Source organism: Friedmanniella luteola (assembly GCF_900105065.1).
In the GTDB taxonomy this organism is placed as follows: Bacteria; Actinomycetota; Actinomycetes; order Propionibacteriales; family Propionibacteriaceae; genus Microlunatus; species Microlunatus luteolus.
In genome coordinates this window covers 1,240,321-1,355,663 of the sequence record NZ_LT629749.1, presented here as the reverse complement: position 1 = coordinate 1,355,663, position 115,343 = coordinate 1,240,321, and the positions used below count along the sequence as shown (strand labels likewise).

Genomic DNA, 115,343 nt, shown 5'->3' with positions numbered 1-115,343 from the left:
ACGCGCCGCGGTCGACCATCAGGTCCTTGACCACGGGGAAGGCGTCGGCCCGCCACGGCTCCACGTCGATCGTGGCGCCGTCGGCGAACGAGCGCATGTGCAGCTGGCAGGTGGTCGTCTGCTGCGGGCCGTGGGCCACGCCGTCGATGACCACGCCGCACTGGCCGCAGATGCCCTCGCGGCAGTCGTGGTCGAACGCGATCGGGTCGTCGCCCTCCAGGGTCAGCCGCTCGTTGAGCACGTCCATCATCTCCAGGAAGGACATGTGCTCCGAGACGCCGGGCACCTCGTAGGCCACCATCCGGCCCTCGGACCGGGCGTCGGCCTGGCGCCAGACCCGGACCGTGATGGTCATCAGACGGGTGCCGCCGGCCCCGGAGGCCTGGACCTCCCCCGCCACGTTCTTGTCTCCAGCCGTGATCGTCATGTCTTCTCCCTCGCGCGCGCTGCGCACCTCATGTCTCGGTCTTGCCCGGTCGAGCGGTGGCGGAGCAGCACTACTTGTAGCTCCGCTGCTTCATCTCGACGTACTCGTACACCAGGGGCTCCTTGTGCAGGACGGGCTTGGCCCCCTCGCCGGCGAACTCCCAGGCGCTGACGTAGGCGTACTCGTCGTCGTGCCGCAGCGCCTCGCCGTCCTCGGTCTGGGACTCCGCGCGGAAGTGCCCCCCGCAGGATTCGCGCCGGGCCAGCGCATCGATGCACATCAGCTCGCCCAGCTCGAGGAAGTCCGCGACCCGGCCGGCCCGCTCGAGGGCCTGGTTCACCTCGTCGCCCGTGCCCAGCACCAGGACGTCGGACCAGAACTCGGCCCGCAGCTCCCGGATCCGGGTGATGGCCTTGCGCAGGCCCTCCTCGGAGCGCTCCATGCCGCAGTTGTCCCACATGATGTGGCCGAGCTCGCGGTGGAAGGAGTCGACGGTGCGGGTGCCCTTGACGGCCAGCAGCTTCTCGACCCGGCTGCGGACCGCCTCGACCGCCTCGACCGCGGCCGGGTGCGACTCGTCCACCTTGGCGAACGGGCCGGCGGCCAGGTAGTCGTTGATCGTGTTCGGCAGCACGAAGTAGCCGTCGGCCAGGCCCTGCATCAGGGCGCTGGCTCCGAGCCGGTTGGCCCCGTGGTCGGAGAAGTTCGCCTCGCCGGTCACGAACAGGCCGGGGATCGTCGACTGCAGGTCGTAGTCGACCCACAGCCCGCCCATCGTGTAGTGCACCGCGGGGTAGATCCGCATCGGCGTCTCGTACGGGTTCTCGCCCGTGATCTGGGCGTACATGTCGAAGAGGTTCCCGTACTTGGCCTCGACGGACTTGCGGCCCAGCCGCTCGATCGCGTCGGCGAAGTCCAGGTACACGCCGAGCCCGCCGGGGCCGACACCACGGCCCTCGTCGCAGACGTTCTTGGCGGCCCGGGAGGCGATGTCGCGCGGGACCAGGTTGCCGAAGGCCGGGTAGATGCGCTCCAGGTAGTAGTCGCGCTCGGCCTCGGGGATCTCGCGCGGGTCGCGCTTGTCCTCACCGCTCTTCGGCACCCAGATGCGGCCGTCGTTGCGGAGCGACTCGCTCATCAGCGTCAGCTTCGACTGGTAGTCACCGGACACCGGGATGCAGGTGGGGTGGATCTGGGTGAAGCACGGGTTGGCGAACAGGGCGCCCTTGCGGTGGGCGCGCCAGGTGGCGGTGACGTTGCAGCCCATCGCGTTCGTGGACAGGAAGAAGACGTTGCTGTAGCCGCCGGTGGCGAGCACGACGGCGTCGGCGAAGTGCGTCTCCAGCTCGCCGGTCACCATGTCCCGGACGACGACCCCGCGCGCCTTGCCGTCGACGACGACGACCTCGAGCATCTCGTGGCGGGTGTGCATCTCCACGGTCCCGGCGGCGATCTGGCGCTCCAGCGCCTGGTACGCGCCGAGCAGCAGTTGCTGCCCCGTCTGGCCGCGGGCGTAGAACGTCCGGGAGACCTGGACGCCGCCGAAGGAGCGGTTGTCGAGCAGGCCGCCGTACTCGCGGGCGAACGGCACGCCCTGCGCGACGCACTGGTCGATGATCTGCACGCTGGTCTGCGCGAGCCGGTAGACGTTGGACTCCCGCGAGCGGAAGTCGCCGCCCTTCACCGTGTCGTAGAACAGCCGGTAGACCGAGTCGCCGTCGTTCCGGTAGTTCTTGGCCGCGTTGATGCCGCCCTGGGCCGCGATCGAGTGGGCCCGCCGGGGGCTGTCCTGGTAGCAGAAGCTCGTGACCTGGTAGCCGGCCTCGCCCAGCGTCGCCGCCGCCGCGCCACCGGCGAGGCCGGTGCCCACGATGATGACGCTCAGCTTGCGGCGGTTGGCGGGGTTCACGAGCTTGGCGCTGAACTTGCGCTCGTCCCAGCGCTGGTCGATGGGCACCTGCGGCGCCTTGGTGTCGGCGATGTCGTCGCCCACCACGTAGATGGCGTCCGCGTCGACGGAGTTGAGGAGGTCACCGACCGCGCTGCGGGCGGCGCCGACGAGACGCTCGGCCAGGCCGGGCTCCTCGGGCGTCGTCGGGCGCGTGGTGGGGACGTCGTTCGTGCGGTCGTTGCTCATCGATCAGCTCACCAGCCCCAGGAGAATGCTGTACGGAGGAAGGAGGAAGCCGACGGTGACGACACCGGCGACCACGTAGGCCAGGACGTTCAGCCGGTGCCGCATCGCGGCGGAGGTGTTGAGGCCCAGCGTCGTGAGGGCGCTCCAGGTGCCGTGCCGCAGGTGGAAGCCCACCGCGACCATGGCGAGGGTGTAGGCCACCACGACCCACCAGACGCCGAAGCCGTTGACGACGCGCTGGTAGGGGCTGTCGCTCGCCCCGCCCGGGTGGATGGTGTTCCAGGTGAAGTGCAGCAGGTGGAAGATCACGAACAGCGCGATCACGATGCCGCCCCACCGCAGGGTGAAGGAGGAGTAGGTCCGCTGGACCCCGGTCCGGCCCTTCGTCGACTGGTAGCGCTTGGCGCCGCCGCCCCCGCGGGCGTGGCGGGCGCGGGCCCACAGCTTGAAGGCGGCCCAGCCGTGACCGAACACCGCCGCGAGGAGCACGACGCGGATGATCCACAGCAGCCCGGTGTGGGGCAGGATCGGCTCGCCGAGGGTGCGGAGGTGGTGCGCGTAGTCGTCGAAGGCCTGCTGACCCGCGAAGACCTTGAGGTTGCCGTACATGTGGGCCAGCAGGTAGCCGATCAGGATCAGCCCGCTGACCGCCATCAGCGCCTTGAGCGCGACCGTCGTCCGGACGGCGCGCTGCGTCGGCGACAGGGTTGTCGTTGCCACGGTCCCAACCCTAGGACTCCGCACAGAAAACTCACGCATAGGACCATCGGCCGCACTGGTGTTCTTCACCACGTCGCGGACCGCATCCGTCCGGCGCGGACGCCGGCAGCGTGGGGACCGACGAGGTGGCTACACCTCGCCGGTCACCACCGTCCCGCCGCCTGTCGGGGCCCAGGGCTTCTCCAGGTCGAGCACGTCGACCCCGGGGTGCGAGCGCCGGCCGACGACGCGGTAGCCGCGCCGCCGGTAGAAGGCCACGTTGGCGTCGCTGTGCACGCCGGTCACCAGGGCGATCCGGCGGGTGCTGGGCGGTGCCATCGCCTCGACCCGCTCCAGCAGGGCGCTGCCCACGCCGGCCCGCTGCAGGTCGGGGGCCACCATCAGCCGGCCGACGTACCAGACGTCGTCCCCGCGGACCTCGCCCCGCACCGAGCCGACGAGCCGGCCGGCCCGGCGCGCGACCAGCACGAGGCCGTCGGCGAGGGAGGCCCGGAGCTCCGCGAGCGTCTCGGCCAGCGGCGGGATGTCGAAGGTGCCGTGCCGGCGCCCCTCGGCCAGGTAGGCGGCCTGCTGCAGGGTCCAGAGCTCGCCGGCGTCGGCCTCGACGGCCCGCGCCACCACCAGCGGGTCGTACTCGGACGGCAGCAGGTCCGGGCGGCGCTGCCGGGTGCGCTCGACGGCCTGCTCGCGGCGCCAGGCGGCGATCTGGCCGTGGTGGCCGGAGAACAGCACGGGGGGCACGTCCAGGCCGCGCCAGCTCGGCGGCTTGGTGTAGACGGGGTACTCGAGGAGGCCGTCGTGGCCGGCCGCGTGCGACTCCTCCGTCAGCGACGCCGGGTTGCCGATGACGCCCGGCAGCAGCCGGACGACGGCCTCGGTGATGGCCAGCGCCGCGGCCTCGCCGCCGTTCAGCACGTAGTCGCCCAGGCTGACCTCCAGCACCCGCAGGCGGCTGCGCGCGTGCTCGACCACCCGGGCGTCGATGCCCTCGTAGCGGCCGCAGGCGACGACGAGGTGCCGCTCCCCCGCCAGCTCGGCGGCGAGGGCCTGGTCGAAGCGCCGGCCCGACGGGGTCATGACCAGCAGCACCGGGTCGCCCGCGGTGCCGGGCGGGACGAGGGCGTCGAGCGCCTCCCCCCACGGGTCGGGCTTCATGACCATCCCGGCGCCCCCGCCGTAGGGGGTGTCGTCGACGGTGCGGTGCCGGTCGTGCGTCCACTGCCGCAGGTCGTGCACGGCCAGCTCGACGATCCCGGTGCGGACGGCCTTGCCGACCAGCGAGAGCTCCAGCGGGGCGAGGTACTCGGGGAAGATCGAGACGATGTCGAGACGCATCAGGCCCGGTCGTCCCCCGGCCGGTCCGCGTCCTCCCCGGCGGGGTCGTCCTCGTCGGCGTCATCGGCCTCGGGGTCGTCCTCGTCGCGGTCGGTGAGCAGGCCGGGGACGTCGGCCAGGTGCAGCTCGCCCGCCGCCAGGTCGACGCGTGGCACCACGGCGGCCACGAAGGGCACCAGCCGGGTGCCGTCGTCGGTCGCCAGCTCGAGGGTGTCCTGCAGCGGCAGGTGCAGGACGTCGCTGACGGTGCCCACCCGAGCGCCGTCGGCGGACCGGACGACCATGCCGATCAGCTGGCGGTCGTAGAACTCGTCGTCGTCCTCGGGGCGCTCGGCCGGGTCGACGTCGGTGACGAGGACGGTGCTGCGGGCGGCCTCGGCCGCCGTGCGGTCGGGCAGCTGGTCGAAGTGCACGAGCAGCCGGCCTGAGTGGTCGCGGGAGCTGGTGACGGTGAAGGTGCGCCGGCCGTCCTCGGACCGCAGGACCGCGCCGACGGCGAAACGGCGCTCGGGCTCGTCGGTGCGGACCTCGATGGTCACGTCACCGCGGATCCCGTGGGCGCGGCCGATTATACCGACCACCACCTCGACGGTCTCAGCCATCCTGATCTCCTCAGCAGTGTGCGGGGGGTGGACCCGTGGGAACACCGACGCCCCGGCCCCGCGGACGGGGTCGGGGCGTGCGGTGGTCTTCGGGACCGGGTCAGCGACGGCGGGAGCCGCCACCGCCGGTGCTGCCGGTGCGGCGCGGGCCCTTGTCCACGTCGACGAAGTCGACCCGGACCTGGTCACGCCCGGCGAGCGCCGCGACGACCGTGCGGAGCGCGGTCGCCGTGCGGCCGTTGCGACCGATCACCTTGCCGATGTCCTCGGGGTTCACCCGCACCTCGAGCATCCGCCCGCGACGCAGGTCCTTGTCCTTCACCACGACGTCGCCGGGGTTGGTGACGATGCCGCGGACGAGGTGCTCGAGCGCATCGGCCAGCACGTCAGGCCTCGGGGGTCTCGGTGGCGGGGGTCTCGGCGGCGGCCGCACCCGCGTCGGCGGCGTCAGCGGCCTCCGCGGGGGTGCCCTCGACGGTGCCGCGGCCGCGCCGGGTGGAGATGGCGGCGGTCTGCGGCTCGCTGCCGGCCTCGGCCAGCGCGGCGTTGAAGATCTCGGTCTTGTTGGGCTTCTCCCGCTGCGGCTCGACGCCCGAGGGCGAGGTGTCGCCGGAGTAGCTCTGCCAGTCGCCGGTCCGCTTGAGCAGCGCGACGACGGCCTCGGTCGGCTGCGCGCCGACACGGAGCCAGTACTGGGCCCGCTCGGAGTTGACCTCGATGACCGACGGGTCGTTCTTGGGGTGGTACTTGCCGATCTCCTCGATCGCCCGACCGTCCCGCTTGGTCCGGGAGTCGGCGACGACGATGCGGTAGTGCGGCGACCGGATCTTGCCCAGGCGCTTCAGACGAATCTTGACAGCCACGAGTGTGGTTTCTCCTGTGTGAGCTGTGGTCGGCGGGGCCGAACCACGAGATGGGTGAGACCGTGGCGCGCGGTGGGGAAAACACTCGGCGACGATCTCGGGTGAACCCGGGCCGTGCGGACGGTGAGAGGGCGCCCACGACACAGATGCGGCCCACATCATGCCAGAGCCACGGCCGGGAAGCGAACCCGGAGGGTGGCCCCGCTCCACGACGCGGGGCTCCCCGGACCGCCACCGGGGGCGGACCTAGGGTGCGGGCATGGAGACCGTGGCGATCGACACCCGACTCGAGGGCCGGCTGGCCGTCCTCGTCCGCCCCGCCGCCCCCGGCCCCTGGCCCGGCGTCGTCATGGTCCACGAGATCTGGGGCATCGACGACGTGCTGCGCCGCCAGGCCGAGCGGCTCGCCTCCGCCGGCTTCGTGGTGCTGGCGCCCGACCTGTTCGAGGACGGACCGCGGCTGCGCTGCATGCGTGCGGCCTTCGCCGCGCTGAAGGCGCGGACCGGCCCGCCGTTCGCGCTGCTCCAGGCCGCGCGCGAGCAGCTGCTCGACGACCGACACGTCAACGGCAAGGTCGGGGTGATCGGTTTCTGCATGGGCGGCGGCTTCGCCCTGCTGCTGTCCTCCGACGGCTTCGACGCCAGCGCGGTGAACTACGGGATGATCCCGGACGACGTGGACGAGGTGCTCCGCGGCGCCTGCCCGGTCGTGGCGAGCTACGGGGGCCGGGACAAGCAGCTGGTCGGCGCGGTGCCGCGGCTCACCGCAGCCCTGGAGGCGAACGACGTCCCCCACGACGTGGCGGTGTACCCGAGCGCCGGGCACAGCTTCCTCAACGACGCCCCGAACGGGCCGCTGCTGGCCCGTCCGCTGCTGAAGCTCGGCCACGTCGGCCCCGACCCGGTCGCCGCGCAGGACGCGTGGCGCCGGATCGAGGCCTTCTTCGGCACCCACCTGGCGGCCGACGAACCGGCGGCCGGCGCGTCGACGCCGTGACCCCGGCCTCGGTCAGCCGGTGACCAGGGTCAGCCCGTAGGCGCTCAGCGCCTCGCGGACCGGCTGGATGTAGGAGAGGTTCGGCTGGCCGACCTTCTCCCCGCAGACGCCCTGGCTGCCGTACCCGGCGCCGCCGCTGGTCAGGCCCTGGGCCTGGGTCCCGGACAGGTTGGCCCCGCCGGAGTCGCCCCCCTCGGTGCAGGTGCTCGTCTCGGTCAGGCCGGAGACGACGCTGGTGCTGCCGTCGTCGTTGCTGTAGTTCACCGTCTGGTTCTTGGCGCGGACGGTGCCGCAGGTCCAGCCCGTCGTCCGCCCGCTCTTGCAGATCGCCGCACCGACGGCGGCGGCCGCCGAGCCCTTCACCGCCACCGAGCGGCCGTCCCAGGTGCTCACCCGGCCACGGGCGGTCCAGCTGGAGCTGATCGGCGCCCGCGCGTAGTCGTTGCCGGGGAAGCTGAAGGCACTCGTCTTCCCGACCAGGGTGCCGCCGCTGCGGAAGGTCTGGTAGCCCTCGCCGCAGTGCCCGGCCGTCAGCATGACGGGCGCGCCGGCGGCGGTGCGGGCGTTGAACCCGACGGAGCAGACGTAGCCGGCGAACTCGATCTGGCGGCCCCCCAGCAGGTCGGCCATCGGCTGCACCCGCGCGGTCGTCGAGGTGACCGTCACCTTCGAGCCGTGGCTGCGGGCGTGCCGCACGAACGCCGCGGTCACCCGGTCGTCGGCGCCGGCCGTGGTGCGGACGCGGACGGCGTTGGTCTGCTCGTCGACGCCCCAGCTGACCACCTGGCCGGCCCCCTCGGCGCGGGCCCAGCCGTCGAGGTCCTGCCGGACCCGCGTCAGCTGGGCGGCGCTGTGGGCGACCCGCTTCGGCGTGGCGCCCAGCGCCCGGGCCCGAGCGGCCGCGGCGGCGGTGGTCACCGCGACGGTGACCGTACCCGTGCGGGCGTCCAGCCAGCTGCCGGCCGAGCTGGCCGGGGACAGCGTGGCGTCGACCTCGGCGCTGGTCCGGCTGAGGGCGGACTGGGCGCTCACCCGCCGCTGGGCGGTCGAGGTCGAGACGCCGGTGTCGCGGGCGAGGGCCGCGGCAGCGGCGTCACCGCTGCGGGACGGAGGGGGCGCCGGGGCGGCGGCGGCCGGGCCGGCGGTGCCGGCGGCCAGGACGAACGTCGCCGTGGCGACGCCCAGCAGGGCACCGGCGCGTCGGCGGGGGGATGCGGTCATGGGGATCTCCGGGGAGGTGGGGGAGCACGCAGGAGTCGGACCTCCACGAAGATAACGAGCAGATAACGAAACGGTCAAGGGCGGGTCACGGCGCCGGCCTCCGCCGGCCGCTGCCCCGACTCAGCCGACCACGCGGCCGCGCAGCACCACGTGCCGGGGCCGGCGGAGCACGCTCAGGTCCAGCCGGGGGTCGGCGTCGAAGACGACGAGGTCGGCCGGCGCACCCTCCTCCAGCGTGGCCGGGCGCCCCAGCCAGGCCCGCGCGCGCCACGAGCCGGCCCCGAGCGCGTGCTCGGCGGAGCTGAACCCGGCGAGCAGCCCCATCTCCTGCCCGACGAGCCCGTGCGGCAGGTAGCCGCCCGCGTCCGTGCCGGCGTAGATCGGCACCCCGGCCTCGTGCGCCCGGGCGAAGACCCCGAGCCGTCCGGCGTAGAGGGCGCGCAGGTGCGCCGCGTAGGTGGGGAACTTCTCCTCGGCGCTGGCGGCGATGCCCTCGAAGTTCTCGAGCTGGACCAGCGTCGGCACCAGCGCCACCTGGCGGGCGGCCATCGCGTCGATGGTGGCGTCGGTCAGCCCGGTGCCGTGCTCGATGCCGTCGATGCCCGCGGCCACCAGCTCGGTCGCTGCCTGCTCGCCGAAGACGTGCGCGGTCACGCGGGCCCCGAGCGCGTGGGCGCGGGCGATCGCGGCCGCGGCGACGTCCTGCGGCCAGAGCGGCGCCAGGTCTCCGATCCCCCGGTCGATCCAGTCGCCGACGATCTTGACCCAGCCGTCCCCCCGGGCCACCTGGCGCTCGACGGCAGCGACCAGCGACTCCGGTTCGACCTCGTCGGCGTAGTTGCGGAGGTAGCGCTTGGGCCGGGCGATGTGCCGTCCCGCCCGGATCAGCCGGGGGAGGTCCTCACGGTCGTCGATCCAGCGGGTGTCGGCGGGCGAGCCGGCGTCGCGGAGCAGCAGAGCCCCGGCGGCGCGGTCGGCCAGCGCGTGCTCCTCGGCCCGCTCGGCCGGCACCGCGCCGTGCATCTCCAGCCCGACGTGGCAGTGGGCGTCGACCAGGCCCGGCATGATCCAGCCACCGGTCGCCACCGTGGTGGCGTCCCGCACGGGCTCCGTGCGGACGACGCCGTCGACCAGCCACAGGTCGCGTGGCTCCCCGTCGGGGAGCACCACGCCCTGCAGGTGCAGCCGGGGCGTCGCGTCCACCTACTTCCCGAGCCGCCCGCGCAGCTCCGGCGGCAGCTGGAAGTCCGCCATCGCCTTCTCCAGCGCCGCCTGGTCCAGCCCTCCGGCGCCGAACGCCGCCGCGGCGTCGGCCGGGTCCCCCGCCCGCGCGGGCAGGGCGTTCCGCTTGGCCGGGTTCCCCGACACCCCGCGGGCCCCCTTCTTCTTCTGCTGCTTGGCCGGCGGCTTCTTCGGCCCACCCATCCCCGGCAGGCCGGGCATCCCCGGCATCTTGCCCGAGGCCATCGAGGTCATCATCTTGCGGGCCTCGAAGAAGCGGTTGACCAGCCCGTTGACCTCCGACACCTCGACGCCCGAGCCCTTCGCGATCCGGGCGCGGCGCGAGCCGTCGATGATCTTGGGGTTGTCGCGCTCGGTCGGGGTCATCGAGTGGATGATCGCCTCGATCCGGTCGACGTCGCGCTCGTCGATGTTGTTGATCTGGTCCTTGATCTCCCCCATCCCCGGCAGCATGCCGAAGATCTTGGAGAGCGGGCCCATCTTGCGGACCATCTGCATCTGCTGCAGGAAGTCGGCCAGGCCGAACTCGCCGCCCTGGCCGGTCAGCTTGGCCGCCGCCTTGGCCGACTGCTCGGCGTCGAAAGTCTTCTCCGCCTGCTCGATCAGGGTCAGCATGTCGCCCATCCCGAGGATGCGGCTGGCCATCCGGTCGGGGTGGAAGACGTCGAAGTCCTTGAGCTGCTCGCCGTTCGAGGCGAACATGATCGGGCTGCCGGTCACCCGGGCGATCGAGAGCGCCGCGCCACCGCGGGCGTCGCCGTCGAGCTTGGTGAGCACGACGCCGTCGAAGCCGACGCCCTCGGCGAACGCCTTGGCCGTGTTGACCGCGTCCTGGCCGATCATCGCGTCGACGACGAAGAGGATCTCGTCGGGGCTGACGGCGTCGCGGATGTCGGCGGCCTGCTGCATGAGGTCGGCGTCGACGCCGAGCCGGCCGGCCGTGTCGACGATGACGACGTCGAACAGCCGCCGCTCCGCCTCGCCGATGGAGGCCTTGGCGACGGCGACCGGGTCCCCCGCGCCGTTGCCGGGCTCCGGCGCGAAGACCTGCACGCCGGCCCGCTGGCCGACCACCTGCAGCTGGTTGACGGCGTTCGGGCGCTGCAGGTCGGCGGCGACGAGCAGCGGCGAGTGGCCCTCGCTCTTCAGCCAGAGCGCGAGCTTGCCGGCCAGGGTCGTCTTGCCGGCGCCCTGGAGGCCGGCGAGCATGATCACCGTCGGAGGCCGCTTGGCGAAGCGCAGCAGGCGGGTCTCGCCGCCGAGGATCGTGACCAGCTCGTCGTTGACGATCTTGATGACCTGCTGGCCCGGGTTGAGGGCCCCGGACAGCTCGGTCCCGCGGGCCCGGTCCTTGACGGCCGCGACGAAGTCCTTGACCACGGCCAGGTTGACGTCGGCCTCGAGCAGCGCCACCCGGATCTCACGGGCGGCGGCGTCGATGTCGGCCTCGGTGAGCCGGCCCTTGCCGCGGAGGTTCTTGAACGTCGCGGCGAGGCGGTCCTGCAGGGTGTCGAACACGGCGGAGTCCTTCGGTGGGCGGAGCTGACCCGACCGGTCCGGACGACAGGTCGAGGTCGGGGCGGCACAGGCGGGGCTGCGGCCGCGGAGGGTCGGTCCTGCCCAGCCTACTCAACGCGGGCCCCGCGACGGCACCTGCGACCACTAGCCTGACCGGCCATGAGCACCCCCACCGCCGTCGTGACCGGATCCTCCCGTGGCCTGGGCGCCGTCATCGCCCGCCGGCTCGCCGCCGACGGCTGGGCCGTCGCGGTGAACTACCGAACGGGGGCGGACGAGGCCGACGCGGTGGTGGCCGCGGTCGAGGAGGCCGGCGGCGCCGCCCGCGCCTACCGGGCCGACGTCACCGACGCCGCCGACGTGCACGCCCTGGTCGCGTCGGCGGAGGCCGACCTCGGCCCGGTGCAGGCCGTCGTGGCCAACGCGACGGGGCCGCAGCCGGCCGTGGCGATCGAGGACCTGACCTGGGAGGACCACCTGGACCAGCTGCGGTTCTTCGTGCAGAGCCCGACCCTGCTGGTCCAGGCGGCGCTGCCGACGATGAAGCGACGGGGCACCGGCCGGGTGGTGCTGATCGGGTCCGACATGGTGGGCCGCGCGCTCCCCCGCGCCTCGGCCTACACCGCGGCCAAGGCGGCGCAGATCGGGCTGGTCCGCTCGTGGTCGCGCGAGCTCGGCCCGCACGGGGTGACGGTGAACCTGGTGCAGCCGGGCTGGATCCCCGTCGAGCGGCACGAGGGCGCCGACACCACCGCCTACCGCGCCGACGTGCCGCTGGGCCGGATGGGCACCCCGGACGACGTCGCGGGACTGGTCGCCTACCTGGCCGGTGACGGTGCCGGCTTCGTCACGGGGCAGCAGATCAGCGTCAACGGCGGCCACACGCTCTGAGCCGGGGCGGGGCCGTGCCGGCACCGCGACTACGTTGACGGCATGGTCGAAGACACGAAGTCAGTGAAGAGGGTCGCGTTCCTCGTGGCCGCCGAGGGCATCGAGCGGGCCGAGCTCGTCGAGCCGTGGGCCGCGGTGACCGACGCCGGGCACGAGGCGGTCCTGCTCAGCCCCGCGAGCGGTGAGGTGCAGCTGTTCGAGCACCTCGACGCCGCGGACACCCAGGCCGTGGACCTGACGGTCGGCGAAGCCGCCGTCGGCGACTTCGACGCGCTGGTGCTGCCCGGCGGCGTGGCGAACCCGGACGCGCTGCGCACCGACGCGGCCGCCGTCGCGTTCGTGCGGGAGTTCGCGGAGTCGGGCAAGGCGGTCGCCGCCATCTGCCACGCCCCCTGGACGCTCATCGAGGCCGACGTGGTGCGCGGCAAGCAGCTGACCTCCTGGCCCAGCCTGCAGACCGACCTCCGCAACGCCGGCGCGTCGTGGGTGGACGAGAAGGTCGTCGTCGACGGCAACCTGATCACCAGCCGCAACCCCGACGACATCCCCGCCTTCAACAACGCGCTGCTCGAGGCCCTGCACCACGGCGTCGGCAGCGCCCAGAGCATCAGCGAGGCCTGAGCCCACCTGCGGCCCGTCCCCCCTGCCGGAGCGGCACCCCGCGGCCCGAGCCTGTGGAAGGCCCTTCGACCGGCTCCGGCGCCGGGGGTGACGCAGGACACGAACTAGGCGACCCCGTCGGCCGGTTGTGCCGGACATGACACAGACTCCGACCTCGATCGTCTACACCGCCTCCGCCACGACGAGCGGCGGCCGCCAGGGCCGCTCCGTCAGCAGCGACGGCGTGCTGGACCTCACCCTGACCGCCCCCAAGGAGATGGGCGGGACGGGCGAGGGCACGAATCCCGAGCAGCTCTTCGCCGCCGGCTACTCGGCCTGCTTCAACGGCGCGCTCATGATGGTGGCCCGCAAGGCGAAGGTCGACGCCTCCGCGGCGCAGGTCACCGCCAACATCGGCTTCGGGCCGGAGGGCGACAGCTTCGCCATCACCGCCGACCTCGAGGTGGCGATCCCGGGCCTCGAGCTCGCGCAGGTCCAGGAGCTCGCCGAGGCCGCCCACCAGGTGTGCCCGTACTCGAAGGCCATCCGCGGCAACGTGCCGGCGACCGTCAAGGCCGTCGCCGCCGCCTGATCGTCGTCGCGTGAGGACTCCGGCCGGGAGCACCCGGTCGGGGTCCTCACCCGATCAGCCCGCGTCAAGCAGCGCGTCGACGAACACCTCGGCGTCGAAGGGCGCGAGGTCGTCGACGCCCTCCCCCAGCCCCACCAGCTTCACCGGCACGCCCAGCTCCCGCTGCACCTGGACGACGATGCCGCCCTTGGCCGAGCCGTCGAGCTTGGTCAGCACGATGCCCGTGATGTTCACGACGTCGCGGAAGATCCGGGCCTGCGTCAGCCCGTTCTGGCCCGTCGTCGCGTCGAGGACCAGCAGCACCTCACCCACCGGGGCCTGCCGCTCGATGACCCGCTTGACCTTGCCCAGCTCGTCCATCAGCCCGGTCTTGGTGTGCAGCCGTCCCGCGGTGTCCACGATGACGACGTCCACCTCCTGCTCGATGCCGGCCTTGACCGCCTCGAAGGCGACGCTGGCCGGGTCCGAGCCCTCGGGACCGCGCACCGTGGGCACGCCCACCCGGTCGCCCCAGGTGGCCAGCTGCTCCGACGCCGCGGCGCGGAAGGTGTCGGCCGCGCCCAGCACGACGTCCTTGTCCTCGGCCACCAGCACCCGCGCCAGCTTGCCGACGGTCGTGGTCTTGCCGGTGCCGTTGACGCCGACGACCATGATCACGGCCGGCGTCTCGCCCCGGTCCGCGTGCACCGTGCGGTCCAGGTGCGGGTCGACCAGCCGGACCAGCTCCTCGCGCAGGATCGCCCGGGCGTGGGCCGGGTCCGAGACGCCGTCCACCCGCAGCCGCCCCCGCAGCGCCTCGACCAGCTCCGTCGTCGGCCCGACGCCGAGGTCGGAGGTGATCAGGACCTCCTCGAACGCCTCCCAGGTGTCCTCGTCGATCCGGTCCCGGCTGATCAGCGTCAGCAGGCCGCGGCTCAGCGGGCTGTCCGAGCCCGCCAGCCGACGGCGCAGCCGCGCCAGCCGGCTGTCCCGGCTCTCCGGCCGGTCGACCGGGACCAGCTCGGCCTCGACGACCTCGTCGTCGGTCGTGACCCCACGACCCGCTCGCTCGTCGACGTCGAGGGCGGAACCCCCACGCCGACCGCCCGTCCCCGCACCGGGTCCGCCGGGCAGCTGACGGGTGTCGCGGGCACGCTGCAGGGCGGCCCGACGACGGGCGGCGACGACGCCCACCACCACGAAGGCGGCGAGGACGACGGCGCCGATGACTATCCAGAGGGTCAACGGATCCACCGGGTCATCCTAGGGGCGCGCGGCGCAGGGCCCCGCTCCCGCGGACGCGCCCGGAGCGGGCCCGCCGCGGCTCAGGAGAGCAGGCGCTGGAAGGCCTTCGGCGGGGTGCCGTCGCCGTTGAGGTGCTGGGCCGCGCGGGCCATCCGGTCCGCGACCCGGGGGGCGCGGTCCTTGAACCGCCCCTCGATGCCGACGACGACGACACCGGCGGTGCCGGCGACGACGGCCAGGATGACGAGCATGGCCAGGACGATGGCAGTCATGGACGAGCCTCTCAGACAGTCGGACAGCGTCCGGGGAAGGAACTGTCGTGCGGTCCCATGGTCACGGCCGCCGCCGGCCCGCGCGCGGCGCCGCACGGCCCGTCGGGCTCTCGATCGGGTAACGGTCCGCGGGGGCCTTCGGCAGGCTCAGTCCGCAGGGTGGGGCTCGGACCGCGGGGGCGGGTCGAGGCCGCGCGCGCCGTCCGCGCCCTGAGCTGGTCGAAAGGCCTCCGACGGGCCCAGGCCGCGGGGTCAGGCCACCGACTCCGTCTCGCGCAGGCGCTGGGAGATGACAGCGGAGACGCCGTCCCCGCGCATGGTGACGCCGTAGAGGGCGTCGGCGATCTCCATCGTCCGCTTCTGGTGGGTGATCACCAGCAGCTGGCTGTTGGTCCGCAGCTCCTCGTAGATCTCCAGCAGCCGGCCGAGGTTGGTGTCGTCCAGGGCGGCCTCGACCTCGTCGAGGATGTAGAACGGGCTCGGCCGCGCGATGAACAGCGAGACCAGGAAGGCGACCGCGACCAGCGAGCGCTCGCCGCCCGACAGCAGGGACAGCCGCTTGACCTTCTTGCCCGGCGGCCGGGCCTCGACGTCGACGCCGGTGGTGAGCCAGTTGCCGGGCTCGGTCAGCACCAGTCGGCCCTCGCCGCCCGGGAAGAGCCGCGCGAACACCCGCACGAAGGCGGCCTCGACGTCGGCGTAGGCCTCCGCGAAGACCTGCTCCACCCGGGTGTCGACGTCGGCGATGATGTCGAGCAGGTCCTTGCGGGTCCGGCGGAGGTCCTCGAGCTGCTCGGCGAGGAACTGGTGGCGCTCCTCCATCGCGTCGAACTCCTCCAGCGCCAGCGGGTTGACCCGGCCGAGCGCGGCGATGGCCCGTTCGGCCTTGCGGAACCGGGCCTGCTGCACGTCGCGGACGTAGGGCACGGGCGGCGGCTGCTCGTCGTCGGGCCCGAGGGCGGTGCCGTCGGGCCGGGCCAGCACCGGGACGGGCCGGTCGGGGCCGTAGTCGGCCATCAGGGCCTCCGCCTCCAGGCCGACCTCGACCATCGCCTTCTCGGTCAGCGCGTCGACGCGCATCCGCTGCTCGGCACGGGCCAGCTCGTCGCGGTGCACGGCGTCCACCAGCTGCTCGAACTGGCTGCCGAGGGAGCGCACGTCGGCGCGGACGGTGCGCAGCGCCGCCTCGGCCTCGGAGCGCGCCGCCTCGGCCTCGCTGCGGGCGGCGGCCGCACGGGCCAGCGAGCGCTCCAGCTGCGCGGCCAGGTAGGTGCCGGCGGTCTGCACCGCGGTCGCCTCCCGGGCCTCCCGCTGCAGGCGCTCGCGCCGGGCCTGGGCGCGGGCCCGGGCCTGGCGCTCGTTCTCCGCGGCCCTCCGCAGGGCGTCGGCCCGGCCGGCCAGCGACCGCGCCCGCTCCTCCTGGGTCCGCAGCGCGAGCCGCGCGTCCATCTCCGCGCCGCGGGCCCGGCGGGCCGCCTCGGCCAGCCGGTCCCGCTCGACCGGGTCCGGCTCGGGCTCGTCCTGGCTGGACGCCGCCAGCGCCAGCCGCTGCTCCAGCTCGGCCAGCCCGGCGACGTCGCGGTCCCGGGCGGCCTCGGCCTGCCCGATGGCCTGCCGCAGCCGGTCGGCCTCCCCGCTCGCCGAACGGGCCGTGCTGCTCAGCTGCCCCAGCTCCTCGGCCAGGGCCGTCACCACGGCGTCGGACTCGTGCAGCTTCTCCAGCGCCACCTCCACGGCCTCGTCCGCGGCCCGCCGGCGCTCCTCCAGCTGGCTCTGCACGAACCGGAGCCGGTCGGCGGTGTGACCCGCCTCGGCGAGCCGGCGCTCGGCGTCGTCGACGGCGGCCTGCAGCTCGATCAGGCTGGGCTGCGCGCTCGAGCCCCCGGCGGCGGTGGCGGCCGCCAGCACGTCACCGTCCCGGGTGACGGCGGTCAGCACCGGGTGCGCGGCGACGAGCCGACGGGCGGCGTCGAGGTCCTCGACCAGCGCCACCCGCTCGAGCACCGCGGTGAGCGCCGGGCGCAGGGTGTCGGCGACCCGGACGACGTCGACGGCGTAGCGGGCGCCGTCCGCCAGGTCGGGCCACGGTGCCGCGGGCCCGGTCGACGGGCCGGCGACCAGCAGGGCGGCGCGGCCGAGGTCCTCGGCCTTGAGGTGGGCGACGGCGGCCAGCGCGGACTCGGCGCCCGCGACCGCGACCGCGTCGGCGGTCCGGCCGAGAGCGGCCGCGACGGCGACCTCGAAGCCGGCCTCGACCTCCACCAGGGCGGCGACGGCCCCCAGCAGCCCGTCGACCGGCACGCCGTCGGCCAGCAGGGCGGCCGCCGCGTCCTTGCGCTGCAGGCCGACCGCGAGCGCCTCGACCCGGGCCGCGAGGGCGGCCCGCTCCTGGGTGGCGGCGGCCTCCTGCCGGCGGACCTCGGCCAGCTCGGCGCGCACGGCCTCCTGCGCCTCGACGGCGCTCTCGTGGTCGGCGTCCAGGCCCAGCTCGCCGTCGTCGAGGCCGGCCACCCGGCTCTCCAGGGCGGTGAACGCGCGCGACGCCTGCTCGGCGCGCTCCTGCGCCTGCGCGGACGCCGCCGTCAGCCGGCCGATCTCGGCCTCGGCCGCCTCGGCCCGGCTGCGGAGCGTGTTGACCTGACCGGTCAGCCGCGCCAGGCCCTCCCGCCGGTCGGCCGCGGCCCGCAGCAGCGCCGTCAGCCGGGCCTCCTCGGTCCGGTGGGCCTCCTCGGTGGCGGCGCGCTCGGCCGAGGCCCGGGTCAGCGCCTCGGCGCGGACGGCCACCTGGGCGTCCAGCTCGCGCTCCTGCTCGGCGACGGCGGCCGCCTCCCGCTCCAGGTCGTCCGGGTCGCGGCCGGTGCGCGTCTCGCCGGGGTCGGACGCGGCGTTGCGGACCCGTTCGCGGGCGATCGAGACGGTGCTGGCCACCCGCTCCCGCAGCGCGGCGAGGCCGTACCAGGTCTCCTGGGCGGCGGTGAGCGCCGGCGACGCGGCACGGACGGACTCCTCGGCGGCGATCTCGCGCTCCCGGGCGTCCTCGAGCGCCTGCTCCAGCTGCGCCCGGCGCTCGCGCAGCGCCCGCTCGTCGGCCAGCTCGGACTCCAGCGCCAGCGTGGCCTGCACCAGGTCGTCGGCCAGCAGCCGGGCGCGGGCGTCCCGCAGGTCCGCCTGGATGACGGCGGCGCGGCGGGCGACGTCGGCCTGGCGGCCGAGCGGCTTGAGCTGGCGGCGGATCTCGGCGATCAGGTCGGAGAGCCGGTTGAGGTTGACCTCGCAGGTCTCCAGCTTGCGGAGCGCCTTCTCCTTGCGCTTGCGGTGCTTGAGGACGCCCGCGGCCTCCTCGATGAACCCGCGGCGGCCCTCGGGCGTCGCCTGCAGGATGCCGTCCAGCTGGCCCTGGCCGACGATGACGTGCATCTCGCGGCCGATGCCGGAGTCGCTGAGCAGGTCCTGGACGTCCATCAGCCGGGCGGCGGAGCCGTTGATCGCGTACTCGGAGCCGCCGTTGCGGAACATGGTCCGGCTGATCGTGACCTCGGTGTAGTCGATCGGCAGCGCGCCGTCGGTGTTGTCGATGGTCAGCGCGACCTCGGCCCGGCCCAGCGGCGCACGCCCGGACGTCCCGGCGAAGATGACGTCCTCCATCTTGCCGCCGCGCAGCGACTTGGCACCCTGCTCGCCCATCACCCAGCTCAGGGCGTCGACGACGTTGGACTTGCCCGAGCCGTTGGGGCCGACCACGCAGGTGATGCCCGGCTCGAAGTTCAGGGTCGTCGCCGAGGCGAACGACTTGAAGCCCCGCAGGGTCAGGCTCTTGAGGTACAACGTCGACCTTTCAGCCATCTCCGGGCCCGGAGGTCGGAGGGCGCCGGATCGGTCAGGACATGCCGCGGGAAGGCGCGCTCACTGTAACCGAGCGGGCCCGGCGTCCCCGGCAGCCGCGACGGCGTGCCCGCGCCTCAGGCCCCGGCCCCCGCGCCCTCGTCGGGCCGGCGCCCCGCGAGCGTGGCGTGCCGCCGCCCGTAGAGGAGGTAGATGGCCAGCCCGACGGCGAGCCAGACGAGGAAGCGCAGCCAGGTCTCCACCGCCAGGCTGGACATCAGGGCCAGGCAGAGCAGCGCGGACACGATCGGCAGCAGCGGCACCTGCGGGGTCTTGAACGGTCGGCGCAGGCCCGGCTTCGTCCGGCGCAGCACGGCGACGGCGAGGGAGACCACGAAGAACGCGAACAGCGTGCCGATGCTGACCATCTCGGCCAGCGTCGCCAGCGGCACGAACGCGGCGAAGACGGCGATGACGACGGTGGCCACAGCCGTGAACCGGTACGGCGTCCGCCACCGCGGGTGGACCTTGCCGATGGACGGCGGCAGCAGCCCGTCGCGGCTGACGGCGAAGCCGATCCTGCCGACCGCGACGATGTCGACGAGGATCACCGAGGTGAGCCCGGCGACCGCCGCGATGCCGATCAGCAGGCCGGCCCAGCCGAGCCCCACCTGGTTGAAGGCGTCGGAGAGCGGCGCCCCCTCGCTGAGGTCGGTGTACCTCACCATCCCCGTGAGCACGAGGCAGACCCCGACGTAGAGCACGGTGCAGATCAGCAGCGTCCCGAGGAGGCCGCGCGGCATGTCCTTGGCCGGGTCCCGGCTCTCCTCGCCCAGGTTGGCGACCGCCTCGAAGCCGGAGTAGGCGAAGAACACGACGGCGGCGGCCACCAGCAGGCCGGGGACGCCGAAGGCCGCCGGCTCGATGCCGGACGCGAACTGCCACAGCGGCTGCTGCAGCCGGCTGGTGGCCCCCTCGGCGGGCGGGGCGCTGGGCGGGATGAACGGCACCAGGTTGGCGGCCTTGACGAAGAAGGCCCCGACGACGATGACGAAGAGGCAGACCGCGACCTTGATGACGACCAGCGCGTTCGTCACCCACTTCGACTCCCGGATGCCCACCATGGCGACCACCCCGAGCACGAGCACGATCGCCACCGCGCCGAGGTTGACCACCGAGCCCTCCTCCCCGAAGTAGGCCTGCGGCAGCCCGAACGCCTCCTGCAGGTAGCCCGACCAGCCCCGGGCCACCACGGCGGCGCCGAGGCTGAACTCGAGGATCAGGTCCCAGGCGATCACCCAGGCGAAGATCTCGCCGATGGTCGTGTAGGCGTAGGTGTAGGAGCTGCCCGCGGTGGGCACGGCGGCGGCCAGCTCGGCGTAGCAGAGCGCGGCCAGCAGGCTGACCACCCCGGCGACGACGAAGCTGATGACGATCCCGGGGCCGGCGTTGTTCTTCGCCTGCACGCCGGTCAGGGTGAAGATCCCGGTGCCGATGACGATCCCGATGCCGAAGCCCATCAGGTCGCGGGCCCGGAGCCGCCGGCTGAGTCCGGGACGGGCCTCACCCACCCCCTCGTCGTCGTTCTGGTGGAGGACGTCGTCGATGTCCTTGGTCCGCAGGAGACCGGCCTTGGGTGCCATGCGGGAGAACCTAGGACACGCCCGGCCCCGGGCCGACGGCCCCCTCCCCGCGGGCGCCGGTGACGCGGCGGGTCAGGGGCGCCGGGCGTGCCGGGCGTGCGCCGCCGCAGCCTCGACCGAACCGTCACCGGCGTCGTCGGCCGGGCCGTCGACGGGCGGCAGGCCGGGCCGGCTGCGGACCGCGGAGAACGTCCACAGCTTGTTCAGCACGAACGAGACCGGGGTGGTGACGATGATCTGGATGAGCTGGGCCCAGTACAGCCGGGTCCGGAAGCCGGAGGAGTCGTCGAAGAACGTCGGCGACAGCGACAGCCAGGAGCCGGGGTGCAGGAGCAGGGTGAGGATGCCCAGGCCGACCACGTGCGCCAGCAGCCCGACGGCCATGAAGGGCACGTACTCACCGAACCAGCCGGCGTGCTCGGTGCTGCGGAAGGTGTAGCGGCGGTTGAGCTGGAAGTTCCAGAGGTTGGCCACGACGAACGCGATGGTGGCGAAGACGTGGTACCAGCGGATGTTGAAGTCGGTGACCGGCAGCCCCAGGAAGACGCTGTCCTCGTCGGGCCCGAGCTTGTTGCACAGGACGACCACGAGCAGGTTCACGAGCACGCCGGACCCGCCCACCAGGCCGAACCGGAGCAGGAGGATCCAGTTGTGGCCGTGCCGGACGAACAGGTAGTTCCTTAGTCGCTCCACGATCGGATGAGGATACCCGCGGCGGCTGTCCCGCCGAGCGCGGGCGCGCGGCGACCGGCGCGCCGGGCCGCCACCGGCTTCAGCCACCGAACGAGGCACCCGACGGGGTGCGCTGGCAGCGGGGGCAGCGGAAGGCGGACCGGTTCATGAACGCCTCCCGCCGGACCGGCGTGCCGCAGCGCGGGCACGGCCGGCCCTCCTGCCCGTACACCGCCAGCGAGCGGTCGAAGTAGCCGCTGGAGCCGTTGACGTTGACGTAGAGCGCGTCGAAGGAGGTGCCGCCCTGCTCCAGCGCGCCGGCCATCACGTCGCGCGCGGCGGTGAGGACCGCCCGCGCCTGCGCCTGCCCGAGGTTGGCCGTCGCGCGGGCGTAGTGGGTGCGGGCCCGCCACAGCGCCTCGTCGGCGTAGATGTTGCCGATGCCCGACACCAGCGTCTGGTCGAGGAGGGCGCGCTTCACCCCGGTCCGCCTGGACCGCATCCGGCGGGCGGTCCCCTCGAGGTCGAACGCCTCGTCGAAGGGGTCGCGGCCGATGTGGGCGACCTCGGCCGGCAGCTCGGCGCCGCCCGGGGACAGCGACAGCCCGCCGAACATCCGCTGGTCGACGAAGCGGAGCTGCGGGTCGCCGTCGGCGAAGGTGATGAGGACGCGGGTGTTGGCGACCAGCGGCGCGTCAGCGGGATCCAGCCGGAACTGCCCGCTCATGCCCAGGTGGGCCAGCAGGGCGTCACCGTCGGCGAACGGCAACCAGAGGTACTTGCCGCGACGCCGCGGCTCGGTGAACGTGCGGCCGACCAGGACGGCGGCGAAGTGCTCGGGTCCGGCGAGGTGCCGGCGGACGGGGCGCGGGTGCAGGACCTGGACGGCCGACACGGTGCGGCCGGTCACGCCGGGCGCCAGGCCACGGCGGACGGTCTCGACCTCGGGCAGCTCGGGCACGCGGGGGGCCGGTCAGCGGGTGACGGGGGCCGTGTCAGCGGTCCCCGCGGCGGCTGCGGCGTCGGCCTGGAGCGCGGCGAAGGCGAGCGCGGCGGCGTTCTGCTCCGCCTCCTTCTTGTTCCGACCGGCGCCGGGGCCGTAGCTGTGCCGGTCGAGCACCACCATGGCCTGGAAGGTCTTGGCGTGGTCGGGACCGGACTCGACCACCTCGTAGACGGGCACGCCGAGCCCGGCGAGGGAGGCGCTCTCCTGCAGGCTCGTCTTCCAGTCCAGACCGGCGCCGAGCGTCGCCACGTCGACCATCAGCTGGTCGAACAGGTGGTGCACGAAGACGCGGGCGGTGTCGATGCCGTGCTCGGTGAACACCGCCCCGATGACGGCCTCCATCGTGTCGGCCAGGATCGAGGACTTGTCGCGGCCCCCCGTCGCCTCCTCACCACGGCCGAGCCGCAGCAGGGCGCCGAGGTCGAGCCCGCGGGCCACCTCGGCCAGGGCGCGGGAGTTGACCACGGCGGCCCGGAGCTTGGCCAGCTGCCCCTCGGACAGGTCCGGGTAGGACGTGAAGAGGTGCTCGGTGACCACGAGCCCGAGGACGGAGTCCCCGAGGAACTCCAGCCGCTCGTTGGTGGGCAGCCCGCCCTGCTCGTAGGCGAACGAGCGGTGGGTGAGGGCGCGGTCGAGCAGCTCGGGAGCGATCTGCATCCCGAGCTGCGTCAGCACCTCGACCATCGAGGGGCGCGACGTCCCCACGCTGGCGTCCCGGATCAGGACGCGAGGACCTGTCGACGAGCCGCGCGGGGCCCGTACTGGCCGCACGAGGGGCACGCCACGTGGGGCAGGTGCTTCTCGCGGCAGGCCGGGTTCGCGCAGGTGACCAGCGTCGGCACGGTCGCCTTCCACTGGGACCGACGGTGCCGCGTGTTGCTGCGCGACATCTTCCTCTTCGGTACGGCCACGGTTCTCTCCTCGCTTCTCCACCGGTGCGGTGGAGAACTCACATCTAGCTCTGGGACTGGCTCTGGACATCGTAGGATCCGCCCTCGCCGCCGTCGAGGCGGCTCAGCTTCTCCCACCGGGGGTCGACCGACGCCTCGTGGCTGTGCTCGGGATCGTCGTTGAGGTTGGCGCCGCACTCGACGCACAACCCCTGGCAGTCCTCCCGGCACAACGGCTGGAACGGCAGGTCGAGCACCACACCGTCACGGATCAGCGGCTCGAGGTCGACGAGGTCGTCCTCCAGCCGGCTGGCCTCCTCCTCGGTGGCCTCGCTCTCGGGGTGCACGAACAGCTCCTGCACGTCGACCTCCAGCGTCTCGGAGATCTCGGTGAGGCAGCGGACGCACTCCCCGCGCACGTGGACCGTGGCGGTCCCGGTCACCAGAACCCCCTCGACCACCGACTCGAGCCGGAGATCCAGGGCGACGGGCGACCCGGGTGGTACCCCGATCACGACCGTGCCGATCCCGTCCGGCGCGTCGACCGTCGTCCTGACCTGCTTCATCCCGCCCGCGTGACGACCCAGGTCGTGGGTGTCGAGGACCAGCTCTGAGCGGTGGTCCAGCGGGCGATGCGGCGAGCCCATCGCGATCCCTCCATGCCGAACGGTCCTGACAGCGTCATGACCGACGTCGTACGTTACCGGGTGCGGACCTCCCCGACCAAAACGGCCGGGCCGGACCCGCAGCGCTCCAGTCTGCCACGGGCCTCAAGCACCCGGCGCGGCCGCCTTCGCGCGGTCGGCGGGGTCCAGGTTGCTGCGCTCGGCCAGCCGGCTGCGCGCCGTCCGGACCTGGCTCGAGGTCTTGTGCAGCACCGACTCGAAGCTCGCCATCCGGGAGTCGATGAACAGGTCGGTCTCCTTCCGGAGCGCCGCCGCCTCCGCCTCCGCGTCAGCCTTGATCTTCGCGGCCTGCTCCTCGGCGACCTTGACGATCTGGCTGTCGCGAGCGAGCTTCTGCGCCTCGTCCTTGGCCTGGGCCAGCAACCGCTGCGACTCGGCCTCGCCCTCGGCGATCTTGGCCTGCGAGCGGTCGATGACGCGCTGGGCGTCGCTGATCTCGTCGGGGAGGCCGTCGATGACCTCGTCGATCGCGGCGAGCACCTCGCCGCGGTTGACCACGCAGGACGCCGACATGGGCATGGCCCGGGCGTTCAGCACGAGCTCGCGCAGGCGGGCGAGCTTCTCCTCGGCGGTGGTCTGGTCAGGCACTGGTACTCCTCGAGCACGGACTGGTGCCCGCCCCGGCGGGGGTCCGAGGGCGGGGTGCAACCGCTCCAGACTAACGGCCGCGGGGCGCCGGCCGGGTGCCGGGAGATGGGGGCGAACTCCGGGCGGGAGCCCTAGCGGCCGCGCTCCCCCGCCCGTCGACGCACGCGCTCCGCGACGGCCGGGGTGAGGAACTCCGCCACGTCCCCGCCGAGGCCCGCCACCTCGCGCACGAGGGAGGACGAGAGGTAGGACCAGGCCGGGGCGGCGGCGACGAAGACGGTGTCCACGCCGCTCAGGTGGGCGTTCATCTGCGCCATCGGCAGCTCGTAGGCGAAGTCGGCGGCCGAGCGCAGGCCCTTGACCACGGCGCCGATGCCCTCGGCGGTGCAGAAGTCGACCAGCAGCCCGTCGAACAGGGCGACCCGCACGTTGGGCCAGCCGGCGCAGGCCTCCTCGAGCATCGCCACCCGCTCCGGCGCCGTGAACCAGGCGCGCTTGGACCCGTTGGCCCCGACGGCGACGACGACCTCCTCCACGAGGGCGGCGGCCCGGCCGATGACGTCGAGGTGACCGCGGGTCACCGGGTCGAAGCTGCCGGGGCACACCGCGCGGGTCATGGGGTCACGCTAGCCGGGCGCCGATCCCGGGGACGGGCTCGCCGCGGCCGGCGGACCGTCGGGGGGCCCGGCGCAGGAGCCGAAGTGCAGGACGGTCTCGCCGTAGGTCCGGCTCCAGGTGTCGGTCACCAGCGGCGGCCAGACCGGGTCCGGGGTGCGGCGGCTGCGCTCGACGACGAGGAGCGCGTCGGCGGTGAGCCAGCCGCCGTCGGCCAGCGCCTGCAGGACGCCGGCCAGCGTCTCCCCCGCCAGCTCGTAGGGCGGGTCGAGGAAGACGACGTCGTAGGCCTGCGCGCTGGGGGACGCCACCACCGTCTCGACCTTGCCGGTCCGGACCTGGCCGGCGAGGCCGAGGTCGCGGACGTTGCGCGTGGTCACCCCGACGGTGCGCTTGTCGGCCTCCACCAGCAGGACCGGGCCGGCGCCCCGGCTGGCCGCCTCCAGGCCGACGGCGCCGGAGCCGGCGAACAGGTCGGCGAACGCCAGGCCGGCCAGGGCCTCGTCGGCCGGCGCGTCCGCGGTGCCCGCCCAGGCGGCGACCGCGGAGAACAGCGCCTCGCGGACGCGGTCGGTGGTCGGCCGGGTCCGCGACCCCGGCGGGGTCGTCAGCCGCCGGCCGCCGTGGGAGCCGGCGATGATGCGGCTCACGTCCGCTCCAGCCAGTCGCCGGCGGCCTGGCGCTCCATCAGCGCGACGGTGTCGGCCAGCCCGGGGTCGGTCAGCTCCGGGTCGGCCGCCACGCAGCGCTCGGCCAGGTCGCGGGCGCGGGCGATGACGTCGGCGTCGTCGAGCACCCGCAGCAGCCGCAGGCTGGAGCGGTGACCGGACTGGCTGGCGCCCAGCACGTCACCCTCCCGGCGCTGCTCGAGGTCCACCTCGGCCAGCGCGAAGCCGTCCCGGGTGCGGGCGACGGCGTCCAGCCGCTCGCGCGCCAGGCTGCCGTCGGGGGCGGCCGTGAGCAGCAGGCAGACGCCCGGGTGCTCACCGCGGCCGATCCGTCCCCGCAGCTGGTGCAGCTGGGAGATGCCGAAGCGGTCGGCGTCGCTGATCACCATGACCGCCGCGTTGGGCACGTCCACCCCCACCTCGATCACGGTGGTGGCCACCAGCACGTCCGTCTCCCCGGCCGCGAAGCGCCGCATCACGGCGTCCTTGTCGTCGGGCGGCAGCCGGCCGTGCAGCATCTCCACCCGGACGCCGGCCAGCGGCCCGGCCGTGAGCTCGGCGAACAGGTCCTCGACGGCGGCGGCGGGCGGCAGCGGCTCGGGGCCCTCGTCCAGCACCTCGTCCTCACCGGCCCGGCCGGCCGACTCGGCCGAGGAGATGCGCGCGCAGACGACGTAGGCCTGCCGACCGGCCCCGACCTCCTCGGCGATCCGGTGCCAGGCGCGGTCGACCCAGCCGGGGTGCCGGCGGCTGTCGACGACGACGGTGCTGACGTCCGCCCGGCCGGCCGGAACCTCGCGCAGCACCGACGTCTCGAGGTCGCCGAACACCGTCATGGCGACCGAGCGCGGGATCGGCGTGGCGGTCATGACCAGGACGTGCGGACGGGCGGCGGCCTTGGCCGCGAGGGCGGCGCGCTGCTCCACCCCGAAGCGGTGCTGCTCGTCCACCACGACCAGCCCGAGCTCGGCGAACTGCACCCCGGAGCTCAGCAGCGCGTGGGTGCCGACGACCAGGCCCGCCTCGCCGGACGCGGCCTGCAGGAGCGCCTCGCGCTTCTGCGCGGCCGTCATCGACCCGGTCAGCAGGGTGACCCGGGTGGCGTGCTCGGCGCCGCCCAGCATCCCGCCCAGCGCGAGGTCGCCCAGCATCCGGGTGAGGGTGCGGTGGTGCTGGGCGGCCAGCACCTCGGTGGGCGCGAGCAGCGCCGCCTGCCCGCCGGCGTCGACGACCGTGAGCATGGCGCGGAGCGCGACGAGCGTCTTGCCCGAGCCCACCTCGCCCTGCAGCAGCCGCTGCATCGGCCGGTCCAGGGCCAGCTCCCGCTCGATCTCCGCCCCCACCTCGACCTGCCCGGCGGTGAGGGTGAACGGCAGCCGGGCGTCGAAGGCGTCCAGCAGCCGGCCGGGCCGGCGGGGCCGGGGCACCGCGCCGTGGGCCGCGGCGTCAGCCCGGCGCTGGGCCATCGTCAGCTGCAGGGCGAAGGCCTCGTCGAAGCGGAGCCGGTCGCGGCCCTCGTCGATCTCGTCGCGGCTCGCGGGCTGGTGCAGCGCCTGCAGGGCCGGCAGCAGCTCGACCACCTCCGCCTCCTCCCGCAGCCAGGCGGGCAGCGGGTCGACCAGCCCGTCGAGGCCCTCCAGGACCAGCCGCGCGCACTCCGCGATCGTCCAGGTGCGCAGCTTCCCGGTCTGCGGGTAGAGCCCGATCAGCGGCGACGACACCGCCGTGGTCATGGCCGCGTTGCGCTGCGCCCCGCCGATCATCCGGCCCTCGTCGTCGACGATGACGAAGTCGGGGTGCGCCAGCTGCAGCTGGTTGTTGAACTCGCGGACCTTGCCCGCGAAGATCCCGCGGGCGCCCGGCGTCAGCTGGTTCTGCCAGTAATTGATCACCCGCGGCTGGCCGAAGAAGGTCAGGGTCAGCGAGCCCTTGTGGTCGGTGATCCTCGCCTCCAGCCGCGGCTTCTTGGCGGTGTGGTAGCTGCCGGAGGGCATGTTGTGCGCGCGGCTCTCCACCACCTCGGCGACGACGGCGACCTCCTGCTCGGGCTGCAGCACCGACAGGTCGCTGAGCTCCGCGGCCGAGAAGTAGCGCCGGGGCAGGTGGTGCATCAGGTCGCTGACCGTGCGGACCTTGAGCGACTCGAACTGCTTGGCCGTCTTGTCGCCGAGCACCCGGTCCAGCCGCTCGGTGAGCCGGCGGAAGGTGTCGGTCTGCCACGCCTGGACGACGGGGCCGACGACGGCGCTCACTCCGCCCCCAGCAGGACCGGGTAGCGCGGCTGGCCGCCCTCGAGGACCTGCACCTCGAGGGGCACCGGGTGACGGCGCGCCCAGGTCCTCAGCGCGGCGGCCAGGGTGCCGGGCGCGTCGGCGCCGAGGACCACGGTGAGCAGCTCGCCGCCGGAGGCCAGCAGCCGCTCCGCCACCCGGGTGGCGACGACGGTGACGTCGCGGCCGATCTCCACGAAGTCGCCGTCGACGACGCCGAGGACGTCACCCACCTCGCAGCGGCCGGCCATCGTCATGGCCGCGCTCTCGGCGACGGTGACCGCCCCGTGCCGCGCGTGGCCGGCCGCCGCCCCCATGGCAGCGACCGCGGCGTCGAAGTCGGCGTCGGGCTCGTGCACGGCCAGGGCCGCCAGGCCCTGGACCTGGGCGAGGGTGGGGATGACGACGAGGTGCCGCCCGCGGCCGGCCCGCTCGCCGCGGAGCCGGGCGACCAGGTGCGTGGCGGTCTCGAGGGTCTCCAGGTCGTTGGGCAGCACGACGACGTCGCCCTCCAGGCGGCGCAGGGTGGCGCTCAGCTCCTCCAGGAGCGGGCGTGGGCCCCGGCGGTCGACGGCCACCCCGCCGGCCTCCTCGACCGCACGGACCAGCCCGGGCCCGGCGACGACGGAGACGATCGTGCGGGTGGGCGCGGCCACCGGGTCGAGGGCGGTGATGCGGATCTGCGACAGCCGGCCGGTGCCGAGCGCGGCCTCGACCGCGGCGCCCGGCTCGGCGAGGTGGACGTGCACCTGCGCCAGGCCGGCGCCGCTGCCGGCCTCCCCGACCACGACGACGCTGTGGCCGAGGGCGTCGAGCCGCGCGCGGAGGGCGTCGAGGTCCTCGGCGCTCGCGTCGTGGACGACGTACATCACCTCGTACTCGGGACCGCCGGCGGCCGCCGCGGGCCGGGGCCGGACGTCGGCGGCGGCCAGCGGGAGGGCCGGCTCGCCGCCGAGCACCTCGACGAGGGCGTCCACCAGCAGGGCGTAGGCCTGTCCCCCGGCGTCCACCACCCCGGCCTCGGCCAGCACGTCGAGCTGGTCGGGGGTGCGGAGCAGGGCGGCGCGGGCCTCGGTCTGCGCGGCGCGGGCGACGGCCAGGGCGTCGTCGGGGGTGGCTTCCGCCGCGGCCCACGCGGCCCGGGCGGCGTCGGCGGCCACGGTGAGGATGGTCCCGGCGATCGGCCGCGCGACGGCGCGGCGGGCGGCCTCGGCGACCGTGGCCAGCAGCACGGCGACACGGGTGCCGGCGGGCCCCGGTCCGGCGCCCGGCAGGCCATGCTCCAGGCTGCGGCAGACGCTGGAGAACATCTCGGCGACGATCGCGCCCGAGTTGCCGTGGGCGGAGAGGATGGCGGCCTGGACGACGGCGCCCAGGTTGCCGCGGTTGACGTCGGGGACCGCGCGGGCGATGCCGGCCAGCGTCAGCTGCAGGTTGGAGCCCGTGTCGGCGTCGGAGACGGGGAAGACGTTGAGCGCGTCGAGGGCGTCGGCCGACTCCCCGATGAGCGTGCTGGACCGCCGCAGCCAGGCGTCGAAGGTCTCCCAGACGCTGGACCCCGGGCCGAGCGGGGCCGGCGCGCCGGAGCGGGAGGAGGGCAGCACGCCGTCACCCTATCCGCGCCCGTGCGGCGGCCCGTCGCCCCGGCGCTGCCGGATTGGTCCCCGCCCGGCCGGTTCGGGTACGCTGTTCCGGTTGCCCGGACGGGTAGCCCTAGGACGCCGCCGCGAGGCGGCACTTCGATGTCAGACAGCAATGGGAGCAACTCCAGTGGCAGCGGTATGCGACGTGTGCGGCAAGGGACCGGGCTTCGGCCACAACGTGCCCTGGTCGAAGAAGAAGACGAACCGGCGCTGGAACCCGAACATCCAGCGCATCCGCGCCATCGTGTCCGGCGCGCCGAAGCGGGTCAACGCCTGCACCTCCTGCATCAAGGCCGGCAAGGTCACCCGCTGACCTGATCGCCCCTGACCCGCCTCCTCCGGGAGGCGGGTTTTGTGCGTTCCCGGACAGCTGCTGACCTCCCGCACGTCGAACTCCCTCGCGCACGTCCTGCAGGGCGTGCGGTCAGGAGTCCAGCGTGCGGGGTGGCCCGCTGTCCACAGATGTCGCCGAAGGGCTGGCCGCGGGGAGGCCGCCCGTGGTGACGTCGTCCCATGCCACGCACCACCGCCGACCTCCTCGCTGAGGGGTACAGCCACAACGAGCTCGCCCAGTCGGCCCGCCGCGGCGAGCTCGTCCGCCTCCGGCGGGGCTCCTACCTGGACCCCGACGAGGTGTCCGAGGACGCCGCCCTCCGGCACCGTCAACTGGTCGGGGCCACCCTCCCGCTCCCCGGTGCCGGCGTCGTCAGCCACCTCTCGGCCGCCGTGGTGCACGGGCTGCCGGTCTGGGGCGACCCGCTCAGGCTGGTTCACGTGACCCGCACCAGCGGGACCGGCCGGCGCGAGGGCCACCTCCATCTCCACGTCACCCCGCTGGGGCCTGCGGACGTCGTCCAGGTGGACGACCTAGCGGTGACCGCTCTGGCCCGCACGGTGGTCGACCTGGCGCGCAGCCTGCCGCTGCAGCAGTCCGTCGCGGCTGGCGATGCCGCCCTCAGGAAGGGCCTCACGTCCGGCGAGCTGGCCACCGCCCTGGACGAGGCGCAGGGGCGCCCCGGGGTCTTCGCCGCCCGCCGCGCGGTACGGCTGATGGACGCCCGCAGCGAGAGCGCCGGTGAGTCGGCCAGCCGCGTCGTCCTGCACCAGTGCGGCCTGCCGCCGACCGACCTGCAGCACCAGGTGTTCGACGACCGTGGCCGGCTGGTCGGCCGGAGCGACTTCGCCTGGCCGGAGCACCGCACTCTGGGGGAGTTCGACGGGCGGGTGAAGTACGGCCGCCTGCTGCGTCCCGGGCAGACCCCGGAGGACGTCGTCTGGGAGGAGAAGCGCCGCGAGGACGCGCTCCGGGACCGGGGCTGGCAGGTGGTCCGGTGGATCTGGGCCGACCTGCTCCGGCCCGACCTGCTGGTGGAGCGGCTCGGCCGGGCCTTCCGCCGCAACGCTCGCTGACGCACGGCGAACTCCGTCCCGCACGTCCTGCTGCACGTGCGGCACAGCGCTCGTCGTGCGGGAGCTCAGGCTTGGATGACCACCGGGATGATCATCGGACGACGGCGGTGGGTGTCGTTGACCCACTTGCCCGTCCGCCGGCGGACGGCCTGCTGCAGGCGGTAGGGGTCGTCGATGCCCTCGCGGAGGGCGTTCTCCAGCACCTCGATGACCAGCGGCCGGAGGCTGTCGAAGACGTGCTCGCCCTCGACGAAGCCGCGGGCGTGGATGTCGGGCCCGCTGATGATCGTCGACGTGTGGGTGTTGACCACCGTGACGATCGAGATGAAGCCCTCCTCGCCGAGGATCCGGCGGTCCGTGAGCGCCGACTCGGTGATGTTCCCGACCGTCGAGCCGTCCACGAAGATGTAGCTGGCGTCGACCTTGCCGACGATCCGCGCCCGGCCGTTCTGCAGGTCCACGACCGAGCCGTCCTCGGCGATGATCGTGTGCTCGCGCGGCACGCCGGTGGCGACGGCGAGGTCGGCGTTGGCGATCAGGTGGCGGCTCTCGCCGTGCACCGGCATGACGTTCTTGGGCCGGACGATGTTGTAGCAGAACAGCAGCTCACCGGCGCTGGCGTGACCGGAGACGTGCACCATGGCGTTGCCCTTGTGCACCACCTTGGCGCCCAGCTTGGTCAGGCCGTTGATCACGCGGTAGATGGCGTTCTCGTTGCCCGGGATCATCGAGCTGGCCAGCACCACCGTGTCGCCCGGCTTCAGCGAGATCACCTGGTGCTCCCGATTGGCCATCCGGGACAGGGCCGACAGGGGCTCGCCCTGGGAGCCGGTGGAGATGATGACGACGTCCTGGGGCCGGTGCTTGTCGATGTCGCGCATCTCGATCAGCGTGTTGGCCGGCACCTTGAGGTAGCCCAGGTCGCGGGCGACGCCCATGTTGCGGACCATCGACCGGCCGACGTAGACGACCTTGCGGCCGTGCTCGGCGGCCCGCGTCCATCACCTGCTGGACGCGGTGCACGTGCGAGGCGAAGCAGGCGACGATGACGCGCTGCTTGCTGCGGCTGAACACCCGCTCCAGCGCCGGCGCGATGTCACGCTCGGGGGTGGTGAAGCCGGGCACCTCGGCGTTGGTGGAGTCGACGAGGAACAGGTCGACGCCCTCCTCCCCCAGCCGGGCCAGCGAGCGGACGTCGGTGATCCGGTCGTCCAGCGGCAGCTGGTCCATCTTGAAGTCGCCGGTGTGCAGGATGAGGCCGGCGGGTGTCCGGACGGCCACGGCGAGCGCGTCGGGGATGGAGTGGTTGACGGCGATGAACTCGAGGTCGAAGTGCCCGACGGTGATCCGCTCGAGGTCGGTGACCTCGCGCTTGACCACGCCGCGGATCTGGTGCTCGCGGAACTTCTCGCTGACCAGGGCCAGCGTCAGCTTGGAGCCGATCAGCGGGATGTCGGTGCGCTGTCGTAGCAGGTAGGGCACGCCGCCGATGTGGTCCTCGTGGCCGTGGGTCAGCACGACCCCCACCACGTCGTCCAGGCGGTCCTCGATCACGCCGAAGCCCGGGAGGATGAGGTCGACGCCCGGGTGGTTCTCCTCGGGGAACAGCACGCCGCAGTCGATGAGGAGCAGCTGGCCCTTGTACTCCAGGGCGGTCATGTTCCGGCCGATGTCGCCCAGGCCCCCGAGCGGGATGACGCGCACGGCGTTGCCCTGGAGGGTGGGCGGGTTCTTCAAGCTGCTGGCTGCCACGTCGGACCACGTTACAGGGGAGTGGCGGCGGTCCTGGCCTTCCACCCGCCCGGGCGGGCCCGGGGTCCGGCCCGACGGGGTGCGGGCGCACGACCCTGCTCGGCGCGACCTGCCGCGCGGCACCGCCCGCCGCGGTCGATCCGGGTCGTGGCCCGGCTCGGCTAGCATCGCCGGGATGAGCGTCCCCCCGGCCCCGGTGGCCGACTCCGTCCGGTTGGCCTGGCCGGCGGAGGCCGTCGCCATCGCCGACCTCCAGCGCCGCGTCTGGGCGGCCGAGCTGCCGCCCGACGTCGCGTCCGACGTGCTGGCCGGGGTCACGGCCACCGAGATGAGCGCCGCCTGGGAGCAGGCGATCAGCCGCCCGCCGCAGGCCCGGTTCCGGGTGCTGGTGGCGGTCGAGGAGTCCCGCGTGGTCGGCTTCGCCACCACCGTGCCGGCCCAGGACCCCGACGCCGACCCGGTCGCCGACGGCGAGGTCCAGGAGTTCGCCGTCGACCCCCCGGCCCGGCACCGCGGCCACGGGTCCCGGCTCCTCAACGCCTGCGCCGACACCCTGCGGGCCGACGGCTTCACGCGGGCCCGCTGGTGGGTCGCCACCACCGACGACGCCCTGCGGCGCTTCCTCACGTCGGCCGGCTGGGCCGCCGACGGCAGCAGCCGCGAGATCGGCTCCGACGACGTCGAGCTGCGGCTGCGCCAGGTCCGGCTGCACACCGACCTCGGTTAGGGGCCCTTCGACAGGCTCAGGGAGCGGGGACGGGGGCGGCCCTTCGACAGGCTCAGGGAGCCGGAGCGGCGATGGTCAGCGCCGCAGCTCGACGTCCCGGCCGAGCAGTCCGACGTCGACGGCGTCGTCGCCGGCCGCGATGGAGGTCACCGTCAGTCCCAGCGGCAGCCCGGTCACCGGGATGGGTTGCACGACCGCGCGCAGCAGCGCGTCGGAGGCGGACTGCGGCAGGGTGACCCCGGCGAGGTCGACCGTCGGGTCGGTCAGCGTGAGCGTCTGCGCGTCCACGTCGAGCTGCGGCAGCCCGGTCACGGTCGCGGTGACGTCGGCGCCGAAGACGGAGGTCTTGCGCTCCAGCCGCACGCGGCCGCCGCCCGCCGCCGTGAGCGGCGCGCCGGCCAGGCCGCTCAGCGCGCCGTAGTCCAGGCGTGCGGTCCCCTCGACCCGGGAGGCCTCCAGCGTGCGGTACCAGTCGGGGGTGGTGACGTCGGTCAGGACGAGGTCGGCGTGCTGCACGGGCACCGTGGTGCTCCCGTCGGCCCCCAGGTCGTCGGCGACGACGTGCACCCGCGGCAGCCGCTGGCCGACGGCCTGGGTGAGGAAGGGCCAGCCCTCGACGTCGACGGCGGGCGGGGTCGCCGTCCCGAGCTGCGCCTGCAGCTGGCCGGCGGCCTCGCGCTCGGCCCGCTGCTCGGCGTAGCGGTCGGCGAAGAACAGCCCCAGCGCCAGCAGCGCCACCACCACGAGGAGGACGACGAGCCCGGTGACCCGCGAGCGGCGGCGGGCCGCCATCAGGTGAGCCCGAGGACGGGCTCGATGCCGACGGTCAGGCCCGGCCGGTCGCCGACGGCCCGGACCCCGGCCAGCACCCCCGGCATGAAGGAGACGCGGTCCAGGGAGTCGTGCCGCAGGGTCAGCGTCTCGCCCTCCGACCCCAGCAGCACCTCCTGGTGCGCCACCAGGCCCCGCAGCCGGACGCTGTGCACCGCGATGCCGTCGACGTCGGCGCCGCGGGCGCCGGGCAGCTCCTGGACGGTGGCGTCGGGCGGGGCGGGCAGGTCGGCGGCGGCGCGCGCCGCGGCGACCCGGCGGGCGGTGGTGGTCGCGGTCCCGGACGGGGCGTCGGCCTTGCCCGGGTGGTGCAGCTCGACGATCTCGACGCTCTCGTAGAAGGCCGCGGCCTGCTCGGCGAACCGCATCATCAGCACGGCTCCGATGGAGAAGTTGGCGGCGACCAGGACCCCGACCCCGGGCCGGCCGGCGAGCAGGGCGCGCAGCTGCGCCAGCCGGGCCTCGTCGAACCCCGTGGTGCCGACGACGGCGTGCACGCCGTGCTCCACGCACCAGCCGAGGTTGTCCATGACCGCGTCGGGGTGGGTGAAGTCGACGACGACGTCCGCGGCCCCGGCGGGGGCCCGGTCCTCGCCGGCGTCGACCGCGGCGACCAGCTCGAGGTCGTCGGCGGCCTCGACCGCGCGGCAGACCTCGGCGCCCATCTTCCCGCGGGCGCCGAACACGGCCACCTTGATCACCGGGTGCTCCTCGCCTCGTGCTGTCAGGAGGACCAGTCTCGCAGGACCTTCGCGGGCACCCGGGGACCGACCAGCCCCAGCACCGGCTGCTGGCTGAACAGGGTGGCGGCCGCGGCCTGCACCTGGCCGGCGTCGACCGCGTCGAAGCGGTCCAGCACCTCGGCGAGGTCCCGCTGGTCCCCCAGCACCGTGTTGCCGCCGAGCCTGCTCATCCGGCTGGACGGGCTCTCGTAGGACAGCACCGTCTGGCCGCGCATCTGGCCCTGGGCGCGCGCGAGCTCCGCCTCGGTGACGCCGTGCTCGGCGACCTCGGCCAGCGTCGCCCGGACGAGGTCGACGATCGGTGCCAGCTTGTTCGGCGCGCACTGCCAGTCGACGCTCCACAGCCCGGCGTCGGAGTAGGTGGTCTCCCCCGCGTCGATGCCGTAGGTGAGCCCGCGGCGCTCGCGCACCTCCACGAACAGCCGGGAGGACATCCCACCGCCCAGCACGAGCGAGAGCAGCCCCAGCGCGTAGCGGGCGTCGTCGAACAGGCCGGGGCTGGGGTAGCCCAGCACCGCGCTGACCTGCTCCACCCGGCGTTCGGCGGTGACCAGGCCACCACGGCTGTTGACGGCGGTGGCCTTCGGCGGGCGCCGGGCGGGCCCGTGCGGGCGGGCGTCCAGCGACGCGAGCTGCTCCACGAGCCGGTCGTGGTCGACGTGGCCCGCGGCGGCCACGACCAGCGAGGACGGGCCGTAGTGCCGGCGCCAGTGGCGGACCACCTGGTCGCGGGTGAGGTCCGCGATGGACCCGGGCGAGCCGATGACCGTGCGGCCGAGGCCGGAGCCGGCGAACACGTGGCCCGCGACGACCTCCTGGACCACCTCGCCCGGGTCGTCGGCGTGCATCGCGATCTCGTCCTGGATGACCGCGCGCTCCGCGTCCAGGTCGCTGCCGGTGATCGTGGACGCCGTGATCATGTCGGTGAGCACGTCGACGGCCAGCGCCGCATCGCCCTGGAGCACCCGGGCGTAGAAGCAGGTGTACTCCTTGGTGGTGTAGGCGTTCAGCTCACCACCGACCGCCTCGACGGCCGCGGAGATCTCCTCGGCGCTGCGCCGCGCGGTGCCCTTGAAGAGCACGTGCTCGAGGAAGTGGGACGCCCCGTGCAGGGCGGGGGTCTCGTGCCGGGAGCCGACCCCGGCGAAGACCCCGACCGAGAAGGTCCGGCTGGCGGGCATGTGCTCGGTGACCACCTGCAGCCCGTTCGGCAGGGTGGTACGCCGCACGGCGCCACCCACGAAGGGGTGACGCCGTGCGGGACGCCGCGAGGCGGCAGCTGAGGCCGAGGGGCTCAGACCGACGCCTCTTCCTCGACGACGGGGACCAGCGACAGCTTGCCCCGGTCGTCGATCTCGTTGATCTCGACCTGGATCTTCTGGCCGACGCTGACGACGTCCTCGACGTTGTCGACGCGCGCGCCACCGGCCAGCGGGCGCAGCTTGCTGATGTGCAGCAGGCCGTCCTTGCCGGGCAGCAGCGACACGAAGGCGCCGAAGGCCGTGATCTTGACGACGGTGCCGAGGTACCGCTCGCCCTTCTCCGGCATGGTCGGGTTGGCGATGGCGTTGATCAGCGCCCGCGCCGCCTCGGCCTTGTCGCCCGAGTCCGCACCGACGTAGATCGTGCCGTCGTCCTCGATCGAGATCTGCGCACCGGTGTCGTCCTGGATCTGGTTGATCACCTTGCCCTTCGGGCCGATGACCTCACCGATCTTGTCGACGGGGATGTGGATCGTGATGATCCGCGGCGCGAACAGGCTCATCTCGTCCGGTCCGTCGATGGCCTCGTTCATGACGTCGAGGATCGAGTTCCGGGCGTCCTTGGCCTGGTTCAGCGCCGAGGCGAGGACCGAGGCCGGGATGCCGTCGAGCTTGGTGTCGAGCTGCAGGGCGGTGATGAAGTCCCGCGTGCCGGCGACCTTGAAGTCCATGTCGCCCATGGCGTCCTCGGCCCCGAGGATGTCGGTCAGCGCGACGTAGCGCGTCTCGCCGTCGACGGTGTCGGAGACCAGGCCCATGGCGATGCCGGCGACGGGAGCGCGCAGCGGCACCCCGGCGTTCAGCAGGCCGAGGGTGGACGCGCAGACCGAGCCCATCGAGGTGGACCCGTTGGACCCGAGCGCCTCGGAGACCTGGCGGATGGCGTAGGGGAACTCCTCGCGCGTCGGCAGCACGGGCAGCAGGGCGCGCTCGGCGAGCGCTCCGTGGCCGATCTCGCGCCGCTTCGGCGACCCGACCCGACCGGTCTCACCGGTGGAGTAGGGCGGGAAGTTGTAGTTGTGCATGTAGCGCTTGGTGGTCTCGGGCGCCAGCGTGTCGAGCTTCTGCTCCATGCCCAGCATGTTCAGCGTGGTGACGCCGAGGATCTGGGTCTCGCCACGCTGGAACAGCGCCGAGCCGTGCACGCGGGGGATCACGTCGACCTCGGCGGACAGGGTCCGGATGTCGCTCAGCCCACGGCCGTCGATGCGCACCTGGTCGGTGAGGATCTTCTGCCGGACGAGCTTCTTGGTGAGCGCCCGGAACGCACCGGAGATCTCCTTCTCGCGACCCGCGAACTGCTCGGAGAGCTGGCCGACGAGCTTCGCCTTGAGCGCGTCGGTGGCCTGCTCGCGCTCCTGCTTGTCCGCGATCGACATGACCTGCGACAGCTCGGCCGACGCGGTCTCGGAGACGGCGGCGAAGACGTCGTCCTGGTAGTCCGCGAAGATCGGGAACTCCGCCGTGGTCTTGGGGAAGTGCGTCGCCAGCTCGGCCTGCGCGTCGCACAGGGCCTTGATGAACGGCTTCGCGGCCTCGAGACCGGAGGCGACGACCTCCTCGGTCGGCGCGGTCTTCCCGCTGCGGACCAGGTCCCAGGTCTGCGCCGTCGACTCGGCCTCGACCATCATGATCGCGACGTCGCCGTCGGCGAGCACGCGGCCGGCCACGACCATGTCGAAGGTGGACTCCCCGAGCTGGTCGACGTCGGGGAAGCCGACCCACTGGTCACCGATCAGCGCGACGCGGACGCCGCCGATCGGGCCGGTGAACGGCAGGCCGGCCAGCTGGGTGGACATCGAGGCCGCGTTGATGGCGACGACGTCGTAGGTCTTGTTCGGGTTCAGCGCCATGACGGTGACGACGACCTGGACCTCGTTGCGCAGGCCCTTGACGAAGCAGGGGCGCAGCGGGCGGTCGATCAGCCGGCAGGTGAGGATGGCGCCCTCGGACGGGCGGCCCTCGCGGCGGAAGAACGAGCCGGGGATGCGCCCGGCGGCGTACATCCGCTCCTCGACGTCCACGGTCAGCGGGAAGAAGTCGATGGCGTCGCGCGGCTTGCTCTGGGCCGTGGTGGCCGCGAGGAGCATGGTGTCGTCGTCGAGGTAGACGGCGGCCGAACCGGCGGCCTGACGGGCCAGCAGGCCCGACTCGAAACGGACGACGTGCTTGCCGAGGGCGCCGTTGTCGATGACGGCCTCGGTGACGTGCAGTTCAGGTCCCTCCACGGGATTCCTTTCTGTGGCAGGCCCTGGGCCCACCGGAGGTGTGGATCGTCCCGCACACCTGTCGCCTGACGGCGGCTGCTCGACGGCCTCGTGCCACGAGGCCCTGCTCCCCCGGAGCAGTGGGAGGCCGGTCTTCGATCGAGGTCCGCGGGTCGGGCAGGTGACGACCTGCGCGCCGGCACGGGGCCGGCGGACCCGAAGACCACTACCGAGGACCGAAGCTCTCCGCGTCGAGTGCGTGCGGGATGCGATTCAGCGGGTGATGTCGGACTGTTCAGTTGTGGTGGTGCGGTGCTGACCGTGCTGCAGGGGAGCGGCCCTGCCCGCCCCGGGGGGCGCGGAGGACCGCTCCGCTCACGTCAGCGACGCAGGCCGAGCCGCTCGATGAGCGTCCGGTAGCGGTTGATGTCGGTCTTGGCCACGTAGTTGAGCAGACGGCGGCGCTGGCCGACCAGGAGCATCAGGCCACGACGGCTGTGGTGGTCGTGCTTGTGCTCCTTCAGGTGCTCGGTCAGGTGCGCGATGCGCCGGGTGAGGACCGCGACCTGCACCTCGGGAGAACCCGTGTCACCTTCGTGGGTGGCGAACTCGTCGATGGTCTGCTTCTTGATGGCAGCGTCAAAAGCCACGTTCTCTCCTTCGGTTTCCCGTTGCGCGGCGCTCCCGGGTCCCGTCGTCCGGGGTTCACTCGGTGTGAGGGGGAGCTCTTGGTGGTCCGCGGCCGATCAAACGGCGTGGCCAAACTTACCAGGACCGCCCGGGGCGCACGAATCCTCCCGCGCTCGGGGCGCGGGCCGGCCCGCCCGTGCCGCGCCGCCGGCGGCCCGGATCAGCCCGCCGCGGTGTCAGACCGCTCCGCTAGCCTCGGCGACGTCAGGCCGGCCGGGCCGGCACCGGGAGGACGAGGGAGTTCACCATGACCATGCTGTCGCGCCGCCACCTGCTGGCCGGGGGCCTCGCCGCCACGGGCACCGCTGCCCTCGCCGGCGGCGGGGTCGTCACCCCGCCGCCGGCGACCGCCCGCTCCCGGCCCCGACCGGGCTACCCGCTGCGGCGGTGGGCCGGCGACACCTGGCGCTCGATGGTCGCGATGACCGACGAGGGCACCGGCCTCACCGCCGACAACATCGAGGGCCCGGTGACCGACCCGCTCCGCAGCGGCTACACCTCGCCCACCAACATCGGCGGCTACCTGTGGAGCACCGTCGTCGCGCTCGAGCTGGGCCTGGTCGGGCGGCCGGAGGGCGTGCACCGGATCGCGCAGACGCTCGAGAGCCTGGCGGGCCTGCGCCACCACGCGCCCAGCGGGATGTTCTACAACTGGTACGACGAGGCGACCGGTGAGGTGCTGACCCGCTGGCCCACCGACGGCAACCGCGTCGACCCGTTCCTCTCCAGCGTGGACAACGGCTGGCTGGCGGCGGGGCTGATGGTGGTGCGCCGCGCCGAGCCGGCGGTGGCGGCGCAGGCGGGCCGGCTGCTCCGCCGGATGGACTTCGGGGCGTTCTACGACCCCCGGCCCGCCGACCACGGCGACCTGGGGTCAGGTCTGCTCCGCGGCGGCTTCTGGGACGCCGAGCCGGCCGGCGCCTCGGTGCCCGGCACCCTGCCGGGGACCGAGCACCCCGTCTGGTTCACGCCCAACTACTACGACACCACGGTCTCGGAGACCCGGATCGCCTCCTACATCGCCATCGCCCGCGGGCAGGTGCCGCCCGAGCACTACTACGCGACCTGGCGGGTGCTGCCGCTGGACCGCGACTGGCAGGAGCAGCGGCCCGTCGGCCGCACCCGGCGCTACCGCGGCCTCGACGTGTTCGAGGGCGCCTACACCTACCGCGGTCTGCGGGTCGTGCCCGGCTGGGGCGGCTCGATGTTCGAGGCGCTGATGCCCGACGTGTTCGTGCCCGAGGCGCGCTGGGCGCCCCGCTCCTGGGGCGTCAACCACCCGCTGACCGTGCGCGCGCACCGCGAGCACGGTCTCGAGGAGGCCGGCTACGGCTACTGGGGCTTCTCCCCCGCCAGCCAGCCCGGTGGCGGGTACCGGGAGTACGGCGTCGACGCGATCGGGATGAACCCCGACGGCTACTTCTCCGACGTCGAGAGGACGAACGCCGACGTCGGCTTCGGCACCACCCGACCCGCGACGAACCCGACCCCGGACTACGGCGACGGCGTGGTCACGCCGCACGCGTCCTTCCTGGCGATGCAGCACGAGCCCCGTCAGGCTCTCGCGAACCTGCAGAAGATGGAGCGCGAGCTCGACGTCTACGGCGACGGCGGCTTCTACGACGCCGTGGCCGTCGGCTCGGGCACCGTGGCCCGGCGCTACCTCTCCCTCGACCAGGCCATGGTGCTGGGCGCGATCGGGAACGTCGCCGGCCACGACGTCGTCCGGCGGGCCTTCAGCCGCGGCGCGGTCGAGCGGACCGTCCGGCCGCTGATCGCCCCGGAGCGGTTCGGGGCCGGGCTGGTCGAGCGCTGAGCGGGGTCAGCGCTCCAGCCAGGCGCGCACCTCACGCCGGAGGAAGGCGAGGTCCTCCGGGTTCGTCCGCGGGTTGCCCGCACGGTGCCCCCAGATGCTGGGGATGGGGTGCAGCGCGCCGTCGCGCAGGTGCGCCAGCTCGGCCTCGCTGTCCGCGACCCGGAAGTAGAGGTCGGTCTCACCCGGCAGGAGCAGCACCGACGCCTGGATCGACGCCAGCGCCGCGGGCAGGTCGCCGCCGGAGGAGTCGCCGCGGCTGATGTCGGCCTCGGCCCAGGTCCGGGCCTGCGCGTAGAGGTTCGCGGCCCGGGAGGTGGCGAAGGAGTCCTCCCAGTCCGTGCGCAGGTAGGTGTCGAGGTCCGGGGCCCCCAGCACGGTCTCGTGCAGCCCGGCCCGGTAGAAGTCCTGGCTCAGCCCCCAGCCGGCGTAGACGTGCGCGAAGGCCTTGACCGCCGCCGCGGGCTGGGCGGAGAAGCGGCCACCGCCGAGGTGCTCGGGCGCCGCCTCGAGCACCCGCAGCAGCCCCGACAGGAACACCTGGTTGTGCACGGCGGTGCGAGCGCTCCCGCAGACCACCACCGCGCGCCGCACCAGCTCCGGGTACAGCGCAGCCCAGTGGTAGGCCTGGCCGGCACCCATGGAGAAGCCGTAGGCGCAGGCCACCCCGGTGACGCCGAGGTGCTCGGTGAGCAGCCGGTGCTGCGCCCGCACGTTGTCGGCCAGCGTCACGACGGCCGGGAACGCCGGGTCGTCGGCCGCCGAGGACGAGAGACCGTTGGAGAACATGTCCGGCACCACGACGAACCAGCGGTGCGGGTCCAGGACGCCGTCGGGTCCGATCAACCAGGCGAGGTCGTCGTGGTCGGCGCCGTAGCTGCACGGGTAGACGATGACGTTGTCCCGAGCGGCGTTCAGCGTCCCGTGCGCCTGCCAGGCCAGCTCCGCACCGCGGATCGTGCCGCCGAGCTCGACCGGCAGGTCGCCCAGCGCGAACCGTCCGCCACTGACCGGCCAGCTCACCGCAGGCTGCCCGTGGGCAGGACGGCGTGCACGCCCCACGTCTGGTTGGCGACCTGGGTGACCCGCAGGTCGACGACGGTGCTGGCCAGCGCCAGCGCCGTCGCCTTGTCGACCGCGTAGCGCCCGGCCATCCAGAGCACCATCGCGTCGAGGGCGTCGCCGGTGGCGACGTTGAGGTCGGCGTCGAAGCCGAAGGTGACGAGCCCGGCCGGGGTCTCGGCGTGCACGCCGGGGAGGGGGCGGTCGTCCACCAGCTCGACGGTCAGCTCGGTGGTCATCGGGCACTCGACCGCCGTGCCGCCCACCTCGCCGTCGCCCTGCGCGGCGTGGCCGTCGCCGAGGTAGAGCAGCGCCTCGGGCACCGCGACGGGCAGGTACAGCGTCGAGCCGGCGACGAGCTCCTTGCAGTCGATGTTGCCCCCGCTGCCCGCCCGCGGCGGGATGGTCGAGTGCTCCCCCGGCTCGGCGGGCGCCACCCCCATCACCCCGAGGAACGGGGCGAGGTCGCGGACGAAGCCGCGGGTCTCGCGACCGGTCCCCGCGTCGGCGTCGAGGGCCCACAGCAGCCAGGCCGGCGGCCCGTCCGCCAGGCCGAGCCGTCGGCTGACCGGGGTGTCGAGGGCCGCGGCGACCGTCCAGCCCCACGGGTCGGGGCGCAGCGCGTGCAGGTGGAGGGCGAGCATCTGGCCGGGCCGGGCCCCGCGCACGGCGATCGGGCCCGTGAGGCAGTGCCCGCGGCCGTCGGGGTGCAGCTTCGGCTGCTCCTGGCCCGGGTGCTCCTGCGGGGCCAGGTAGCCGGACGCGTCGAGCGAGCGCACGGTGAGCCGGGTGCCGGCGTCCACCGTCAGCACGGGCGCGTGGGCGGCGGAGAAGACGTCGGCGGTGGTGTCGGCGCTGGGGTCGAGCCGGACGGCCGAGGCGGTCGGGTCGAGGCTGGTGGTCATGCAGGTCCTGTTCTCTGCGCGGGCTCGAGCTCGAGCTCGGGGGCGACCGGGTCGGACCCGGTGAGGGGATGGTGGCAGGCCACCGCGTGCAGGTCGTCGGCCGGGGCGAGCGGCGGGGTCTGCACGGCGCACACCTCGGTGGCCCGGGGGCACCGGGTGCGGAAGCGGCAGCCGCTGGGCGGGTCGACGGCTGAGGGCAGCTCCCCGCCGAGTGGTGCTGAGGCGGTCCGCCGCTCCCGCGCGGGGTCGGGGACGGGGATGGAGGCGATCAGGCCGGCCGTGTAGGGGTGCCGCGGGGCACGGTAGACCTCCTCGCTGGTGCCCAGCTCGACCAGCTTGCCGAGGTACATCACCCCGATCCGGTCGGCCAGGTACTTGAGCAGCGAGAGGTCGTGGGAGATGACGACGTAGGTGAGCCCGTAGCGGTCCTGGAGGGAGCGCATCAGGTTGAGGATCTGCGCCTGCACGGACACGTCGAGGGCCGAGACGGGCTCGTCGGCGACGATGATCCGTGGCCGCAGGGCCAGGGCCCGGGCCATCGCGATCCGCTGCCGCTGGCCGCCGGAGAACTCGTGGGCGTAGCGCGCCCCGGAGTCCGCGCCCAGGCCGACCGCCTCCAGCAGCTCCGCCACCACCGCACGACGCTCGGCCCGGCTGCCGACGCCCTGTGCGGCCATCGGCTCGGCGACCAGCGCCTCGACCGTCATCCGCGGGTCGAGGGCCGCGGCGGAGTCCTGGAACATCATCTGGACGTCGCGCCGACGCTCCCGGAACTCGCGCTTGGACATCCCCGTGAACGTGCGGCCCTCGAAGGACACCGCACCCTCGGTCGGCCCCTCGAGGCCGACCAGCATCCGCCCGATGGTGGTCTTGCCGCAGCCGGACTCCCCCACGATCCCCAGGGTCTCCCCGGCGTTCACCACCAGGCTGACCCCCGAGACGGCGTGCACCCTCCGGGCGGGCCCGAAGAGCCGGTCCGACCTGAGCGCGAAGCGCTTGTGCACCTCGAACAGCTCCGCCACCGGGGCCGCCCGCTCCCGGTCGGGCCGCTCGGGGCGCTGCCGCAGCGTCCGGCCAGTCGGCTCGGCGGCACCGCCCTCCCGCGGGTGGAAGCAGGCGTGGGCGTGCCCGGGAGCCACCTCGTCCAGCACCGGGTCGAGGGTCCGGCAGTCGTCCTGCGCGAAGCGGCACCGCGGCGCGAACCGGCAGCCCGGACCGAGCCCCACCAGACGCGGCGGGATGCCGGGGATGGTGGCGAGGTCGGCCTCGGGGTCGAGGTCGAGGGTGGGCATCGACTCGAACAGCGCCTCGCTGTACCGGTGCCGCGCGTCGCCGAAGAGCGCCGGGGTGGTCGCCTCCTCGACCACCCGGCCGCCGTACATCACCGCCACCCGGTCCGCGTGCCCGGCGATCACACCGAGGTCGTGGGTGACCAGCAGCACCGCCATCGACAGCCGGGCCTTGAGGTCGTCGAGCAGCTCGAGGATCTGCGCCTGGATGGACACGTCGAGCGCCGTGGTCGGCTCGTCCGCGATCAGCAGCTTGGGCTCGCAGACGAGCCCGAGGGCGATCATCACCCGCTGCCGCATGCCGCCGGAGAGCTGGTGCGGGTAGGCCCCCAGGCGCTCGCGCGGTCGCGGCATGCCGACCAGGTGGAGCACCTCGACCGCCCGCGCGTCCGCGGCCGGGCGGGAGGCGCCGGTGTGGATCCGGTAGGCCTCGCGCAGCTGGCTGCCGATGGTCCGGGTGGGGTTCAGGGAGGTCATCGGGTCCTGCGACACCATGGCGATCTCGTTGCCCCGCAGCCGCCGGATCCCCGCGTCGTCCAGCTCGGTGAGCTCGACGCCGTCGAAGCGGACCGACCCGCCGACGACCGCGCCGCCCGGGGGCAGCAGCCGGATCAGCGACATGCCGGTCATGGTCTTGCCCGAGCCGGACTCCCCCACCAGGCCCAGGGTCTCACCGGCCTCGAGGGAGAAGGAGACGTCGTCGACGGGGCGGACCCGACCCGTCCGGGTGGCGATCTCGGTCCGCAGCCCGCGGACCTCCAGCAGGCTCATCGTGCTGCTCCGTTCGTCGTGGTGGCCGTCGCGGTCGCCGGCGGCACGACCCGCGGCGCCCGGTTGCCCAGGAAGGTGCGCACGCCCTGCCGCAGCCGGACACCCTCGCGGGGGTCGAGGGCCCCCATCAGGTAGTCGCCGCTGAAGTTGGCGAGCAGGATCGTGAGCGTGATGGCCAGCCCGGGGAAGCTGGAGAGCCACCAGGCGGTCGAGAGGCTGGTGGCGCCGGCCGCGAGGTCGCTGCCCCAGTCGGGGGCGGGCAGCTCGACGCCCAGCCCGAGGAAGCTGAGCGTGGTGGCGGTCAGCACGGCCCAGCCGACGGCGCTGCTGCCGAGCACCACCACCTCGGTCATCAGGTTGGGCAGCAGGTGCCGGACGGCCGTCCGCAGCCCGGTCGAGCCGAAGACCTGCGACGCCTCGACGTACTCCGCCGTCCGCAGCTTGCGGACCGACGCCTCCACGACCCGGGCGAACCCCGGGGCGAACGCCACCGCGATCGCCGCGACGATGCTCCGGATGCCCGAGCCGGCCGTCGCGATCAGGATGAGGGCGATCAGCAGCACGGGCAGGGCGAGCAGCACGTCGACGGCGCGCATCAGCACGGCGTTCAGCCAGCGCGGCGCCGTCCCGGCCACGATCCCCACCGCGACGCCGGCGGCCATGGCCACCAGCACCCCGAGCAGGCTGGCCAGCAGGACCGGGCGGGCTCCGAAGACGGTGCGGCTGAGGACGTCGCGGCCGAGCTGGTCGGTGCCGAACCAGTGGTCCCCGCTGGGCGGGGCCAGGAAGGCGTCCGTGGTCGTGTTCGGCGGGGTGTGGGCCAGCGCGCCCGGGGCGACGAGCAGCAGCACGAACAGGACCAGGGTGACCAGGGCCGCGACCTGGGACACCCGCCGCAGCCGTGACGACGTCTGGACGGGGGCGAGCACCGGGACGGTCATGCCGCACTCCCCGCCAGCCGGGTCCGGGGGTCGACCGCACCCACCAGCAGGTCGACGACGAGGTTGATCAGCACGTAGGCGATCCCGATCAGCACCACGGCGCCCTGCACCACCGGGATGTTCTTGCTGGTGATCGAGGACGCCAGGAAGCTGCCCAGCCCGGCCCGTCCGAAGATCACCTCGGTGATCGCGGCGCCGGTGAGGATGTTGCCGAACTGCAGCCCGATGGTCGTGATCGCCGGGATCGAGGAGTTGCGCAGGGCGTGCCCCAGCAGCACCCGCCACTCGCTGCACCCCCGCGCGCGGGCCGAGCGGACGTACTCGCTGCGGTACTCCTCGATGATCCGGCCGCGGACCAGCCGGGTGAGGATGGCGGCGTAGCCCCAGCCGAGCGAGACCGCCGGCAGGATCAGCCCCCGCGGGGTGCCGTCGTCGATCGCCGGCAGCCAGTCCAGCCGGACGCTGAGCAGCAGCACCAGCACCAGCGCGAGGAAGAAGTACGGGATGGCCACGCCGAGGAACGAGACGCCCCGCGCGAGCTGGTCGACCACCGACCCGGGGCGGGCCCCGGCCGCCAGCCCCAGCGGCACCCCGACGCCGACCGCGACGGCGATCGCCGCCCCGGTCAGCAGCAGGGTGCTCGGCGCCCGCGAGAGCAGCTCGTGGGCGACGGAGTTGGAGGTCAGGTAGGAGGTCCCGAGGTCACCGTGCAGCAGCTGGCCGAGGAAGTCGAGGTACTGGGTCAGCAGCGGCCGGTCCAGACCGAGCTGGCTGCGCAGCTGGGCGATCTGCTCCGGACCGGCGTTCGAGCCGAAGAGGATCGTCGCGGCCGGGTCACCGGGGATCGCGTGGATCAGCAGGAAGGCCACGAGGGTGATGCCGAGGACCACGGGGAGGACGGCCACGAAGCGCCGCAGGACGAAGGCCACGGCTCAGGCGACCGTCGCGCCGTGGAAGGTGATGTAGCCGTTGAAGGTCGGGTGCAGCCCCGCCACCGACGACGCCGTCGTGAACTGCCCGTTGGTGTCCCACAGCGGCAGGTAGATCGCGTCCTTCATCAGCGTCTCGCCCACCGCCTGGTACCGCGCGTTGCGGGTGGCGTCGTCGGCGGTGGCGTTCGCCTTCTCGATGGCCGCGTCGACGGCGGGCTCGGCGTAGTGCGACCAGTTGAAGCCCGACTTGATCGCCGCGGAGTTGACCCAGATGTTCAACAGGTACGGGTCCGCGCCGTAGTAGCCGAAGGCCCCGAGGTTGTGCTCGCCGCCGTTGAACGAGACCTGAGCGGTCGTGAAGGGCTGGACGGCGGTGGTGGCGGTGAAGCCCACGGCGCTCAGCTGGGAGACCACGTACTGCGCGGGCAGCTCCATCCCTCCGCCGGCGTACAGGATGATCTCGAGGTGCAGCGGCTCCCCGTTCTTGGTCCGGACACCGTCCGGGCCGGGCGTCCAGCCCGCCTGGTCCAGCAGCTCGGCGGCTCTGGCCGGGTCGTAGGTGTAGAGCGCGCTGGCCGCCTCGCTGTAGCCCGGGGTGATCGGGGTCAAGACGTTGTGGGCGGCGGTGTTGACGCCGAACTGGACGCTCTCCACCAGCTTCTGCTGGTCCACCGCGACCATGATCGCCTGCCGCACCAGCGGGTCGTCCGTGGGCGACTTCGTCACGTTGATCGGCATGCCGATCGGGGTGCCGATCGCGGGGATCGTCATCTGGGTGTACTTCTGCGCCTTCGCGGCGGCCGCGATGCTGTTCGGCGGCAGGTTCATGGCGATCTGCAGCTGGCCGGACTGCAGGGCGTTGTACCGTCCGCTGTCGTCGGCGACGATCCGGAACACCAGCTCGTCGAGGGAGGCGGGACCGGTGGCACCCAGCTCAGCGGGTCCCCAGCGGTAGTCGGGGTTCTTGACCAGGTTCAACCGGTCCCCGGTCGCGTAGCTCTCGAACTTGAAGGGGCCGCTGCCCACGGGGTTGTTGCCGAACCCGGTCGCCCCGTACTTCTCCAGCGCGGTCGGGGACGCGATGCCGAAGTTGCCGGCCGCCTGCTGGTGCAGGAAACCGGCGTTGGGAGCGGAGAAGCTGATCTCCACGGTGTACGGGTCGATGATCTTGGTGCCCTCGTAGGGGCCGAGGGCACCGAGACCGCTCTTCGACTTGGTGGCGGGGTCGACGACGTGGTCGTAGGTCGCCTTGACGGCCTCGGCGTCGAACTTCGTGCCGTCGTGGAAGGTCACGTCCTCGCGCAGCTTGAACGTGTAGGTCGAGGCGTCGTCGGACACCTCGTAGCTGGTGGCCAGCCCGGGCACGAAGGTGCCCTCGTCCTCGCCCTCGGTGGGCAGCCACCAGACCAGCGGGTCGAAGAGGGCCATCGAGATCAGCAGCGTCAGGGCCAGCCCGGTGGCTCCCGGGTCGAGGGTGTCGGGGGTGGCGTTGATGCCGACGGTCAGCGAGCCGCCGGCCTGCCCGGCGGCCGAGGCCCCCGGGGCCGGGTCCTCGCTGCCGGACGAGCAGCCGGCCAGCCAGGGGGTGAGGGCGGCGCCGGCGGCCAGCCCACCGCCCCAGCCGAGCGCGCGGCGGCGGGTGAAGGCGGTGGCGGGCGACGCGGCCAGGACGCCGGGGGACGACGCGAGGGACGGGGCGGGCGACATGGGGCTCCTTCGTCGGCGTGGACCCGACGGTGGGAGCCGGGTCGACCCCGAGTCTGTCTCTTGTATACGAAGGACCCGTCACGGTGAGGTTGCGCTGACGTAACGCGCAGTCAGAACCTGCCGCGACTCGCCTCTTCGTATACCGACAGGGCCCGGTGCGCCCGCGAGTCGCGTCCCTCGCGGTCAGACCGAGGCGGCTCGACCCGCCGGCGCGAGCTGGTGCGCGGGGGCCATCAGCTGGTGACGGACGCTGAGCACGTGGTGGCGGGCCTCGGCCTCGGCGAGGTCCGCGTCGCCGGCGGCGATCGCCGCGATCAGCCCGTGGTGCTGCGACCAGGCCTCCGGGTCGCGGAGCGGTGAGCTCTGCCGGAGCAGCCACTGGCCGCGCTTGACCATCGGGATGGCGATCGCGGTGAGGTAGGCGTTGTCGGTCATCTCGAAGATCACCGAGTGGAGCTCGCTGTGCAGGTCGGACAGCGCGTCCAGGTCACGGCTCTCGGAGGAGGCCTGGGCCTGCGCCAGCAGCGACCGCATCCGCGCGACCGGCTCGGGGGTGACGTTCTGGGCGGCCAGCCGGGCGCCCAGCGGCTCGAGGGCCAGCCGCACCGCGAAGAGGTCGGCGGCCTGCCGCTCCGACAGGGTCGCCACGAAGGCCCCCCGGCGGGCGGGGACGTCGATGAACCCCTCGGCCTCGAGCGCGCGCATCGCCTCCCGCACCGGGTTGCGGGACACCCCGAGCAGCTCGGCGAGCCGGTCCTCGACCAGGCGCTCCCCGGGCGCGAGCGTGCCGTCGAGGATCAGCCGCCGGAGTGCGGCGGCGACGACCTCGCGCAGCGGCGGGTGCGCCGCACCCACGGTCAGGGGTGCCGGGAGCGGGGTGGCCATCGCTCGAATGTAGCCGAACCAGGCCGACCCCACCGGACGACGAGAGCGCTGGCGTCCTGCTCAGAAGCTCCCCAGCAGGTGACGGATGTCCTCCACGTCGTGGTGCATCTGCTCGATCAGCGGTTCCATGCCGGCGAACCTGATCTGGCCGCGGACCCGCGCGTAGAAGTCGACGGCGATCTCCACGCCGTACAGCTCCAGGTCGTCGCGGTCCAGCACGTAGGACTCGATCCGGCGCTGGACGCCGTCGAAGGTCGGGTTCGACCCGACCGAGATCGCGGCCGGCCAGCGGGGGGCGTCGGGCTGGTCCAACCGGGTCACCCAGCCCGCGTAGACGCCGTCAGCCGGCACGGCCAGCCCCGGCGCGACCAGCAGGTTGGCCGTCGGGTAGCCAAGCAGCCGGCCGCGCTGGTCGCCCTGCACGACGACGCCGGAGAACCGGAAGGGGTGGTCGCTCAGCTCGCGGACCCGGCCGAAGTCACCCTCGGCGACGGCGTGCCGGACCAGCGTGGACGAGCTCGGCTGCGCGCCGTCGGTGACCAGGGCGACGGGCTGCACGACGAACTGGCCGGCGCCGAGCTCCGCCAGCGTCGCGACGGTGCCGGAGGCCCGGAAGCCGAAGCGGAAGTTCTCCCCCACCACCACCCGGGCCGGGTGCAGCGGGCGCAGCACGGCGTCGACGAACTGGGCGGGGCTCCAGCCGGCCACCTCCGCGGTGAAGTCGACGACGACGACGTCGTCCGCGCCGGCCTCGCGGAGCAGCTCGACCCGGCGCGGCAGGGTGCTGAGCAGCAGCGGCGTCTGGTCCGGCCGGACCACCGACATCGGGTGCGGCCAGAAGGTCACGACGACGAGCGGGGCCTCCGGCTCGGCGGCGCGGGCGGTGCGCAGCAGGGCGGCGTGCCCTCGGTGGACGCCGTCGAAGTTGCCGATCACGACCACCGGGTCGCTGGTCATCTGCTCCGCCTCACCTTCGCTCCGGGGCACGCGGTCGCGGCTCCGGCGGCCCAGTCAACCACGGGGCCGGGACGGCCCCGGCGGCCTCAGCCGCAGAACACCGCGTCGGCCACGGCCCCGTCGCCGCGGCGCCGGTAGAGGGCCAGGAACTCGTCCTCGACGCTCAGCAGGGCCGCCTGCTCGGCGGGCAGCGCCAGCCCGGGCAGGGCCCGGCCGACGCGGACGGCCGCCTCCTGCTCGGCGTCCAGCACCACGGTGGCGAAGGTGCGGCGCACGACGTCGGTCAGGCCCAGCACCGGCAGGCTCTCGGTGGCGTCGGTGAGGGGCACCGCCTCGTCTAGCCCGAACGGGCCGACGGCGGTGCGACGGAGCGCGGTCAGGTGACCGGCCGAGCCCAGGGTGGTCCCGAGGTCGCGGGCGAGGGCGCGGACGTAGGTGCCCGAGCTGCACTCGACGACGACGTCGAGGTCGACGCAGGGGACGCCGTCGACGACGAGGTCCCGCCGGGCCGTGACGTCGAGGCGGTGCACGGTGACGGGCCGGGCCGCGAGCGCCACGTCCTCCCCCGCCCGCACCCGCGCGTAGGAGCGGACGCCGTCGACCTTGATCGCCGAGACGGCGGTCGGCACCTGCTCGATCAGCCCCCGCAGCGGCACCAGCGCCGCCTCGAGCGCCGCGGGGTCGAGGTCCGTCACGCCGGGCCGGAGGGTGGTCTCACCCTCGGCGTCGTCGGTCACCGTGCCGACGCCCAGCCGGAGGGTCGCGCTGTAGGCCTTGCGGGTGAGCATGAGGTGGCCGAGCAGCCGGGTGGCCCGGTTGACGCCGATCAGCAGCACGCCGGTGGCCATCGGGTCCAGCGTCCCGGCGTGCCCGACCTTGCGGGTGCCGAGCAGCCGCCGGCAGCGGGCGACCACCTGGTGAGAGGTCAGCCCGGCCGGCTTGTCCACGACGACCAGGCCGGCCTCGGCCGTCCCGGTCGTCGCCCGGCCGGAGCCGCTCAGCGGTCCAGGTCGACGTCGTCGGCGTCGTCCTCGTCGGTGTGCTTGTAGGGGTCCTCGCCCGCGGCGTAGGTCTTGCCGTGGGCCGCCTGCGCGACCCGTGCGTCGACGTCGCGCGCACGCTGCAGCAGGTCGTCGATCTGGCGGGCGTTCTCCGGGACGGCGTCGGCGACGAAGGCGACGGTCGGGGTGAACTTCATCCCCAGCTGCTTGCCGACCTGGGAGCGGATGAGCCCGGTGGCCGACGTGAGGGCGAGGGCCGTGCCGGCGGCCTCCTCGGGCGACCCGAGCACGGTGTAGAACACCGTCGCCTCGCGGCTGTCCCCGGTGAGACGCACGTCGGTCACGGTGACGAAGCCCAGTCGGGGGTCCTTGATCTTGCGCTCGAGCATCTCGGCCACGATCACCTTGATCTGGTCGGCGAGCTTGAGCACCCGGGGCGATGCCATGGTTCCTCCTCTGACGGACAGCCTTCCATTGTGCCGCATGGCCGGCCGGTCCCCGCCGCCGCACCGGGCGGGCACCGCAGCAGGTCGGTGGGCCCACGGTCCCTGCGGGAGTGCGCACCCGACGACGCCGGGCGCTGGCCCGCGACGGGCTCAGGGCCGCGCCCGACGGCCGGCCCGGGCGGCGAAGGCGTCCAGCGCCCGGAGCACGGCGTCCGCCCTCCATCCCCGCGCCCGGCGGTACAGCGGGAAGGACGTGAGCACGCCGGCGTCGACGAGCCGCTCCAGGTGCCGGTGGGCGTTCGGCACGGCGATCCCCAGGGCCGCCGCCACCTGGGCGGCGTCCAGCACCGGGCGGGCCAGGAAGAGGTCGGCCGCCCGCCACACCGCCGAGTCGCGGCGCGCGGTGATCGCGCCGCGCCAGCCCTCCCGGATCTCGGCCAGCTCGACGGCGAGCGCGCGCCCGTTGGTGATGGCCCGGAAGGTCGCGTCGACGCAGAGCCGGACGACCGGGTCCGGGTCGCCGGCGCGGTAGGCGGTGAGCGCCGCGTGGTACCCGGTGACGTCGGACAGCAGGCCGGCGGACACGGGCACGGTGACGTGCCGGCTCAGCCGGTGGTGCCGCAGCATGGCGTGCAGCAGGGCCCGGCCCGTGCGGCCGTTGCCGTCGGGGAACGGGTGGATGGTCTCGAACTGGGCGTACGCCAGCGCGGCCTGGGCCAGCACCGGCTGGTCGACGCGCCGGGCGTAGCGCATCAGGTCCTCGACCAGCGGCTCGATCCGTTCGGCCCGGGGCGCCACGTAGTCGGCCCCGACCGGGCTCAACGACGACCGGCCGATCCAGACGGGCTCGGTGCGCCAGGCACCGGCGATGTCCGGCTCGCTCGCCCCCAGCAGCGCCCGGTGCATCGCCAGCACGGTCTCCGGGGTCAGCTCCGCGGCCAGGTCGAGGGCGCACCGCATGGCCTGGGTGTTGGCGACGACGAGGCTCGCGTTGCTGCGGCTCGCGTCCCCCAGCTCGGCCAGGCCGATGCTGCGCGCCGAGGCGGTGAGGTTCTCGATCTGCGACGACGCCGCCGACTCGCTGCGCAGCAGCACCGCGTCCAGGGGCGCGGGGCTGGTGGCCATCTCGGCGTCGTAGCGGGCCAGCTCGGCCGCGGCGTCCTCGAGCGGGCCGGCCAGCTCGACCGGGACCGCGTAGTCCAGCTCGGCGATCGGGGGCGGGACCGCCGCGTGGTAGCGACCGTGCGCCCGCTGCCGCTCCGTCCGGCTCAGCGCGGCACCCGAGGACCGGGAGTCCCAGATCAGCTGCTCGTGCCCGACGGGCGGCCAACGGTGCCCCTGATCCGAGAAGGCCATGCGTCGAACTTATCAGTTCGGCCGACAAGTGATAAAACGCCGACGGGGCGGGGCCGTGTTGCCACGACCCCGCCCCGCCGACGACCAGCGCTCGGTGCTGCGCTCAGCTACGAGCCTTCTCGCGCATCTCGAAGGTCTCGACGACGTCGCCGACCCGGATGTCGGAGTAGTTCGCGAGCGTCATGCCGCACTCGAACCCTTCGCGCACCTCGGTGGCGTCGTCCTTCTCCCGGCGCAGCGAGGAGATGGTCGTCTCGTTGATGACGACGCCCTCACGCAGCAGCCGGGCCTTGGAGTTGCGGCGGATCGACCCGCTGGTGACCATGCAACCGGCGATGATGCCGGCGCGGGACGAGCGGAAGATCTCGCGGATCTCCGCCTGACCCAGCTGGGCCTCCTCGTAGATCGGCTTGAGCAGGCCCTTCAGCGCGGCCTCGATCTCGTCGATCGCGGAGTAGATCACCGAGTAGTACCGGATGTCGACACCCTCGCGGTCCGCCATCTCCGACGCCTTGCCCTGCGGGCGGACGTTGAAGCCGACGATGACCGCGTTGGAGGCCGCCGCCAGGCTGACGTTGGTCTCGGTGATCGCACCGACACCGCGGTCGATGACCCGCAGGCTGACCTCGTCGCCGACGTCGATCTTGGCGAGCGCGTCCTCCAGGGCCTCGACCGAGCCAGCGCCGTCGCCCTTGAGGATGAGCCGCAGCTCCTGGTCCTCGCCCCGCTCGAGCTGGTCGAACAGCTGGTCGAGCGTCTTGCGCCGGGTGCTGGCCGCCTGGGCCGCCATCCGGAGCCGGGACGCCCGGCGCTCGGCGATCTGCCGGGCCATCCGGTCGTCGTCGACGACGATGAAGCTGTCGCCGGCGCCGGGGACGGCCGTCAGGCCGAGCACCTGGACCGGGAAGGACGGCGGGGCCTCGTCGACGTTCTGACCGTGGTCGTCGAGCAGGGCCCGGACCCGTCCGTACCCCGTCCCGGCCACAATCGAGTCGCCGACGTGCAGCGTGCCGCGCTGGACCAGGACGGTGGCCACGGGACCACGGCCCTTGTCGAGGTGGGCCTCGATGGCCACACCCTGACCGTCCATCTCCGGGTTGGCGCGCAGGTCGAGCGCGGCGTCGGCGGTCAGGATGACCGCCTCCAGCAGCTGCTCGAGGCCGACGCCGGTGATCGCGGAGACGTCGACGAACATCGTGTCGCCGCCGTACTCCTCGGGCACCAGGCCGTACTCGGTGAGCTGGCCGCGGACCTTGGTCGGGTCAGCGCCCTCGCGGTCGATCTTGTTGACCGCGACGACGATCGGCACCTCGGCGGCCAGCGCGTGGTTCAGCGCCTCGATCGTCTGCGGCATCACCCCGTCGTCGGCGGCCACCACCAGGACGGCGATGTCGGTCGACTTCGCACCGCGGGCACGCATGGCGGTGAACGCCTCGTGGCCCGGGGTGTCGATGAAGGTGATGGCGCGCTCCTCGCCGTCGACCTCCGTGGTCACCTGGTAGGCGCCGATGGCCTGGGTGATGCCACCGGCCTCGCCACCGACCACGTTGGTCTTGCGGATCGCGTCGAGCAGCTTGGTCTTCCCGTGGTCGACGTGACCCATGACGGTGACGACCGGCGGACGCGCCTCGAGCTCGTCCTCGCCGCCCTCGTTCTCGCCGAACTCGATGTCGAAGCTCTCCAGCAGCGCGCGGTCCTCGTCCTCGGGGGAGACGACCTCGATCTTGTAGTTGAGCTCGCCGGCGAGCACCTGGAGGGTGTCCTCGGACACCGTCTGGGTGGCGGTCACCATCTCGCCCAGGTTGAACAGCACCTGGACCAGCGACGACACGTCGACGTTGATCTTCTCCGACAGGTCGGTCAGCGAGGCGCCGCGGGCCAGCCGGACCGTCGACCCGTCGCCCTGGCGGACGCGGACACCACCGATCTCCGGCGCCTGCATCTGGTCGAACTCTTGACGACGCTGACGCTTCGACTTGCGGCCACGGCGCACCGGGCCTCCGGCGCGGCCGAAGGCACCCTGCGTGCCGCCGCGACCACCACGGCCGCCACGGCCCGCGGGAGGCGGACCGCCGCCGGGACCGCCGGTACGACCGGGAGGACCACCGCCGCCGGGACGGCCACGACCACCCGCGGGTGCGCCACGGCCACGAGGGCCGGCCGCACCGGGAGCGCTCAGCTGGCCCGAGCTCTGCCGGGGCATCATCGCCGGGTTGGGCCGGGGCATGCCGGGAACGCCCGGACGTCCGCCCGGCGCGGGAGCACCGCGGCCGGCGGGCGGCCGGGGACCACCGGGACGGGCGGCCTCGCCGGCACCCGGGGCACCGGGTGCACCAGGGGTCTGGCGCGGCGGCCGGGGCTGACCCATGCCCTGCGAGGGCGAGAACGGGTTGTTGCCCGGGCGGGGCGCCCCACCCGGACGACGGCTGGCCGGGGCGCCGGCCCCGGGCAGGCCACCCGTGGACCCGGGACGCGGACGGGGACCGGGGGTGCCGGCCTGGCCGTCGGTCCGCGGGGCGGAGGGCTGGCCGGGACGGGCGGCCGAGGGCTGCCCGCTGCGCGGCGTGGCGGGCTGGCCGCCACCGGTCTGGCCGGCGTCGGTCGGGCCGGCCGCCGGAGCGGGGGTCTCGGCCGGGGTCGACGGCTGACCGGGGGCGCGGGGCGTGCTGGGACGCGGGCCCGGCGCGGGCGTGCGGTTGACGGGACCGGGGGTGCCCGCACCCGGCCGGGCCGCGGTGCGCGGGGCCTCCGTGGGTGCGGGGGCCGGAGCCGAGGTGGGCGCCGAGGCCACCGGAGCGACCGGGGCGGGGCTGGGGGTGCTCGCCTGGACCGGGGCGGCGGGGGCCGGCGCGGCCGGGTGGGGACGGCTGAGACCCGGGCTGGGCATCGGCGGACGCCGGGTGCCGGCCGGGGCGGCCGGGTTCCGGGTGGCGGCGGGACCCGGACGGGCCGGCTCCTTGCTGCCGCCGGACGAACCGTTGCCCAGCTTTTCCTTGAGCCGCCGCTCCACGGGGGGTTCCACCGTGGAGGAGGCGGAGCGGACGAACTCGCCCATGTCCTTCAACATCGTGAGGACGGTCTTGCTCTCGACTCCGAGCTCTTTCGCGAGCTCATAGACGCGGACCTTGGCCACTGCACTCCTTGTTGGCGGTCCGGGTCTTGTGCGCCGGACCAGTTAGTTGTCTTGCATGCTCATTGAGGGGTTCTCATCGAGTGGTCATGAGCGTGAGCCCACTTTCTGGTTCGGCGCCCCTGGTCGGAGGCGCTTGAGCGCGGACTCCACGACCCGAGGCGCAGCAGCACCCCGACCGGTGAAGTCAATGAAGAACTCTATCCTCGTCCGGCCCGATCGCCTAAGCGAGTTGTCCCGCCCCGGACTCGGCCCAGCGGCGCGTCAGCACCTCGGGGTCGACTCCGGTGACCCGCAGGGCGCGGCCGAGGGCCCGTCGCTTGACGGCCAGGGCCACGCAGTCGGGTCCGGGGTGCAGGTAGGCGCCACGACCGGGCTCCCGCTGGGCGGGGTCGACCACGACGGACTGCTGCCAGACCAGCCGGACGAGCTCGGACTTCTCCGCCTTGCGGCGGCAGCCGACGCAGGTGCGCACCGGCTTGCTCACGCGACCACCTTACCCGCTGCTCCACCGCGGACCGGCGGCCCACCGGGGCCGGCCGGCCAGGGCGGCTCAGCCCTCGGCCGGGACGACCTCGGTGTCGGAGCGGATGTCGATGCGCCAGCCGGTGAGCCGGGCGGCGAGCCGGGCGTTCTGCCCCTCCCGGCCGATGGCCAGCGACAGCTGGTAGTCGGGGACCACGACGCGGGCGGCCCGGGCGGCGAGGTCGACGACGGTGACCGAGCTGACCTTGGCCGGCGACAGGGCCTGCGCGACGAACTTCGCCGGGTCCGGGTACCAGTCGATGATGTCGATCTTCTCCTCGTTCAGCTCGTGCATCACCGCCCGCACCCGCTGGCCCATCGGCCCGATGCAGGCGCCCTTGGCGCTGACGTCGGGGTTGTGGCTGACGACGGCGATCTTGCTGCGGTGGCCGGCCTCGCGGGCCGTCGCCTTGATCTCCACCGTGCCGTCGGCGATCTCGGGGACCTCGAGCTTGAAGAGCTTCTCGACCAGCCCCGGGTGGGTGCGGGAGACGACGACCTGGGGGCCGCGGAGCTCCTTGCGCACGGCGACGACGTAGACCCGGATCCGCCGGCCGTGCGGGTAGGTCTCCCCCGGCACCTGCTCGGCCAGCGGCATGATCGCCTCGATCTTGCCCAGGTCCACCAGCACCGTGCGGGTGTCGCGGCCCTGCTGCACGATGCCGGAGACGATGTCGCCCTCGACGCCGGCGAAGTGCCCGTACTTCTGCTCGTCCTCGGCGTCGCGCAGGCGCTGCATGATGACGGAGCGGGCGGTCGACGCCGCGACCCGGCCGAAGCCCTCCGGGGTGGCGTCGTACTCCCCGACGCGGTGGCCCTCGTCGTCGCGCTCGGGCACCATGACCGCGACGTGCCCGCTCTTGCGGTTCAGCTCCACCCGGGCGCCGGGCACGGCGCCGTCGGTGCGGTCGTAGGCGGTGAGCAGGGCCTCTTCGATGGCGGCGGCGAGCACCTCGAAGGGCAGCTCCTTCTCCCGCTCCAGCAGGCGCAGCACCGAGATGTCGATGTCCATCAGTTCTCGTCCTCGATCTCGTCGTCGGTCTCGATGTCGTCGTCGAGGTCGTCCTCGTCGTCCGCGGCCGGGGTCCTCGGCCGGTTGAGCTCCACCTGCACCAGGGCCTTGGACACCTCGGCCAGGGCCAGCTCGCGGGAGCTGCCCTCCACCTCGAGGGTGACGACCTCCTCGCCGGCGGCGCTGACGCGCCCGGTGTAGCTCTCCCCCGTCGTCGTCGTCACCGCGACCAGCCGGCCGACGTTGCGCCGCCAGTGCCGCGGCAGCTCCAGCGGGCGGCTGACGCCCCGCGAGCTGACCTCGAGCGTGTACGGCGCGCTGCCCACCACGGGGGACTCGTCCAGGGCGACGGAGATCGCCCGGGTGGCGTCGGCGATGTCGTCGAGCAGGGGCCCCTTGCCCTCGGGTCCGTCGCCGTCGACGACGACGCGGAGCAGCCGGCGCTTGCCGGCCGGCAGCACCTCCACGGCGTCGAGGTCCAGCCCGTGCTGGGCCAGGACGGGGCCCAGCAGGGCGACGATCTGGGTCTCTCTCATGGCAGGTCACTCGATCCGGTTGTGGTGGTGCAGTTGTCGTGCCCGGGGGACGACCGCCCGGCCCCGCCGGGGCGGGGGTCGGTCACGCGGTGGGCGTCCAGCGGGTCGACGACCCCGGAGCGGACCTCGATCATACCGTCGGCTGGGATAGCGTCGGTCCGTGCCCGACCCGATCCCCGCCCCCGCGCCGGGGCGGGAGCGCTGGTCACGCCGCACCCTGCTGCTCGGCGGCCTGGCCGTCGGGGCGAGCGCCTGCAGCGTGAGCGACCCGGCCGTCCGCGGTCCCGCCGGGGCACCCGCGGCGACCGCACGGCCGAGTCCGACGCCGAGCCCGCTGGCCCCCGGTCTGGCCCGCGACGTCGCGGCCGAGACCGCCCTCGCCGCCGGGGCGCGCGCGCAGCGGGCCCGCACCGACGCCGACGACGCGCGGCGGCGTGACCTGCTGGGCCTCGTGGAGCAGGCGCACACCGCGCGGGCGGCGGCGATCACCGCCCCCGACCCGGCGGAGCCGACCCCGTCCTCCACCTCCACGCCCGCTCCCGGCCCGCGCAGCGGTCCGGGCCGGGCGCCCGGCACCGAGCGGCTGGTCGCCGACGAGCGGGCCCTGGCCGCGCGCTACCGCGCGGCCGCGATGGCCGCCGGCGGACCGGCTGCGCTGCTCTGGGGGTCGATGGCGGTGGCCAGCGGGGCGTTCGCGACGGCCCTCGCCGCCGCCGAGCCGCCGCGCTCGGCCGCGGTCGCCGACCGCGCGCCGCTGACCGTGCCCAGCGACTCCGCCGCGGTGTCGGCGCTCGTCGGGTCGCTGCACGCCGCCGTCTGGGGCTACCAGCTGGCCCTGGGCAAGCTGCCCGTGACCGGGGCGCGCCACGACCGCGCACGGGCCGGGCTGCGGGAGCGCCGGGCGCTGCAGGCCCGGCTGGTGGACCGGCTGCGCCGGGCCGGCGTCGAGGTGCCGGCCGCCGCCCCCGCCTACGACCCCGATCCGGAGGTGCGCGACGCCGACGACGCCCGGCTCCTCCTCCGCCGGATCGAGACGCGGCTGCTGCCCTTCTGCGGCCTGTGGCTGGCGGCGGCGGCCCGACCGGCCGACCGGGCCGCGGCCCTCGCGGCCCTCACCGCCACGGCGACGACGGCCACGGCGTGGGGCGCTCCGCTGCAGGCCTGGCCCGGCTGGTCGGCCTAGTCCGGCTCGCGCGCGAGGGTGCCCGCTGCCCGACGCTCGCCGGGATGGGTCCGGCTCGCGCCCGAGGGTGGCCGGGAGGCGTCCGGCTCGCGCTCACCTCAGGTCAGCTGGGTCACCGTGTCGTAGGTGAGCTTCAGCACCAGGGCGGCGACGACGGCGAGGAAGACCTTGCGGACGAAGCCATTGCCCTGCCGGAGGGCGGTGCGGGCGCCGAGGAAGCCGCCGACGAGGTTGGCCGCTCCCATGGCCAGGCCGAGGGCCCACAGCACCGAGCCGTGGGCCGCGAAGACGGCGATGGCCGACAGGTTGGTGACGAGGTTGGCGATCTTGGCCTTGGCGCTGGCCTCGAGGAAGCCGTAGCCGAGCACGCCGACCAGCAGGATGACGAAGAACGAGCCGGTGCCCGGTCCGAGGAAGCCGTCGTAGGCCCCGACGCCCAGCCCGATCAGGGCCGTCCGGCCGTAGTGGGCACGGCCGTCGTGCTTGCGCTCGGACACCAGCCCCAGCTGCGGCCGGCGCCAGGTGTAGAGGCCGACGACCACCAGGGCGACCAGCACGACCGGGGTGAAGTACTCCTTGGGCAGGAACTTCGCCAGCTGTGCGCCGCCCGCCGAGCCGAGGCCGGCGGCCACGACCAGCGGCAGGATCGTCCGCCAGTCCGGCCGGATCTTGCGGGCGTAGGTGATCGAGCTGGTCGCCGTCCCGAACACCGAGGAGACCTTGTTGGTGCCGAGCACGCTCGCGGGCGGGGCGTCGGCCGGCAGCCCGATCAGCAGCGCGGGCAGCTGGATCAGGCCGCCGCCGCCCACCACCGCGTCCACCCAGCCGGCGGCGAACGCCGCGAGCACCAGCAGGACCAGGGTCAGCGCCGGCAGGTCGAGGGCGTCCACGGGCGCTCAGCCGGCCGCGGGCGTCAGAGCTGGTCCGGGCGGTCGAACTCGGGTCGCCCGCGGACCACGGTGAGGACCTCCCCGAGCGCGTCGGCCACGGGCACGTCGGTGCGGACGCCGGTCCTGCGGTCCCGCACCTCGACGACCCCGTCGGCCAGGCCCCGGCCGACCACGACGATCGTCGGCATGCCCATGATCTCGGCGTCGGCGAACTTGACGCCGGGGCTCGCCTTGCGGTCGTCGAGCAGCACGGCGATGCCGGCCTCGTCCAGCCGGCCGGCCAGCTCGGTGGCGAACTCGAGGACCTCGGTGCCCTTCCCGGTCGCGAGCACCTGGACGTCGAACGGCGCCAGCTCGCGCGGCCAGACCAGGCCCCGCTCGTCGCAGGTGTTCTCCGCGACGGCGGCCACGGCCCGGGAGACCCCGATGCCGTAGGAGCCCATGGTCACCGTGACCAGCTTGCCGTTCTCGTCGAGGACCTTGAGGCCGAGCGCCTCGGCGTACTTGCGGCCCAGCTGGAAGATGTGGCCCATCTCGATGCCGCGGGCCAGCTGCAGCGGGCCGCTGCCGTCGGGTGACGGGTCGCCCGCCCTGACCTCGGCGGCCTCGATGGTGCCGTCCGGGGTGAAGTCCCGGCCGGCGACGAGGTCGAAGACGTGCCGGCCCGGCTCGTCCGCACCGGTCACCCAGGCCGTGCCGGTGCTGACCCGCGGGTCGACGAGGTAGCGGAGGCCGCTGGCGGACTCCGTGCCCAGGACGCCCGGCCCGATGTAGCCCTTGACCAGCGAGGGGTGGTCGGCGAAGTCGTCCTCGGTGAACGGCTCGACCTCGGCCGGCTCCACCTGGGCGCCCAGTCGCTTGAGGTCCACCTCGCGGTCGCCGGGCAGCCCGATGACCAGCGGCTCCCGGGTGCCGTCCGGGTGCCGGAGCACGACGACGACGTTCTTCAGCGTGTCCGCCGCGGTCCAGGGCCGGTCGGACCGCGGCACGCGCTCGTTCGCCACGGCGACGAGCGTCTCGATCGTCGGGGTGCCGGGGGTGTCCTCGACGTGGGCCGCGGGCAGGCCGTCGAGGGGCCGCGGGTCCGGCGCGGGCGTCCGCACCGCCTCGACGTTGGCCGCGTAGCCGCCCGGCGAGCGGACGAAGGTGTCCTCGCCCGTCTCGGAGATGGCGAGGAACTCCTCGCTGCGGGAGCCGCCCATGGCTCCCGACATCGCGGAGACGATGACGTAGGAGAAGCCGAGCCGGTTGAAGATCTTGACGTAGGCGTCGCGGTGCAGGTCGTAGGACTTCTGCAGGCCGGCGTCGTCGAGGTCGAAGGAGTAGGAGTCCTTCATGACGAACTCGCGCCCGCGGAGGATGCCGGCCCGCGGGCGGGCCTCGTCGCGGTACTTGGTCTGGATCTGGTAGAGCGAGAGCGGCAGGTCCTTGTAGGAGGAGTACAGGTCCTTGACCAGCAGCGCGAAGATCTCCTCGTGGGTGGGGCCCAGCAGGTAGTCCCCGCCCCGCCGGTCCTGGAGCCGGAACAGGTTGGGGCCGTACTCGGTCCAGCGGCCCGTCGCCTCGTAGGGCTCGCGCGGCAGCAGGGCCGGCAGGTGCACCTCCTGGGCGCCGATGGCCTCCATCTCCTGGCGGATCACCCGCTCGACGTTGCGGAGCACCTTGTAGCCCAGCGGCAGCCAGGAGTAGATGCCGGGGGCGACGCGGCGGATGTAGCCGGCCCGGACGAGCCAGCGGTGGCTGGGCACCTCGGCGTCGGCCGGGTCCTCGCGCAGGGTCCGGACGAACAGCTCCGACAGACGGGTGATCACTGAGCAGGCCTCTTCTTCGACGTCGACGGCCACCCGCGACGGGCGGGAGCCGCCGCTCACCCTACCGAGCGCGGCCCCCGGCCCACGACCCGGAATCGGCCGCGGCCCGGCTCAGTAGTGGATGGTCGCGAACTCCCCCACCTGCTCGAACCCCACGCGCGCGTAGGTCGCCCGGGCGGGCCGGTTGTAGTCGTTGACGTAGAGGGACACCGTGGGCACGACGGCGCGGGCCAGCTGCACCACCGCGGCCATGGCGGGGGCGGCGATCCCGCGGCCGCGCAGCGCGGGGTCCAGCCAGACCCCCTGCACCTGGGAGACGGTGCCGGACACGGAGCCCAGGTCGGCCTTGAAGATGGCCCGGCCGCCCTCGAAGATGCCGAAGGCCCGGCCCGAGGTGATCAGCTGGCGCACGTAGAAGCGGTAGCCGGCCGGGTTGCCCTGGATCGGGGAGACCCCGATCTCCTCGGTGTACATCTTGATCGCGGCGTCGGTGTAGGCGTCCCACTGGTCGAGGGTGACGCGGCGGACCCGCGGGTCGGGCGCGACGGCGGGCTCGGCCTCGATCGCCATCACGGGCTGGTGGGGGCGGACGTCCCGCGCCCGGCTCCAGGCGGTCCCCCAGCGCTCCCCCAGCCGCTGCCACAGGTCCATGGCCACCCCGGACGGGCCGATGATCGAGGCGCACATCCGCTGCGGTCCGGCGAACTCGGTCCAGGCGGCCAGCGCGTCCGGCCCCGCCCCGACGGGGACGAGGTTGGACCCGGCGTGGCACAGGGACCGCAGCACCCCGTCCTGCTCGTAGCCCCAGACGGGGCAGCCGAGGCTGGCGGGGTCCAGGCCGGCGGCCCGGACCCGGGAGGCGACGAAGACGTTCTCGACCGGCCGGCTGGAGAGCACCCGGATGGCGGCCGGCAGGTCGGCCCGACCGAGGACGCGGACCGAACCGCCGTCCCGCAGCCTGGTCCCGGTCCTGCCCGCGGCCTCGGTCACCGGCGGCCGATCAGACCCGGGCCGGCACGGGACCGCCGGCCACCGAGACCTCGGGGCCGCCCTCGCCCGCCGGCATGGACTCGGCCAGCCGCAGGGCCTCCTCGATCAGGGTCTCGACGATGTCGGCCTCGCGGACGGTCTTGACCACCTCACCGCGGACGAAGATCTGGCCCTTGCCGTTGCCGGAGGCGACGCCGAGGTCGGCCTCGCGGGCCTCGCCGGGGCCGTTGACGACGCAGCCCATCACAGCGACGCGGAGCGGGACGGTCATCCCCTCCAGCCCGGCGGTGACGGCGTCGGCCAGCTTGTAGACGTCGACCTGGGCGCGGCCGCAGGAGGGGCAGGAGACGATCTCCAGCTTCCGCGGGCGCAGGTTCAGCGACTGCAGGATCTGGATCCCGACCTTGACCTCCTCGACGGGCGGGGCCGAGAGGGAGACCCGGATCGTGTCGCCGATGCCCTTGGACAGCAGCGCGCCGAACGCGACGGCGGACTTGATCGTGCCCTGGAAGGCGGGCCCGGCCTCGGTGACGCCGAGGTGCAGCGGGTAGTCGCAGGCCTCGCTGAGCAGCTCGTACGCCCGGACCATGATCACGGGGTCGTTGTGCTTGACGCTGATCTTGAAGTCGCGGAAGCCGTGCTCCTCGAACAGGCTCGCCTCCCACAGCGCCGACTCGGCCAGCGCCTCGGGTGTCGCCTTGCCGTACTTGGCCAGCAGCCGCTTGTCGAGGGAGCCGGCGTTGACGCCGATCCGGATGGAGGTCCCGTGGTCGGCGGCCGCCCGGGCGATCTCCTTGACCTGGTCGTCGAAGGCGCGGATGTTGCCGGGGTTGACCCGGACGGCCGCGCAGCCGGCCTCGATGGCCGCGAAGACGTACTTCGGCTGGAAGTGGATGTCGGCGATCACCGGGATCTGCGACTTGGCGGCGATGGCCGGGAGCGCGTCGGCGTCGTCCTGGCTGGGCACCGCGACCCGCACGATGTCGCAGCCGGTGGCGGTCAGCTCGGCGATCTGCTGCAGGGTCGCGTTGATGTCGGAGGTCAGCGTGGTGGTCATCGACTGCACGCTGACGGGCGCATCACCGCCGACGTCGACCTTGCCGACCTTGATCTTGCGCGTCTTGCGGCGCGGGGCGAGGACGGGCGGGGGCAGGGCGGGCAGGCCGAGGTCAATGGTCATGGCGGGACCAGCGTAGTCCCCGCCCCGCGAGCCCGGGCGCCGACGACCGCGGGTCGCTCACCGCTCAGCCGGGCGGGTCGGCCGGCACGGCCGAGCGCCAGGGCGCCCGCCACGGCGGGGCCTCCCACCCCTCCGTGACGTAGACCCGCTCGCGCGCCACCTTGCCGTCGCGCCAGTCGAGGAGCTGCACCCCCTGGACCCAGGTCTGGCCGCCGTCGTAGCTGGCGGACAGCTCGACCACCGAGAAGTCGGCGCGGACGGTCGTGCGCCGGATGCGGTAGCGGAGGTCGTCGCGGCCCACCGGGTACTGCCGTCGCCACGCGGTGAACCCGTCGCGGCCCTCGAAGCGTTCGCCGCTCTGCGGGAACTCCAGCACCGCGTCCGGGTGGTACAGCTCCTCGGCGTGGTCGACGTCGGCGCCCGCGTGCTCGAAGTAGCGCCCCAGCTGCGCGCGGATCACCGTCTCGTCCACCTCCCCGCCCCGGCCGGACCCCACCCGCCCAGCCTGGCACGACCGGCCCGGGGCGACCAGACGCTCAGGCGCTCAGAACAGCCGGATCGGGTCGATGATGTCGGCGAGGACCAGCACGACGCCCGAGACGGCGATGACGCTGCCGACGAGGTAGGCGACGGGCAGCATCCTGGCCGTGTCCACGTGCCCCGGGTCCGGCCGGCGGAAGAGCCGGGCGAGGGTGCGCCGCAGGCCCTCGTAGATCGCCCCGACGATGTGCCCGCCGTCGAGCGGCAGCAGCGGCACGAAGTTGAACAGGGCGACGAAGAGGTTGACCGACCCCAGCACGGTGAACAGGCTGGCGACCTTGGTGGCGGCGCCGATCTGGTCGGTGCTGGCGATCTCGCCGGCCGCGCGGCTCGCGCCGAGGATGCTCATCGGCCCGTAGACGTCGCGGGGCTGGCCGGTCACCAGGTTGTAGGCCGTGTAGTACACCTTCACCGGGAAGGCCGCCAGCGCGACCACCGTCTGCTTGGTCATGCCCCACATGTCCTGGACCACCGCGACGGGCCCGCCGCGCTGCCGCTCGACGACGGGCTGGACCCCGAAGAAGCCGGCGGCGACCCGCTTGGCCGGGTCGTAGCGGTCCGGGACGCCGGTGATCACGGTGCTGACCGGCGTCAGCTCGACCCGCTGCCCGTCCCGCAGCACGGTGAACGCGGCGGTCCGGTCGAGGTTGGCGCGGATGGCCTGCGACACCTCGTCCCAGCTGCTCACCGGGCGGCCGTTGAAGGCGACGATGGTGTCGCCGGGTCGGATCCCCGACCGGGCGGCCGGGCTGGCCGGCTTCCCCGCGCAGCTCCGGTCGGTGGCGTCCGCGGCGACGATGCACTCGGGCACGCCGGCGATGGTCAGCGTGGAGCGGTTGACGCCGTAGCTCGCCGTGACGGCCAGCAGGATCAGGAAGGCCAGCAGCACGTTCATCAGCGGGCCGCCGGCCATGATGACCAGCTTCTGCCAGGACTTCTTCTGGTAGAACAGCCGGCCCTCGTCCTCGGGCAGGATGTCGACGTACTCGGCGGCCCGCGCGTTGTCGGCCATGCTCTGGAACAGCCCGGTGCGGCCGGCGCGGACCTGGCCCGGCCGGTCCTTGGAGGGCGGGAACATCCCGACGAAGCGGACGTAGCCGCCCAGCGGGACCGCCTTGATCCCGTACTCGGTCTCCCCGCGGCGGCGCGACCAGAGGGTCTTGCCGAAGCCGACGAAGTACTGGGTGGTCTTGACCCCGAACAGCTTGCCGGGGAGGAGGTGGCCGATCTCGTGCAGACCGATCGAGGCCATCACCAGGGCGAAGAAGAGGACGGCACCGCCGAGGTAGATGACCAGGTCCATCGGGGGGTGCCTCTTACTTCTCGGGGTCCGTCGCGGTCAGGTCCCGGGCGCGCCGCCGGGCCCAGTGGTCGGCCGCCAGCACCAGCTCCAGGCTCAGCGCGGACGACGCCACCAGCGTCGAGCCTACGTCGGGGGTGGGCGCACCGTCGGGCTCCCGTGGCACGGCCTCGACGTGCTCGTCGAGCACGGCCTCGACGACCTCGAGGATGCGCAGGAAGCCGATCCGTCCGGCGTGGAAGGCGTCGACGCACTCCTCGTTCGCGGCGTTGAACACCGCGGGGGCGGTCCCGCCGAGCCGCCCGGCGCGCCGCGCGAGCTCGACGGCCGGGAACGCGTCGTCGTCCAGCGGCTCGAAGGTCCAGCTGGCCGCCTTCGTCCAGTCGCAGGAGGCGGCCGCTCCGGGGGTGCGGTCGGGCCAGCTGAGCCCGAGCGCGATCGGCAGCTTCATGTCCGGCGGCGAGCACTGGGCCAGCGTCGAGCCGTCGACGAACTGGACCATCGAGTGCACGACCGACTGCGGGTGCACCACGACGTCGATCCGGTCGAGGTCGACGCCGTAGAGCAGGTGGGCCTCGAGGAGCTCGAGCCCCTTGTTGACCAGGGTGGCCGAGTTCGTGGTGATGACCCGGCCCATGGTCCAGGTGGGGTGGGCGAGCGCCTGCTCCGGGGTGACGTCGGCCATCTCGGCCCGGGTGCGGCCGCGGAAGGGTCCTCCGCTGGCCGTCAGGACCAGCCGGTCGACCTCGGCGGCGGTGCCGCCGCGCAGGCACTGGGCGATGGCCGAGTGCTCGGAGTCGACGGCGACGATCTGCCCCGGGGCCGCGGCCCCCGTGACCAGGGCGCCGCCGATCACCAGGGACTCCTTGTTGGCCAGCGCCAGGGTGCGCCCGGTCGCCAGCGTGGCCAGGGTCGGCGCCAGACCGGCGGAGCCGGTGATGCCGTTGAGGACGACGTCGCAGGGGTGCGCCGCCAGCTGGGTGGCCGCGTCAGGCCCGGCGAGGATCTTGGGCAGCCGGGCGCCGCCGGTGGCCCAGCCGCGACGGCTGGCCTCGGCGTAGAAGGCCAGCTGCAGGTCCTGGACGGCCGTGGCCTGGTGCACCGCGACGACGTCGGCGCCGGTCTCCAGCGCCTGCCGGGCGAGCAGCTGGACCTGGCCCCCGCCGGCGGCGAGCCCGACGATGCGGAACTCCTCCGGCCGGGCGGCGATGACCTCCAGCGCCTGGGTGCCGATGCTGCCGGTACTGCCCAGGATCACCACGTCGCGCACGGGCTCAGTGTGCCCTACGGCTCACGGCCGGCCCCGTCCCTGCGCGACGCGCACCCGGGAGCCGAGGCGGGCGGGGGCCGCGGCTAGGGTCACCGCCATGCCCGCCGACGACGCCCTGCCCCGCAGCACCCCGAGCGCCCAGGGGGTCTCGAGCGCCGGTCTCGCCGGCTTCCTCGACGCGGTCGAGGTGGCCCCCGACCTCGAGCTGCACAGCGTCATGGTGCTCCGGCACGGCCACGTGGTCGCGGAGGGCTGGTGGGCGCCCTACGGCCCCGACGAGGCGCACCTCCTCTACTCGCTGAGCAAGAGCTTCACCGCGACGGCGGCCGGCCTCGCCGCGGCCGAGGGACTGCTCTCCTTCGACGAGCCCGTCGTCTCCTACTTCCCCGAGCTCGCCGGCGCCGCGACCGACGAGCGCAGCCGGACGATGCTGGTGCGCCACGTCGCCGCGATGGCGTCCGGGCACGTGGCGGACACCCTGGACCGGATCGTCACCCTGGACCGGACCGAACCGGTCCGTGCGTTCCTGGGCCTGCCGCCGGAGCAGCAGCCCGGCTCGGTGTTCTGCTACAACAACGGCGCGACCTACACCCTCGGGGCGATCGTGCAGCGGGTGACGGGTCAGACCCTGCTCGGGTACCTGCGCCCGCGGCTGCTGGACCCGCTGGGCATCGGGCCGGGCTACTGGCACCAGCACCCGGCCGGCCGCGAGCTGGGCTTCAGCGGGCTGCACCTGCGCACGGAGGACCTGGCGCGGTTCGGCCAGCTCTACCTCGACGACGGCGTCTGGCACGGCGAGCGGCTGCTGCCGGAGGGTTGGGTGGCCGACGCGAGCGCCGTGCACACCGCGAACCCCGCCGAGCCGAACCCCGACTGGCAGCAGGGCTACGGCTACCAGCTGTGGCGCTCGCGGCACGGCTACCGCGGCGACGGCGCCTACGGGCAGTTCTGCCTCGTGCTGCCCGAGCAGGACATGGTGGTGGTCACCACCGCCCAGACCGAGAACATGCAGGGCCTGATCGACGCCGTCTGGGACCACGTGCTGCCCGGGGTTGACGCCCCGACCCCGGACCAGGACGCGGCGCTCGCCGAGCGGTTGGCCGCCGCGACGCTGCCGACCGACGGTGGCGGGCTGCTGGGCAGCGCGCTGCCGGAGGCGACGGCGGCGATGGACGTCACCGCCGTCGAGGACGACCCCGAGGGCGGGTGGCGCGTCACGGTGGTCGAGGACGGTGCCGAGCTGGTCATCGGCTGCGGCGACGGCTCCTGGACCCGGACCGAGGTGGCCCTCCGCGACCGGCAGGTCGTGCTGTCCGCGACCGGGACGTCGACCGGCGGACGGCTGGTGGTGCAGCTCGTCTTCGTGCAGACCCCGCACCGGCTGGTGCTGGAGGTCGACCGGGCCACCCTGCAGGCCTCCGGGCGCTGGCTGACCGTGCCCTTGCACCGTCCCGGGTTCAACGGGCTGGCGACGGGGACCTGGGTCTGAGCGCAGCCCGATCGTGACCCGGAGATCCGCCCCTCTGGCCCCGTGCGCCACTAGCGTGGGTGGCCGACCGGGCCGGAGGCGCCCGGCGTGACCACAGAGACGGGAACGACGGACGTGAGCCAGCCAGGGCACGAGACGCACGACGGTTCGACGGGCGACCAGGGCGCCGGGGCGCCGCAGCCGCACCAGCCGACCGACCAGCAGCCGCACGGGTCGTCCCCGCTCGACCCGCAGGCGGGGCCGGGCTCCTACGGCCAGCCGTCGGGCGCGGCCCCCTACGGCCAGCCCGGCTCCGCCTCGTCCGCCCCCGACCCGCAGCCCTGGGGTCAGTCCCCGCAGGGCTACGGGCAGCAGCCCGCCTCCCCGCCGCAGGGCTACGGGCAGGTCCCGGGCTACGGCGAGCAGGGCTACCCGCAGCAGAGCTACGCCGACCCGACCGGCTACCCGCAGGGCTACGGGCAGCAGGGCTACGGGCAGCAGGGGTACCCGCAACCGGGGTACGGCGATCCCGCCGGCTACGGGCAGCAGGGCTACGGGCAGCAGGGGTACGGGCAGGACCCGTACGCGCAGACCTCCGGGCAGGGCGGCTACGGCCAGGCCTGGCCCGCCACCCCGGGCGGCACCCCCACCCTCGACCAGCCCTGGTACGGCATCGGCCCCGTCGACGCGGTCAAGCGGGCCTTCCAGAAGTACGCCCGTTTCGACGGCCGGGCCAGCCGCAGCGAGTACTGGTGGTTCGTGCTGGCCACGACCATCCTGTCGCTGATCCTCTACATCCCCTTCGTGGCCGTCGCGGCCTCCGCGGAGAGCGGCTCCGACGACGTGCCCGCGGGCGCCGTGGTCCTCGGCATCATCGCCGTCCTCGTCCTGCTGGCGGTCGTCGTCCCGAGCATCGCCGTGACCGTGCGCCGGCTGCACGACGCCGGCTTCAGCGGCTGGCTGTACCTCGTCAACCTCGTCCCCTACGTCGGCAGCCTGGTGATCCTGATCCTGACGATCCTGCCGTCGAAGCCCGAGGGTGCGCGCTACGACCGGCGACCGGCCGGCCCCGCCTACTACCAGGGCTGATCCCCGGCGCCAGCTCATGGCCGGCGCACAGGTGAGGCCCATCCTGCTCACCGGCGCCCGCGGTTGGCTCGAGCTCTCGAGCCGATCAGCAGGAGGAACGTCATGGCACGCAGGTACGGATGGGCACGACGGGTCGCGGGAGCGACGGCGCTGACGGCGGCCGTGGGGCTGCCGGGCCTCCCGGTCGCCGCGGCGTCGGCCGGCGCGGCCGCGTCGGTCGGCGCCGGGGCAGGCGTGGTGGCCCTCGCCGACTGGGGCCGGTCCGGCGGGTACGGCGGCTGGGGGCAGCACGCCGACCCGGGCGCGACCGGCACCGTCGGTGCGGGGACCACCACCGTCGACTCCGACCCGGCCACCGCCGCCGAGTCGGCCGGCGTCGTGCTGGTGGACACCGTGCTCGGCTACGAGGACGCCGCTGGCGCGGGCACCGGCATCGTGCTGACGTCCACCGGGGAGATCCTCACCAACTACCACGTCGTCGAGGGCGCCACCGCGATCCGGGTGACCGTCGCCAGCACCGGGGACACCTACACCGCCGAGGTCGTGGGGCACAGCGCCGGCGCCGACGTCGCGCTGCTGCAGCTGGACGGTGCGAGCGGGCTGACCACGGCCGCGGTCGACGACGACACCCTGGCCGCGGGTGACGCTGTCACCGCCGTCGGGAACGCCGGCGGCACCGGCACGCTGACCGCGGCCGACGGCACGGTGACTGCCCTCGAGGCCTCCATCACCACCGCGGCCGAGGGCTCGGTGGCCGGCGAGCGGCTGACCGGGCTGATCGAGACCGACGCCGACGTGGTGGCCGGGGACTCGGGCGGCCCCCTGGTCGACGCCGAGGGCGAGGTCGTCGGCATCGACACCGCCGCGTCCAGCGGGACGGCCATCGACGGTTACGCCATCCCGATCGAGGACGCCCTCGCCGTCGTCGACCAGATCACCAGCGGCGAGTCCGGTGCCGGTGTCCAGGTCGGCGCCTCCGCCTTCCTCGGAGTCCAGGTCACCGACACCGCGACGGCCGACCCGGGCGCCGCGTGGGGCACCGCGACCGTCGCGGGCGACGGAGCGCTCGTGGCCGGCGTGGTGGACGGCTCTCCCGCCGCGACCGCCGGGCTGGCCGCCGCGGACACGATCACCGCGGTCGGTGGGGACGCCGTCGACTCGGCGGCCGGGCTGAGCACGGCTCTCGAGGGCCGCGCCGTCGGCGACCGGGTCGAGGTGACCTGGACCGACGCGTCCGGGTCGACCCGGACGGCGACCGTCACGCTCGCGGCGAGCCCGACCGCCTGAGACCGGGCCCGCACCGGCTCACCAGCGGGCGTGCACCTGGGCGCGGATCCGCCGGTCGTAGAGGTCGGCGACCGCGGCCAGGAACTCCTCCGGCAGCTTCGCGAACGAGCCCGCCTCGGCGTTGCTGCGGGCCTGGGCAGGTGTCCGGGCGCCGGGGATGACCGTGCTGACGCCCGGCTGCTGCGCCACCCAGGCCAGCGCGGCCTGGGCCGGCGTGACGGGGAAGGGCAGGGCGGCGACCAGGGTCGAGAACTCGACCGCGGCGGCCACCCCGGTCTCGTAGTCGACGCCGGAGAACGTCTCGCCGACGTCGAAGGCGGAGCCGTCCCGGTTGTAGCTGCGGTGGTCGCTCTCCGCGAACTGCGTGTCGGGGGTGTACTTCCCGCTGAGCAGCCCGCTGGCCAGCGGGACCCGCGCGATGACGCCGACGCCGGCCTCCTGGGCGGCGGGCAGCACGTACTCCAGCGGCTTCAGCCGGAAGGCGTTGAGGATGATCTGCACGGTCGCGGTCCCCCGGCGGGAGATGGCGGTCAGCGCCTCGTCGCAGGTTTCGACGCTGACGCCGTAGTGGGCGATCACGCCGTCGGCGACCAGGGTGTCCAGCGCGTCGTAGACCGCGTCGTGGGAGTACACCGAGGTGGGCGGGCAGTGCAGCTGGACGAGGTCCAGCTGGTCCACGCCGAGGTTGCGCCGGGAGCGGTCGGTCCAGGCCCGGAAGTTGTCCAGGGTGTAGTTCTCCGGCACCTGGTCGACGCGGCGGCCCATCTTCGTCATGACGGTGAGGTCGAGGTCGGGGTGGTCGCCGATGAACCGGCCGATCAGCTGCTCGCTGCGGCCGTCGCCGTAGACGTCGGCGGTGTCGAGGACCGTGACACCCGCCTCCACCGACGCCTCGAGCAGGGCCAGCGCGTCGGACTCGCTCACCTCGCCCCAGTCACCGCCCAGCTGCCAGGTGCCGAGGCCGATGACCGAGACCGGCCGCTCTGTTCTGCCCAAGATGTTCGTCTCCACCCGGCGAGCCTAGATCCCGCGCCCGCTGCGGCCCACCGCGGCTGGCAGGATCGGCGGGACCATGACCCGCCGCCTCGTCGAGATCGACTCCCTCGCCGACTTCGACGCCCACAGCCAGGGGTCGGCGCGGATGAGCGGCTGGGTGGTGCAGTCGGTGGACCTCACCGACCGGTCGGCCGAGCTGCTGGCCCACGACCCGCGCGGGGCGGTGCTCCTCGGCTGCCGGCTGGAACCGGGGGTGGAGGACGAGCTGCGCCGCCGCGGCGCCCTGCTGTTCCCCCGGCTGCCCGACCTGCCCTTCGACCCCTACCGCCCCAGCCTGTACGACGCGGACGCCCTGTACGGGTCCGGTGCGTACGCGGGCAGCCCGGACGCCGCCGTCTACGCCTGGTCGAAGTCCACCGGGCCCGCCGCGCTGGCGCACACCCTCGCGGCCACCCTGCACGACCACGCCATCACCGACGCCCTCGACGACGCCACCGCCGGCACCGACCCCGCCCGGGTCGTCGGGGTGATGGGCGGCCACGCGCTGCAGCGCGGCGAGCCGGGCTACGCCGCCGCGGCCACCCTCGGCGGGCGGCTGGCCCGCGCCGGCCTGACCGTGCTCACCGGCGGCGGGCCGGGCGCGATGGAGGCGGCCAACCTCGGTGCCTACCTCAGCCCCTGGCCCGACGCCCTCGACCCCGCCCTGGACCTGCTCGGCACCGCGCCGACCTACCGCGCCGCGCTGGACGGCTGGCTGGACGCCGCCCGCGCGGTGCGGGCCTGCTGGCCCGTCGACGGCGCGGGGGCCAGCCTGTCGATCCCCACCTGGTTCTACGGCCACGAGCCGACCAACGTCTTCGCCACCGGCATCGCCAAGTACTTCGCCAACGCCCTGCGCGAGGACACCCTGCTGCACCGCTGCCGAGGCGGCATCGTCTACCTGCCCGGGCAGGCCGGCACCGTGCAGGAGATCTTCCAGGCCGTCACCGAGAACTTCTACGCCGCCGACGCCTCGTTGGTGGCCCCGATGGTCCTGGTGGGCGTGGAGCACTGGACCCGCAGCTACCCCGCCTGGCCCCTGCTGCAGGCCCTCGGAGCGGGCCGGGCGATGGGCCGGGTCGTGCACTGCGTCGACAGCGTCGAGGAGGCCGCGGACCTGGTGGGCTGACGGTCGACGCGGGGCTCGGGGCCGGTGCCGCGAAGCGCCACGGCCCCGGGCCCACCGGATGTCACGGGGCAGCAGGAGGACGACCCGGACGCAGGAATCCGACCACCCGACGAGGGTCCGGGGAACTTTTCGTACTCGCGGTGGGTCCGCGCTCCCAGCGCTACCTTTCAACTCTCGACGACAGCTCCGACAGGAGCGAGAAGCCCGACGGGGAGGGCCCGAGCTCGTCGAGCTGCCGAATCGCCGGGGGGGCGAGGAACGCGGCCGGGGGGTGTGATCACGGTCCGAGAGGGCGAGACGCCTCGCCCGCCGCCCCATCTCCGACCAGCTGACTTGCGAGAGCTGCGCAACACGGCCGGCACGACGCCGGCGCAGGAGGGTCCGCGCCCCAGGTCCCCTCCCAGCCGTCCACACCCACGCCCGGTCAGGGCGATCCGGACTCAGGCGCGTTCTGACCGACTGTCATTCTCGGGGGAGAATCAGATGCTCTGCACCGCCGTCGTCAACGCCGACGCTTCCGGCACCAACCTGGTGGCCCATCTCACCGCGCGCCCCGCACCTGAGGTGCGTGCCGCCGGCTCACCGGCTCATCGTCACCCAGATCCCGCCGGGGAGGTGGGTGACTGCACGGGCCTTCCCGCCACCGGCGCGGCGGGCGACGCCACCGCCAGCCCCGCCCGGCCACTCTCCGTGCTCACGACCCTGGACAGCGGGCAGCTGTGAGGATCGCGATCTTCGGCATGGGCTATGTCGGCATGGTCACGGCGGCCGGGCTCGCCTCGCAGGGACACGAGGTGTGCGGCGTCGACGTCGACCCGCTCAAGGTCGAGCACATCCGCTCCGGCCGCAGCCCCGTCGTGGAGCCCGGGATCGAGGACCTCGTCGCCAGGGCGGTGGCGGACGGCCGGCTGACCGCGACGACGGACCCGGTGGTCGCACTCGAGCGCGCCGACGTCTCCCTGCTGTGCGTGGGCACCCCGTCCCTGCCCTACGGCGGTACCGACCTGTCCTACCTCGACAACGCGGTGCGTGACATCCGGGCCGCGATGGACGTCGCGACGCCACCCGCCTCCGGCTTCCACGCGGTGGTCGTGCGGAGCACGGTGCCCCCGGGGACCGGGGACGCCGTCGTCGCCCCCCACTTCCGGGACGACCGGTCAGCGCAGGGCTGGGCGGTGGGCACGGCGATGTGCCCCGAGTTCCTCCGGGAGGGCTGCGGGCTGGCCGACTTCTACCACCCACCCTTCGTCGTCGTCGGCAGCGCCGACTGGCGGGCCACCGCGACCCTGACGGCGATGTTCGCCTTCCTGGGCAAGGAGGTCCGGTCGGTGGACGTCCGCAGCGCCGAGGCCCTGAAGTACGCCTGCAACGCCTTCCACGCCACCAAGATCACGTTCGCCAACGAGATGGCGAGGATCTTCCGCACCTTCGGCGTGGACTCGCGCGAGGTGATGAAGGTGTTCGCGGAGGACACGGTGCTGAACATCTCGTCCGCCTACCTCAAGCCCGGCTTCGCATTCGGCGGCTCCTGCCTCCCGAAGGACCTGCGGGCGCTCGTGGACATGGCACGGCTCAACGCTCTCGACGTCCCGCTACTCACGGGCACCCTGCACTCGAACGAGCTGGTCATCCGGGACGCCGTGGACCGGCTGATCGGCAGCCCCCACCGCCGGGTCGCCATCCTGGGACTCAGCTTCAAGATGGACACCGACGACCTGCGGGAGAGCCCGCACGTCGAGCTCGCGGAGCGGCTGCTCGGCAAAGGCTTCGAGGTGCGGATCTACGACCCGATCATCAACCCCGAGCGCCTCATCGGCTCGAACCTGCGGTACGTGGAGCAGCGGCTGCCGCACCTCAGCCGGTTGCTGCACGCGACGCCCCGGGAGGTCCTCCTCGGCTGCGACGCCGCCGTCGTGTCCACCTCGGACCCGGCCCGCTCTCGAGGAGCTGAAGCTCCGCTCGCCGGACTGGGTCCTCGACCTGCACGGCGCTCTCGGCGAGGAGATCGAGCGGCTGCCCGGCTACGAGGGGATCGGGTGGAAGGTGTGAGCAGTCCCTCCGGGGGATCGCCACCGCGGGTGCTGGTCATCGTCCAGAACCTGCCGGTCCCGTTCGACCGGCGGGTCTGGCTGGAGTGCCAGGCGCTGACCGCTGCGGGCTACGACGTCACCGTCGTCTGCCCGAAGGGGAAGGGCGACCCGTCCCACGAGGTGCTCGAGGGCGTCACCCTCCTCAAGTACCCCCCGTACGCCCCCGGGGGCAGCGCGCTCGGCTTCGTCCTCGAGTACGCCTACTCCTTCCTCGCCACGGCGAGGCTGGTGCTGCGCGCCCGCCGTGCGGGCAGGCTCGCGGTCCTGCAGGCGTGCAACCCGCCGGACATCTTCTGGCCGATCGCCCGGTGGCTCCGGCTCCGGGACGGCACCCGCTTCGTCTTCGACCACCACGACCTCTGCCCCGAGCTCTACGAGTCCCGCTTCCCGCAGGGCAGCCGGCTGGCCCGACGCGGCCTGCTGCTGCTGGAGCGGGCCACCTTCAGGACGGCGGACCACGTCGTGTCGACGAACACGTCCTACGCCGAGGTCGCCCGCCGGCGCGGCGGCAGGTCGGCGACCGAGGTCACCGTGGTGCGGACGGGTCCCGACGAGGAGCGTCTGCGGACGGTCGCCCCGAACCCGGCGCTGCGCCGCGGTCGGGCCCACCTCGTGGCCTACATCGGCGTCATGGGACCGCAGGACGGGGTCGACCTCGCGGTGCGGGCCGCGGCGCACGTCGTGCACCAGGCCGGCCGCCGCGACGTCACGTTCATCTTCATGGGCCGGGGTGACTGCTACGAGGAGCTCCTCGCCCTGCGGGACGAGCTCGGGCTGGCCGACCACCTGGAGCTCCCCGGCCGGGTCTCCGACGAGGTGATGCGTGACGTCCTCTCCACCGCCGAGGTCGGGCTCTCCCCCGACCCGAAGAACCCGCTGAACGACCTGTCGACGATGAACAAGACGCTGGAGTACATGGCCTTCGGACTGCCCGTGGTCGCCTACGACCTCAAGGAGACCCGGGTGTCCGCCGGCGAGGCGGCGACGTACGTGCCGAGCGGCGACGTGACCGCCTACGCGGACGCCATCCTGGCGCTGCTGGACGACCCGGACCGGCGGCAGGCGATGGGCCGGGCCGGTCGGCGGCGGGTCGACGACGGCCTCAGCTGGCGCCACCAGCGCGACGCCTACGTCGCGGTCTTCGACGCCCTGCACCACGGGGCCGAGGTGGGTGCCCTCACCCCGCGGTCGCACCAGGGCGCGTGACCCTCCCGTGGTGGCGGTTCGACAGCCACGCGGGCGTCCGGCCGGCTCACGGGGACGTCGACCGCCCCCTCAGCTGATCAGACCCTGCTCCCGCGCCTCGGCGACCGCTCGGTCCAGCGCCTCCCGCGTGGGGAAGGGACCCGCGAAGGGCAGCAGCCGCGACACCCAGGTCCCGTCCGGGAGCTGCTGCGCCGCTGCTCCGGACGGCATCGGCGCCGGCGGCTGCGAGGCGTCCTGGTAGGGGGGTCCGGCCGGCGCAGGACTGCCCGACGCGATGACCGCCGCCGTGATCGCGGCGGCGGCCCCGGCCACGCCGGCGACGACGGCCGTGACCACCCTGCGCCGTCGCCCCGAGGACCCGCTCAGCCGTCGCCCGCTCACCTCGTCCTCTCCTGCCTGTCGCCCGACCGCTGCGTGGTGTCCCCCGCTCCGAGCTCGCTCAGCAGCTCACTCCACCAGGCGCTGTGCCCGGGCCGCGCGCAGATCGGCCACGACGCGCGCTCGGCTGGGGCGGTGTCCGGCGAAGGGCAGCAGGTGGGTCTGCCACCGGCCCGGCAGGTGCTCCATGATCATGTCGCCCGGTCCTCGCAGACGCGGGTCCCCGGGACCCGGCTGGTACGTGGCGCCCCGACCGGGGGCGGCAGCGGGCCGGGCCGGCGGACCGGCGAAGGCGACGGCACCCACGACCGCAGCCCCGCCGACCCCGAGGGCGACCCCGATCAACGCTCGCCTGCTGATGCTCATGTCAGTCCCTCACGGAAGTTGGTCGTACGCAGGAAGGGGGAACATCTGAGCCGGGGTGACGCCCCCGGTCAAGGGCATCGGGTCGTTCGCGCCCTGGCCGGCGGGGCCGGCGTAGGTGGACACGCCTCGTCGGGTCTGCCAGCCGGCCCAGATCCGGTCGACGTTCGCGTGGTGGAACCAGAACACGGGGTCGTTCGGTGAGGTGCCCATGCGCATGTCCCCGCCCACCCATTCGTGGACCCGGTTGTGCATGGCCGGCGTCTGCGACCCGATCGAGCCCTCCAACCAGTTCCGGATGCCGGCCGCGCGGTAGTCCCAGGGGGACGCGTCGTACACCGTCTGGTTGAGGACGTTGGTCAGCTGCGCCGCGGTCGGGAGGCTCGTCGCGGCGCTGCCGAAGCGGCGGATGATCCCCGCCCGCGTGCTGAACGTCCCCGAGCCGGAGTTGTAGAGCACCGAGACCCAGCTGGCGAACGGCCCGCTCGTGACGCGGTAGTTCTGGGCGGCCGTGCCGTCGCCGCCCAGCCCGGTGGGGAAGGGCCGGTTGACCCAGTCCCAGTACGGCATCGCCACACCCATGGCGGTCTCGAGCTGCCGGAGGAACCACCGGTGGACCGGCAGGAAGATCGCCCGACCGTGCCAGTCGGACGCCGTCCCCAGCATCGCCTGCTGGTGGAGCCGCGTCAGGTTGTCGTAGGCGCCGGAGGTCTTGGCCCGCTGCAGGCCGCTGATGACGGCCTGCTGGTCGGCGGCACTCATCAGCGCCCAGTTGCGCCGGGTCCCGATCGTCGGCGGGGGCGGGGACGTGGTGGTCGTGGTGGCGGTCGGGGTCGGGGACGCCGTCGGCGTGGGGGTCGCCGTCGCGGTCGGTGTCGGCGACGGGGTGTCGGTCGCGCCCCCGGCGACGACGAGGTCGTCGAACACCGCCGTCGAGGTGGTGCTCGGCGCTGCGTTGTTGAACCCGGCGCCGACGCCGAGGCTCACCTTCCCGCCGCTCGTCCAGGCACCCGGGTCTGTCGCCTCCAGCGCCCAGATGGCGGGCTCGGCGACGCTCGCGGGCCAGACCTTGAGGCGGAGGGCGGTGCCCACCTGCTGGACCCGGACCCTGCGGGCCCCGGTGCCCAGCCAGCTCCCGATGCTGGCGGGCGTGGTGTTGATGTCGGTCAGGCTCCCGTTGTTGTGCCGGTAGAAGTAGGAGCTGCCGTTGGTGTCCAGCCGCAGGCTGTGCCCGTTCAGGGGGAACATCCGCGATCCGGGGCCGGCGGCGGGGTCGGAGGTGCCGTCCGCCCGCCAGGCGATGCCGATGCTGAACCCGGCCTGGCCCCCGGGCACGGTGATCGTCACCGTGATGTCGTAGTCGCCGCCCGTGAGGGAGCCCACCGTCTGCTGACGGGCCGCCGTGGTCACCCCGGTCCGGGTGACCAGCCGGCCGGCGCTGCCCTGGAGCGTCGCCGTCCCGCTCTGCTCGGCCTGCGGCTGCCACGCGGCGGGCCAAGCGCCCCCGTCCGCGCCTGTCCATGTCTCGCCCAACAAAGTGGCCATCGTGCTGGCTCCATGTCCCCCGAACGGATGCCTGACAGCGACACGTTACCCACGGGAGCCACCGCGCGGGCGCCCTAGGCCAGATTGCCCCGGTGGACCTGCTCGGGGGGCAGGACGAACTCGACCTGGAGCGGCACGCCCGGGCCCAGCTCGGTGTCGATGGCGAGGCGGCGGGTCTGGTCCAGCTCCCCGAAGGCGGGGCTGTACCAGGCCGGCTCCTCGCTCATCGACGCCCGCCACGCCGCCGGGACGACCACCGTCACCAGGGTCGCTCCCCCGTCGCCGACCGCCCACCCCTCGGGCGTCCGCACCGCGTCCAGGCCCGGCGCCAGCAGCAGCGACCACCGGACGACGAGGCGCTCGTCGGCCCCCTCGAGACGGTCGGTCAGCCGGAACGACCCCGGGCCGAGCCCCTCGAGCGTCCGCCGGTGGACGACGCCGTACCGGCCGCGGTAGCCCTCGTGCCGGGCGTCGACGGCCCAGTGGGCGCCCGAGGCCGTCGCGGAGACGAGCTGCCCCTCCGCCCGGTGCCCGCGCCGCCAGCTGAAGGGGCCGGCGATCTGGCTGGAGTCCTGACCTCCGACCGCGAGGGTGTTGTGCTCCGCCGTCCGGCGCAGCCGGTCCCGCCAGTCCCCGCCGGAGTGGTAGAGGTAGGTGCCCGCGTCGACCAGCACGGGTCGGCCCCCCAGGTGGAGGAAGACCGCCAGCGTGTCCGCGTGCGCGTGCGCGGCCAGGTGTCCCATCCCCAGCGGAGCGTGGTCCAGCACCCAGAGGACCTCCTCCGCGGCGGAGCCGTGGCGCCAGACCGTGTAGCCCCCGTCGGCGAAGGTGGTGAGCCCGGTCGGCACGCCGGGCACCGGCCGGCCGAGCCCCGCGGCCACCAGGCCGAGGGCCGCCCGGGGCAGGGACGCGGGGGGCAGCGCCGCGGTGAGCAGCCGGGAGTCGTCGTCGTCCCCGATCCGGACGGCGTGGCCGCCCGCGTCGGTGACGGCGGCCAGGAACGCGGCCGCCCAGTCGATGCGCTCCAGCACCGCGGTGCTCAGCCGGCGCCGCTGGCGCCGGGCCAACCGGAGGCCGACGACCAGCCACTCCACGACCTCGAAGGCGTACATGGTCGCCTGCTCGGCCGGGACGCCGTCGTGGTGGAACTGCAGCAGAGTCACCGACTCGAGCTCCGACCACCAGCCGTCCAGCTCCTCGACGGTGGCCAGCCGCGGGTAGGCGGTCGCGGCGACCAGCAGGCCGACGAGCTCGGTGATCCGGTGGTTGTTGGCCGAGGAGTACCGGGAGGGGAAGCGGCGGATCCAGTCGACGTGCTCGGCGACGGCCACCCCGACCGACGACTCCAGGGCCGGGTCGCGTCCCTCCACCGGCTCGGTGAGCTCCAGCACGAGGACCATGACGAGGACCCGGTGGGCCAGCTCGATCCCCGAGCGCCACACGACCCCCCGTCGCGGCGGGTGGCGCTCGACCCAGTCCCGCAGGTGCTCACGGCACGACCGGCTGGCCGGGAGGTGACCGCGGTGGGCGGCGTCGGCGGCCACCGGCAGGAGGTGCAGGAGGCGGTTGAGCTCCCAGACGTACTTGACCTCGACCGGCTCGGCCGTCGCCGGCAGCAGGGGGACGTCGAAGCAGTAGTCCTGCGGCCAGCGGAACCCGGTGACGGGGTCGAGGTCCCAGTCGGGCAGGCCCTGGGGGGTCACGGCCCAGGGGCGGCCGAACACGACGACCTCCCCGCGCCCCGCCGCCTCGGACTGGTGCTGCCAGAAGGAGGCGACCCCGGGCTGGTCACGCCAGCCGAGGACGAGCTGGGCGAGGGAGGTGTCGACGCGCGGCCCCGGGTCGGGCGCGCCGCCGGTCGCGACGGGCCGCCGGCCCTGCGCACGCCGGACCTGCTCGCCCACCCGGAAGGGGAGCTCCTCCGGGGGCATGGCCCGGGCGCGGTGGAGGTACCAGGCCAGGCGACGCCGGGCGTCAGCGACCCGCATCGGGTCGCCGGGGCTCACGCCCGCGGCCCTCCTTCGTCACCAGTCCCGAGCCGTTGCTCGCGACTTCCGCGCCCGTGGGTCGCGCCGGGACGCCGTTGCTGCCGGCGCCTGCCGGGCGCCGCACCGGGCCGTCGACGTCCCAGGACCACGACCCGGGCTGCGACCGGTCGGCCCGCGTCGGTCGACGGGTCCGACCCGGCCGGTTCTCGCGCGCCCACGCGACCCCGGCGCCGACGGCCAGGCCGAGCACGAGACCGATCGCGGCGTACAGCCGGCGGCTGGGGCTGTAGGGCGCACGCGGGAGGTCGGCGGCGCTGAGGACGTTGACGCGGACGGGGCTCTGCTCGGGGCTGGCGTTCTCCATCCGGGCCACGACCGCGTCGTACACCTCGCCGATCGCCGTCGCCACCCGCAGCGCGCCCTCGGCGGAGGAGTCCTCCACCCGGACCGTGATGACGGCCGTGTCCACGGTGTTGGACGCCTCGATGCTGTCCGCGAGGTCGGAGTAGTCACCGTTCCGGCTGGGCGCGAGCCCCAGCTCCGTCCGGACGGCCTGGAGGAGGTCGCTCGAGTCCACCATGTCGGTGTACGACGAGACGTGGGTCCGTGCGTACTCCCCGTTCTGCAGCCGGTCGTTGGCGTTCGAGCCTCGCGCTGAGACGTACAGCTGGGTCGTGGCGACGTAGGACGGGGTCACCACGAACGTCGCCAGGAGCGTGGCCAGGGCCGCCCCGCCCAGCGTGCAGGCCAGCACCAGGGCCACGTGCCGCCTGATCAGGTGGATGAAACCCGTCGTCGTCAAGGATCCTGTCCTCTCCCCCGCCCTCGAACAGGCCACGAGCGCGACAGCCGTCCTCCACCGTTCCAGCAGCGCGCGCCCCCTGCTCCCCCCAGGCCAGCGACCTTAGCCGCTGCGGATCGGCGCTGCGGGGGAAAAGGGGCGTTCGACGCCCGGGCTGTGCCACTTGTGACACCGGCAGCACGGATCTCCACCTTTCCGCCCGCCCGGGGGCCCGCCCCGGGTAAGGTCCGCAACCACAGGGGGCGGCCAGACCGCGAGACCTGGCGAGGGCCGGGGCTCCGCAGCGGCAGTCGGCTCCTCATCCCAGGGGGCCAGATCCGTTGACGACATCTCCGAGGGCGGCGCACCGAGGCGAGCTCTGCGGTGCCGCACGATGCGCGAGCCGGTGCCTGCACCCCCCGTCCGCGGCCCGGCTGCCCGGGGGCGTCGGCCCCTGGAGACGCGGCGAGCGCTCATGAGGCTGGTCAGGCAGGCGTTGGCCAACCCCCTGCTGCAGGTGGTCGGGGCGCGTGCGGTGACCTTCCCGGTGACGCTCGTCTGCGGGCTCGTCTGGCTGCGTCTCGTGATCGGACAGCTGGGGGCAGCGGAGTACGGGTTCCTGGCCCTCGTGGTGGGGCTGCAGTTCCTGCTGGGGTTCCTCGACTTCGGCACGTCGGCGAACGTGCTGGAGGGCGCGGGCCGCTTCCGCGTCGACCGGGACGTGGCGGCGCTGGGGCGCGCGCTCGGCTCGGCCTGGCGGATGATCCTCGTCGGCAACCTGCTGGTGCTCCTCGGAGCGGTGCTGGTCCTGGTCGCCGGCGCCTGGGGGCCCATCCTCGGCTTCCCCGAGCGCACCGCCACCGCCGGGCTGGCCGTGGTCCTCATCCTCGCCGTCAACACGGTGGTCCGGCCCCTCTCCCTGTCCTCGGCCCTGGTGGCCGGGCTGGGGCGGCCGGCCGTCGCCACCTGGGCCCAGTCGCTCACGGGTCTGTCCTCGCTCGGTCTGCTGGCGGTCCTGCTGTGGACCGACGCTCCCGTGGCGTTCATCGCCGCGACGCCGATCGCCGGACAGCTGGTGGCCTACGCGGTGCCGTTCGTGGTCTCGATGCGGACGGTGCCGGGCCTGCTCCGGGCGGCTGGCGCCGGCATGCTGCGGCGCACCCACGCCGACCACAAGCTGCGGCGCCTGGCCCTGCCCCTGCTCGTGATCCAGATGATCGGGCCGCTGAACGACCAGCTCGACCGGCTGGTCCTCGCTCACCTCAGCACGGTCGAGGCGCTGGCCAGCTACGCGTTGGGTGCTCAGCTGTACTCGAGCGCGATGTCCTTCTGCACCGTGCTGATCCCCCAGCTGTGGTCGGAGTTCGCCGAGCTGCGGGCCACCGGCGGGCCGCGCGCCGCCGTGCGCCGCTCGCTGAGCTACCTCAGGCGGCTGTGGCCGCTCGCCGTCCTGGGGGGGGCGGCCTTCACCCTGGTGTGCCACGAGGCGGCTCCCTGGGTCTCCGACGGGAAGCTGGAGCTGTCCTGGCTGCTCTGCAGCGTGTTCGGGGCGGAGCTGGCGCTGTCGGCGTCGAGCCTGGTCCTGGGGATCGGGCTGACCGACCCGCGCAGCCTCCGCAGGCAGCCTGTCCTGCTCGCCATCAGCACGGGCGTGAACCTCGTCCTGACCCTGGTCCTGGCGGGGCCGCTCGGGGCTCTCGGGCCGGCCCTGGCGTCGCTGGTGGCCGCATCGCTGCAACTGCCGCTGCTCGCCCTCCTCGCCGCCGGGGTCCTGCGCGACCGGGCGGCCGACCAGCACGACCGCGAGCCCGACCTGGAGGCCTTCACGACGCGTCGCGCGGGCTCCTGACCGCGGGCGACCGGTCCGGGGCGTCAGCCCTCCCGGCGCCCTGGACCGTCGACGAGCGCCTCCAGGTCAGCGGGCGACGCCGGCCGACACCAGCCGGCGGAGCTTGGGCCCGAGCCGGATCGGGAACAGCCGGGCCAGCAACAACCCGGTCACCACGAGGTCGGTGACCGGTCGACCGCCGAAGGCGGTGCCGCTGGCCACGCGCAGCCGGTGCCAGCTCAGCTCCCGTCCGATGAACGTCTCCTCGCCCGAGAGCCCCCAGGTCTCGACCACGGCGAGGATCCCCGGGACCAGGCCCGGCTCGGCGGTCCGGGCGAGCCTCAGGAAGAACTCCTGGTCGGCGGCGGTGCCCAGGTCCTCGCGGTACGGACCGACCTCGCGGTAGAGCTCGCGCGCGACGTACGCGGCCTGGTGCGGGATCGGCTTCAGGCCGGCGCGCAGAGCACGCCTCGAGAACGGCGCGAAGACGTACTCCTCCTGCAGCCGGCCCTCCCGGTCCCGGCCCTGGACACCGCCGTAGGCCCAGCGCCAGCGGTCGCGCCGGAGGTGCTCGGTGACCCGCTCCAGTGCCCCCGGCACCAGCTCGTCCCCGCCGTTCAGCACCAGGACCAGGGGCGCGCTCGTGCTCGCGATCCCGGCGTTCATGGAGGGGTAGATCCCCCGGGGTGGGTCCGGCAGCAGGGTCCGGCGCTCGGGGTCGGCATCCCGCCAGGCCGTGAGCCAGGCCGCGACCTCGGCGTCGGAGCCGCCGTCCACCACGACGTGCTCGTAGCGGGCGTAGGCCTGCTGCGCCACCGACGCGACGGTCTTGCGGATACCGGCCGGGTCGTCCTTGGTGATCGTGACGATGGCGACCACCGGTCCGGGCCCGCGGGTGGCGTCGCCAGCCTCCCCCGCGGCGGCGCGGTCGCGCGGCGCCGCCGGCTTCATCGGCGCCGGACCCGCAGCGCGAGGAGGATCACGCGGTGACCCTAGCAAGGCGCCTCCCTCGGGAGCGTCCGCGGCGCGGATGGGCGGACGTCGTGCGGGCCGCCGGCCGAGGAGCGAGTCCTCGCTGATCGCCCCGGGCCCCGGAGGCTCTGAGCTACCCTCTCGGCATGCCGCCCCCCGCCTCCCCGCTCGTCGCCCGGGAGGTGTCCTCCCTGGAGGAGCTGCACGCGGACTGGACCCGGCTCGCCGAGCTGGACGGGGACCTGTTCAAGACCTGGGAGTGGGCGCGCGTCTGGGAGGACGCCTTCGGTTCCGAGGGGCGGGTGCTGCTGACCTTCGGGCGGGCAGGAGAGCCGCTCACCGGCATCGCCCGGCTCACCCGGGCCGGGCGCGGACCTCTGCACGTCCTCCGTTTCGAGGGGCAGGGGCCCGGGGACCAGGTGGGGCCGGTCTGCGACCCGGCCGACCGGGCCGCCGTCGCAGCCGTGCTGCGGAAGGCCGTCACCACGCGCCACGGTCGACCCGGCGCCCTGCTCGCCACCGGCCTGATGCGCGAGCAGGGATGGGCGCCGCTCCTCGGCGGTGTGGTCCTGCGCGGTCGGCCGAGCCCGGTGCTGGAGTTCAACGGCCTCGACTGGGATGGCTGGCTCGCCTCCAAGACCAAGCACTTCCGCCAGCAGGTCTGGAGGCAGGAGCGCCGGCTCGTGCGGGACGAGGCTCTCACCTTCCGTCGGATCACCGGCCCGGACGAGCTCGACGGAGCCCTGGACCAGTTCATCGCCTTCCACGACGCCCGTTGGCAGGGTGAGTCCGACTTCTTCGCGGCGGGCGGCCGAGCCCTGCACACCGCCTTCGCCCGCCACGGGCTCGCGAGGGGCTGGCTGCGGCTCTTCTCGGCCGACCTCCACGGGCAACCCGCCGCGTACTGGCTCGGCTACCGCTTCGGCGACGACTACTGGTTCTTCCAGCTCGCGCGCGACCCGCAGTGGGAGAGGTCGAGCATCGGGATGGTCCTGATCAACCACGCCCTGCGGTGCGCCTTCGAGGAGGGGGCGGTCCGCTTCCGCTTCATGTCGGGCGGTCACGACTACAAGATGCGGTTCGCGAACGCCGACGCCGGGCACGAGACCGTGCTCGTCACCGGCCCGGTCCTGGCCCGTCTGGCCAGGACCGGCGTCACCACCGCCCGCCGGCTGCCGGAGCCGGTGACCGCGCGGTTGCGACGCCTGCTGTCCCGCTGAGCCGACCTGCGACCGCGGCGGGTCAGCGCCCCCGGAGGACGAGCTTCGCCGCGAGCCGCAGCCCCCGGTCCCGTCCGGTCACCCCGATCCGTGGCGTGGCGAGGATGGTGGGCAGTCCCGCGACCCGGGTCACCGCACAGGCGTAGGTGTAGCCGGCCGCGCGGACCGCGTCGACGGCCGCGCCGTCCACCGCGCCGTAGGGGTAGCAGAAGGACCGTGCCTCGACGCCCATGAGCTCGCTCAGCGCCGCCCGGCTGGCGGCCACCTCGTGCTGCAGGCGGCCGGGGTCCACCTCGGTGAGGCGGGCGTGGGTCACGCTGTGGGACCCGATCTCCCACCCCCGAGCGGCGAGGTCGCGCAGGTCGGCGGCGTCGACGAGCTGACGGCGGGGGGGCGGGTCCCAGACGTTCTCGCCGTCCAGCAGACCGGACACGACGAAGACGGTGGCCGTGAACCCGCACTGCTCCAGGACCGGAGCGGCCCAGGTCCGGACGTCCCGGTAGCCGTCGTCGAAGGTCAGGCCCACGAGACCGTCCGCGTCGCCGCGGGCCGCCGCGTCCCCGAGCTCGCCGAGCGAGACGCCCCGCAGACCCACGCGCCGCAGCGTCCGCATCTGCTCGGCGAAGCGGTCGGGCGGCACGAAGAGGGCGAAGGGGTCCACGCCGACCCGGCCGACCCCGTGGTACATCAGGACCGGCCGCGACCTGGTGAGCCTCGTGAACGTCCTGCCCCGGCGGGTGGTGCCCCCGGTCCCCGGGCGGCCCGCCACGTAGCGCGTCCTCACCCGCGGCCCGCCGCTCCCGGGCCGGGGTCACCCCGCCCGCTGCCGGCCGCTCGCCGCTCAGACATCGACGCGGACGAGCCGCCCCGAGCGCTCGTCGTCGAGGAGCTTGATGTCGGCGTCGACCATGATCTTCACCAGGTCGGGGGTGTGCACCTGCGGCTCCCAGCCGAGGTCCCGCTTGGCCTTCGAGTAGTCCCCGATCAGCGCGTCGACCTCCGTGGGCCGCTCGTAGCGCTGGTCGTGCTCGACGTACTTCTCCCAGTCGAGGCCGGCGTGCCCGAACGCCAGCTGGACGAAGTCGCGGACCGTGTGCGCCGTCCCCGTCGCCAGCACGTAGTCCTGCGGCTCCGGGGCCTGCATCATCCGCCACATCCCCTCGACGAACTCCGGGGCGTAGCCCCAGTCGCGCACGGCGTCGAGGTTGCCCATGTACAGCTTGTCCTGGAGGCCCGCCTGGATGCGGGCGACCGCCCTGGTCACCTTCCGGGTGACGAAGGTGGCCCCGCGCCGCGGCGACTCGTGGTTGAACAGGATGCCGTTCACGGCGTAGATGCCGTAGGCCTCCCGGTAGTTCCGGGTCGCCCAGTACGCGTAGAGCTTGGCCACCCCGTAGGGGCTCCGGGGGTGGAAGGTGGTGTTCTCGTCCTGCGGCGGCGGGCTCGCACCGAACATCTCCGAGGAGGACGCCTGGTAGATCTTGGTCCGCACCCCGGCGGCGTGCACGGCCTCGAGCAGCCGCATGGCCGCGACGCCGGTCACGTCGCCGGTGAAGACCGGCTGGTCGAAGGAGACCCGGACGTGGGACTGGGCCCCGAGGTTGTACACCTCGTCCGGGTTGACGTCGCGGAGCACGTTGATCAGGGTGACGCCGTCGGTGAGGTCCCCGTAGTGCAGGAAGAGCCGGCGGTCGCTCGCGTGCGGGTCCTGGTAGATGGCGTCCAGACGCTCGGTGTTGAAGGTGGAGGACCGCCGGATGAGCCCGTGCACCTCGTAGCCCTTGCTCAGCAGCAGCTCCGCCAGGTAGGACCCGTCCTGCCCGGTGATACCGGTGATCAGCGCCGATCTGCCCACGCCTGCCTCCTTCGCTGCTCGCACCTGTGCGGTCGCCCGGGTGGCGTTAGCATAGGGCGCGACACCCGGGACAGGAGCCGTTCATGCCGACCTCCGCGCTGGCCAGGGACGCCCCCACCTACGTGGCCGGGCACGGCGGGCTGGTGGGCGGCGCGGTCCTCCGCCACCTGGCCGATGCCGGGTTCACCTCCCTGCTGACGGCGAGCTCGGCCGACCTCGACCTGCGGGACCGCGACGCCGTGGAGGCCTTCTTCGCGGTCCGGCGGCCGGCCACAGTCGTGATGGCCGCGGCGCGGGTCGGCGGGATCATCGCCAACAGCACCTACCCGGCCGACTTCATCTCCGACAACCTGCGCATGCAGGTGAACGTCCTCGACATGGCGGCCCGCCACGGGACGACCAGGCTGCTGTTCCTCGGCTCGAGCTGCATCTACCCCAAGCTGGCCTCGCAGCCCATCCGCGAGGACAGCCTGCTGACCGGGCTGCTCGAGCCGACGAACGACGCCTACGCCATCGCCAAGATCGCCGGCGTGCTCCAGGTGCAGGCCCTGCGGCGGCAGCACGCGCTGCACTACATCTCCGCGATGCCGACCAACCTCTACGGTCCGGGTGACAACTTCCACCCCCAGAACTCCCATGTCCTGCCGGGTCTGATCCGCCGGATCCACGAGGCCAAGGCGTCGGGCGCCGACCGCGTCGTCGTGTGGGGGACGGGGACGCCGCGCCGCGAGTTCCTGCACGTGGACGACCTCGCCCGAGCCTGCCTGTTCCTGCTGGAGCACTACGACGCCCCGGAGCCGGTCAACGTCGGCACGGGCACCGACCTGTCGATCCGCGAGCTGGCCGAGCTGGTGGCCCTCGTCGTCGGGTTCGAGGGACGGCTGGAGTTCGACACCAGCAAGCCGGACGGGACCCCGCGCAAGCTGCTCGACGTGGGCAAGCTCCACGCACTGGGCTGGCAGGCCCGGATCGGGCTCCGCGAGGGGCTGGAGCAGACCTACGCCTGGTACCGGCAGCAGCTGGACGCCGGGACGCTCCGCGCCGCCTAGGGAGGCCGCACCGGTCGCGGCGTGCCGCGGCGTGCCGCGGCGTGCCGCGGTCTGCCGATCTGCTGTTCTCCGCTCGGACGGTCCGGGTCTTCGCTAGCCTCGGTCGCCTGAGCGGGCTGACCGCCGTGACACAGCCAGGCTTCCCCTGCCGGGGCCGTCCGTGAGCGAGGAGTGCCCGTGAGCCAGCCGGCCACCGCAGCGCTGGGGTTGGAGACCGAGGTCGTGCGGGACGCCCGCGCCTTCGGCCTCCTGGCGCAGGAGTGGGACCGGCTGTACGGGTCGGCCCCCCGGGCCACGCCCTTCCAGACGCACGCCTGGCTGGTGGCCTGGTGGCGGGCCTACGGTGAGCCCGGCCGGCTGCGCGTGGTGCTGGTGCGGTCCCAGGGCCGCCTGGTCGCGGCCGCTCCGCTCCACCTGGTGAACCGCGGCCCCGTCCGGGTCCTGGCCCCGCTCGGCGGGGCCATCTCCGACTTCACCGACGTCCTGGTCGAGGAGGCCCGCGGGCGCGACGAGGCGTCGGCCTACCTGTCGGGGCTGGTCGACGCGCTCGACGCGGTCGCGGGCTGGGACGTCCTGGACCTCCCCGAGGTGAGGGGCGGCGCTGCCGCGGAGCTGCTGGCGGGGCTCTGGCCGGGCCGGGTGCGACGACAGGAGTCGTCCGCGTGCATGGAGCTGCCCGTGACCGACTTCTCCGAGCTGCTGCTCACGCTCCCCACCAAGCGTGCCCGCGAGGTGCGCCGGGTGCTGAGGCGCAGCGACGAGCTCGGTCTCGTCGTGGCCGACGTGCCCTCGCCCGAGGTCGCGGAAGCGGTGCCGAGACTGCTGCAGCTGCACGCCCTGCAGTGGGAGGGCCGGGGTGGCAACCCGGAGCACCAGCGGCCCCGGTTCGCCCAGCACCTCGCCGAGGCCCTGACCGTGATGGTGGACCAGGGCCAGGCCGCGGTCGTCCGCTACCAGCTCGACGGCCAGGAGCTGGCCGGCCAGGTCGTCCTGGTCGGCCACGACCTCATCGGCGGCTACCTGCTCGGGGTGGCACCCGAGCTCTACCGGCGCATGGACTTCTCCACCTACGTCGTCCGCGCCGACCTCGAGCGAGCACGGGGCCGCGGCTGCTCGACCTACAGCATGCTGCGCGGACGCGAGTCCTACAAGGAGCGGTGGCACGCGGTCGCGGCGGTCAACAGCCGCCTGCTGCTCGTCCGCCCGTCGGCGCCCCGGGGCCTCGCCTACGCGCTCGGCGTGCGGTCACGGGCTCGTCTCGTCGTCGCGGCGGGCGAGCACGCCCCCTGGCTGGTCGAGGCCAGGCAGCGGTACCGCCGGCGCGCGGCCGACCGTGCGTCCGGCCGAGGAGGCCCCGGCCCGGGGACGTCCGGCTCGGGGACGCCCGGCTCGGTCCTCGCAGCCGGGGTCGACGGGCCCCGGCCTCCGTAGCGGGGAGGGCGCCCGGGAGGGGCCCACCGGGCTCGCGGCGAGCCGTCAGGGGACCTGCAGCTCGGGCCGGAAGATCCACACCCGCCAGACCGATCCGTCGTCCTGGGCCGCGCTGTGCACGAGGTCGCCGTCGCAGGCGACGACGGACGACTTCGGTCCCTGACCCTGCCGGGGTTCCACGAAGGACCAGCAGCCGGGCCGCCCGGGCAGCGGGGTGGCGCCCGCCGGGTCGCCGAGGGTGTCGCCGCGCACGTAGTAGTCGACCGACTGCTCGCTCAGGTGCTGCGCGATCGTGCGGCTGCGGAGGACGGAGAGGTACCTGTCGTCCTCCACCAGACCTTCCAGCTGCACGGCTCGCCGCCGGCTGGCCCAGACGAGCCCACCCGCCCGGTCTCCCACCGCGATCACCGCGTCCGGAGCGGTGTGCTGGTCGATCCAGGCCCCGACCCCGGTGCTGCTGGTGGTCCAGGACGTCCGGGGGTCGTCGAGCACGAACAAGCCCACCCCCACCGCGGCGGCCAGGCACGCGGCGCCGACCGGGACGACCGGCCTGCTGAGCACCCCCGACCAGCGAGCCCGGAGGACCGCCCGGAGCACGACCAGGCCGGCCACCGTGAACTGCAGCGGGACGTAGTAGTAGTACCACTCCCAGAGGTGCCAGCTCGAGGTCGCGGCGTAGTAGCCCAGCTGCAGGAGCTGCGCCAGGGCGAGCGCCTGGAGGATGCCGGACAACGCGGCGTCCTGCGGCGCGCTGAAGAGCGGTGCCGCTCCCCCGGTGCGGCGCAGCAGCCCGAGGGCCACCGCGGTGACGAGGACGGCCTGCAGCCCCAGCCACAGGGAGGTCAGCGGCCCGGCGTCGCCGAAGCTGAGGTAGCTGCGGAACACCGAGACCGCCGACTCCGGGGTTGCGCCTCCGAGCGCTTTGGCCAGACCCGACACCGGGACGGGCGTCCCGAAGTGCACCTGGTTCCAGGCGCCGTAGGCCACGAGCCCCGCGACGACGACGAGGGCCGTGGTGAGCCACGCGCACCTCAGGTCCCGGTCGCGCCGTCGCGCGAGGACCACGACCCCGGAGGCCAGGAGGAGGGCGACGGCGTCGAGCCGGCTGAGGACCAGGACCAGACCCGCCAGCCCCAGCAGGGCGCCGTGGCGGACGGCCTCGCGCCGTCCCTGGCCGAGGTGCTCCGGTGACCGCAGCAGCAGGAGGACCACCAGCATGGCGGCCGGGGTCACGAGGGCGAACTCCATGCCGTTGTAGACCTGGTTGCCGAACAGGCCACCGACGGCGGTCGCGTACCCGGCCGCGTAGAGCCCCTCGGTCCTGGCGCCGAGGCCGTCGGCGAACTTCCAGGCGAGCACCACGAAGCAGGAGAAGAGGACCCCCGCGAGGACGAAGGTGAGCCGGAGCTGCCGGTCACCCGACGCGACGGCGGCGACGGGCAGGAGGAGCAGCTGCCAGAGGGGTTGGTACCCGTTGGTCGGCACCAGCCCGCCGAAGGTGGAGCCGCTGCCGGTCACCAGGTGGTGCGCGATCAGCGCGTAGTAGTAGGCGTCGTCGGAGAAGTCCTGCCGCACCCGTCCGATCGACCCGGCGAGGGCGACGGCGCCGAGCACGGCCGGGTACAGCAGGCCGAGCACCACGAAGCCCGCCGGGACGACCGGCCCCGGCGCGGCCCGGCCCGGACCGGACGACGTCGGCACGACGGGCTGGCGCTGCTCGCGACCGGGCTCCGACCAGGGGCGGGCGCCCGCACGCGCCCGTCCTGACCCGTCCGCCCGGTCGGGGAAGGCCGGTCGGGCCTTCCCGGCGCCGGCCGCAGCGCGATCTCCCCGCGAGGGCCTCCGGCTCGAGCTGGTCACGCCAGGGGGAGGATCCTCGACGGTCCCACGTAGGTGGTCACGTGGGTCCGCCGGTAGTCCGGGACCCCGTTCGTCGTCTGGTTGGAGGTGTAGGGACCCGCGATCCACACCCAGGCCCGCGCCCGGGACAGGGGTGACCGCGCCGCCGAGCCGACGTGGCCCTCCGACTCGTACCCGGTGTCGAGCAGCTCGCCGTCGGCCCACAGCTCGATCCGCCCCCCGCGGCCCGTGTCGTCCCGGTCGCCCTGGTAGAGGCGGAACTCCCACTGCACCCAGCGGTCCATGTAGCTCGCCAGGTCGAACGTCCTCTTGTCGTGCGGCCAGAGCCCACCCTGCAACGTGCCCGAGAAGTTGTGGACGCCCATGGCCCACAGGGGGTCCTGGTGCCACCGACCGCTCGCGTCGGTGTAGTCCTCCTTGAACTGCAGGAGCTGCGCCCAGCCGTGCTCGGGGTTCAGGACGAAGTCGTCGGAGGGGATGTAGAGGTAGGCCTGGTAGCGCGCGGACACGTCGGGCGGTGATCCGCTGGTCGTGTCGTCGGTCCCCCCGACCGGCCAGTTGGCCCTGGTGAAGGTCCGGTTGAGCTTCTGGTAGACGTTGGGGTCGCCGGCCGGTTTGCGCCACCGCACGACGGGGCCCCGGCTGCCCGGAGGAGCCGGTAGGCCCTCGGCGGCCGGGCTGACCACGGTGCCGCCGCAGTTGTCCCAGTGGTTCCACTGCTTCCGGAGGGCGAGGACGGTGGCGGTGGAGGCGTACTTGTCGCAGTTCATCGGACCGACGGGGATGCCGGTCAGGTCGGCGCTCCACCACTTGGCCGCGGACGGGTCCACCTGCTCGAGCACCGGGTGCCGGAACGTCGTCGTGCAGCCTCCCTCGCCACTGCCGTCCTGACCCAGGCTCAGCGTCACCTTGGAGATGCCCGGCGCCGCAGCGGGGTTCACGGGCTTCACGCTGCGCCACCGGCCGGCGCCGCGGTAGTCGAACGAGCCGCTCCAGGCCAGCTCCTGCACCTGGGCCCGGGCGCCGCTGTAGGTCCGCACCACCGCGTGGGTCGGCACCCGGTGCCCGGCGGTGGTCCAGCCGGCTGACACCAGGCGGAGACGTCGGAGGCCCGAGCCGTCGGTGTACTCCTCACCCCAGACCACCTTGGACATCCAGGCCCGGCCCGCTGCGTCGACGCAGGTGCTGGCCTGGGTGGTGGCGGCGTCAGCCGGGATCCCGCTGATCCCGGCCGCGACGAGGACGGCGGCGAGTGTGCACAGACGCGCTCTGCTGAGAAGCAACGGATCCACCTCGATGCGTCGGTCTCGCCCCGGGACCTTCGAGCAGGATAGCGAGTTCCGGGCGCCGCGCCCGGCGTTTGCCGCATCTGCGCGGCCCCCGGCTGACCCTCGCCCGCGCCCGCCCGACCCGCAGGACCGGCCGCTCGGCCACGCTCCCGAGCTCCCCGACCGGTTGCGCGCGGAACGCCCCGCGCCACGAGGCTTCCACTAGGGTCCTGCTGTGGCGCCCCACGCTCCTGACCTGGCCGCCCACCACCGCGGCCGGCTCCGCAGCTGGTGGCAGCTGGGGACGGCCAGCAGCCGTTTCGCCCACGTGGACGCCCTCCGGGCGTTCGCGGTGATGCTCGTCGTGGTGTCGCACGCGGGTCTGCAGGCCGTGGTCCCGGGCGGCGCCGGGGTGACGGTGTTCCTGGTGATCTCGGGCTTCATCATCACCTACCTCGTCATCCGGGAACGCCTGTCCACCGGTGGGTTCAGCCCTCGGAGGTTCTACCTGCGTCGGGTGCTCAAGATCGGCCCGCCGCTGCTGGTGATCATCCTCCTCCCGACGGCCGTCTACGCCGCTCTGGGCGGGCCGGTGGCCCCGGGCGCCGTGGCCTCCCAGATCTTCTTCTCCTACAACTGGGTGCACCTCTACGGCTACGACGCCGGTGGCGTGCTGCCCGGCAGCGCGGTGCTCTGGAGCCTCTCGGTCGAGGAGCAGTTCTACATCGTCTTCGCCGTCTACTGGGTGCTCGCCTCGAGAACGCGCCACTTCGTGCGGAGCGCGGCGCTCTTCGGGGTGGTCGCCATCGTCGCCTCCTCGCTGTCCCGCGTGCTGGTCAGCCTCGCCCCGGGCGACGGCGCCGACCGCATCAACTACGGCACCGACACCCGGATGGAGTCGCTCGGGTGGGGGATCCTCGTCGCCGTCGTCTACGTCGTGTGGCAGCAGGACGGGAGGCGCCTCCCCCGCCTGCGCGCCGTCGTGCAGCACCCCTCCACACCGGTCCTGGCCGCGACCCTGTTCGTCGCGAGCCTGCTCGTCCGGGAGGAGTGGTTCCGCGACACCATCCGCTACACGATCCAGAGCCTGAGCGCTTCGGCCTTCATCCTGTTCGGGCTGCTCGCCCGCGGCCGCCTGCAGGCGGCCGTGACCCGGGTCGCGCGGTGGGGACCGGTGCGGCTGATCGGGCTCGCCAGCTACAGCCTCTACCTCGTGCACCATGCCGTCGACTTCGCCCTGGACGCGGCCCTCGGCGTCGAGGTGAGGCCGTCGACCGCCCCGCTCTACATCCTGGCCGGCGTGGTGTGCGGGATCGTGGTCTACCGCGTCCTCGAGGTGCCGTTCGAGCACCTCCGCGCTCGCCTGCACCGCACCGACGCCGAGCTCCCGGGCCGCGGACTCCCCCGGCCCACGGCGGAGGCGTCCCGGGCGCCCCTCCCCGCGCGGCCCGTGGCGCCGCTCGGTGTCCCCGGGCCGCCGGCTCCGCGGACGGGGCTCAGCGGTGCGGCGGCACCGCTCGTCGACGAGCACCGGCGCTGACGCCACCCGTCGTGCCGTCCCGGGACGCGGTGCCCGTCCTCACCCCGACGTGAGGCGCAGGTAGCGCGCGGCGATGGCGGCCGGGTCGAAGGCGCTGTCGACCAGGGCGCTCGCCGTCCCACCGGCCGACGGCTCGGACGCCAGCCTCACGATCGTCGCCGCCAGGCCTGCGTCGTCGCCGACCTCGACGGTCGGCTGCCCCAGCAGCGCGCACAGCTCGGCGAGCCCCCCCACCGCCGAACCGACGAAGGGTCGACCCAGGGCCGCGGCCTCGGCCGCGATGAGACCGAACCCCTCCTGCTTCGACGGCAGGACGACGACGTCCGCGCGACGCATCAGGGGGTAGGGGTTCAGGAGGACGCCGGTGAAGGTCACGCGACCTCCGAGCCCCAGCCGGTCGACGTCCTGCGCCAGCTCGTCGCGGAGCGGACCGTCGCCGACGAGCACGAGGCAGTAGCCCTCCGGGAGGCGCGTCATGGCGCGGAGGAGGGTGCGGTGGTCCTTGTGCTCGTGCAGCCTCCCCACGCAGACCAGCACCACCCGGTCGGCTGCCGGCTCGGGCAGGTCGCACGGCGCGGCGGCCAGCCTCCGGATCTCCTCGCCGTCCACCGGGTTCGGGATGGTGACGGCGCGGCCCGGGCGGGGCAGCAACCCGGCGGACCCGAGGCTGGCGCGGGCGGCATCCGAGACCACGACGATCCAGTCGGGGCGACGGTAGACGACGGGCAGGGTCGTGGCGACGCTGAGGAGCCGAGGGCGGTCGCCGCGGAGGGTGTCGGCCATCGCGTGCTCGCTCGCGACGTGGGCGTACCGGCCACCCAGCAGCTTGGCGAGGGTGACCAGGACGTTCGTCCACATCAGGAACGAGTAGACGGCGTCGAACTCCTCGCGTCGCGCCAGCAGGGCGAAGCGGACCACGAGCGTCGCCAGCCGCGGCAGGCCGGAGCCCGCGGCCGGCAGGTGCACGTGGTGGCAGCCGGCGGGGATCCTGCCCGTCCACGGCGGGGCGTCCGTCGCCCGGAGCTCCCGGGGGGTCAGCCGCGGCTCCATCGTCACCACCGTCACCCGGCACGTGCGGGCGAACTGGTGGGCGAGGGTCTCGGCCACGCGCTCGGCACCCCCCCGGGTGAGCGAGGGGACGACGACCGCGACGTGCCGGCGCCGGCTAGTCAACGCGGGGCACGGTCGGAGGAGCGTGCCGGAGGCTCGTGACCGCCAAGGCCATGTAGGCCCCCAGCTCGATGTGGGAGAGACCGGACAGGGGGGAGCAGATCGCGTCCCACAGGACGAGGATCGTCCACAGCACGACCAGCGGGCTGGATCGGAACCTGATGGCCTGGGTGCCCACGAGCATCGCCAACCCCAGGAGGAGCAGCCAGAAGGGTGCGGCGCTGAGGCCGCCGCGGGCCAGGCTGTCCATGGCCTGCGAGTGCGACGACACCCCGGGGACGTCCAGGTGCAGCCAGATGTCGTCGAGGTCCTGACGCACCACGCCCAGCTGGCGGAGGAACTCCTTGGACCCGAGGTAGGCCGCGGAGTCCACCCGCGGGAGGGAGCCCCAGCCGAGGGTCGGACGCTGGGTGAAGAGGTAGAACTCCTGGAAGGGTTCGGGACGGACGTTGACGAAGATCGACTGCGGGGTGCCGCCGAACTTGGCGATCTGCCCCCCGGAACGCTCCCCGAGGACGCCGGCCTCGGAACCCTGGATGAACGCTCCGCTGAGGGCGGCCAGCAGCAGGGTCAGACCGGCCAGCACGGAGATGGTCCTCGGGTGCCGCTGCCGGTTCCGGACGAGGAGCACGATCGCCGTCAGGAGGGCGACCCCGGCCAGGTGCCGGTGGTCGGTGGCGACGCCGACCAGGCAGATGAAGACCAGGGCCACGACGGAGGGCAGCCGTCGGCCGCGGTGCCAGGCGAGATCGGTCAGAGCCAGCACGAAGATGGCGACAGGGCTGTTGAGCCCGAACTTCCAGCTGATGGTCGACGTGATGGACGCGTGCTCCACCAGCAGGGTCTCGAGCACCAGACCGGCGGCCACCCCGGCGATGACCGCGCGCATGCGGCGGAAGTCACCCCGGGCCAGGAAGACCAGCACGGGGACGATGCAGAGCATGGCCATCGCACTGATGAAGTGCCGGCTCAACCGTGGTCCGAGGCCGTTCCACTCGTCCGAGACGAGCTGGCCGGCCCCCCAGAGCGCGAGGGTGAGGCACAGGAGCTGCACGAGCCGGTCCCGCAGGACCGCCCTCGGGACGAAGGGCAGCAGCAGGACGCAGGCCACGCCGAGCGCCTGGAGCTTGCCGCTGATCACCGGGGCGGCGGTCAGCACCGCGATGACGGCCATGAGGAGCAGGGGAAGGCGCTCCCGGTGCGGCAGGGGCCCGCCCGCAGGACCGGGTGGGACGTCGGTCTGCGTGGTGAGGGCGGTCACGACGTCGTCACCGCCTCCCCGTTCCGGGGGCCCGTGCGGCGCTGCCGCGGTCGCCCCCGTCCCGACCCGCGGTCCGGCCCCCCACGGCAGGGCGCGACGAGCGACGTCCCGCTGTCACGGGCGTGGGCAGCCCGGCTGGGTCCCCTGCTGCCCGGGCCCCGGCCGGTCGTCGGGACGCCAGCCCGCGTCGACTGTCAGCATCTGGCAAATCTAGGTCGTGGCCGGTGGGCGCGTGCGGTAATCGTCATTGTCGTGCGGGGCGGACCGGGGCACGGGCGCCGGCGTCGTCGGTGACGGGGACGACCCGCGCCACGGCCCGCCACTCCCGGGTCAGTCTCAGCGCGTAGTCAGCGATGGTGTGCCCCCGCCCCCAGGTGGTCAGCGCGGCGGTTCCCAGGCGCGCACGGAGGTCCTCGTCCTCCGCCAACCGGAGGATCGCCTCGGCGAGCGACCCGGCCTCCCCGACGGGCACCAGCAGGCTGTTCACCCCGTCGACGGCGATCTCCGGCAGGCTCCCCACCGGTGTGCAGACCACGGGGACGCCCGCCGCGAAGGCCTCGAGCACCGACAACGGCATGCCCTCGGCGTGCGACGGCAGCACCACGAGGTGGGCCGCCGCCAGGTACCGGGCCACCGCGTCCCTCCCGACCCAGCCCGGGAACTCGACCCGACCCTGCAGTCCGAGCTCCGCCGCCCGGGCCCGGAAGGCCGCGACGTCGCCGTCCCCGGCGAGGACGGCGCGCCAGGGCCGGTCACGGAGCCGGGGGTCCGCGAGCGCTCGGAGGAGCTCCGGAACCCCCTTGCGGGCACCCAGCCGACCGAGGAAGAGGATGCGCAGAGGCGTGCCCGGAGGCCTGGCCGACCCCCGCGTGGCGGCCGGACCGGTCGCGTTGGCCAGCACCGTGACGTCGGCGGGCGCCACCGCGAGCACGTCCTCGACGTACGAGCGTCCCGCCTGCCCGAGGACGACGACCCGGACGGCGAGCCGGAAGGTGGTGCGGACCCAGTTCTGGGAGCCTCCGGGAAGGGACCCGAAGAAGGCGGGGAAGTTGCTGGCGTGCAGGTGCAGGACGACCGGGACCCGGGCCAGGCGGCAGGTGCGCACGACCAGGCCCTTCCGGATGGCGCTCCCGCATGAGGAGACGTTGACGTGCGCGACGTCGACCTCACCCCTCGCCGCCAGGCCCAGGAGGACGAGGCAGGACCGCAGCAGCGGCAGCACGGAGGACCACGGACTCGAGCCGAGGCCCCGCGTGTCGAGCACCCGGACCTGCACGTCGTCGGGGTGGAGCTCCTCCAGCGTGGCGGCCATCAGGCGGCCGATGCCCCCGCTCGCCGAGATCGGGGGCCCGACGACCACCACGCGGAGGCGCGTGCGCCCGCTGGGCCCCGGGCCTCCTCGCGCTGGCTCCCGGGCAGGGCCAGCCGCGCGGTCGTCGCTCACGCGCCGTGGCCGACCGCACGACGCCTGCGCGCCCGGCGCGGTCGCTCCTGGCCCCCCTCGGCCACCTCACGCCACAGCGCCTCGAGCCGCGCGACGTACTGGCCGATCTCGAGGCGCTCGGCGTGGTCCGTCTGCGCGGCCGCGCCCAACCGTCGGCGCAGCGCAGGGTCGTCGAGCAGCCGCTGCAGGGCGGCCGTCAGCGCCCCGACGTCGCCGGGTGGGACCAGCAACCCCGTCTCGCCGTCGACGACGAGGTCCCGGGTCGCCCCGACGGGCGTGGTCACCACCGCGAGCCCGGCGGCCATCGCCTCGATCACCGACATCGGGAGGTTCTCGTCGTAGGAGGCGAGCACGAGCACGTCGGAGGCCGCGAGGAGGCTGGCGACCGCGTCGGGCCCGACCCAGCCGGGCAGCTCGACCCGCTCCTGCAACCCCAGCTCGACGACGCGGGCCCGCGCGGTGCTCAGGTCGCCGTCACCCGCGATGGTCGCCCGCCAGCCGCTCTCGCGCGGCAGCCGCCCCAACGCCTCAAGCAGCTGGGGCACGCCCTTGCGCTCGCCGATCCGGCCGAGGAAGAGGAAGCGCACCGTCCGGCTCGGCACGTGGGCCAGCGTCGGCGTCGGCGTCGCGTTGGGCAGGACGACGACGCGTCCGGCCACCTCGGGCATCTCCTCGGCCACGAAGCACCTCCAGACCTCCCCGAGCACCACCACCCGGGCAGCACCGGCGAACATCAGGCGGACCCGTCGCCTGACGAACGACGGGGCGCCGCCCAGGAAGTGGTGGAACCGGGCGCCGTGCAGGTGGATGAGGTACGGGATGCCCAGGGAGCGGGCCACGCGGGCGACGACCAGCTTGCGGTAGGTGCTGCCATGACTGGCGAGGTTGATGTGGAGGAGGTCCACCCGTCCTCGCGACCTGTCCACCACGAGCCGCACGAGGAAGCGCAGGAGGACGACGGGCGCCCACACGATCGGGCCCTGACCGCGCGTCGGACGGAAGGTCGTCACCACCCCGCCGGGACCGAGGACCTCCTGGCGGTCCGCGATGCTGTCCATCAGGCGGTCGATGCCGCCCGCGCCCCCGCGACCCAGCGGCGCGGCCACCACGACCCTCAGCGACGGGTCGACGGGGTCACCTCGCCCGGGCATCGTTGTACACGAGCGCCTTGCCGGATCCACTGCGCAGCGGCGCGTCCGCGAACGTGAAGCGCCACTCGATGTCCGACGGGATCTTCAACGTCAGGTTCTTGGCCACCGCCTCGAGCGAGCTCGGGGAGAAGGCGGATCCCTTCACGACCAGCACGTCGATGGACCAGTCGCCGGTGCGGACGAACTGGACCGAGTTCATGCCCGGGACGCTGCGCGCGATCTGGCTGAACCCCATGATCCAGCGACCGTCCGGGAGCTCCATGTTCTGCCCGGACCGTCCGCCGATCCCGTCGAAGGTGAGCAACCCCAGTTCGACGAGGCGCAGGTCCTGGTCGGCCATCGCCGCGGTGCCGGCCGTAGTGTCACCGGTGTCGTAGCGGTAGAACAGCTGCCGGCTGTTGTGGAACGGCGTGCCCAGGACGTGGTGCTCCCCGGCACGCCGGTCCAGCCGGACGGCCCCGTACTCGTGCCGGAACCGGTACCGGCCGTACTGGTCCGCGCTGGCGAAGCAGACGCGTTCGGCCTGACCGTAGTAGTCGAGCAGCGGGCAGCCCAGGACGGAGAGCACGTCGGCGAAGACCGAGGTGGGCACGTGCTCGGACGAGGTGACGACCAGCCTCGGGGTGACGTCCACCAGACCGTTCCGCACGTACTCGAGCAGGAGGGCCAGGGACGAGGGGTAGCAGGCCAGGATGTCCGGTCGGAACTCGGCGAGCGCGACCCCGATCTGCGGGGCGTTCCTCCGGTTGAGGTGGATGGTGGAGAACACCCGGCGGCTCGGGCCGTCGTCACGCCAGAAGGGGCTGGTCTGGTCGTCGGGTGGCTTGATGTTGTCGCCCCTGAACACCGCCACGCGCGCGGAGCGGGCGTCGACGCCGCACCGGTCGATGACGTGGTCGATGGTCGCCTGCTCGAACACGACGTTCGCGAGCGACCGCTCCACGTGGAGCGGTACCCCCGTCGTGCCTCCGGTGGCCGCCCTGGACACGGGCCCCGGGACCAGCCGCCGGTACCTCGCCGGGTCCCCCCGGAGATCAGCCTTCGTGCTGATGGCGTCCGCGGGCAGGCCGCAGCGCTCGGCCAGCCGGGTCAGGCGCCGCAGCTGCCCGGCCCGGAACTCCAGCCGCTCCTCGCGGTCCATCTCGTCGGCCTGCGCGCAGAGCCGGCGGTACGAGCCGTACAGCGGGAAGAGCCGTCGAGCGCTGCTCGACGACCTCACCCGCTGGGCCAGGCTCATCGCGGTGCACCCGCCGGTCGACCGGCAGGGGTGCCCGGGCGAGCGGTGACGTCTGGCTGCCCGCACCTCCGCGGACCTCCACCAGCGGGGTGAGGCGCCCCGGGTCCGTCGCCCGCGGCCGGCACACGGCGGGTGTCGTCACGCCGGCGTCGGGACGAGCGCAGGTGGACGCCCACCGCTGGACCGACCCCTGGGCCGGGCCGAGGCGACGTCCTCAATCGAAGCACCCCCCGTAGACCACGCCGTCACTCGAGGGCGATCCCCACGCCGGTCAGACGTCGTCCCCGAACTCCGACCGGTCCGGGCTCGCCGGGCAACCGCACCCTATCGGAAGCACCGTCCCGCGTGCCCGTGTTGAGGAAACTCCTGCGGGCCGGGCGGACGGGTGCGGTGCACCCCGTGCTCACGGCCGCAGCGCCGGCTCCTCGGGCGTCGCCAGGGTCAGCACGGCCTCCTCGATCAGGTCGTCCTCCTCCAGCAGCCGCTCGAGCCGGCGGAGCCGGCCGGCGAGGCGGTGCTCGACGTCGTCCCCCGCCATGTCGACGGCGGCGACGAGGTAGAGCCGGCTGGGGCCGAGGAACTCCAGGTGCAGGTAGGTGACGCGGTCGACGTCGGTCCGCTGGAGCAACCGCTCCAGCACGTGGGTGCGCACCTCCGGCCGGACGTTCTCCCCCACGAGGAAGCGGCGGTTGCGCTCGATCAGCACCACCGCGACCACGCCGAGCAGCACGCCGACCAGGATCGACCCGACGGCGTCCGGCACCGCGGACCCGGTCACCTGGTGCAGGGCCACGCCGGTGGCGGCGATCAGGATGCCGAGGAGCGCGGCGGCGTCCTCGAAGAACACCGCCCGCAACGTGGGGACCGAGGTGTTGAGGACGTGGTCGAAGAACCTGCGGCCCAGCCGTCGGGCCGACCGGCGGGTCTGCAGGACGGCCTGGGTGAAGGAGACGCCCTCGAGGACGAACGACAGGGCCAGCACCACGTAGGCGACGGCGAAGTCGGAGGCCTCCTCCGGGTTCCGCAGCTCGGTGATGCCGTGGGAGATCGAGACGACGGCGCCGGCGGTGAACAGCCCGAAGGCGGCGAACATCGACCAGACGTAGGCCTCCCGGCCGTACCCCATCGGGTGCCGGGCGTCGCGGCCCTTCCCGGAGCGGCGGTCGGCGACCAGGAGGAAGATCTCGTTGCCGGTGTCGGCCCACGAGTGCGCCGCCTCGGCGAGCATCGACGCCGAGCCGGTCACCACGGCCGCGAAGCTCTTGGCGATCGCGATCACCAGGTTGGCCGCGAAGGCGATGACCACCGTCTTCAGGCTCTCGCCGCCGGAGGACGCCCCCGCCGGGTCGGTCCCGGTCACCCCCACGAGGGACGTCTCATCAGCCACATCGGAAGCCTAACGATGGTCCTGGACCCGCGGCCGGCGGTCCTCGCGGGCCGAGCCGGCCCGATTGACAGGGTCCTGCCAGGTCCGACCCAGCCACGGCCCAGGTCCGCCGTCCAGGCTCGTCGGACCACCGACCCGATGTCCGGCACCACGCGCGTGCCGTGACCACGAAGGAGCCCCGCATGCCCCGAGTCCGCACCACCGTCGCCGCCGCCACCGGAGCCGTCGCCCTCGGCGTGGGGCTGGGCGTCGCCGGCCTGGCGTCCGCCGCCCCGACGCCCACCCCCACGCCGTCCGCCAGCAGCAGCCCCTCGACGGGCACGCCGGACCGCCCCGGCGACCACCGGGGCGGTCCGGGCGGACGGCACGGCGACCGGGAGGGCGACCTGGCCACCGCCCTGGCCACGAAGCTGGGGGTCGACGAGGCGAAGGTCTCCGACGCCCTGCGGGCCTACCGCGAGGCCAACCGGCCCGCCACCCGGCCCGACCCGGGCACCAGGCCGGCCGCCCCCGACGACGCCGCCCTCGCCAAGGCGCTCGCGAAGGCGCTGGACCAGCCGGAGGCCGACGTCACGAAGGCCCTCGCGGAGATCCGCAGCGAGCGCGACGCGGCCCGCGACCAGGCCGTCGAGGACAAGCTGGCGGCGGCCGTGAAGGCCGGCACCCTCACACAGGCCGAGGCCGACGCGGTCAAGAAGGCCGCCGACGCGGGGATCGTGCACGTCGCCCGCTGAGCCCGCCCGTTCCCCGAGCCTGTCGAAGGGCCACCCGCACGCTGCGGCCACCCGCTCCCTGAGCCTGTCGAAGGGGCCTTCGACAGGCTCAGGCCGCGGAGAGCGGCTCGGGCGGGGAGCGGGCGCGGCCCGGCGCGAGACCAGGCCCCGGCTCAGCGGTGGAAGACCTCGGCCAGCCCGGCCGCCCGCGGGCTGGTGAGGACGTCCTCCAACGACAGCGGGTCGCCCGCCGGGCCGGTCAGCGGCACCCGCCAGTTGGGGTACTCGTCCGTCGTCCCGGGCTGGTTCTGCGCCTGCCGGTCGCCGACGAGGTCGGTGAGCGCGACGCAGAGCAGCCGGGACGGGGTACGGGTCAGGAACCGGTGCAGGGCCACGATCATCTCCTCCTCCCCCGCCCCCTCGCTCATCAGCCCGGCCCGGACCAGCTCGTCGCACCAGGCCCGCCGCTCCTCCTGGGCAGCGGCGAGCTCCTCGGCCAGCGGACGGGTGAGGACCCCCAGCCGGTCGCGCAGCCGCACGTGGTCCCCGGCCAGGTAGGCGGCGGTCGGCGGGAGGTCGTGGGTGGTGACGGAGGCGAGGCAGAGCTCGCGCCAGCGCTGGGGCGGCAGCGGCTTCCCGTCGCCCTCCCAGTCGAACTCGAACCACAGGATCGAGGTGCCGAGAATCCCCCGGTCGCGCAGGTGGTCGCGGACCCACGGCTCGACGGTGCCGAGGTCCTCGCCGACGACCAGCGCCTCGGCCCGGTGCGCCTCCAGCGCCAGGATCCCGATCATCGCCTCGTGGTCGTAGCGCACGTAGGTCCCCTCGGTGGGGCCCTGGCCGGCGGGGATCCACCAGAGCCGGAACAGCCCGATGACGTGGTCGACCCGGATGCCGCCCGCGTGCCGCAGGATCGTCGAGACCATCGACCGGAACGGTGCGTAGGCGGTCTCGGCGAGCCGGTCGGGTCGCCACGGGGGCTGGCTCCAGTTCTGGCCGTTCTGGTTGTAGGGGTCGGGCGGGGCCCCGACGGTGATCCCGCGGGCGTAGTCGTCCTGCAGGCTCCAGGCGTCGGCGCCCGCCGGGTGCACACCGACGGCCAGGTCGTGCATGATCCCGAGAGCCATCCCCGCACGGAGCCCGGCCTGTTGCGCCGCGGCCAGCTGCTCGTCCAGCAGCCACTGCAGCCAGCACTGGAACTCCACCTCCCGCGCGTGGCGGGCGGCGAACTCCGCGACGGCCGGGGAGCTCGGGTGCCGGTACCGCTCGTCCCAGCCCCCCACCTCGGTCCCCTGCTGCTCCGCGAGCACGGCCCACGTCGCGAAGTCCTGGAGCCCGCGGCCCTCCCGGGCGCGGTAGGCCTGGAACGCCCGCTCGCGGCCCGGGGTGCGGCCCGCGTCGAAGACGACCTCCAGGGCCGCCCGCTTCGCCGCCCACGCGCGGTTGCGGTCGATCGGCGCCGCACCCTGGCCGTCCGGCGCGGGGGGCAGGGCGGCGGCCCGCAGCGCGTCGACCTGCCGGCGCTGCTCGTCGGCCGCCGTCGCGTACTCGGGGACCCGCTCCAGGCGCAGGTACAGCGGGTTGGTGAAGCGGCGCGTCGTGGGCAGGTACGGCGAGGGCTCCATCGGCGGCACCGGCTCGGCGGCGTGCAGCGGGTTGACCAGCACGAAGTCGGCGCCGTGCTCGGCGGCGGCCCAGACGGCCAGGTCCTCGAGGTCGGCGAGGTCGCCGACGCCCCACGACTGCTGGGACCGGACGGAGTAGAGCTGGGCGGCGACGCCCCAGCCCTGGGCGGCCAGCCGCGCCGGCAGGGCCAGCCGCTGCGGGGTCACGATGAGCGTCATCTCGGCCTGCGCCGCCCCGGTCCGGGCGCACAGCCGGTGGTAGCCCAGGGGCAGGTCGGCGGGCAGCGCGACCTCCAGCTCGGCCACCGGCCGGCCGTCGACCTGACGGGTCGACCCGGCCTGCGCCGGCAGCGCCACGTCCCGACGGCCGCCCACCTCCAGCTCGACCCACAGCTCGAGCGTGCCGCCCTCCGGGGCGTGCACGGGCACCGTCGCCGTCCCACCCTCCCGCACCGCACGGCAGGCGGGCAGCAACCGTCGCCAGGGCGCCAGCTCCTGCTGCGCCAGGGCGGCGGCGGCGGACTCCGGGGTCGAGGCGTCGACGCCCAGCGCGGCGAGCACCGCCACCAGGGTGGTGGGCGAGACGGTGGTGTGCCGCCCCTGCCAGTCCCAGTAGTCGGTGGCGATCGAGAAGGCGTCGGCGAGAGCGTGCAGGGTCGGGTCGAGATCGGCCATGAGGACCATCCTCTCGGGTCCTCCCTCCTCGCCGCGTCGGGGGATCGGCGCGACGGTCGTGATCTGGCGCGATACGCGTGGGCGCCGGCACCGGGTGGGCGGAGCCGGCCCCGGGGCCGGCGGCGGCGGCCTGGGACGATGGTCGCGACGAGAGGAGGCGGCATGGCGCGCGCCGTCGACCGGGCCGGGCTGGGCGCCTGGCTGCTCAAGGCCAACCCGGCCGTCTGGGACCTGCGCGGGTTCCTCGACGCGGGCGAGCGACGGCTGACGTCGTGGGCGGTCCGGCCCGGTTACCGCAGCGCTCTCATGCAGCCCGGCGACCGGGTGCTCTTCTGGGTGTCCGGGGACGGCCGGGGCGGCTTCGCCCGCGGCATCTGGGGGCTGGGCACCGTCATCGCCCCGGCGGAGCCGTGGCACGACGCCGAACGCGGCTTCTGGACCGACGAGGGGTCGCGGCAGGGCGTCCGCGCGCGGGTCGAGGTGGACGTCGTCCTCCTCGAGCAGCCCGTGCCCGCCGCCGAGCTCCGCGAGGCCGGGATCACCGACCTCGAGGTGCAGCGGCAGCCCTTCGCCGCCAACCCGTCCTACGTCTCGCCCGAGCAGCTGGCGCGGCTGGCCGACCTGCTGCCCGGCTGGCCGCCCACCGCGGCGGAGCCGTCGGGAGCCGGGCGGTGAGGGTGGTGGTGCTCGCGGACACCCACGCCCCGCGCTACTGGAAGGGCTGCCCGCCGGCGGTGGCCGCGCACCTGGCGACGGCTGACGTCGTCCTGCACGCGGGCGACGTGTGCACGCCGGACGTGCTGGACCTGCTGGCCGGCTACGCGCCCGTCCACGTGGTGATGGGCAACAACGACGTCGCCGAGGTGGCCGCGTGGGGCGCGCCGGCGACGCTGCAGGTCGAGCTGGGCGGCGTCCAGGTCGCGATGGTCCACGACAGCGGCCAGAAGGAGGGCCGGACGAGCCGGCTCCGGCGCCGCTTCCCCACCGCCGACCTCGTGGTCTTCGGCCACTCCCACATCCCGATGGACGTGAGCGGGGAGGGCCTGCGGATCTTCAACCCCGGCTCCCCCACGGACAAGCGCCGCCAGCCCCACCGCACCCTCGGCCTGCTCGACCTCGCCGACGGCCGGATCACCGACGCCCGCATCGTCCAGCTGCCGTGACGACCGCCATCCACCGAGTGTCAGGACCTGGTTGACCCCGGGGTCACCTCGGTTCTGACGAGTCGGCCTCAGACCCCGGCGTCGACCTCGGTGGCGGCCAGCTGGCCGCAGGCGCCGTCGATCTCCCGGCCGCGGGTGTCGCGGACGGTGACCGGGACACCCTTCGCCTCGAGCCGGCGGACGAACTCGTCCTCGTCGCGGCGACGGGAGGCGGTCCACTTGGAGCCGGGCGTGGGGTTGAGCGGGATCAGGTTGACGTGCACCCAGCCCCAGTTGCCCCGCCGGCGCAGCACCTTGGCCAGCAGGTCGGCGCGGAACGCCTGGTCGTTGATGTCGCGGATCAGGATGTACTCGATCGAGACCCGGCGCTTGGTGACCTTCGCGTACTCCCAGGCGGCGTCGACGACCTCCTCGACGTTCCAGCGGGTGTTGATGGGCACCAGCTCGTCGCGCAGCTCGTCGTCGGGGGCGTGCAGGGACAGCGCGAGCGTGACCGGGATGCCCTCCTGCGCCAGCTGCTGCATCCGCGGCACCAGGCCGACGGTGGAGATGGTGATGCCGCGGGCGCTCATCCCGAGCCCGTCCGGGGTCGGGGTGGTGAGCTGCCGGACGGCGCCGACGACGGCCTTGTAGTTGGCCAACGGCTCGCCCATGCCCATGAAGACGACGTTGCTGACGCGGTTGCGGCCGCCCGGGTCCTCACCGGCCGCCGGGCCACCGGCGATCTCGCCGCGGCCGAGCCGGCGCGCGCCGTCGACGACCTGCTCGACGATCTCGGCCGCGCTCATGTTGCGCTGCAGGCCGCCCTGGCCGGTGGCGCAGAACGGGCAGGCCATCCCGCAGCCGGCCTGGCTGGAGACGCACATCGTCACCCGGTCCGGGTAGCGCATCAGCACGCTCTCCACGAGCGCGCCGTCGTGCAGCCGCCACAGCGTCTTGACCGTGGTCCCGGCGTCGGCCAGGGAGGTCTTCACCGGGTTCAGCAGCGTGGGCATGAACTTCGCGGACAGCTGGTCGCGCAGCGCCGGCGGCAGGTCGGTCCACTCCGCGGGGTCGGTGCGCAGGCCCTCGAAGTAGTGCGAGGACAGCTGACGGGCGCGGTAGGCCCGCTGACCTTCCGCCTCCACCGACTCGCGGCGCTCGGCGGGGGTCAGGTCGGCCCAGTGGACAGGGGGCTTGCCGCGACGCGGAGCCGTCATCACCAGCGGCAGCGCGCGGCCGGCAGGGACAGGGGGGGTCGTCCCCCCCGCTTCGACGGGGGCGCTCATCCGCCGGGAACCAGTACGTACATGATGACCCAGGCTACCGGGGCCGCGAGGAGCAACGAGTCGAGCCGATCCATCACCCCGCCGTGACCGGGCAGGAACGAGCTCATGTCCTTGATCCCGAGGTCGCGCTTGATGAGGGACTCGACGAGGTCGCCGCAGGTGCCGGCCGCGACCAGGCAGACGCCGAGCAGGACGCCCACCCAGACGGGGGCCTGGAGGCCGTAGACCGCCATCAGGACGGCCGCGACCACCCCGAAGACGAGCGACCCGGCGAAGCCCTCCCAGGACTTCTTGGGGCTGATCCGCGGGGCCATCGGGTGCTTGCCGAACAGGACGCCCGCCACGTAGCCGCCGGTGTCGTTCATCACGACGACCAGCAGGAACAGGATCATCCGGGCCACCCCGTCCTCGGGCGCCGCCAGGATCAGGGCGGCGAACGAACCGAGCAACGGCACGTAGGCGATGATCAGCATGCTCGCCGCGGTGTCGCGGACGAAGCCCTCGGCCCCGCCGCGCATCCGCCAGACCAGGCAGGCGACCACGGTCAGCGCCAGCGCGGCCAGCAGCACGCTGGTGGTGGAGAACACCACCGGGCTCTGCCGCCCGGCGAGGTAGGAGCCGATCGCGATCGCCACGCTGCCGACGACGATGGGCACGACGGCCGGGTACAGCCCGATCCGCCGCAGCGCGTTGCCCAGCTCGACCGAGGCCAGGGCGAGGGCCAGGGCGATGAGCAGGACGAAGCCGAAACGCCAGAAGACCAGGGTGAGCACGACGTAGGCGCCGAGCCCGAGCCCGACCGCGAGGGCGGCCGGCAGGTTCCGCCCGGCGCGGCCGTGGGGCGTCGCGGCGTGGGCGCCGCCGCCCTCGGTCGCGGGGGGCGGTGCGGAGGGGCCGCTCACCGCGGGACTGTGCCGTTCACGAGAAAGGGCCGTTCACGAGAGAGAGCCGTTCACGAGATCAGGTCCGCCGCCCGCTCAGACGGCGAGCAGGTCGGCTTCCTTGTGCTTGAACAGCTCGTCGACCGCGTCGGTGTGCTTCTTGGTCTCGGCGTCGAGCTGCTTCTCGGCCCGGGTGACCTCGTCCTCCCCGACCTCCTTGTCCTTGACCATCTTGTCGAGGGCGTCCTTGGCGGTGCGCCGCGCGCCGCGGACCGAGATCCGGGCGTCCTCGGCCTTGGTCTTGGCCAGCTTGATGTACTCCTTGCGCCGCTGCTCGGTGAGCTGGGGCAGGGTCACCCGGATCGTCTTGCCGTCGTTGGACGGGTTGACGCCGAGGTCGGAGTCGCGGATGGACTTCTCGATCGCGTTCACCGAGGACTGGTCGTAGGGGGTGATGAGGACGACGCGCGCCTCGGGCACCTGGAAGGTCGCGAGCTGCTGCAGCGGGGTCTGCGCGCCGTAGTAGTCGGCGGTCAGCTTCGCGAACATCGCCGGGTGGGCGCGCCCGGTCCGGATCGCCGAGAACTCCTCCTTGGCGTACTCGACCGCGCTGGCCATCTTGGTCTCGGCGTCGCGGATGATGTCGGCGATCACGGGTGTCGCTCCTTCGGTTGTGCGGCAGCCCGCGGGGCGGGCCGTTGGTCGCTCGTCGCCCGCGCCTAGGCGTGGACGCTGGTACCGATCTTCTCACCCGCGCAGACGCTGACGATCGTGCCGTCGGTGTCCAGGCTGAAGAAGATCATCGGCAGCTTGTAGTCGCGCGCCATGCTGATGGCGGTCGCGTCGGCCACCTTGAGGTCGCGGGCCAGGTAGTCGTCGTAGGTCAGGTCGTCGAACTTGACCGCGTCGTCGTGCCGGTTCGGGTCGGCGGAGTAGACCCCGTCCACGCCCTGCTTGCCCATCAGCAGCACCTCGGCGCCGATCTCCAGCGCGCGCTGGGCGGCGACGGTGTCGGTCGAGAAATAGGGCATCCCGGAGCCGGCGCCGAAGATCACGACCCGGCCCTTCTCCAGGTGCCGCTCGGCGCGGCGGGGGATGTAGGGCTCGGCGACCTGACCCATGGTGATGGCGGTCTGCACGCGCGTCTGGACCCCCTCCTTCTCGAGGAAGTCCTGCAGCGCGAGGCAGTTCATGACCGTGCCCAGCATGCCCATGTAGTCGGCCCGGTCGCGGTCCATGCCGCCCTGCTGCAGCTCGGCGCCGCGGAAGAAGTTGCCGCCGCCGACCACGATGGCCACCTGCACGCCGCTGCGGACGACGGTGGCGATCTGCCGGGCCACCGCGGAGACGACGATCGGGTCGACGCCGACCTGGCCCCCCCCGAACACCTCGCCGGAGAGCTTGAGCATCACGCGCTTGTACGGTCCGGCCGTGCCGCGGTCGGCCGTGGGAGCGGGGCTGGTCATGGATCTCCTGGGGGTCAGGGCCGAGGCAGCGAACGGCGCCACGACTGCAGGCAGTCGTGGCGCCGGTCGGTGCTCATGCGGGGGATGTGTCCGCGGGCGTCAGGCGCCGGCGGCCTCGAAGCGCGCGAAGCGCTTCAGGGTAACCCCGGCGGCCGCGAGCTGCTTGCCGACCGTGGTCTTGTTGTCGGTGACCGACGGCTGGTCGAGCAGCACCACGTCCTTGAAGAACGCGTTCACCCGGCCCTCGACGATCTTGGGCAGCGCCTGCTCGGGCTTGCCCTCCTCCTTGGCGGTGGCCTCGGCGATCCGGCGCTCGTTCTCCACCAGGTCCGACGGGACCTCGTCCCGGGTCAGGTACTGCGGCCGCATCGCGGCGATCTGCATCGCCGCGGCGCGGGCCGCGGACTCGTCGCTGCCCTCGTACTCGACGAGCACGCCCACCTGGGGCGGCAGGTCGGACGCCCGGCGGTGCAGGTACACGACGGTCTGGCCGTCGAAGTAGCGCGCAGCCGACACCTCGAGCTTCTCGCCGATCTTGACGGCGAGCTCGCCGACGGCCTCGCCGACGGTCTGGCCGGACGGCAGCGCCGCGGCGTTCGCCGCGTCGACGGAGTCCGCCCGGGTCGCCGCGACGGCCTGGACCGCCGCGTTGGCCAGCGTCTGGAACTCGTCGTTCTTGGCCACGAAGTCGGTCTCGGCGCCCAGCTGGAGCAGCGCACCGTCGACCGACACGACCAGGCCGTTGGTCGCGGAGCGCTCGGCGCCCCGCTTGGCGGCCTTCGCCTGGCCGTTGACCCGCAGGAACTCGACGGCCTTCTCGTAGTCGCCGTCGGTCTCGGTCAGGGCCTTCTTGCAGTCCATCATCCCCGCGCCGGTGGCGTCGCGGAGCTTCTTCACGTCAGCGGCAGCAATGGTTGCCATGCGTTCTGGTTCCTCGTCTTTCGTCTGTGGTGCGGGTGGGCGGCGCGGCCCAGCAGGTCAGTTGGCGACCGGCTGGTCGTCCTGCTGCTCGACGTCGACCTGGGCGTCGGCCGCAGCCTCGGCCTCGACGGCCGCCTCGGCCGGCTGCTCGGACGCGGGCACCGGGGCGGCGTCGTCGGCCGGCTCGGCGGACCCGGCCTCGACCGGGGCGACCTCGGCCGGCGCGGCGTCAGGAGCCGCGCCCAGCAGCTCGCGCTCCCAGTCCGGCATCGGCTCGGTGGTGCCGGCGGTCGCCTCGGCGGCACCGCCACCCTGCGCACCGGAGCGCGCCACGAGGCCCTCGGCGACGGCGTCGGCCAGCACGCGGGTCAGCAGCGCGACCGAGCGGATGGCGTCGTCGTTGCCGGGGATCGCGAAGTCGACCAGGTCGGGGTCGCAGTTGGTGTCCAGGATCCCGATGACGGGGATCTTCAGCTTGCGGGCCTCGTCGACGGCCAGGTGCTCCTTGTTGGTGTCGACGATCCACACCGCCTGCGGGGTCTTGCCCATGTCGCGGATGCCGCCCAGGGTCTTCTCGAGCTTCTCCATCTCGCGGCGGAAGCCGAGCAGCTCCTTCTTGGTGAAGCCGGAGCCGGCCACGTCGTCGAAGTCCATGCCCTCCAGCTCCTTGAGCCGCTGGACGCGCTTGATGACGGTCTGGAAGTTGGTGAGCATGCCACCGAGCCAGCGCTGGTTGACGAAGGGCATCCCGACCCGGGTCGCCTGCTCGGCGATGGTCTCCTGCGCCTGCTTCTTGGTGCCGACGAACATCACCTGGCCGCCGCGGGACACGACGTCCTTGACGAAGGCGTAGGCGCTGTCGATGTAGGTGAGCGACTGCTGCAGGTCGATGATGTAGATGCCGTTGCGCTCGGTGAAGATGAAGCGACGCATCTTGGGGTTCCAGCGACGGGTCTGGTGCCCGAAGTGGACGCCGCTCTCGAGGAGCTGGCGGGTGGTGACGACGGCCATGGCCGTATTCCTTTCCTTACCGGCCTCCGCGGGGGCCGGCGTGCGGTTGGGTCGGTGCCGAGCTGTTCGGCACCCCTGATGCCCGGCACGGCGCCGACTCGGGACGACCGAGACCGGAGGCGCCGCCCCGTCGATGACGGGACGCGGGCATGCGAAGTCAGCCCAGGCTGGGCTGCTGGGACAAGTCTACACCGGCACGGCGGCTGACCGTCCGCTCGATCCCCGCCCGCGAGCCCGTCCGGGGGGTCCGCCAGGCTGGTGCCATGACACCGACGACGACGCCGACGACGCCTCCGGCCGACCCCACCCTCCCCCGCTCCGAGTACCCGCGGCCCCAGATGGTCCGCTCCCGCTGGCTCTGCCTGAACGGCTCCTGGGAGTTCGAGGTGGACCGCGGCGACTCCGGCCTGGAGCGCGGCCTGCTCGGGCGGCCGCTGGCCGACCGGATCACGGTCCCGTTCGCCCCCGAGTCGGAGCTGTCGGGCATCGGAGACGTCGACTACCTCGGCGCCGTCTGGTACCGCCGCACCGTCACGGTGCCGCAGGAGTGGGGTGACGCGTCGGTGCTGCTGCACCTCGGCGCCGTGGACCACGACGCGACGGTCTGGGTCGACGGCACCGAGGTGGTCCGGCACCGCGGCGGGTTCACCCCGATCACCGCCGACCTGACCGGGCTGGCGCGCGGCGGCCAGGAGGTGACGCTGGTGGTGCGCGCCCGCGACCCCAAGGAGGGCCCGCAGGCCCGGGGCAAGCAGTCGGTGCGCTTCGCCAACCGGGACTGCCACTACACCCGCACCACCGGCCTCTGGCAGACGGTGTGGATGGAGCCGGTCACCGCGGTGCACCTGCGCCGCCCGCGGATCACCCCGCAGCTGGCCAGCGGCAGCTTCACCGTCGTCACCCCCCTCTCGCGCAACCTGCCGGGCAGCCGCGTCACCGTGGTGCTGTCCGACGAGGCCGGCGAGGTCGCGCGGGCCGAGGTCGCCGCCGACCTCGACCTCGCCCCCGGCGTGGTGCTCACCGTGCCGGAGGACCGGCGCCGCCCGTGGTCACCGGAGGACCCCCACCTCTACGACCTCGAGCTGGTGCTCAGCGGCCCCGACGGCGAGCTGGACCGGGTGCAGAGCTACGCCGGCCTCCGCTCGGTCGCCCTCGACGGCGACGCCGTGCTGATCAACGGCCGGCACGTCTTCCAGCGGCTCGTGCTGGACCAGGGCTACTGGCCCGAGAGCCTGATGACCGCACCCAGCGACCAGGCGCTGGTGGACGACATCCGGCTGGGCAAGCAGGCCGGCTTCAACGGCGCCCGGCTGCACCAGAAGGTGTTCGAGGAGCGCTACCTGCACCACGCGGACCGGCTCGGCTACCTCGTCTGGGGCGAGTTCGCCGACTGGGGTGCCGGCGGGCACGGCGCGACCACGGACCACCAGCAGCCGACCGCCAGCTTCGTCACCCAGTGGCTCGAGGCCCTGGAGCGCGACCACAACCACCCGGCGATCATCGGCTGGTGCCCGCTGAACGAGACGTGGCAGCCCCTCGGCGACCGGATCACCCAGCTCGACGACGTCACCCGGGCGATGTTCCTGGCCACCAAGCTGGCCGACCCGTCGCGTCCGGTGCTGGACGCGTCCGGCTACTCGCACCGGGTGCTGGAGACCGACGTCTGGGACAGCCACAACTACGAGCAGGACCCGGCCGCGTTCGCCGCGCAGGTCGGGGGGCTGGCCCGCGGCCAGGGCTACACCAACGTCCACGACGGGGCGACGATCTCGCAGCCGCACCGGGGCCAGCCCTACTTCGTCAGCGAGTTCGGCGGCATCTGGTGGAACGCGGCGATGGCGGCGGCCGAGGCCGAGCAGCTGGGCCGGGAGACGTCCTGGGGCTACGGCCAGCGCGTCCGCGACGAGGACGCCTTCTACGTCCGCTTCGCCGGGCTGGTCGACGTCCTGCTCGACGACCCCGGGATGTTCGGCTACTGCTACACCCAGCTGACGGACACCTTCCAGGAGCAGAACGGCATCTACGACGAGCACCGCCGGCCCAAGTTCGACACCCCCCGGCTGCACGCCGTGCAGACCCGGGCGGCGGCCTACGAGAGCCGCTGAGCGCGCGCCGCGCGGCGGATCGTCGTTGCTGCCCGGGGAGAAGCGCGGTTAACTTCGCCCCATGCGAGCAACGGTCCGCGACGTCGCGCGGCACGCCCAGGTCTCGCCGAAGACTGTCTCGAACGTCGTCAACGGGACCTTCCCGGTCAGCCCGGAGACGCGGCAGCGGGTCGAGGACGCGCTCCGCGAGCTCGACTACGTGCCGAACCTGTCCGCGCGCGGGCTGCGGAACGGCCGCACCGGGGTGATCGCCGTGGCGCTGCCCGACCTGAGCACGCCGTACTCGGCCTCCATCACGCGGGCGTTCGTCCAGGCCGGGGCCCGGCGCGGCCTGACGGTGCAGATCGAGGAGTCGGCCGGCAGCGTGGAGCGGGAGGCGCAGCTGCTCTCCCGCGCCCGCTCGCACCTGATCGACGGCCTGGTGCTGAACCCGGTCCTGCTCGAGACCTCCGCCGTCCAGCCGGGGGTCTCGCTGCCGCCGGTGGTGATGATCGGCGAGGTGGAGCAGCCGGCGGTGGACCACTTGTGGACCGACAACGTGCGGGCGCTGCGGGAGCTGACGGGCCTGCTGGTCGACGAGGGCCACCGCCGGATCGCCCTGCTGGGCGGGATGCCCTCGGCCAGCTACCAGCTCCGCCGGCAGGGCTACCGGGAGGCGCTGACGGCGGCCGGGCTCCCGCTCGACCCGGCGCTGGAGATCGACGTGCACGGCTGGACGTCGGCGGGCGGCGCCGAGGCCGTGCGGTCCCACCTGGCGCACCACCCGCTGCCGGACGCCCTCGTCTGCTGCACCGACACCCTCGCCATGGGCGTGCTCAGCGCGCTCTGGGCGGACGGGTACCGGGTGCCGGACGACCTGTCGGTGGTCGGCTACGACGACATCCCGGAGGCGGCCTACACGGTGCCGCCGCTGACGACGGTGCACTTCGACCGCCAGGTGGTCGCGGAGATGGCCCTGGACCTGCTGGCCCGCCGGATCAACGACCCGTCGCACCCCTCCAGCAGCACCGTCCTGCCGCACCGTATCGTGCGTCGCGCGAGCACCCGTCCCCGCTGAGCACGGCGCGGGAACGATCCCGCGGTTCCTCTTGTGAGGGCCAGTACAACGATGTAACGTCCACCCCACGTCACCGGGACCCCAGGGGTCCCGCGGACCCGTGCACGACCACGCTCCACCTCCGTCAACGCCGACCCGAGGAGAACCTTCCCCGCATGCCTGCTGCACGACTCGTCCTGGACGCGGCCTTCAGCATCGCCCCCGTTCCCCGTCGGCTCTTCGGCTCGT

The 115,343-nt window shown here is 73.9% G+C and carries 101 protein-coding genes and 1 pseudogene (2 of these 102 only partly in view); 26 read left to right on the top strand and 76 right to left on the bottom strand.

The features are described 5' to 3' along the window. From BLT72_RS06405 to rpsP, 7 genes are all read right to left on the bottom strand, one after another. Window positions 1-355: the 5' portion of a succinate dehydrogenase/fumarate reductase iron-sulfur subunit gene (locus tag BLT72_RS06405; protein ID WP_091416876.1), read on the bottom strand. It extends 392 nt beyond the left edge of the window; 355 of the gene's 747 nt are visible here — the first part of the coding sequence; it begins with the start codon at window positions 353-355; its stop codon lies beyond the left edge, outside the window. Between the two features lie 142 nt (window positions 356-497). Then, window positions 498-2,564 carry a fumarate reductase/succinate dehydrogenase flavoprotein subunit gene (locus BLT72_RS06400; RefSeq protein WP_091411231.1) on the bottom strand — a complete coding sequence of 689 codons (2,067 nt, stop codon included), beginning with the start codon at window positions 2,562-2,564 and terminating at the stop codon, window positions 498-500. 3 nt (window positions 2,565-2,567) lie between these two features. Then, complete coding sequence (locus tag BLT72_RS06395; RefSeq protein ID WP_091411229.1) at window positions 2,568-3,284, bottom strand: succinate dehydrogenase cytochrome b subunit; 717 nt, start codon at window positions 3,282-3,284, stop codon at window positions 2,568-2,570. Between the two features lie 129 nt (window positions 3,285-3,413). After that, entirely contained in the window at window positions 3,414-4,619 is a 1,206-nt protein-coding gene (gene trmD / locus BLT72_RS06390; RefSeq protein WP_091411227.1) for a tRNA (guanosine(37)-N1)-methyltransferase TrmD, read from the bottom strand. Further along, complete coding sequence (gene rimM / locus BLT72_RS06385) at window positions 4,619-5,221, bottom strand: ribosome maturation factor RimM (RefSeq protein ID WP_091411225.1); 603 nt, start codon at window positions 5,219-5,221, stop codon at window positions 4,619-4,621. Before rimM ends, trmD begins: the two co-directional genes overlap by 1 nt. Window positions 5,222-5,321: 100 nt before the next feature. After that, complete coding sequence (locus tag BLT72_RS06380) at window positions 5,322-5,606, bottom strand: RNA-binding protein (RefSeq protein ID WP_091411223.1); 285 nt, start codon at window positions 5,604-5,606, stop codon at window positions 5,322-5,324. Between the two features lies 1 nt (window position 5,607). Then, complete coding sequence (rpsP, locus tag BLT72_RS06375) at window positions 5,608-6,084, bottom strand: 30S ribosomal protein S16 (RefSeq protein WP_091411221.1); 477 nt, start codon at window positions 6,082-6,084, stop codon at window positions 5,608-5,610. A 259-nt stretch (window positions 6,085-6,343) separates the two neighbouring features. Between rpsP and BLT72_RS06370 the strand changes: the two genes are divergently transcribed. Further along, entirely contained in the window at window positions 6,344-7,081 is a 738-nt protein-coding gene (locus BLT72_RS06370; RefSeq protein ID WP_091411219.1) for a dienelactone hydrolase family protein, read from the top strand. 12 nt (window positions 7,082-7,093) lie between these two features. Here the strand turns inward: BLT72_RS06370 and BLT72_RS06365 are convergent, their stop codons facing one another. The 3 genes from BLT72_RS06365 to ffh form a co-directional block, all read right to left on the bottom strand. Next, window positions 7,094-8,302: a S1 family peptidase gene (locus BLT72_RS06365; protein WP_091411217.1), complete on the bottom strand. Its 1,209-nt coding sequence runs from the start codon at window positions 8,300-8,302 to the stop codon at window positions 7,094-7,096. Between the two features lie 120 nt (window positions 8,303-8,422). Continuing rightward, window positions 8,423-9,505, bottom strand: a complete 1,083-nt coding sequence (locus BLT72_RS06360) for an amidohydrolase family protein (protein WP_091411215.1) — start codon at window positions 9,503-9,505, stop codon at window positions 8,423-8,425. After that, window positions 9,506-11,062 carry a signal recognition particle protein gene (ffh, locus tag BLT72_RS06355; protein WP_091411213.1) on the bottom strand — a complete coding sequence of 519 codons (1,557 nt, stop codon included), beginning with the start codon at window positions 11,060-11,062 and terminating at the stop codon, window positions 9,506-9,508. Between the two features lie 159 nt (window positions 11,063-11,221). Here ffh and BLT72_RS06350 point away from each other — a divergent pair, with 159 nt between their 5' ends. The 3 genes from BLT72_RS06350 to BLT72_RS06340 all read left to right on the top strand — a co-directional run bounded on the left by BLT72_RS06350 (window position 11,222) and on the right by BLT72_RS06340 (window position 13,145). Then, window positions 11,222-11,953, top strand: a complete 732-nt coding sequence (locus BLT72_RS06350; protein ID WP_091411211.1) for an SDR family oxidoreductase — start codon at window positions 11,222-11,224, stop codon at window positions 11,951-11,953. A 42-nt stretch (window positions 11,954-11,995) separates the two neighbouring features. After that, a complete protein-coding gene (locus BLT72_RS06345) occupies window positions 11,996-12,574 on the top strand; it encodes a type 1 glutamine amidotransferase domain-containing protein (RefSeq protein WP_091411208.1) in 579 nt (192 codons plus the stop codon). Window positions 12,575-12,710: 136 nt separating this feature from the next. Next, entirely contained in the window at window positions 12,711-13,145 is a 435-nt protein-coding gene (locus tag BLT72_RS06340; protein WP_091416874.1) for an organic hydroperoxide resistance protein, read from the top strand. Between the two features lie 54 nt (window positions 13,146-13,199). Here BLT72_RS06340 and ftsY read toward each other — a convergent pair whose 3' ends face one another. The 14 genes from ftsY to BLT72_RS06275 form a co-directional block, all read right to left on the bottom strand. Beyond that, on the bottom strand, window positions 13,200-14,378 hold the full coding sequence (gene ftsY, locus BLT72_RS06335; RefSeq protein ID WP_091411206.1) for a signal recognition particle-docking protein FtsY: 1,179 nt from the start codon (window positions 14,376-14,378) through the stop codon (window positions 13,200-13,202). A gap of 71 nt (window positions 14,379-14,449) precedes the next feature. Further along, window positions 14,450-14,641: a hypothetical protein gene (locus BLT72_RS06330; RefSeq protein WP_091411204.1), complete on the bottom strand. Its 192-nt coding sequence runs from the start codon at window positions 14,639-14,641 to the stop codon at window positions 14,450-14,452. Between the two features lie 252 nt (window positions 14,642-14,893). Next, a complete protein-coding gene (gene smc, locus BLT72_RS06325; protein ID WP_231930380.1) occupies window positions 14,894-18,484 on the bottom strand; it encodes a chromosome segregation protein SMC in 3,591 nt (1,196 codons plus the stop codon). A 116-nt stretch (window positions 18,485-18,600) separates the two neighbouring features. Beyond that, on the bottom strand, window positions 18,601-20,106 hold the full coding sequence (locus BLT72_RS06320) for an APC family permease (protein WP_091411199.1): 1,506 nt from the start codon (window positions 20,104-20,106) through the stop codon (window positions 18,601-18,603). 72 nt (window positions 20,107-20,178) lie between these two features. Then, entirely contained in the window at window positions 20,179-20,799 is a 621-nt protein-coding gene (locus BLT72_RS06315) for a GtrA family protein (protein WP_091411197.1), read from the bottom strand. A gap of 79 nt (window positions 20,800-20,878) precedes the next feature. Next, entirely contained in the window at window positions 20,879-21,739 is an 861-nt protein-coding gene (mutM, locus tag BLT72_RS06310) for a bifunctional DNA-formamidopyrimidine glycosylase/DNA-(apurinic or apyrimidinic site) lyase (RefSeq protein ID WP_091411194.1), read from the bottom strand. Between the two features lie 12 nt (window positions 21,740-21,751). Beyond that, window positions 21,752-22,468: a ribonuclease III gene (gene rnc, locus BLT72_RS06305; RefSeq protein WP_157720613.1), complete on the bottom strand. Its 717-nt coding sequence runs from the start codon at window positions 22,466-22,468 to the stop codon at window positions 21,752-21,754. Between the two features lie 35 nt (window positions 22,469-22,503). Next, complete coding sequence (gene rpmF / locus BLT72_RS22085; protein WP_157720319.1) at window positions 22,504-22,695, bottom strand: 50S ribosomal protein L32; 192 nt, start codon at window positions 22,693-22,695, stop codon at window positions 22,504-22,506. 44 nt (window positions 22,696-22,739) lie between these two features. Further along, window positions 22,740-23,321 carry a YceD family protein gene (locus BLT72_RS06300; protein WP_091411190.1) on the bottom strand — a complete coding sequence of 194 codons (582 nt, stop codon included), beginning with the start codon at window positions 23,319-23,321 and terminating at the stop codon, window positions 22,740-22,742. A 123-nt stretch (window positions 23,322-23,444) separates the two neighbouring features. Beyond that, window positions 23,445-23,948, bottom strand: coding sequence for a hypothetical protein (locus BLT72_RS06295; protein WP_091411188.1), 504 nt, complete (start codon window positions 23,946-23,948; stop codon window positions 23,445-23,447). Window positions 23,949-24,079: 131 nt separating this feature from the next. Next, on the bottom strand, window positions 24,080-24,565 hold the full coding sequence (gene coaD / locus BLT72_RS06290) for a pantetheine-phosphate adenylyltransferase (protein WP_091411185.1): 486 nt from the start codon (window positions 24,563-24,565) through the stop codon (window positions 24,080-24,082). Between the two features lie 9 nt (window positions 24,566-24,574). Next, window positions 24,575-25,213 carry a 16S rRNA (guanine(966)-N(2))-methyltransferase RsmD gene (rsmD, locus tag BLT72_RS06285; RefSeq protein WP_091411183.1) on the bottom strand — a complete coding sequence of 213 codons (639 nt, stop codon included), beginning with the start codon at window positions 25,211-25,213 and terminating at the stop codon, window positions 24,575-24,577. Next, entirely contained in the window at window positions 25,210-27,483 is a 2,274-nt protein-coding gene (locus tag BLT72_RS06280) for an ATP-dependent DNA helicase RecG (protein ID WP_231930375.1), read from the bottom strand. Before BLT72_RS06280 ends, rsmD begins: the two co-directional genes overlap by 4 nt. Beyond that, window positions 27,480-29,105, bottom strand: coding sequence for a DAK2 domain-containing protein (locus BLT72_RS06275; protein ID WP_091411181.1), 1,626 nt, complete (start codon window positions 29,103-29,105; stop codon window positions 27,480-27,482). Before BLT72_RS06275 ends, BLT72_RS06280 begins: the two co-directional genes overlap by 4 nt. 166 nt (window positions 29,106-29,271) lie before the next feature. On the opposite strand from BLT72_RS06275, the gene rpmB reads away from it, so the two are divergent. Together rpmB and BLT72_RS06265 are read left to right on the top strand one after the other, a co-directional pair. Next, entirely contained in the window at window positions 29,272-29,457 is a 186-nt protein-coding gene (gene rpmB / locus BLT72_RS06270) for a 50S ribosomal protein L28 (protein WP_091411178.1), read from the top strand. A gap of 200 nt (window positions 29,458-29,657) precedes the next feature. Further along, complete coding sequence (locus BLT72_RS06265; RefSeq protein ID WP_091411176.1) at window positions 29,658-30,554, top strand: hypothetical protein; 897 nt, start codon at window positions 29,658-29,660, stop codon at window positions 30,552-30,554. A gap of 65 nt (window positions 30,555-30,619) precedes the next feature. Here the strand turns inward: BLT72_RS06265 and BLT72_RS06260 are convergent. Next, a pseudogene (locus BLT72_RS06260) lies at window positions 30,620-32,306 on the bottom strand (ribonuclease J). A gap of 175 nt (window positions 32,307-32,481) precedes the next feature. Between BLT72_RS06260 and BLT72_RS06255 the strand changes: the two are divergent. After that, window positions 32,482-33,033, top strand: coding sequence for a GNAT family N-acetyltransferase (locus BLT72_RS06255; RefSeq protein ID WP_091411173.1), 552 nt, complete (start codon window positions 32,482-32,484; stop codon window positions 33,031-33,033). Window positions 33,034-33,108: 75 nt separating this feature from the next. Here BLT72_RS06255 and BLT72_RS06250 read toward each other — a convergent pair whose 3' ends face one another. The 5 genes from BLT72_RS06250 to rpsO all read right to left on the bottom strand — a co-directional run bounded on the left by BLT72_RS06250 (window position 33,109) and on the right by rpsO (window position 38,726). Next, window positions 33,109-33,825: an LmeA family phospholipid-binding protein gene (locus BLT72_RS06250; protein ID WP_091411170.1), complete on the bottom strand. Its 717-nt coding sequence runs from the start codon at window positions 33,823-33,825 to the stop codon at window positions 33,109-33,111. Further along, window positions 33,825-34,565 (bottom strand): 4-hydroxy-tetrahydrodipicolinate reductase, encoded by a 741-nt coding sequence (dapB, locus tag BLT72_RS06245; RefSeq protein ID WP_091411168.1) that lies wholly within the window; start codon window positions 34,563-34,565, stop codon window positions 33,825-33,827. The genes BLT72_RS06250 and dapB overlap by 1 nt, the downstream gene beginning before the upstream one ends. Window positions 34,566-34,588: 23 nt before the next feature. Further along, complete coding sequence (locus BLT72_RS06240) at window positions 34,589-35,836, bottom strand: M16 family metallopeptidase (protein ID WP_197677211.1); 1,248 nt, start codon at window positions 35,834-35,836, stop codon at window positions 34,589-34,591. 65 nt (window positions 35,837-35,901) lie between these two features. Further along, window positions 35,902-38,097, bottom strand: coding sequence for a polyribonucleotide nucleotidyltransferase (locus BLT72_RS06235; protein WP_091411165.1), 2,196 nt, complete (start codon window positions 38,095-38,097; stop codon window positions 35,902-35,904). A 359-nt stretch (window positions 38,098-38,456) separates the two neighbouring features. Then, entirely contained in the window at window positions 38,457-38,726 is a 270-nt protein-coding gene (gene rpsO / locus BLT72_RS06230; RefSeq protein ID WP_091411163.1) for a 30S ribosomal protein S15, read from the bottom strand. 287 nt (window positions 38,727-39,013) lie between these two features. Here rpsO and BLT72_RS06225 point away from each other — a divergent pair, with 287 nt between their 5' ends. Next, window positions 39,014-40,582, top strand: a complete 1,569-nt coding sequence (locus BLT72_RS06225; RefSeq protein WP_091411161.1) for a glucoamylase family protein — start codon at window positions 39,014-39,016, stop codon at window positions 40,580-40,582. A gap of 6 nt (window positions 40,583-40,588) precedes the next feature. On the opposite strand, the gene BLT72_RS06220 is transcribed toward BLT72_RS06225, so the two are convergent. The 15 genes from BLT72_RS06220 to rimP form a co-directional block, all read right to left on the bottom strand. Further along, window positions 40,589-41,602: an alpha/beta fold hydrolase gene (locus BLT72_RS06220; RefSeq protein ID WP_091411158.1), complete on the bottom strand. Its 1,014-nt coding sequence runs from the start codon at window positions 41,600-41,602 to the stop codon at window positions 40,589-40,591. Beyond that, window positions 41,599-42,546, bottom strand: coding sequence for an acetamidase/formamidase family protein (locus BLT72_RS06215; protein ID WP_091411156.1), 948 nt, complete (start codon window positions 42,544-42,546; stop codon window positions 41,599-41,601). The genes BLT72_RS06220 and BLT72_RS06215 overlap by 4 nt, the downstream gene beginning before the upstream one ends. Further along, a complete protein-coding gene (locus tag BLT72_RS06210; protein WP_091411154.1) occupies window positions 42,543-44,606 on the bottom strand; it encodes an ABC transporter ATP-binding protein in 2,064 nt (687 codons plus the stop codon). Before BLT72_RS06210 ends, BLT72_RS06215 begins: the two co-directional genes overlap by 4 nt. Continuing rightward, window positions 44,603-45,547: an ABC transporter permease gene (locus BLT72_RS06205; RefSeq protein WP_091411152.1), complete on the bottom strand. Its 945-nt coding sequence runs from the start codon at window positions 45,545-45,547 to the stop codon at window positions 44,603-44,605. The genes BLT72_RS06210 and BLT72_RS06205 overlap by 4 nt, the downstream gene beginning before the upstream one ends. After that, a complete protein-coding gene (locus BLT72_RS06200; RefSeq protein WP_091411150.1) occupies window positions 45,544-46,476 on the bottom strand; it encodes an ABC transporter permease in 933 nt (310 codons plus the stop codon). Before BLT72_RS06200 ends, BLT72_RS06205 begins: the two co-directional genes overlap by 4 nt. 3 nt (window positions 46,477-46,479) lie before the next feature. Further along, window positions 46,480-48,186 carry an ABC transporter substrate-binding protein gene (locus tag BLT72_RS06195; RefSeq protein ID WP_091411148.1) on the bottom strand — a complete coding sequence of 569 codons (1,707 nt, stop codon included), beginning with the start codon at window positions 48,184-48,186 and terminating at the stop codon, window positions 46,480-46,482. 183 nt (window positions 48,187-48,369) lie between these two features. After that, complete coding sequence (locus BLT72_RS06190) at window positions 48,370-49,071, bottom strand: GntR family transcriptional regulator (protein WP_091411146.1); 702 nt, start codon at window positions 49,069-49,071, stop codon at window positions 48,370-48,372. A 60-nt stretch (window positions 49,072-49,131) separates the two neighbouring features. Beyond that, window positions 49,132-50,028, bottom strand: coding sequence for a bifunctional riboflavin kinase/FAD synthetase (locus BLT72_RS06185; protein WP_091411144.1), 897 nt, complete (start codon window positions 50,026-50,028; stop codon window positions 49,132-49,134). A gap of 86 nt (window positions 50,029-50,114) precedes the next feature. Further along, window positions 50,115-51,029, bottom strand: coding sequence for a tRNA pseudouridine(55) synthase TruB (gene truB, locus BLT72_RS06180; protein WP_091416862.1), 915 nt, complete (start codon window positions 51,027-51,029; stop codon window positions 50,115-50,117). Continuing rightward, the gene (rbfA, locus tag BLT72_RS06175) at window positions 51,026-51,475 is read right to left on the bottom strand and encodes a 30S ribosome-binding factor RbfA (protein WP_091411141.1); all 450 of its coding nucleotides are present in this window, start codon (window positions 51,473-51,475) and stop codon (window positions 51,026-51,028) included. Before rbfA ends, truB begins: the two co-directional genes overlap by 4 nt. Window positions 51,476-51,625: 150 nt before the next feature. After that, the gene (locus BLT72_RS06170) at window positions 51,626-52,831 is read right to left on the bottom strand and encodes a Fic family protein (protein WP_091411138.1); all 1,206 of its coding nucleotides are present in this window, start codon (window positions 52,829-52,831) and stop codon (window positions 51,626-51,628) included. A 103-nt stretch (window positions 52,832-52,934) separates the two neighbouring features. Next, on the bottom strand, window positions 52,935-55,964 hold the full coding sequence (infB, locus tag BLT72_RS06165) for a translation initiation factor IF-2 (RefSeq protein ID WP_091411136.1): 3,030 nt from the start codon (window positions 55,962-55,964) through the stop codon (window positions 52,935-52,937). Window positions 55,965-56,184: 220 nt separating this feature from the next. Then, complete coding sequence (locus tag BLT72_RS06160; protein ID WP_091411133.1) at window positions 56,185-56,448, bottom strand: YlxR family protein; 264 nt, start codon at window positions 56,446-56,448, stop codon at window positions 56,185-56,187. 66 nt (window positions 56,449-56,514) lie between these two features. Then, a complete protein-coding gene (gene nusA, locus BLT72_RS06155; RefSeq protein WP_091411131.1) occupies window positions 56,515-57,498 on the bottom strand; it encodes a transcription termination factor NusA in 984 nt (327 codons plus the stop codon). Beyond that, window positions 57,498-58,034 (bottom strand): ribosome maturation factor RimP, encoded by a 537-nt coding sequence (gene rimP / locus BLT72_RS06150; protein ID WP_091411129.1) that lies wholly within the window; start codon window positions 58,032-58,034, stop codon window positions 57,498-57,500. The genes nusA and rimP overlap by 1 nt, the downstream gene beginning before the upstream one ends. Before the next feature lie 160 nt (window positions 58,035-58,194). On the opposite strand from rimP, the gene BLT72_RS06145 reads away from it, so the two are divergent. Then, window positions 58,195-59,217 (top strand): DUF4439 domain-containing protein, encoded by a 1,023-nt coding sequence (locus BLT72_RS06145; RefSeq protein ID WP_091411126.1) that lies wholly within the window; start codon window positions 58,195-58,197, stop codon window positions 59,215-59,217. Window positions 59,218-59,315: 98 nt separating this feature from the next. Here BLT72_RS06145 and BLT72_RS06140 read toward each other — a convergent pair whose 3' ends face one another. The 7 genes from BLT72_RS06140 to dxr all read right to left on the bottom strand — a co-directional run bounded on the left by BLT72_RS06140 (window position 59,316) and on the right by dxr (window position 67,198). Beyond that, window positions 59,316-60,107, bottom strand: a complete 792-nt coding sequence (locus BLT72_RS06140) for a sulfite exporter TauE/SafE family protein (protein WP_231930374.1) — start codon at window positions 60,105-60,107, stop codon at window positions 59,316-59,318. A gap of 23 nt (window positions 60,108-60,130) precedes the next feature. Then, window positions 60,131-61,906 carry a proline--tRNA ligase gene (locus BLT72_RS06135; RefSeq protein WP_197677332.1) on the bottom strand — a complete coding sequence of 592 codons (1,776 nt, stop codon included), beginning with the start codon at window positions 61,904-61,906 and terminating at the stop codon, window positions 60,131-60,133. 123 nt (window positions 61,907-62,029) lie between these two features. Beyond that, entirely contained in the window at window positions 62,030-62,908 is an 879-nt protein-coding gene (locus BLT72_RS06130) for a GNAT family N-acetyltransferase (RefSeq protein WP_231930373.1), read from the bottom strand. Between the two features lie 10 nt (window positions 62,909-62,918). After that, window positions 62,919-64,088 (bottom strand): flavodoxin-dependent (E)-4-hydroxy-3-methylbut-2-enyl-diphosphate synthase, encoded by a 1,170-nt coding sequence (gene ispG / locus BLT72_RS06125; protein ID WP_091411121.1) that lies wholly within the window; start codon window positions 64,086-64,088, stop codon window positions 62,919-62,921. Between the two features lie 64 nt (window positions 64,089-64,152). Further along, entirely contained in the window at window positions 64,153-64,584 is a 432-nt protein-coding gene (locus BLT72_RS06120) for a nuclear transport factor 2 family protein (protein ID WP_157720318.1), read from the bottom strand. Between the two features lie 48 nt (window positions 64,585-64,632). Further along, entirely contained in the window at window positions 64,633-65,931 is a 1,299-nt protein-coding gene (locus tag BLT72_RS06115; protein WP_091411116.1) for a M50 family metallopeptidase, read from the bottom strand. 13 nt (window positions 65,932-65,944) lie between these two features. After that, window positions 65,945-67,198: a 1-deoxy-D-xylulose-5-phosphate reductoisomerase gene (gene dxr / locus BLT72_RS06110; RefSeq protein ID WP_091411114.1), complete on the bottom strand. Its 1,254-nt coding sequence runs from the start codon at window positions 67,196-67,198 to the stop codon at window positions 65,945-65,947. Window positions 67,199-67,295: 97 nt separating this feature from the next. On the opposite strand from dxr, the gene BLT72_RS06105 reads away from it, so the two are divergent. From BLT72_RS06105 to BLT72_RS06095, 3 genes are all read left to right on the top strand, one after another. Continuing rightward, a complete protein-coding gene (locus BLT72_RS06105) occupies window positions 67,296-68,687 on the top strand; it encodes a serine hydrolase domain-containing protein (RefSeq protein ID WP_091411113.1) in 1,392 nt (463 codons plus the stop codon). A gap of 87 nt (window positions 68,688-68,774) precedes the next feature. Further along, window positions 68,775-69,755, top strand: a complete 981-nt coding sequence (locus tag BLT72_RS23280; RefSeq protein WP_157720317.1) for a DUF805 domain-containing protein — start codon at window positions 68,775-68,777, stop codon at window positions 69,753-69,755. A gap of 102 nt (window positions 69,756-69,857) precedes the next feature. Further along, a complete protein-coding gene (locus BLT72_RS06095; RefSeq protein WP_091411109.1) occupies window positions 69,858-71,042 on the top strand; it encodes a S1C family serine protease in 1,185 nt (394 codons plus the stop codon). An 18-nt stretch (window positions 71,043-71,060) separates the two neighbouring features. Here the strand turns inward: BLT72_RS06095 and BLT72_RS06090 are convergent, their stop codons facing one another. After that, window positions 71,061-72,038, bottom strand: coding sequence for an aldo/keto reductase (locus BLT72_RS06090; protein WP_231930372.1), 978 nt, complete (start codon window positions 72,036-72,038; stop codon window positions 71,061-71,063). Window positions 72,039-72,114: 76 nt separating this feature from the next. On the opposite strand from BLT72_RS06090, the gene BLT72_RS06085 reads away from it, so the two are divergent. The 3 genes from BLT72_RS06085 (at window position 72,115) to BLT72_RS06075 (ending at window position 76,502) form a co-directional block, all read left to right on the top strand. After that, the gene (locus tag BLT72_RS06085) at window positions 72,115-73,206 is read left to right on the top strand and encodes an LOG family protein (protein ID WP_091411107.1); all 1,092 of its coding nucleotides are present in this window, start codon (window positions 72,115-72,117) and stop codon (window positions 73,204-73,206) included. A gap of 483 nt (window positions 73,207-73,689) precedes the next feature. Then, complete coding sequence (locus BLT72_RS06080) at window positions 73,690-73,929, top strand: hypothetical protein (protein WP_091411105.1); 240 nt, start codon at window positions 73,690-73,692, stop codon at window positions 73,927-73,929. Next, window positions 73,926-76,502 (top strand): nucleotide sugar dehydrogenase, encoded by a 2,577-nt coding sequence (locus BLT72_RS06075; RefSeq protein WP_091411104.1) that lies wholly within the window; start codon window positions 73,926-73,928, stop codon window positions 76,500-76,502. The genes BLT72_RS06080 and BLT72_RS06075 overlap by 4 nt, the downstream gene beginning before the upstream one ends. Before the next feature lie 69 nt (window positions 76,503-76,571). Here the strand turns inward: BLT72_RS06075 and BLT72_RS06070 are convergent, their stop codons facing one another. The 5 genes from BLT72_RS06070 to BLT72_RS06050 form a co-directional block, all read right to left on the bottom strand. Beyond that, window positions 76,572-76,883 carry a hypothetical protein gene (locus tag BLT72_RS06070; RefSeq protein ID WP_157720316.1) on the bottom strand — a complete coding sequence of 104 codons (312 nt, stop codon included), beginning with the start codon at window positions 76,881-76,883 and terminating at the stop codon, window positions 76,572-76,574. 66 nt (window positions 76,884-76,949) lie between these two features. Next, window positions 76,950-77,246, bottom strand: coding sequence for a hypothetical protein (locus tag BLT72_RS06065; RefSeq protein WP_157720315.1), 297 nt, complete (start codon window positions 77,244-77,246; stop codon window positions 76,950-76,952). A 9-nt stretch (window positions 77,247-77,255) separates the two neighbouring features. Then, complete coding sequence (locus BLT72_RS22080; protein WP_157720314.1) at window positions 77,256-78,788, bottom strand: tyrosinase family protein; 1,533 nt, start codon at window positions 78,786-78,788, stop codon at window positions 77,256-77,258. Between the two features lie 74 nt (window positions 78,789-78,862). Then, window positions 78,863-80,794 carry a heparinase II/III family protein gene (locus BLT72_RS06055; RefSeq protein ID WP_091411099.1) on the bottom strand — a complete coding sequence of 644 codons (1,932 nt, stop codon included), beginning with the start codon at window positions 80,792-80,794 and terminating at the stop codon, window positions 78,863-78,865. Beyond that, window positions 80,763-81,578, bottom strand: a complete 816-nt coding sequence (locus BLT72_RS06050; RefSeq protein WP_157720313.1) for a YveK family protein — start codon at window positions 81,576-81,578, stop codon at window positions 80,763-80,765. Before BLT72_RS06050 ends, BLT72_RS06055 begins: the two co-directional genes overlap by 32 nt. Before the next feature lie 454 nt (window positions 81,579-82,032). On the opposite strand from BLT72_RS06050, the gene BLT72_RS06045 reads away from it, so the two are divergent. Continuing rightward, window positions 82,033-83,406, top strand: a complete 1,374-nt coding sequence (locus tag BLT72_RS06045) for a lipopolysaccharide biosynthesis protein (protein WP_157720312.1) — start codon at window positions 82,033-82,035, stop codon at window positions 83,404-83,406. 66 nt (window positions 83,407-83,472) lie between these two features. On the opposite strand, the gene BLT72_RS06040 is transcribed toward BLT72_RS06045, so the two are convergent. Then, on the bottom strand, window positions 83,473-84,336 hold the full coding sequence (locus tag BLT72_RS06040; RefSeq protein WP_091411094.1) for a glycosyltransferase: 864 nt from the start codon (window positions 84,334-84,336) through the stop codon (window positions 83,473-83,475). Window positions 84,337-84,503: 167 nt separating this feature from the next. Here BLT72_RS06040 and BLT72_RS06035 point away from each other — a divergent pair, with 167 nt between their 5' ends. Next, window positions 84,504-85,577 carry a GNAT family N-acetyltransferase gene (locus BLT72_RS06035; protein ID WP_091411093.1) on the top strand — a complete coding sequence of 358 codons (1,074 nt, stop codon included), beginning with the start codon at window positions 84,504-84,506 and terminating at the stop codon, window positions 85,575-85,577. Window positions 85,578-85,599: 22 nt separating this feature from the next. On the opposite strand, the gene BLT72_RS06030 is transcribed toward BLT72_RS06035, so the two are convergent. Together BLT72_RS06030 and gmd are read right to left on the bottom strand one after the other, a co-directional pair. Further along, window positions 85,600-86,265 carry a polysaccharide deacetylase family protein gene (locus BLT72_RS06030; protein WP_091411091.1) on the bottom strand — a complete coding sequence of 222 codons (666 nt, stop codon included), beginning with the start codon at window positions 86,263-86,265 and terminating at the stop codon, window positions 85,600-85,602. A gap of 153 nt (window positions 86,266-86,418) precedes the next feature. After that, window positions 86,419-87,432, bottom strand: coding sequence for a GDP-mannose 4,6-dehydratase (gene gmd / locus BLT72_RS06025; protein ID WP_091411090.1), 1,014 nt, complete (start codon window positions 87,430-87,432; stop codon window positions 86,419-86,421). An 83-nt stretch (window positions 87,433-87,515) separates the two neighbouring features. On the opposite strand from gmd, the gene BLT72_RS06020 reads away from it, so the two are divergent. Continuing rightward, a complete protein-coding gene (locus BLT72_RS06020; RefSeq protein ID WP_091411088.1) occupies window positions 87,516-88,481 on the top strand; it encodes a GDP-L-fucose synthase family protein in 966 nt (321 codons plus the stop codon). 177 nt (window positions 88,482-88,658) lie between these two features. Further along, the gene (locus tag BLT72_RS06015; RefSeq protein ID WP_091411086.1) at window positions 88,659-89,912 is read left to right on the top strand and encodes a GNAT family N-acetyltransferase; all 1,254 of its coding nucleotides are present in this window, start codon (window positions 88,659-88,661) and stop codon (window positions 89,910-89,912) included. Window positions 89,913-89,957: 45 nt separating this feature from the next. Here BLT72_RS06015 and BLT72_RS06010 read toward each other — a convergent pair whose 3' ends face one another. After that, window positions 89,958-91,613 (bottom strand): hypothetical protein, encoded by a 1,656-nt coding sequence (locus tag BLT72_RS06010; RefSeq protein WP_091411083.1) that lies wholly within the window; start codon window positions 91,611-91,613, stop codon window positions 89,958-89,960. 155 nt (window positions 91,614-91,768) lie between these two features. Beyond that, window positions 91,769-93,055 (bottom strand): hypothetical protein, encoded by a 1,287-nt coding sequence (locus BLT72_RS06005; RefSeq protein ID WP_091411080.1) that lies wholly within the window; start codon window positions 93,053-93,055, stop codon window positions 91,769-91,771. Between the two features lie 220 nt (window positions 93,056-93,275). Here BLT72_RS06005 and BLT72_RS06000 point away from each other — a divergent pair, with 220 nt between their 5' ends. Further along, window positions 93,276-94,580 (top strand): acyltransferase family protein, encoded by a 1,305-nt coding sequence (locus BLT72_RS06000; RefSeq protein ID WP_091411078.1) that lies wholly within the window; start codon window positions 93,276-93,278, stop codon window positions 94,578-94,580. Between the two features lie 39 nt (window positions 94,581-94,619). Here BLT72_RS06000 and BLT72_RS05995 read toward each other — a convergent pair whose 3' ends face one another. The 6 genes from BLT72_RS05995 to BLT72_RS05970 all read right to left on the bottom strand — a co-directional run bounded on the left by BLT72_RS05995 (window position 94,620) and on the right by BLT72_RS05970 (window position 102,230). Next, window positions 94,620-95,753 (bottom strand): glycosyltransferase, encoded by a 1,134-nt coding sequence (locus BLT72_RS05995; RefSeq protein ID WP_091411076.1) that lies wholly within the window; start codon window positions 95,751-95,753, stop codon window positions 94,620-94,622. Next, window positions 95,746-96,924: a hypothetical protein gene (locus tag BLT72_RS05990; protein WP_157720311.1), complete on the bottom strand. Its 1,179-nt coding sequence runs from the start codon at window positions 96,922-96,924 to the stop codon at window positions 95,746-95,748. Before BLT72_RS05990 ends, BLT72_RS05995 begins: the two co-directional genes overlap by 8 nt. A gap of 331 nt (window positions 96,925-97,255) precedes the next feature. After that, the gene (locus tag BLT72_RS05985; RefSeq protein WP_172826030.1) at window positions 97,256-98,323 is read right to left on the bottom strand and encodes a glycosyltransferase; all 1,068 of its coding nucleotides are present in this window, start codon (window positions 98,321-98,323) and stop codon (window positions 97,256-97,258) included. A gap of 128 nt (window positions 98,324-98,451) precedes the next feature. Beyond that, window positions 98,452-99,606 carry a glycosyltransferase family 4 protein gene (locus BLT72_RS05980; protein WP_091411070.1) on the bottom strand — a complete coding sequence of 385 codons (1,155 nt, stop codon included), beginning with the start codon at window positions 99,604-99,606 and terminating at the stop codon, window positions 98,452-98,454. Next, entirely contained in the window at window positions 99,590-100,843 is a 1,254-nt protein-coding gene (locus tag BLT72_RS05975) for a phenylacetate--CoA ligase family protein (RefSeq protein WP_091411069.1), read from the bottom strand. The genes BLT72_RS05980 and BLT72_RS05975 overlap by 17 nt, the downstream gene beginning before the upstream one ends. 403 nt (window positions 100,844-101,246) lie before the next feature. Beyond that, window positions 101,247-102,230, bottom strand: a complete 984-nt coding sequence (locus BLT72_RS05970) for a cation diffusion facilitator family transporter (RefSeq protein WP_231930371.1) — start codon at window positions 102,228-102,230, stop codon at window positions 101,247-101,249. Between the two features lie 182 nt (window positions 102,231-102,412). On the opposite strand from BLT72_RS05970, the gene BLT72_RS05965 reads away from it, so the two are divergent. After that, the gene (locus BLT72_RS05965; protein ID WP_091411067.1) at window positions 102,413-102,964 is read left to right on the top strand and encodes a hypothetical protein; all 552 of its coding nucleotides are present in this window, start codon (window positions 102,413-102,415) and stop codon (window positions 102,962-102,964) included. A 152-nt stretch (window positions 102,965-103,116) separates the two neighbouring features. On the opposite strand, the gene malQ is transcribed toward BLT72_RS05965, so the two are convergent. Further along, on the bottom strand, window positions 103,117-105,243 hold the full coding sequence (malQ, locus tag BLT72_RS05960; RefSeq protein WP_091411065.1) for a 4-alpha-glucanotransferase: 2,127 nt from the start codon (window positions 105,241-105,243) through the stop codon (window positions 103,117-103,119). 162 nt (window positions 105,244-105,405) lie between these two features. Here malQ and BLT72_RS05955 point away from each other — a divergent pair, with 162 nt between their 5' ends. Together BLT72_RS05955 and BLT72_RS05950 are read left to right on the top strand one after the other, a co-directional pair. Then, window positions 105,406-105,918, top strand: coding sequence for an EVE domain-containing protein (locus tag BLT72_RS05955; protein ID WP_157720310.1), 513 nt, complete (start codon window positions 105,406-105,408; stop codon window positions 105,916-105,918). 8 nt (window positions 105,919-105,926) lie between these two features. Continuing rightward, window positions 105,927-106,406, top strand: a complete 480-nt coding sequence (locus BLT72_RS05950) for a metallophosphoesterase family protein (protein ID WP_231930370.1) — start codon at window positions 105,927-105,929, stop codon at window positions 106,404-106,406. 68 nt (window positions 106,407-106,474) lie between these two features. Here the strand turns inward: BLT72_RS05950 and rlmN are convergent, their stop codons facing one another. The 6 genes from rlmN to rpsB form a co-directional block, all read right to left on the bottom strand. Continuing rightward, the gene (gene rlmN / locus BLT72_RS05945) at window positions 106,475-107,605 is read right to left on the bottom strand and encodes a dual-specificity RNA methyltransferase RlmN (RefSeq protein ID WP_231930369.1); all 1,131 of its coding nucleotides are present in this window, start codon (window positions 107,603-107,605) and stop codon (window positions 106,475-106,477) included. A gap of 65 nt (window positions 107,606-107,670) precedes the next feature. Continuing rightward, the gene (locus BLT72_RS05940) at window positions 107,671-108,576 is read right to left on the bottom strand and encodes a phosphatidate cytidylyltransferase (RefSeq protein ID WP_091411056.1); all 906 of its coding nucleotides are present in this window, start codon (window positions 108,574-108,576) and stop codon (window positions 107,671-107,673) included. A 75-nt stretch (window positions 108,577-108,651) separates the two neighbouring features. Further along, window positions 108,652-109,206 carry a ribosome recycling factor gene (gene frr, locus BLT72_RS05935; RefSeq protein ID WP_172826199.1) on the bottom strand — a complete coding sequence of 185 codons (555 nt, stop codon included), beginning with the start codon at window positions 109,204-109,206 and terminating at the stop codon, window positions 108,652-108,654. A 68-nt stretch (window positions 109,207-109,274) separates the two neighbouring features. Next, window positions 109,275-110,021: a UMP kinase gene (gene pyrH, locus BLT72_RS05930; RefSeq protein ID WP_091411052.1), complete on the bottom strand. Its 747-nt coding sequence runs from the start codon at window positions 110,019-110,021 to the stop codon at window positions 109,275-109,277. 99 nt (window positions 110,022-110,120) lie between these two features. Beyond that, a complete protein-coding gene (gene tsf, locus BLT72_RS05925) occupies window positions 110,121-110,942 on the bottom strand; it encodes a translation elongation factor Ts (protein WP_091411050.1) in 822 nt (273 codons plus the stop codon). 57 nt (window positions 110,943-110,999) lie between these two features. After that, the gene (gene rpsB / locus BLT72_RS05920; RefSeq protein ID WP_091411049.1) at window positions 111,000-111,953 is read right to left on the bottom strand and encodes a 30S ribosomal protein S2; all 954 of its coding nucleotides are present in this window, start codon (window positions 111,951-111,953) and stop codon (window positions 111,000-111,002) included. A 263-nt stretch (window positions 111,954-112,216) separates the two neighbouring features. On the opposite strand from rpsB, the gene BLT72_RS05915 reads away from it, so the two are divergent. From BLT72_RS05915 to arfA, 3 genes are all read left to right on the top strand, one after another. Then, on the top strand, window positions 112,217-114,058 hold the full coding sequence (locus BLT72_RS05915; protein ID WP_091411046.1) for a glycoside hydrolase family 2 protein: 1,842 nt from the start codon (window positions 112,217-112,219) through the stop codon (window positions 114,056-114,058). Window positions 114,059-114,119: 61 nt separating this feature from the next. After that, entirely contained in the window at window positions 114,120-115,115 is a 996-nt protein-coding gene (locus BLT72_RS05910) for a LacI family DNA-binding transcriptional regulator (RefSeq protein WP_091411044.1), read from the top strand. Window positions 115,116-115,270: 155 nt separating this feature from the next. Further along, window positions 115,271-115,343: the 5' portion of an arabinosylfuranosidase ArfA gene (arfA, locus tag BLT72_RS05905; protein WP_091411042.1), read on the top strand. The gene runs 1,457 nt beyond the window's last position; only the first 73 of its 1,530 coding nucleotides appear in the window; its start codon is at window positions 115,271-115,273; its stop codon lies off the right edge, out of view.

Coding starts and splice junctions, on each gene's coding strand:
- BLT72_RS05965 (WP_091411067.1), top strand. CDS start 102,413: ATGCCCCGAGTCCGCACCACCGTCGCCGCCGCCACCGGAGCCGTCGCC.
- BLT72_RS06400 (WP_091411231.1), bottom strand. CDS start 2,564: ATGAGCAACGACCGCACGAACGACGTCCCCACCACGCGCCCGACGACG.
- trmD (WP_091411227.1), bottom strand. CDS start 4,619: ATGCGTCTCGACATCGTCTCGATCTTCCCCGAGTACCTCGCCCCGCTG.
- BLT72_RS06300 (WP_091411190.1), bottom strand. CDS start 23,321: ATGGGCTCGCCGCATCGCCCGCTGGACCACCGCTCAGAGCTGGTCCTC.
- BLT72_RS06105 (WP_091411113.1), top strand. CDS start 67,296: ATGCCCGCCGACGACGCCCTGCCCCGCAGCACCCCGAGCGCCCAGGGG.
- BLT72_RS06115 (WP_091411116.1), bottom strand. CDS start 65,931: ATGGACCTGGTCATCTACCTCGGCGGTGCCGTCCTCTTCTTCGCCCTG.
- BLT72_RS06225 (WP_091411161.1), top strand. CDS start 39,014: ATGACCATGCTGTCGCGCCGCCACCTGCTGGCCGGGGGCCTCGCCGCC.
- BLT72_RS06215 (WP_091411156.1), bottom strand. CDS start 42,546: ATGACCACCAGCCTCGACCCGACCGCCTCGGCCGTCCGGCTCGACCCC.
- BLT72_RS06170 (WP_091411138.1), bottom strand. CDS start 52,831: ATGGCCTTCTCGGATCAGGGGCACCGTTGGCCGCCCGTCGGGCACGAG.
- BLT72_RS06095 (WP_091411109.1), top strand. CDS start 69,858: ATGGCACGCAGGTACGGATGGGCACGACGGGTCGCGGGAGCGACGGCG.
- BLT72_RS06045 (WP_157720312.1), top strand. CDS start 82,033: ATGAGGCTGGTCAGGCAGGCGTTGGCCAACCCCCTGCTGCAGGTGGTC.
- BLT72_RS06040 (WP_091411094.1), bottom strand. CDS start 84,336: ATGAAGCCGGCGGCGCCGCGCGACCGCGCCGCCGCGGGGGAGGCTGGC.
- BLT72_RS05980 (WP_091411070.1), bottom strand. CDS start 99,606: ATGCCCGGGCGAGGTGACCCCGTCGACCCGTCGCTGAGGGTCGTGGTG.
- coaD (WP_091411185.1), bottom strand. CDS start 24,565: ATGACCCGCGCGGTGTGCCCCGGCAGCTTCGACCCGGTGACCCGCGGT.
- rimP (WP_091411129.1), bottom strand. CDS start 58,034: ATGAGAGAGACCCAGATCGTCGCCCTGCTGGGCCCCGTCCTGGCCCAG.
- BLT72_RS06020 (WP_091411088.1), top strand. CDS start 87,516: ATGCCGACCTCCGCGCTGGCCAGGGACGCCCCCACCTACGTGGCCGGG.
- BLT72_RS06330 (WP_091411204.1), bottom strand. CDS start 14,641: ATGACTGCCATCGTCCTGGCCATGCTCGTCATCCTGGCCGTCGTCGCC.
- BLT72_RS05985 (WP_172826030.1), bottom strand. CDS start 98,323: ATGGCCGCCACGCTGGAGGAGCTCCACCCCGACGACGTGCAGGTCCGG.
- smc (WP_231930380.1), bottom strand. CDS start 18,484: ATGGCTGAAAGGTCGACGTTGTACCTCAAGAGCCTGACCCTGCGGGGC.
- BLT72_RS05910 (WP_091411044.1), top strand. CDS start 114,120: ATGCGAGCAACGGTCCGCGACGTCGCGCGGCACGCCCAGGTCTCGCCG.
- ispG (WP_091411121.1), bottom strand. CDS start 64,088: ATGACCATTGACCTCGGCCTGCCCGCCCTGCCCCCGCCCGTCCTCGCC.
- BLT72_RS06340 (WP_091416874.1), top strand. CDS start 12,711: ATGACACAGACTCCGACCTCGATCGTCTACACCGCCTCCGCCACGACG.
- BLT72_RS06250 (WP_091411170.1), bottom strand. CDS start 33,825: ATGGCGGCCCGCCGCCGCTCGCGGGTCACCGGGCTCGTCGTCCTCCTC.
- BLT72_RS05975 (WP_091411069.1), bottom strand. CDS start 100,843: ATGAGCCTGGCCCAGCGGGTGAGGTCGTCGAGCAGCGCTCGACGGCTC.
- BLT72_RS06350 (WP_091411211.1), top strand. CDS start 11,222: ATGAGCACCCCCACCGCCGTCGTGACCGGATCCTCCCGTGGCCTGGGC.
- BLT72_RS06210 (WP_091411154.1), bottom strand. CDS start 44,606: ATGAGCCTGCTGGAGGTCCGCGGGCTGCGGACCGAGATCGCCACCCGG.
- pyrH (WP_091411052.1), bottom strand. CDS start 110,021: ATGACCAGCCCCGCTCCCACGGCCGACCGCGGCACGGCCGGACCGTAC.
- BLT72_RS06080 (WP_091411105.1), top strand. CDS start 73,690: ATGCTCTGCACCGCCGTCGTCAACGCCGACGCTTCCGGCACCAACCTG.
- rnc (WP_157720613.1), bottom strand. CDS start 22,468: ATGGTCGAGGTGCTGACGCAGCTCGGGATGCAGATCGCTCCCGAGCTG.
- BLT72_RS06205 (WP_091411152.1), bottom strand. CDS start 45,547: ATGACCGTCCCGGTGCTCGCCCCCGTCCAGACGTCGTCACGGCTGCGG.
- rpsB (WP_091411049.1), bottom strand. CDS start 111,953: ATGGCCGTCGTCACCACCCGCCAGCTCCTCGAGAGCGGCGTCCACTTC.
- BLT72_RS05955 (WP_157720310.1), top strand. CDS start 105,406: ATGGCGCGCGCCGTCGACCGGGCCGGGCTGGGCGCCTGGCTGCTCAAG.
- BLT72_RS06185 (WP_091411144.1), bottom strand. CDS start 50,028: ATGACCAGCGACCCGGTGGTCGTGATCGGCAACTTCGACGGCGTCCAC.
- BLT72_RS06370 (WP_091411219.1), top strand. CDS start 6,344: ATGGAGACCGTGGCGATCGACACCCGACTCGAGGGCCGGCTGGCCGTC.
- rlmN (WP_231930369.1), bottom strand. CDS start 107,605: ATGACGGCTCCGCGTCGCGGCAAGCCCCCTGTCCACTGGGCCGACCTG.
- rimM (WP_091411225.1), bottom strand. CDS start 5,221: ATGGCTGAGACCGTCGAGGTGGTGGTCGGTATAATCGGCCGCGCCCAC.
- BLT72_RS06195 (WP_091411148.1), bottom strand. CDS start 48,186: ATGTCGCCCGCCCCGTCCCTCGCGTCGTCCCCCGGCGTCCTGGCCGCG.
- rbfA (WP_091411141.1), bottom strand. CDS start 51,475: ATGGCATCGCCCCGGGTGCTCAAGCTCGCCGACCAGATCAAGGTGATC.
- BLT72_RS06085 (WP_091411107.1), top strand. CDS start 72,115: ATGACCCGCCGCCTCGTCGAGATCGACTCCCTCGCCGACTTCGACGCC.
- BLT72_RS06190 (WP_091411146.1), bottom strand. CDS start 49,071: ATGGCCACCCCGCTCCCGGCACCCCTGACCGTGGGTGCGGCGCACCCG.
- BLT72_RS06030 (WP_091411091.1), bottom strand. CDS start 86,265: ATGTACCACGGGGTCGGCCGGGTCGGCGTGGACCCCTTCGCCCTCTTC.
- BLT72_RS06255 (WP_091411173.1), top strand. CDS start 32,482: ATGAGCGTCCCCCCGGCCCCGGTGGCCGACTCCGTCCGGTTGGCCTGG.
- BLT72_RS06365 (WP_091411217.1), bottom strand. CDS start 8,302: ATGACCGCATCCCCCCGCCGACGCGCCGGTGCCCTGCTGGGCGTCGCC.
- BLT72_RS06265 (WP_091411176.1), top strand. CDS start 29,658: ATGCCACGCACCACCGCCGACCTCCTCGCTGAGGGGTACAGCCACAAC.
- malQ (WP_091411065.1), bottom strand. CDS start 105,243: ATGGCCGATCTCGACCCGACCCTGCACGCTCTCGCCGACGCCTTCTCG.
- BLT72_RS06320 (WP_091411199.1), bottom strand. CDS start 20,106: ATGGCACCCAAGGCCGGTCTCCTGCGGACCAAGGACATCGACGACGTC.
- BLT72_RS05990 (WP_157720311.1), bottom strand. CDS start 96,924: ATGGCCGTCATCGCGGTGCTGACCGCCGCCCCGGTGATCAGCGGCAAG.
- nusA (WP_091411131.1), bottom strand. CDS start 57,498: ATGGACATCGACATCTCGGTGCTGCGCCTGCTGGAGCGGGAGAAGGAG.
- BLT72_RS05915 (WP_091411046.1), top strand. CDS start 112,217: ATGACACCGACGACGACGCCGACGACGCCTCCGGCCGACCCCACCCTC.
- BLT72_RS06345 (WP_091411208.1), top strand. CDS start 11,996: ATGGTCGAAGACACGAAGTCAGTGAAGAGGGTCGCGTTCCTCGTGGCC.
- BLT72_RS06035 (WP_091411093.1), top strand. CDS start 84,504: ATGCCGCCCCCCGCCTCCCCGCTCGTCGCCCGGGAGGTGTCCTCCCTG.
- BLT72_RS22080 (WP_157720314.1), bottom strand. CDS start 78,788: ATGGCCACTTTGTTGGGCGAGACATGGACAGGCGCGGACGGGGGCGCT.
- tsf (WP_091411050.1), bottom strand. CDS start 110,942: ATGGCAACCATTGCTGCCGCTGACGTGAAGAAGCTCCGCGACGCCACC.
- BLT72_RS06065 (WP_157720315.1), bottom strand. CDS start 77,246: ATGAGCATCAGCAGGCGAGCGTTGATCGGGGTCGCCCTCGGGGTCGGC.